This window comes from Pseudomonas californiensis (genome assembly GCF_021147775.1).
GTDB lineage: Bacteria > Pseudomonadota > Gammaproteobacteria > Pseudomonadales > Pseudomonadaceae > Aquipseudomonas > Aquipseudomonas californiensis.
The window spans coordinates 57,672-165,504 of the sequence record NZ_JAGTPK010000014.1 but is presented as its reverse complement, the minus strand read 5'-3'; the positions used below and the strand labels follow the sequence as shown (position 1 = coordinate 165,504).

The following is a 107,833-nucleotide window of genomic DNA, read 5'->3' as shown; positions in this document are numbered from 1 at the left end:
AAGCTAGCGTGTAATCGCGCTGGCTACGCCTTTTGCCTGAGTCCATTGAATCCTCCTGAGGAAAGGTCAGAAGGTGTAAACCTTATTCAGGACGGGACACACGATAGATAAAAGGCACGGTAGTTACCGTGCCTTTTACGTTGGTGTCTGAGAAAATGCCGGCACTTTTATTGCGGATGCCGACATGACTGCCCTGAAGAACGACCGTTTCCTTCGCGCCCTGCTCAAGCAACCCGTAGACGTCACGCCAGTCTGGATGATGCGTCAGGCGGGCCGTTACCTGCCTGAATACCGCGCCAGCCGCGCGAGTGCAGGTGACTTCATGAGCCTGTGCAAGAACCCGCAGTTCGCCTGTGAAGTCACGTTGCAGCCGCTGGATCGCTACCCGCTGGATGCGGCGATTCTGTTTTCCGACATTCTGACCATCCCTGACGCCATGGGCCTGGGCCTGTACTTCGAGACTGGCGAAGGCCCGCGCTTCAAGAAAACCGTCAGCACGCTGGCTGACATCGAAGCGCTGCCGGTTCCGGATGCCCAGAAAGACCTGGGTTATGTAATGGACGCTGTCAGCACCATCCGTCGCGAGCTCAACGGGCGCGTTCCGCTGATCGGTTTCGCTGGCAGTCCTTGGACACTGGCGACCTACATGGTCGAAGGTGGCTCGTCGAAAGATTTCCGCAAGTCCAAGGCCATGCTCTACGACAACCCGCAAGCCATGCACCTGTTGCTGGACAAGCTGGCACAGTCGGTGACCTCGTACCTGAACGGTCAGATTCTGGCCGGTGCGCAAGCGGTACAGATCTTTGACAGCTGGGGCGGCAGCCTTTCCTCGGCGGCGTACCAGGAATTCTCCCTGGCTTACATGCGCGAGATCGTCAGCGGCCTGATCCGCGAAAACGACGGGCGCAAGGTGCCGGTCATCCTGTTCACCAAAGGTGGCGGTCTGTGGCTGGAAAGCATCGCCGACGCAGGCGCCGATACCCTGGGTCTGGACTGGACCTGCGACATCGGCCAGGCGCGCCAGCGTGTGGGTGACAAGGTTTCGCTGCAGGGCAACATGGACCCGACTGTGCTTTACGCTCGCCCGTCGGCCATCCGCCAGGAAGTCGCACGCATCCTGGCCAGTTACGGCAGCGGCAGCGGCCACGTTTTCAACCTCGGCCACGGCATCACACCTGAAGTCGACCCTGCCAACGCGGGCGCTTTCATCGAATCGGTGCACGAGCTGTCGGCTCAGTATCACCAGTAATGGTTGAGAGTTGCACATGAAAACGCCCGGTCGAAATGCCGGGCGTTTTTGTTCAGGCCTTTGTCAGAGGCTGCAGCTTCGCCAGCCGCAATGCTACGGCCAAGGCCATGAGCAGCAACACGCCGATGAAAAGCCCGATGCCGTTCCAGCCCGCGTAATGCCAGAAAAAACCGCCGCCGGTTCCGGCCACGCTTGAGCCTGCGTAATAGCAGAACAGGTAGAGCGATGCGGCCTGACCTCGTGCGACGGTTGCCCTGCGGCCAACCCAACTGCTAGCCACGGAATGCGCGCCGAAGAAGCCGAAGGTAAAGATCAGTACGCCTGCGATGACGACCGTCAATGGCGTGAAAAGCGTCATGCTCATGCCTACCAGCATCATGACGATTACCGCCCACAATACCCGCCGACGTCCCAGCCGATCAGCCAGCGAGCCGACTTTCGCAGAGCTGTAGATACCCGACAAGTACACTACCGAGAACACTCCGACCAAGGCCTGGCTCAGGTTGTAGGGTTCGCCCAGCAAGCGGTAGCCGATGTAATTGAACAGTGTGACAAAGGCGCCCATGACCAGAAAACCGGTCATGAACAGCAGCGGCAGGCCTGCATCGCGAAACTGCACGACGAAGCCATCCAGCAGGCTGCGGGGGTGCAATGATCGCGCCCGGAAGTTGCGAGATTCCGGGAGAATTCTCCAGAACACAGCCGCAGCGATCATCGCCAGCCCGCCCACCACCAGCATTGCTACGTGCCAGCTCACGTAGTCGATCATGACTCCGACGATCAACCTTCCGCTCATGCCGCCCACCGCGCTGCCGCCGATGTAGAGCCCCATTGCCAGGCCCAGATGCGTGGGATGTATTTCCTCACTGAGATATGTCATCGCCACGGCTGCCAGCCCGCTGAGTGACAAGCCCACCAATGCGCGGGTTATCAGCACGCCCTCCCAGCTCGGCATCAGTGCACTGGCGATGGTGAACAGCGATGCACAGAACAGCGCCAGTACCATGACCGATTTTCGCCCCAACCGGTCGGAGATTGGTCCCGTGATCAGCAGACCGATGGCGAGCATCGCGGTGGCGACTGAAAGGATCAGGCTGCTCTGTGCCGCAGTGATCGAGAACTCCCGAGACAGAGTCGGCATCATTGGCTGTACGCAGTACAGCAAGGTAAAGGTCGAAAACCCGCCTGCAAACAACGCCAATGACGTGCGCTTGAACAGTGGCGTGTTTTTTTCGATGTACGTGTCACCCAGCGGCACGGATGCCGCAACTGTCGAAGGTTGCGAATGGGAAGAAGATGGAGCGACGGCAGGGTTCACGTTGGACCTCGGAGCACGGCTGGGGAAGCAATGAAAAAATCATATAGCCCGCCAATCATTCCATCCAATATATTGTTCGACCTGTTTGATAGGTAAAACGACTTAATGGGAGCTCCATGGAATTGCGTCATCTGCGGTACTTCATCGCCGTCGCCGAAGAGCTGCATTTTGGCCGCGCCGCCCAGACTCTGGGGATTTCCCAACCGCCGTTGAGCCAGCAGATTCAGACACTGGAGCAAGAGCTGGGGACGCGTTTGTTCGAACGTACCAATCGGCGTGTCGAGCTGAGCGAATCCGGGCGTTTGTTTCTCGATGAGGCGCGCCTGGTGCTGGCGCAGGTCGACAAGGCAGCGGATGTGGCACGTCGTGCCCAACTGGGCGAGCTGGGTGAGTTGAAGATTGGCTTCACGTCGTCTGCGCCGTTCACCTCCAGCATTCCTCAGGCGATCTTCGCATTCCGCCAGAAATACCCTGACGTGCACCTGACCCTGACGGAAATCACCAGCCAGGAAGTTGCGGCAGGTCTGGAAGACAAAACCATACAAGTCGGCATCATGCGACCGCTGGCCCTGCCGGACTCGTTGGTGGTGCACGAATTGCTGAACGAGCCGCTGGTGGCGATCATGCGCGCCGACCATCCGTTGGCAGCGGGGAGCGAAGACGGGATTCACATGGCCGCGCTGGCTGCCGAGCCTTTCGTATTCTTTCCGCGCACCTACGGCAGCGGTATCTACGCCCAGGTTCTGAGCCTGGCGCGCGCGGCAGGGTTCAGCCCTTTGATTACACAGGAAGCGGGCGAAGTCATGACCATCATCGGCCTGGTGGCAGCCGGTCTGGGCGTGACGGTGTTGCCTGCCTCCTATCGAAGGATGCGGATCGACGACGTGGTTTATCGAAACCTGCTCGACCCTGGCGCAACCAGCGCGGTGTGGCTGGTACAGCGCCAGGACGAGCAATCACCCATGGCCAAGGCATTCTTCGACCTGATCACCGGAAGGCTGGGAGCGTGAAGATATCGGTACATTCGCTGGGGATGCATTGGCCTTGAATCAGCCTTCGCCAGCAAGCTGTCTCCTATCAGGGAGCCCAGCTTCAATTTGAAATCCAGCTCCGTTGCGGGGCATCTGTGGGAGTGAGTCGACCGGCTTTCCGTTTGCTGACGAAGGGGTCGGCATGTTCATTGAGTTTCGGCTCAATATCAAAGCAAAACCAGGATCAGAATCAAACTATCCAAGCCTCGCACGTCGAAAAACAAACAGCGCCTTTCTACCCCGATAGCCGCCACGCCGCAGAACGCGACGCAAGGTGCAGGCTGAGTTCTGGCGCTGATCCGGGGGGCAATCGGCAGGGATGCCGATTGAGCTGCACCGGGCCATGGATGGCCCGTTGCAGCGACCGCCGGATCAGTGTCGGGACGAAGGAATCCGCCGCAGGCGGACCCAACCGGAGCCTGGGGCTTTGCCCACTTTGGCCCCATCAAAGTGGGTCGCCGAGGGGCGAAAAGGTGACCTCAGTCGAGAGCGCATCCAGTTGAATCCACAGTCCCAAACGCCTAAAGCAAAAGCCATCCAAGCCTTGGAAAACTCCGATCCTGACGACGGTATACATATCCAGACGGGGTCTGCGCTGCCAAGAAAGGTTCCGTCCTGACGGCCGGGTCACTTTGTTTCGACAAAGTAACCAAACCATTTGCGCTGACGTCAGGCCCCGGCAAGCCGGGGTTCCCTCATGCAGACATCGTGGAAGGGGCCCGCGCCGACGGGCCATCCATGGCCCAACGGCGCTCTCTCGGCATCCCTGCCGATCGACCCCTTCCACGACGCCTGCATTCGGCCTTCCATACGCGCGATTGGCGTCGTCAATGAGATGGGGGGGTTGAAGATCAAGGGCAACGGCAACGCCGTGGTTAAGTTGATGTTGATGCGGTGTCTTCAAATCAGTCTTCGCGAGCAAGCGGAACGCCGCCCGGCTCTCTTCCATTGAGCACCTGATTTCAAGTTGAAATCCAGGTCTGTTGAAGTGCACCTGTGGAGTAAGCTTGCTGACGAAGAGGCCAGCATGTCACTGAAAATTCACAACAAGGATCAAGCAAATCCAAGCCACAGCGCACACAAAAACAAACAGCGCTTGTCTCCCACGATAGCTGCAACACCACCGAACGCGACGCAGGGTGCAGGCTGAGTTCTGGCGCTGATCCGGTGGGCAATCGGCATGGATGCCGATTGAGCTGCACCGGGCCATGGATGGCCCGTTGCAGCGACCGCCGGATCAGTGTCAGGAGGAAGGAATCCGCCGCAGGCGGACCCAACCGGAGCCTGGGGCTTTGCCCACTTTGGCCCCATCAAAGTGGGTCGCCGAGGGGCGAAAAGGTGACCAGAGTCGATCACACAGGTCGCTGAATCCACAGTTCAGAAGATGCAGCAACTACGCCTCCGGCCTTCGCCAGCAAGCTGTCTCCCAAGAAGAGCTCGGCTTCAATTTGAAATCCAGCTCCGTTGGGGTGCGTCTGTGGGAGTGAGTCGGCCGGATTTCCGTTTGCTGACGAAGAGACCCGCTAATCCTCCTTAGCCGGGCGGCCCTCAGCTCCATCTCTTGAAGATCAATGAGGTATTGACGCCACCAAACGCGAAATTGTTGTTCATGACGTATTCGTTATTCATACGCCTCGGTTCGCCAACGATGTAATCAAGGTCGCCGCATTCCGGATCAATATTGTCCAGGTTCAGGGTGTGGATGTAGCGGTCGTTATTGAGCATTTCGATGCAGAACCATGATTCGAGTGCGCCGCAGGCACCCAACGTGTGACCGAGGAAACTTTTCTGCGAACTGAGCGGCATGCGTGAGCCAAACAGGCTGCTGGTGGCGAGCGTTTCAGCAATGTCGCCCTGTTCTGTCGCGGTTCCGTGGCCGTTGACGTAGCCAATGGCTTCGGGCGACAGGTTGGCGTCCTCCAGTGCGAGCTCCATGGCACGGCGCATGGTGGCTTGCTCGGGGCGAGTGCTGTGAGCGCCGTCGGCATTGCTGCCGAAACCGACGATTTCGGCGTAAATGTGGGCACCGCGTGCCTGGGCATGCTCAAGCTCTTCGAGCACCAGCATGCCGCCGCCTTCACCGATCACCAGACCATCGCGGCCACTGTCGTAAGGACGGGGCGTGGTATGTGGCGCATCGTTTTTCAGGCTGGTGGCATAGAGTGCATCAAAGACCATCGCCTCGGTCGGACACAGTTCTTCGGCGCCGCCCGCCAGCATCAGCGGCAGGCGCCCGAACTTGATTGCCTCGTAGGCGTAGCCGATGCCCTGGCTACCGCTGGTGCACGCGCTGGATGTCGGGATCAGGCGTCCGGTCAGGCCGAAGAAGATGCTGATGTTGGCTGCGGTGGTGTGCGGCATCATGCGCACGTACGAATTGGCGTTGAGGCCTACCGCCACCGAATTGATCAGCATGTTGCCGAATGCCTTGATCTCATCCGTGCTGCCCGTGGACGAGCCGCACGCGGTGCCCATGCGGCCATCGCGGATAATCGGGTCGTTGAGCAGCCCGGCGTCGATCAATGCCTGTTCAGAAGCGCCTACTGCGAGTCTTGAAACACGGCCCATGCTGCGCAGCTGTTTGCGCGTCCAGTGCCCGGGCACTGCGAAGTCATCGATAGGACCGGCCAGCCGGGTGTTGAGCTCGGTAAAGCGATTCCACTCGTCCATGCGTCGAATGCCGCTGCGATTGGCGGTAAAGCTGGCATCGATGGTGGGCCAGTCGCTGCCTACCGAAGTAATGCCGGACATGCCGGTAACGACCACGCGCTTCATCAACAAAGCCCTCCATTGACGGCCAGCACCTGACGCGTGATATAGCTCGCTTCTGCCGACATGAGAAAATTCACCGCACCAGCGACTTCTTCAGGTGTGCCCATGCGTTGCGCTGGAATCATCTTCATCAGTTCTTCCACCGGTACATTTTCGTCCAGCATCGCGGTGTCGATCAGGCCCGGCGCCACACAGTTGACCGTAATTCTGCGCTTGCCCAGTTCGATGGCCAGCGCCTTGGCTGCGCCAATCAGGCCCGCTTTGGACGCGCTGTAATTGACCTGGCCGCGATTGCCGATCAGCCCCGAAACCGAGGTAATGCAGACGATGCGCCCCGCCGCACGGCGACGAATCATCGGCATCGTCAGCGGATGCAGCACGTTGTAGAAACCGTCGAGGTTGGTGCGCAGCACCTGATCCCAGTCGTCATCGCTCAATGCCGGGAAGGCGCCATCTCGGGTCAGACCTGCGTTGAGCACCACGCCGTAATAGGCGCCATGAGTCTCCACATCTTCTTCGAGAACGGTTTTGCAGGCCGCGCGGTCCGACACATCGAACTGCAGCACCCGTGCCTGCCGGCCCAGCGCAACGACTTCGGCCTGCACGGCTTCGGCTTCGCTGCGCCCGGTGCGACAATGCAGGATCAGGTCGTATCCGGCCTGGGCCAGACGCAATGCAATGGCGCGGCCGATGCCTCGGCTGGAGCCGGTGACCAGGATTGATTCAGTCATGCCGGGGCTCCTTCAGCCATGTATTCAGCAGTATTGGGTGGGCAATATACATTGAGGCGCGCGAAAGCTTTGATATTCGGACCGGTGAGGCTGCATTCGAACACGCCCATACCGCTGTCATCCTGCAGCGAGCGCACCGCATGGATGTTCAATTCGCTGCCTGCCGGGAAGTGCGCCACGTTGCACTCGAACTTGCGGCTGCCCAGCAGAAAGCCCAGCTTGACCGCTTCGTCCCTGGTACGAGCCTGACAACCCGCGTAGGCCGCGACGCTTTGCGCCATCAGCTCGATGCCCACCCAGGCTGGCAGGCTGCCATCGGGCTCGTTGAACAGGCCGTCGGCGCGTACGGTCAGGCAGGTCTGAATCTGTTCGTCGTCGAACGCCAGCACCCGGTCGATCAGGATCATGTCGCCAGCATGGGGAATCAGGTCGGCGAGCGGCCACTTGATCATGGTGCATCTCCGATAATCAGGCTGATGTTGTTACCACCAAAGGCAAAGGAATTGCTCATCAGGCAACGGGTGTCGGCGGGGGCAAGGCGTGTGTGTGAAGTGGTCCATTGCAGCGCCGGCAGCGACGGATCGATTTCGCCATCCCAAAGATGTGGCGGCAGGGCCTGCGCAACGTTCTGGGGCCCGAGGCTCAGCCAGCAAAACGCGGCTTCCAGCGCACCAGCGGCGCCGAGGGTATGGCCGCTGAGTGCCTTGGTTGAAGAACAGGGTACGCCATGAGGAAACACGTTCTGCACCGCCAGGCTTTCCATGGCGTCGTTGTGCAGCGTGGCGGTGCCGTGCAGATTCAAGTAGCCGATCTGCTCCGGATCGAGCCGGGCGTTGTTCAGAGCCTGTTGCATGGCGTCTCTTGCCCCGCGACCAGTGGGTTCGGGCGCGGAAATATGGTGTGCGTCGCAACTGGCACCCGCGCCAAGCAGGGCAATACGGTGATTGCCGCTGGCTTCGCGCGTCATGAGAAACAGCACCGCCGCTTCGCCGATGTTGATCCCGTTGCGGTTGCGGGAAAACGGGTTGCACAGCTGTGGCGACATGGCCTCCAGCGACGAAAAGCCGTTCAGTGTCAATTTGCACAGGCTGTCGACGCCGCCACACAGCACCGCATCGCACAGGCCCATGTCCAGTGCTCGCCGTGCGCTGAGCAGCGCTCTGGCGCTGGACGTGCAGGCGGTAGAAATCACATATGCAGGGCCGGTAAGTTGCAACCAGGCGGCCAGGAAGTTCGCGGGTGCGCCCAGTTCCTGCTGCTGATAATCGTAGTGCTCCGGGAAAGTCTGTTCGCGCAGCCAACTGACCATGCTGCTGCTGGCTTCATCGATGCCCGATGTGCTGGTGCCGATGATCACGCCGATGCGCGCAGGGCCGTAACGATCAATTGCCTGACGGATATCGTTTTCGATCTGCAAAGCTGCGGCCAGTAATAGCTGGTTATTGCGGCTGCCGTGGGAGCGCAGGGACGAGGGAATAGGCGGCAGTGCGCTTTTGACCGCGCCCACCGGCAAGGCGCGCTCTGGCACCCAGCCGCTTTCGACGACCATGCCTGAGCTGTCAGCGGCAAACAGTCTGCGCGACACCTCTTCACAGTCATTGCCCAAGGCACAGATCACGCCCAGCGCGTTGAGATAGGCAGTCATGGAGCGGTCTCACTGTTCAGCGGGGTTACGGTGTAACTCAGTCCATCCTTGAGGCGGAGGGTGAAAGCGTTGGCCGATTGATATTCGACCAGCCAGCGATCTTCCAGCCGGCGCTGCATGCCCTGGCGGTACGCAGTGGGGTAGCGACCATGCAGTTCGATGTCCGAGGTCATGGCAAACATCAGCGCAGCAAACAACTCACGGGCTTGCGGGTTGGGCGGCAGCAAGCCGTCGGCCTGCCACTGCCCGTCGACCAGACGCTGTCGGGCCTGTGGAATGCCCAGCGGGTCCATCATTGACCAGCGTAGCGCGGTGTCTTCGCGTTGAATGACCAGCAACCAGTCCAGACGTTGACCGGCCTGGTTGCGCACCACATGCAGTTGCATCGGCAATTGCATCGTCGGAGCGGTGGTTGGCAAGGGTGACTGGCTGGCGCAGCCGCTGAGCAACAGCAGGGCCAGCAACAGGGTGCGGATCATGAGGTGAGTCCTGGCATTGGCTTGCGGGCCACGACATTGACCAGTGTCTCGCGTCGTTGACCGAAAGGCCTGGGCTTGCGCAGCTTCAGGGCTTCGAGCAGACCGAAGTCTGTGGCGCGGCTCCACCACAGGTATGGATACGAGACATTGCGTGCATCAAATTCGAAACCCTGGTCGCGAATCATCTGCAGATATTGTTCAGCGCTTTTCTGCACATGCATCGGGTGGCGAAACAGCCAGCGAATGACCCAGGTGTCGATATAAGCCTCGGTGGATTCGGCGAATAGCAGGTAGCCGCCGGGTTTCAGGACTCTATAAAACTCTGCCAGCGCTTGTTCCTGCTCGACCAGGTGATGAAACGTCTGGTGGCAGAACAACAGATCCACGCTGGCGTCCGGCAATTGCAGCGCGGCGCAATCGCTACCGATCAACTCCACGTCGAGACCTTGCGCCATTGCCTCCTCGCGGCTTCGTGTCAGGCTGTCCGGGTCGGCGTCCACGCCCAGCAGCGTTGCTGGCGCGAATACGTGGGTCAGGTGTTTGAATGATTTGCCCTGACCACAACCGGCATCAAGCAGCACCGGTGCAGCAGGAGGCTGGCTGCTGAACAGGCTGCGCAGGTCGTTTATCGCGACGCGCAACACGCGGTATTGCCAGGTATGGCTGCGCAGGAACCACAGACCGAAGCGGGTTTCTTCGACGTAGTTCCCGCTCATAAACGGACCACTCATGAGCCGCCGTCCGCGCAGATTTCCGACAGCATGCGCAGGCGCCGTTTGGGTTCAGCGACAAACGGGTTGCGTTCATCCCAGGCGTATCCTGCGAGGATCGCGCTGATCATGCGTTTGATGTCCGGCGTGCCGTTGGGATAGAACAGCACGTTTTGCAGGGTGCCGTCGTACCAGCCCTCAACGTACGCCCGGAAGGTATTCACACCACGTTTAAGTGCCACTGAAAATTCGGTTTCCCAGTCGACCACTTCGCCCCGCAGTTGCCTGTTGAGCAAGCCTGCGGCCATGCTCGCTGAACGCATGGCGATGGTCACACCGGAGGAAAACACCGGATCGAGAAACTCTGCCGCATTGCCTAGCAGCGCATAGCCCTTGCCATGCAGGGCCTTGACGTTGGCTGAATAGCCACCGATGGTCCGCGCGGGAGTGTCCCAAACCGCGTGCTTGAGCACATTGGCCAGTTGTGGTGTTTCATCGACAAAAGCGCGCAGGCAGGCGTCAAGGTCGTCAGGTTTGTCTTCGAAACGCTCGGCTGACGCCACGACGCCCACCGAGCAACGGCCGTTGCTGAAAGGGATCGACCAGAACCATACGTCGCTGTGTTGCGGATGGATGCTGACCAGAATCTTCTGGCGATCGAAAGGTGGGCTTTCGATATGGTCTTCGACGTGAGTGAACACAGCCTTGCGAATCGGAAAACCCGACGGCGCTTCAAGGTCCAGCAGGCGCGGCAACACCCGCCCATAGCCGCTTGCGTCCAGCACGAAGCTGGCCTGAACGCTGTATTCGCTGCCGTCTTCACGGCGCACGCTCAGTATCGGCTGTGTACCGTCGAAGTCTGCATTGATGATTTCCTGTTGAAAGCGGATCTCGACGCCCTGCAGTTCAGCCTGATCGGCGAGCAATTTGTCGAACTCACTACGCTGAACCTGAAACGTCGTCGGTTTGCCATTACTGAAGGTGTCGCCAAAATCGAAGTCGCAATACTGCTCGCCTCTCGCAAAAGCGGCGCCGTTCTTCTCTTGGAAGCCGGCGGCTTTCACCGCGTCGAGCATGCCGGCTTCTTCAACGAAGTCCAGGCAGTGACAGAGCAGACTCTCGCCGATGGAAAAGCGCGGGAACAGCTGCCGTTCAATGATCAGAACGTCATGGCCCTGACGCTTGAGCAACGCGGCGGCGATCGACCCGGCAGGGCCGGCACCGATGACGATGACCTGACGTGTTTCCCTATCAATGATGGGCACAGGTATTCCTTTTCGGTTTGTCGAGAGCGGGAGAGGGCAACAGCGGCACACGGCCCATGCCGGTAAGGGCTGGCATGAGTGTCGCAAGCAGGCCCATCAGCATCAAGGCGAAGTACAGCGCCGGGCTGATGAGCTGCTGTTGCAGCAGCAGATTGAGGAAAACGATTTCGCTCAGACCACGGATATTCAACAGAACGCTTTCACGCCAGCGGCTGGCGCCGACAAAAGACGGCGGCGCCCAGCGCAGGCCGATCCAGTTGCCGAGCATCTTGCTGACGATGGGCATTACCACCAGCGCAACCAGTTGCAGCCAGCCCAGTTCGTCGATAGCGCTGTGCACATTGATCTGCACGATGCCGAAGGTCAGCAGCAGAGGAATGGCCAGGCGGGTCTGCAAGAGCTTGAGCCACACAGCATTCAGCGGCGGCACCCAGGCTTGCCCCAGGCGTGACATGCATAGCAGGTAGCCGATGCCGAAGATCAGGGCGTTGAGCCGGTAATGTTCGGCGACCACCAGCAGCACAAAAAACGTCACGCTGTAGAGCAGCGGCTGGCGCAGGCGCAACAGGTAGAACAGCAAAGGCACGCAGGCGCCAAGCAAGGGCAGCAACAGGCTGCTCAGGTGCAGGCTGCCTTGGGCGAGCGCGAACAGGCTCCAGCAGGTCAGGTCGATGAGGATCGCAGTCTGCACCAGGCGGCGGGTGGCGGCGGGCGGGTAATCGATGTGGTGCAAATACAGATACAGCACCGGAATCGCGGTGATCGCGAACACCAGTCCGACGGCCAGCGAGCTTATCCAGGCCTGACCCGGCAGTAACCAGACGGCGCAGGCCAGCCCCGCCAGGAAGGGGACGAGAAAACTTGGAATGGCGATTTTCAGGCTTTGCCGATCAAGCTTCACGTCGATCACTTCACTGAGTATCTGCCCCAGAACGATGGCAAAGGCCAAGCCATACAGGCTTTTCAGCCAGACCGGCGACACCAGTTGCACGCCTGTCAATTGCCAGTGGGGTTCGATCCAGAACAGCATCAGCAGCGGCAGGCCGAACGTTGCCAGCAATAACTGACTGACGATAGGGATCAGCCCCAGACGCTGGCCCACCCAGGTTGCCAGAGCAAACATGCTCAGCGCCATGATCCAGAACGTCAGCACCATCATGGGTGTGGCTCCGAGACGGGCGTATGTGCCTGCTGGTGTGGGCTGGCCCAGGGGGCAAGCAGAAAACTGAATGCCAGGCCGAGGCTGACCGACAGACCGAAATTGCTGATCGCCGGTGTACTGGATATCGCCAGTAGCCCGAACGACAGCCAGGTCGTGACGGCCGCCAGCAACGTACCCAGCAGGCTGACGGCGGCCCCGCCGATCTGTTCACGCATGAGAATCGCGTAGTCGACGCTGATGGCCGTGACCAGTAGCAGGCCGAACAGGCTGAACAGGGTCAGCGGCTGACCGAGCCAGCCCAGACTGGCCAGGCTGCACAATGCGGCCAGCAAGGGCAGGGCCACAATGCGCAGCGCGCCGTTGAGGCCGAACGGGACGATCAGCAACAGAACGATCAGCACGCATGACATCAGCTTCAGCTCCGCCGCACTGACTTGTGTGTGGGCGAACACCTGATTGAGTTCCCCAAGGCGATCCACCAATTGCACGCCTTCAAGCCCCGTGGCCTGCACGCGCAACAGTGCCGGGCTGTTGATGCCGCGCAAGCTCACGATACCGGCCACACCCTCTTCGGCGGTGCCAAGCCATAAAGTGCGCCAAGGCTCGCTGAGCGGCCCTTTGAGTGCCATTTCCATGTCTTGCGTCGGCAATGCCTGCAGCCGGGAGAGTTCGGCCTGGAGCGAGCTGGCCGGCACGCCGAGGTCAACGAGCGGCTGCCAGTACTGTGGCAGACGGGCCAATGCTTCGCGCGTGGCCTGCTGATCGGAAGGCGAGTCCAGTAGCTGATTGATCGCCATATAGCCTTGCAGCTTGTCCATGCTGACCAGTTGATCGAGCCGCTGCGTCAGTGCTGACTGGCGGTCCAGCAGTTGCTGCTGGTCCTTGCCGCGCACCAGAAAGAACTGGCTGGTCGGCTGGTAGCCAGTGATCCGGGCGATGGCCTGAGCTTCGTCGGTCAGGGCCTGAGGTGCAGCGACCCATTGGCGGATGTCGTTTTTGGTCGTCAATTGCCAGAGGCCCGCGCCACAGAATGCCAGCAACAGCATCAGCAGAACCGGCGTCTTGACCCGTTGCAGCAAGGCTGCGCGACAGTCGAGCAGCAGGTTTGCAAGCGTCAATGGCCACTGCGCGGGCCGGATCTCGACCTTGCTCAGCAGCGCAGGCAGCAGGCACACCGATGCCAGATAAGCACCCATCAAGCCAGCCGCCGAGAACACCGCGATTTGCGTCAGTGCCGGGAATGGTGTCCAGGCCAACGCCAGATAGCCGATGCAACTGGTGATCAGGCTCAGGCTCAGACCGGGCAAGGTCAGGCGCAGGGCGGGCCAACTGCGCCAGGGTTTCAGGCTCCAGCTTTTGGACAGGTAATGCAGCGGATAGTCCACCGCCACACCGATCAGGCTTGAGCCCAGCACCAGCGTCATGATATGCATGCTGCCAAAGAACGCCACGCAGGCCACGGCCCCGAACAGCATGCCCACCAGCACCGGAACAAAGGCCAGCAGCACGCTCCAGCGTCGGAACGCCAGCAACAGCAGCAACAGGATGCCCAGCGTCGCGCCGCCACCCACCCAGGTGATTTCCCGGCTGGCCTGTTTCTGGCCATCGGCTGCGTACAACAGGCCACTGGCTGCCAGCAGTTGGCCGCCCGCCTGCCGTGCCTGTTCGCGTGCGCCAGCCAGCAGGTCAGCGACCTGACCGGGCAAGTGCATGTCGAACGCGTCGGTACGGGTACGTGAACGCAGCAGCACCCAACTTTTGTCATCGGCCGTGGCGATCAAGGCACCGCTGGCAAGGTCCGGTTCGACCGAGCCCTGCCGCGGCAAACCATTTTGAATACGGACGGTCAGCCCCAGCCAGTCATCCTGACCGGGGACCAGACTGAACCCGGCGAAGGGATCGAACAGGGTCTGAACGCGCTGATCGATGAACGCTTTTGGGTCGTTGATCAGTTGTGCGCGATCTGCCGCTGGCAACATTGCGATTCGGCCTTGCAGCAATTGGGTGCGCAGGGCGGGGATATCGGCTTGCAAAGACCACTGGACCTTCTCGAACAGACCGCTGGCCTGCCATTGCCCGGCCAATTGGCGCGCAAGCTCCACTGCATGCTCACGGTCGGCGTGCCCCACCAGCACCAGCATTTCGCGGTTGAGCGGTTCCTGTATACGTTTTTCAGCGTTCAGCACCACTGCATCGGTGTTGGTGCCCGGCACCAGTTCCATGAGGTTGGCCGACAGCGGCGAGCGGTCGTGCCACTGCCAGCCAGCCAGCGCCAGAACGCCCGCCAGAATCAGCAGGAACAGGCGTGGCAGCAGGCGCTCAGTTCGCAAAGTCGTCACGCTGCGCGTCGGTCAGGGCAGCGGCTGCGCTGCTGTCGGTCATCTTCAGGACTGTGCTGTCGCCCTGGGTCTCCAGCAGCTCTATCTGCTGGACGAGTTCGCCGCCATTGATATTGATCTGTTTGAACACCTGTTGCAGCAACAGCGAGCGCGGCGTGAGTTGCAGTTGCCAGGCGTTGGCGTTGCCGGTGAGCTGCAAATCGAAGTCACGTTGCAGACCGCTGCTGTCACCTTGCAATACGGCCAGGAACAGGCGGTTCTGCTCCGCCCCGGCGTTCTTGCTCTGCACCGGCTTCCAGCTGCTGGTGCCACCTGCAGTTTCGCGGCGCGCAATACCGGTTGCCGAGATGCGATAGTCCTGTTTGAGCGGGGTTTCCAGCAACCAGAGCAGCCCCAACTCCTTGGCCAGCACGAAGCGGCCCTTGCTCAGCAAGGGTTGGGGAAGTGCCCGCAGGTGCTTCTCCTGAACGAAACGGCCCTGAACCACGGCAGGCTTCGCCAATTGATCGCTCAGTTGTTGCAGATCGAAGGCGTGTGCAAATGACGACAGGCAGAGCAGCCCGAACAGGCAAAACGTATGCAAAGGACGGTTCATGGCAGGACTCTCTCTACGGCATCAATGAACACCCTGGGCGAGGCGAGCTGCATTTCACGGCTCTGGCTGTCGACTGCCACTTGAACCGTACTGGCGCGGGTCAGGCGTTCGCCGGTGGTTGCATCGGTAATCAGGTAATTGATCTTCAAGCGGTTCTCCCACTCGACCAGACTGGCGCGCACGTTCAGTTTCTGCCCGAACACGGCGCTGCGCACGTAGCGCAATTGCACGTCGATGACTGGCCAACCATAACCGGATTCGAGCATCTGCATGTAGTTATGGCCGATGTGGTCGAGCAGCGCGCAGCGCGCCACCTCCAGGTATTTGACGTAATGCCCGTGCCAGACGATGTTCATCATGTCGACGTCAAAGAACGGCACTGTGATTTCAGTGTCGACGTGCAGGAAACCCTTACTGCGCATGCAACCTCCAGTGACGGTTGGCGATGTGTTTCAGGCACAGGCGCAATTCGGCCTCCAGCGCCCGATCCTCGATGACAGGTGCAAAGTCCTCGCCCAACTGAGCGTGCATGGCCGCCAGCGCGGGCGGCAGGGGGCGTGCATCAGCAGCCTTGCAGCGCAGCCAGACGCCTTGATTGGCGGCGATCAGCGTGGCGGCAGCGACTTGCTCGGTCAGTTCCAGCACGCGAATGGCGTCACGTGCGGCGATGGTGCCCATGCTGACCTTGTCCTGATTGTGGCACTCGGTCGAGCGCGAGAACACGCTGGCAGGCATGGTGTTTTTAAGGGCTTCGGCCGTCCAGGCGCTGGCGCCGATCTGGACGGCCTTGAAACCGTGATTGAGCATTGCCCGCTCGGCGCTCGCACCGGACAGGTTGCTGGGCAGACCATGGTTGTAGCGCTCGTCCACCAGCAGTGCCAGTTGCCGGTCGAGCAGGTCCGCTACGTTGGCCACCAGAGTTTTCAGGCTGTCCATGGCGAACGCGATATGCCCACCATAGAAATGTCCGCCATGCAGCACGCGCTCGGCGTCGGCATCAATGATCGGGTTGTCATTGGCGCTGTTGAGTTCGATCTCGATGAACGAGCGCAACCAGTTCAGGCTGTCGGCCAGTACGCCCAGCACATGAGGCGCACAGCGCAGCGAATAACGGTCCTGCAAGCGATGCAGCGGTGCGGTGGGAGCGTCGATGGCGAGGTCCTGACGCAGCCATGCGGCCACCTGCGTCTGACCCGGATGCGGTTTGGCCGCAAACAGGCGCTCATCGAAGTGTTCGGGATTGCCTTGCAGTGCCACGACGTTCATTGCCGTGATGCGGGTGGCCAGTTGCAGCAGGTAGTCGGCACGGGCGAACGCGAGGCAGGCCAGACCGGTCATGACTGCGGTGCCGTTCATCAGCGCCAATGCTTCCTTGGGTCGTAGCACCAGCGGCGTCCAGCCGAGTTCGCGATGCACATCGCTGGCAGCGCGGCGTTCGCCAGCGAACATGACTTCGCGCTCACCCGACAGGGTCGCAGCCACGTACGACAATGGCGTCAGATCGCCGCTGGCCCCCACCGAGCCTTCTTCCGGGATCAGCGGCAGAACGTCCCGGTCGATGAAGGCTTGCAGGCGTTCGAGCAATTCGACCCGCACGCCGGAAACGCCCTGACACAGCGACTGCAAGCGCGCAGCCAGCACCGCACGCGTCGCCTGCGCGTCCAGCATCTTGCCCAGGCCACAGCCGTGAAAGGTGTACAAGTGGCGCGGCAACGCTTCAACGTGTTCCAGCGGCACGGCAACCACGCACGAATCGCCATAGCCGGTGGTCACGCCGTAGATCACGCCTTCCTTGTCCAGCAACGAATCCAGAAACCGGGCGCCCCTGGCGATGCGCTCGCGAAAGACACTGTCGTCCTGCAGTACGGTCGGCACCTGGCGGTTGGCCAGGGCCAGCACGTCTTCGATACGCAGCGCACGTTCACCGAACGTGATGGTGTCAGGAGCTTGATTCGTCATCGGATTTCCAGAATGGATAGAAATTGAACCACTGCTGCGGTGCTTCCAGGCAATAGTGGCCAAGGCGTTCGGCGTAACGCCCGGCCCAGTGCGCGATGACCTGGGCGCGGTCGCTGCGACGCCATTCGATGGCATCGGCGAAAGGTTCGAGAATGACCCGGTAACCCTTCGGTCCCTTGAGGCAAAAGAACAGATTGACGGGGCATTTGAGCAGCCCGGCCAACAACCATGGGCCTTGCGGGAATACGGCCGGATGGCCCAGGAAATCGACCCGCACGTTACGTCCGCCATGCAGTGCCACGCGGTCACCGGCTATGGCCAGCCACTCGCCTTCGTCCAGGCGCTGGCTCAGTTGCAGCATGATCGCGGGGTCCAGTTCACTGACCTGCACCAGGCGCAGATTGGTTGCCCCGGCTTCGCCCAGCAGACGATTGAAACGTTCGGCATGCTTGGTGTGTACCAGCACGTTCATGGTGACCTTTTCGCCCAGTTCTGCGAGGGCGCGGCACACTTCAAGGTTGCCCAGGTGGGCGCCGACCAGCAACTGGCCACGCTCGCCGCGCAGATTTTTACGCAAGTGCGACGGGTCGACGATCTGGATCTGATCGATGCCCAGCCTGCCGTTCCACACGTCCAGCTTGTCGAGCAGCGCTTCGGCAAACGCCATGAACTGCCCGAACACCCGCCACTGGCTCGGCCTTAGTTCAGGCCTGGCTCCCCATTGGGCGAGTCGTTGCTGGTATTCCCGGACGCTGCGTCGTGCGCGACGTCCGAACAGGAAGAAGTACAGCACGATGCCGTACAGGATCGGGCTGAGCAGGCGGCGGCCCAACAGCTTGACGCCCCAGGCCATGAGCTTCATCAGCACAAAGCTGCCGCGCTCCTTGTGATCGGCCCAATGCTGACGGGATGGTTTTTCGCCACTCATGTGCGCCACCGTCGCCACAGGATGGCAGGCAGGCGAATCAGCATGCCGAAGAACAGCGTGGCGTGCATTTTCGAGATAAGGGCGTTGTCATGGAACAGGCGGAAGTGCGACAAGCCGTCCTGCGGATAATGAACACGGACCGGCAGCCAGCGCATGGCCTGCCGGCGCCACGACAGGCGCACGAGGATTTCCGAGTCGAAGTCCATGCGCTTGCCGATCTGTACGCTGTCGATCAGCTTCAGTACCGGTGCCAGCGGATACACCCTGAAACCGCACATCGAGTCGCGGATCTGCAATGACAGGCTGTTGATCCAGACCCATACATGCGTCAGGTAGCGCGCATACAGGCGACCTTTCGGCACGCTTTCGTCGTATTGGGGATAGCCGCAGATCAGCGCATCGGGATGCTGGCGGGAATGCTCCAGAAACAGCGCAATACCGGTCAGGTCGTGCTGACCATCGGCATCGACTTGCAGCGCGTGGCTGAAACCCAGCCGTGCTGCTTCCCTGAACCCGGTCATGACCGCGCCGCCCTTGCCCTGATTGACGGGCAGGCGCACGAGGTAGATGTGCTCGCCTTGTGCCAATTTCTCTAACACCGCTGCGCAGGCCGGGCTGCTGGCGTCATCCACCAGCACGCAGGGTAGCCCGGCATCCCGCAAGGCCCTGACCACGTCAGGCACGGCCAGCTCGTGATCAAACACCGGAATGATTGCGCAAGGGTTATGCATGTCCGCCCCCCAGTACGATGCGGCCGCTGGAACATGGCGCAGCGTCGCTGTTATGGAACGCGAAATGCAGTTTTGAGCGCGGGGCATCAAAGCGCAACGTCAGCTTGAGCTGGTCGCCGGGGCGCACCAGTTGCTGGAACTTGAGCACCTCCATGCCGGCAAAATCGGGCGGCAGGTCAAGCAGGCGCTGGCCCAGTTTCATGGCCCAGTCGACCTGAACCACACCGGGCAATACCGGTGCCTTGGGGAAGTGGCCGCTGAAACAGGCCAGGTCCGGCGGTACCGTCAGGGTCAGGTGCAGCTCGGTATCGACAGCCTGTTGATCAATAATCTCTGGCAACCTGGGTCGCTCGGCGATCAGCAATGCCTGAACTTGCGCCTGTGGCAACTTGCCTTGGGCGTTGAGCGGCATCTGGGTCAACAGGCGCCAGCGGCGCGGCAGGGCGATGGTTTCACAGTGCGGCCGCAGGTGTTGACGCAGGCCTTCGGTCAAAGCCCGACGGCCGTGCGTACGCAGGGCCAGCAGACCGCTGTCGCTCAGCACTACCAGCGCGCCGAGGAAGGCACGGTTTTCCTGAACCATGCCCAGACGCGTCTCGCGAACCCAGTCATGGGCGGTGAGCGCCTTTTCCAATAGCGGCAGGGATACGCGCTTCTCTTCAAGTTTGACGATGCGGTCAAGTCTGCCCAGCAGCTCGAAACGCCCGTCGAGATCAATGCGTGCGGCGTCCGCCGTGTGCTCGATATGGCCCTGCGGCATGTAAGCCGAGCTGATGCGCAGGGCGCCGTCTTCGTCCTGGCTCAGTTCCACGCTGTCGAAGGGCTGCCAGCGCTGCTCACCTTGACGCCAGGCGATACCACCGGTTTCGGAACTGCCGAAAATTTCTGTCGGCCATTGCCCCAGACGCTGATGCAGGCTGTGTGCAGCATCGGGTGGTAGCGCTCCACCGGAGGAAAATACCCGGCGCACGGCACTCAGGTGCGGCCAGTCAAGGTTGTCACCCATACGCTTGAGCAAGGCCGGGCTGGCAACCCAGGCAAATGCAGGATGCTCGCGGCTGGCGCGCTGCACGTCTTCGGAAAACGGCAACGTCAGTCGGACAAACTGCCGCGCCGAGCACAAAGGCCATAACAAACGGAACAACAGTCCGTAGATGTGTTGAGTCGCCACGCTGCCGACCATGCAGGCTGCGCCCAGGTCCGCGCCCCAGAGTCGCTCCAGTGCGGTGACTTCATTGGCCAGATGGCGCAGGCGTTTTTCAATCAGTTTGGGCTCGCCGCTAGAGCCGGAGGTGCACAGGCTCAGGCGGCATTCGTCCACATCGAGTGCCGCGGGCGCAAGTGGCGCAGCCAGCAGGTCGTGTAGATGCACATCGCCCGGCTGGTCGGTGAGCCAGATGTCCACTTGACTGCCCCAGCGTTCGCGGGTCTGCCCTTGCAGGTCTGCAGGCAGCAATACGCTGACGCCGGCACGCCACGCGCCGAACAGGGCAATGGCCAGTTCGGCGGCGTCCTCCAGGTGTAAGGCCATTTGCTTGACGCCACGCGTCTGTAAACCGGCCGCTGCACTCAGGGCCTGCTCGCGAAACTGTGCGTGCGTCAGCGCGGGGGTCTGGGTCAGCAGTCGCTCCGGATGGGCATCGAGCAGCAGGTGTTCAAGGTTCAGCCAGTTCATGCTATCCATTTCAGGTACGGCCCATGACGCGCAGGCGGACGATCAGTTCGACTGCGAACAGCAGCCCCATCAGTGCGTACGAAACAAGGCCGGTGTACAGCGTCCACCAGGACAACGGCGCCCAAAGTGTCAGAGCCGCCGCTGCAAAACCGTTGCCGAGAAAGAACACGCACCAGACCTGCGTCACTCGGCGGGTGTAACGGATGCCGGACTCAGACAGATCGGGTCGATTGATCCGGGCCATTCGCTCCACAATGGGCGGGCCGTAGATCAGGCTTGAACCAAACAGCCCCAGCATGAACGTGCTGACCAACACCGGGTACCAGCGCAGCATCAGATGGCTGTCGAGCACACCAAGCACCAAGCAAAACGCGAGCGCCACGAGGGCCATCGCCAGACTGCCGGGTTTGCGCTCGCCGGTCAGGATACGGGCCAGCCACAGGCTTCCCAGTAACAGGGCGAATTGCCAGGGCGCGAAATGTTCGGTCCCCCAATAGACGGCAAATGGATAAAGCACACCGGCCAGCAGCAGGATCAGGCCAATCAGCCGTTTCATTCGGCTGCGTTGACCAGTCGGTAGACGGCCTCGACGACATCATTGACGGTTCTTACCGACTTGAACTCTTCCGCAGCGATTTTTTTACCGGTCTTGCGTTTGATGTGGTCGATCAGGTCCACGGCATCAATGCTGTCGATTTCAAGGTCCTGATAGAGGTTGGCATCAAGCGTCACTCGTTCGGGTTCCAGTTCGAACAACTCCACCATGGCAGCTCGCAGGATTTCGAAGATGTCTTCACGGGTTTGCATGTTCAATCCTCAAACCGACTGTCTGGCGCTGACGAAAGCCGCAAGGCTGTCCACGCTGGCAAAATGATTGCGGGTGTCCTTGGCATCGGCGTCGATCTTGATGCCGTAGCGCTTCTGGATGGCAAGACCAAGCTCCAGGGCGTCGACCGAGTCCAGCCCGAGGCCTTCCCCGAACAGTGTCTGATCGTTGCCGATATCGTCGGGTGTGATGTCTTCGAGGCCCAGGGCATCGATGATCAGCAGTTTAATGTCCTGGTGCAGATCGCTCATCTGTGGCGAGCTCCTTGGTGAAATAGTCATGCAGGTAATCGTTGAGCTTGCGGGACGCCACCGGCGGTGGGCCCAGCGCACTGAAGGCGTTGGGATCTATATCGGCACCGACACGCAGACTGAAGTGCACGCGGCGTTGCGGAATGCGGTACCAGGGCTCGGCCTTGGTCAGGGTCGTAGGGCAGACCTTGATGGTGACCGGCGTTATCATGCTCGCGCCGCGCAGGGCAATGGCCGCAGCCCCCCTGTGGAAGGCTGGCGGTTGACCAGGCTGGGTACGGGTGCCTTCCGGGAAAATGATAAGGGTCTGACCGGTTTTCAGGCGATCTACGGCAGCGTCGAGCATGTCCATGCTGCCGTCGTTACTGATGTAGCCCGTGGAGCGCACCGGACCCCGCGTGAACGGGTTTTCCCACAGGCTGCGCTTGACGACACAATTGGCGTCACGCACCAGGCCGATCAGAAACACCACGTCGATCAGGGACGGATGGTTGGCAATGATCATCTGGCCCGGACGGCCGAGTCTTTCAGTGCCTTGAACCTCGTAGGTCAGCACGCCCATGCGCGCCATGATCCGGATAAACAGCCAGAACAGGCGGCTGATGGTCCGGCGGGCTCGACGTTGGTGGCTGGCGGCATTACCTGGCAGGCAGCTCAGGACTGGAAAAACGAACAATCGCAGGCAAAGGCCGCTGACCCCGAAAAGGGCAAAACTCAGACCGGTTGCCAGCAGGCGCCAATAATAGGCATCCCGGCCTTTTTTCACGGGTTGCGTTGCCAGGTCCATAGTCGGTTGTTCCAGGGGTGTAGACAGGTGGACTGGTGAGTGTTCAGAGCGTGTAGCAGGTTCAGCGCGTGAGGCCATTGCGTACGAGCGGCACCTCGCGTGTCGCTGTCCAGCGACAGCTGCCAATCGCTGCCAGATGTCAGCAGCAACCCGACGGCATACGGAAAAGGAACATCATCGATCCACTTGGCATAGGCCTGCGGTGGCTGCTCTTCGGTCACTACCAGCAACACGGCCGGGGCGCCTTCGGCCAACAGCGCAGCGGCTTCGAATGCGCCGTATTCCAGGCCGTCGCCTGCCGCCGCCAGTGCCGTCATTTCGCTGGTTTCACCGCGCAGGATCGACCAGAGACCAATCACCGCATTGTGCACGGAAAGGCTGAACTGGGTGGGGGAGAGCGGCTCGTCGGCCGCCAGATCGCGCAGGATTTCAAAGGTACGCGGGGTTTCGCCATGGCGCGATACGAACACCAGTGGTACGCGCTCCAGCCCTTCAGTCAAAGGCCAGCCGACGGCAACCGCCATTCGCGCCATACGGCCCAGCCGCCTGCGTTGCATCGCCGGAAGAAACGACACATCTGGCGCTTCGTCACTGACGGGCAGAAGCGTGGGATTTTGGCTCCATTGCTGCCAGTCGTCCGCGCTCGCCAAGCCTGGAGCCCAAGCGCGCCATTGTGCAATGTTGAAGGTGATCAATACGTCTCTTCCCGCCCCTGCGGGCTTGTTTCGCGCTACATCGATATCAGGACGATATCAGCCTGGGTGCGGTAATTTGACCGAATGCGCGCATTATCCTGATGGGCGTCATTACTGGCAACTTTGTTACTTATAAACTGTTACAAATGGCTTATATGCACATAAAAGACAGCGCTGTCCGTGAAAGCGCCCTGCACGATGTCTGTTACGGCGGCGGGTATGGGCTCTGGAAACGCTGTTTTTGCGATAAGCTCGCTGTTGTCATATGCATTGCCTAGACTCGACCTCGCACAGCCGGTATCGGCCAGTTATGGTGTTTCTTCATCTTCAAAGGAATTCAAAGCATGCGTCGCGTGGTATTCAATCAAAAGGGTGGCGTCGGTAAATCGAGCATTGCGTGCAACCTGGCCGCAGTCAGCGCCAACGAAGGCTACCGGACCCTGTTGATCGATCTTGATGCCCAGGCCAATTCGACCCAATACCTCACTGGTCTTACCGGTGATGATATTCCGATGGGCATTGCCGAATTCTTCAAGCAAACGCTTTCGTCGGCGCCTTTCGGCAAGAAAAATCATGTCGATATCTACGAAACTCCTTTCGATAACCTGCATGTGGTGACCGCCACTGCCGAACTTGCCGACCTGCAGCCCAAACTTGAGGCCAAGCACAAGATCAACAAGCTTCGTAAACTTCTCGACGAACTGAGCGAGGACTACGAGCGTATTTATCTGGATACGCCACCGGCGCTTAACTTCTATGCGGTTTCCGCGCTGATTGCAGCGGATCGTGTGCTTATTCCCTTTGACTGCGACAGCTTTTCGCGACAGGCCCTGTACGGGCTGCTGCGTGAAATAGACGAGCTCAAGGAAGATCACAACGAAGATCTGCAGGTAGAAGGCATTATCGTCAATCAGTTTCAGCCTAGGGCGAGCCTGCCCCAGCAGATGCTGGACGAGCTGATTGCCGAGGGCTTGCCAGTGCTGCCGGTTTATCTCAACGCATCGGTGAAAATGCGCGAGTCCCATCAGGCCAACCTGCCGCTGGTGCACCTTGATCCGCGGCACAAACTGACCCAGCAGTTTGTGGACCTGCATCACCTGCTGGAAACCAACGCTCACGCTGATCTGGCATAAAGCCGCTCGGCCACCCATCACCAGGTGCCTCAGGCGGTGGGTGAAAGCGGTCGGAGTACGGGGGAGTTGAACGTACCGTCCTTGAGCGAACGGGTCAGGTATTCAGCATGCAGCCTTGCGGTTCTGGCCATTTCTTCGGGAATGGCGATGGCGGCCTCCATGTCTGCCTTGAAATATTCCTGTGACGCCGTCAGCCGGTTGCTGCCGGGTTTGCAGCCGCATTGCACTTGATGTCCGTGAGTGGCGACCGCCACCAGGTCATCGATGTAGGTCGGGTTGCCTTCGGCGATGAAACCGACGCTCTTGCAGGCTGGACACCACACTGGATCACCCATGCGGGCCACCCGGCGCAGATCAATGACTTCGCTCGCTGAAGCGATCAGTACGAGACCGCCACTGGTGGTTGGATCGCCTTCCCTGACTATGAATGGCATATCGCTGACTCCTCAAGGGTTCTGGAAAACCCGAATCCTAGGTGTAAATGCGCTGTTCGGGTGCGGCGAAAACCAGTTAAGGACAGGTCCTACGCGAAAATCAGCCGGGTGTTGCGAAGATGTTTCAGCCACGTTCATTACTCCAGCCGTAACGATTACTCGCGGTGCTTGATTGATGCTCTGCACCTATCGCTCCTAAGGTGGGCCACGACAGCGAAATCGTGGAGCGATCATGACAACAACAACTTCCCCCGACGCGCGCTGGACGCGTCGTCGCAGCGAAAAGCAGCGGCGGCTCGAACAGGTGCGGGCCTTGGCCGATGGCGTGGTGTTGCCGACCGACAAAATTGTCGCGGCGCTTGAGGCCTTGCTGGTTTCCGGTGACCGTGTGGTCCTGGAAGGCAACAACCAGAAGCAGGCAGACTTTCTGTCCCGCGCGCTGGCCAAGGTGGACCCGGGCAAGGTGCATGACTTGCACATGATCATGCCGAGCGTCGGCCGCTCAGAGCATCTGGACCTGTTCGAGCAAGGCATCGCTCGCAAGCTCGATTTCTCGTTTGCCGGTACCCAAAGCCTGCGCATCAGCCAGCTGCTGGAAGATGGCCTGCTGGAAATTGGCGCCATCCATACCTACATCGAGTTGTACTCGCGGCTGGTAGTGGACCTGATCCCGAATGTGGTGCTGGCCGCAGGCTTCATGGCCGACCGGGCAGGCAATATTTACACCGGGCCGAGCACAGAAGACACCCCCGCGCTGATCGAACCTGCCGCATTCAGCGACGGCATTGTTATCGTCCAGGTCAATCAGTTGGTTGACGATGTCAGCGAACTGCCTCGTGTGGACATCCCGGCGTCCTGGGTCGATTTTGTGGTGGTGGCCGACAAACCGTTTTATATCGAGCCGCTGTTCACCCGCGATCCACGTCACATCAAGCCAGTACATGTATTGATGGCGATGATGGCGATCCGCGGGATTTACGAGAAGCACAACGTTCAGTCACTCAACCACGGTATCGGTTTCAACACCGCGGCTATCGAATTGATCCTGCCGACCTACGGCGAGTCGCTGGGTCTGAAAGGCAAGATCTGCCGGAACTGGACGCTCAACCCGCATCCGACCCTGATTCCGGCCATTGAAAGCGGCTGGGTTGAAAGCGTGCACTGCTTCGGCACCGAACTGGGCATGGAGAATTACATTGCGGCCCGTCCCGATGTGTTTTTCACCGGTCGTGACGGTTCATTGCGCTCCAACCGCCAGCTGTGCCAACTGGCCGGACAATACGCGGTGGACCTGTTCATCGGTGCGACCTTGCAGGTCAACGGCGACGGACATTCCTCAACCGTGACCCGCGGGCGTCTGGCAGGGTTTGGCGGCGCGCCAAACATGGGCCACGACCCACGCGGTCGCAGGCATGCCACACCGGCCTGGCTGGACATGCGCCAGCAGACCGAAGACGGCCCGTCTGCCTACCTGGAGCGCGGCAAAAAGCTTGTGGTGCAGATGGTCGAGACATTCCAGGAAGGCGGCAAGCCAACCTTTGTCGAAACCCTCGACGCGGTGGAAGTCGCCCGGAAAAGCGGCATGCCGCTGGCGCCGATCATGATCTACGGCGATGACGTGACTCACCTGCTGACCGAAGAGGGCATTGCCTACCTCTACAAGGCGCGCAGCCTGGAAGAGCGTCAGGCGATGATCGCTGCGGTGGCAGGCGTAACCGTGATCGGTTTGCGCCACGACCCGAAAGACACCGCCCGCATGCGCCGCGAGGGGCTGATTGCCTTGCCGGAAGACTTGGGTATTCGTCGCACCGACGCCAGCCGCGAACTGCTCGCGGCGAAGAGCATCGCCGATCTGGTGCAGTGGTCCGGTGGCTTGTACAGCCCGCCTGCCAAATTCAGGAGCTGGTGATGAGTGCACTGCAACGGATACCTCAAAAGGCCTCGCTGTCTGAGTTGCTGGCTGATCTGGCGGTCGATGCGTTGATTGACGAGGCCGATCTCTCGCCCAAGCCTGCGCTGGTGGACCGGCGCGGCAATGGCGCACACACCGACTTGCACGTCGGGCTGATGCACGCGTCGGCACTGTCGCTTTGGCCAACTTTCAAGCTGATGGCCGAAGCGGCGGGGCAGTACAAGGTTTCAGGCCAGCCATTGCGTGAAACGCTCGGGCGCCTGGGGCGCGAAGGCGAAGCGGCGATGATGCAGACCACCGGTGGCGTCAACACGCATCGCGGTGCGATCTGGGCCCTGGGGCTGCTGGTCACCGCAGCGGCACTGGACGCGAGTGACTGCGCACCTGCTGCTCTGTGCCAGCGTGCTGCCAGCCTTGCGCTTATCGAGGATCGTCACGTCGTCGCGGTGGAAAGCCATGGCCGCGTGGTCGCCCGACGTTATGGCGCAATGGGTGCCAGGGAGCAGGCGCAGCAGGGCTTTCCGGCCGTCATCGGCTGGGCGTTGCCGCAACTGCAGCGCAGTCGTGCTGCGGCCAGCGGCGAGCAGAACGCGCGTCTGGATGCGCTGCTGGCAATCATGACCACGCTGGCGGACACCTGTGTGCTGTACCGAGCGGGTACGGAAGGCCTGCACGCCATGCAGAGCGGTGCGAAACGCGTGCTGGACGCGGGTGGCAGCGCCAGCCTGGCCGGTCGACGTGCGCTGAATGAACTGGATCAGCAACTGCTGGCGCTCAACGCCTCGCCCGGTGGGGCAGCGGACTTGTTGGCCGCCTGCCTGTTTATCGACGGTCTTGAGCGTGCGCTCGGCCGTCTTTCAAGGAGTGCCTGATATGGAAACCCTGTCTTTTGAATTCCCTGCCGGGCAACCGCCAAAAGGCCGTGCGCTGGTGGGTTGTGTCGGTTCGGGCGATCTGGAAGTGCTGCTTGAGCCGGGCCAGCCGGGCAAGCTGTCGATTCAGGTGGTGACATCGGTCAATGGCGCATCACTGCGCTGGAAACACTTGTTCGAGCGGATGTTCGACGGCCAGTCCCCGCCTGCGCTGAGCATCGATATTCATGACTTCGGCGCGACACCGGGCGTGGTGCGCTTGCGTCTGGAGCAAGGCTTTGAGGAGATCGGCCATGACTGATACCGCACGCTTGCTGAGCCAGCACAGCTTCATCGAACTGGGCGCTCGCCAGCGCGCCCGCGCGTTGCTGGATGCGGGCAGCTTTCGCGAATTGCTCGACCCGTTTGACCGAGTGATGTCTCCATGGCTGGCCAGGCAGGGCGTGGTCCCGCAGGCCGATGATGGTGTAGTGATTGCCAAAGGCACGATCGACGGGCTGCCGGTCGTCATAGCTGCCATCGAAGGAGCGTTTCAGGGCGGCAGTATGGGCGAAGTCGGCGGTGCGAAAATGGCCGGTGCGCTGGAGCTGGCGGCCGAAGACAACCGCAACGGCATACCGACCGCCGCGATCCTGTTGCTGGAAACCGGTGGCGTGCGCTTGCAGGAAGCCAATCTGGGGCTGGCGGCGATCGCCGAGATTCACGCCGCGATTGTCGACCTGCGCCAGTATCAGCCAGTGATCGGCGTGGTGGCTGGCAGCGTGGGCTGTTTTGGAGGCATGTCCATCGCGGCAGGCTTGTGCAGCTATCTGCTGGTCACCCAGGAAGCGCGTCTGGGCTTGAACGGTCCGCAGGTGATCGAGCAGGAAGCCGGGATCGAAGAATACGACTCGCGTGATCGTCCGTTCATCTGGAGCCTGACCGGCGGCGAACAGCGCTACGCGTCGGGTCTGGTGGACGGCTTTGCCGCAGACGATCTGGCCGACATCAAACAGCAGGTCAATGGATGGCTCAGGCAGGGCGTGCCTGCCGAGCATCGCAGCGGCCAATACGCGTTGTACCTCGAGCGGCTTGCCAGCCTTGACGCCGAGCCACAAATCGATCCGCACACTGTGCGCACTCTCTACCAAGGAGCCCGACCATGAATCATGGACAGAGGGGGTTGAACTGGTTCAACGCGCTGAGTGCCAATGCAACCGAAGTGTCGGGGCTGCCCGCATCGCTCAAGGTTGCTGATGGTGTGCTGGGTGAGCAGCCGGTGCGCTTTCTCGCAGTGGTGACGGATGCTGACAATCGCTTTGCCCGCGCTCGTCAGGGCGAAGTCGGTCTGTTGGAGGGCTGGGGTCTGGCCAGGGCCGTGGATGAAGTCATTGAACAGGACCGCGATCTGCCGCAAAAACGTGCATTGATTGCAATCGTCGACGTGCCCAGCCAGGCCTATGGTCGTCGTGAAGAAGCGCTTGGTATCCATCAGGCGCTTGCGGGCGCGGTGGACAGCTATGCGCGCGCCCGGCTGGCTGGTCATGCAGTGATTGGTCTGTTGGTTGGCAAGGCCATGTCAGGCGCTTTTCTGGCCCACGGTTATCAAGCCAACCGGCTGATTGCACTGCGTGACCCAGGCGTGATGGTGCACGCAATGGGCAAGGCTTCGGCGGCTCGGGTGACCCAACGCAGCGTCGATGAGCTCGAAAAGTTTGCCGCCAGCATTCCGCCGATGGCGTACGACATCGACAACTACGCCAGCCTCGGCCTGTTGTGGGAAACCCTGTCGGTCAGTCAGATCGAGCAACCAGCCGAGCAGGACCTGGATCAGGTTCGCGAGGTATTGAGCAGTGCGATCAAGGACGTGCAGGCCAGCGGCAGCGACTTGAGCAGCCGCCTTGGTGCAACCCATCGTGCGGCCTCGGCGAACGTACGCCAGTTGTTGCGGGCGCAGTGGTGACCGACCGCTCCCTGGCAGTCTTGCCCCATGACCTGTTGTGGGGCATGCCGCTGTCCGCCTTGCCGGAAGAAGCGCCAGAGTGGGCAGGCGACGCCATCCTGGCCGGGCGTCCTGTCGTGGTACGCAGGCAGCAGGTCGCCGCTGGGCAGGTTGCGGTCGGCTTGCGGGGCCGGGGCCGTGAGCAGCGCTATGCCGCGATCATGGCCTGTGCGGAGATCTACCGACGGGTTTGTCCCGAACACCTGATTGACTATTCGACTGATAACTTTCACGACTGGCCTGCGCTCAAAGCGTTGCGGCAGATTCGCCCCATCATGGATTCGCTGGAGCTGACCTGGGGCATCGCTGGCAGTGCCGGTTTCGAGCTGGCCAGTGGCATCGGCGTGCTGCATCAGCACAGCGATCTCGACCTGATCCTGCGTACTCCGGCCCCGGTGAGTCGCCGATGGGCAGCCGAACTGGTCGAAGCGCTGCAAACATCGCACTGCCGAATCGACGTCCAGCTGCAACTTGCCCACGGCGGTTTGGCCTTGAATGAATGGGCGAGCGCATCGAGCCGAGTGCTGCTCAAGGGTGCCACCGAGGCTCGGCTGGTCAGGGATCCCTGGCAGTTGATCGAGGCCTGCGCATGAGCAGTTTCTGGGTGTTTCCCGGCCAGGGTGCGCAGCAGGCGGGCATGCTGCATCAGTTGCCGGACGAGCCTTGTGTGCGCGACTGTTTGAACGAAGCAGCCGCTGCGCTGGGCGAAGACGTGCTGGCGCTTGACGGCGATCAGGCCCTGAAATCGACCCGTGCCGTTCAGCTTTGCCTGTTGATCGCCGGTGTCGCCAGCGGCCGGTTGTTGCAGGCGCGCGGTTGCACGCCGGATTACGTCGCAGGGCTTTCAATCGGTGCTTATCCGGCGGCGGTAATCGCCCGGTCGCTGAGCTTTGACGATGCAGTGCGGCTGGTGGCCCTGCGAGGTGAACTGATGCAGAGCGCCTATCCCGAAGGCTATGGCATGACCGCCGTTATTGGCCTGGAGCAGTCGAGTGTCGAAGCCATGATCGCTCAGGTCAACAGCGCCGGGACGCCAGTTTATCTCGCCAATATCAACAGCGACAGCCAGTTGGTGGTGGCAGGCAGCACAGAGGCCATGCAGCGGGTCGGGCAGTTGGCCAAAGCAGCTGGAGCTGCAGCGGTCAAGCGTCTGGCGGTAAGCGTGCCTTCACACTGCGCCTTGCTGGAAGCGCCTGCGCAACAACTGGCTGAAGCGTTTTCCCAGGTTCGCATCGAGGCGCCGAAAGTACGTTATCTCAGCGGCAGCACCGCCCGCCCGGTGCTCCACGCCGACAGGCTGCGTGACGATCTGGCATTCAACATGTGCCGCGTCGTCGACTGGCGCAGCACTGTTGAAACCGCCTATGAGCGCGGCGTGCGTCTGCAGATTGAACTGCCACCTGGTGCTGTGCTGACCGGTCTGGCACGCAAGGTGTTTGAACAGGGAACGGCCGTGGCCTTCCAGGCTTCGCGCCTGGACAGTCTGGTCGCCCTGTCGCGAGAGGAGGGCACTCGCACCCTATAAAAGCGCTGTGCAGCTGCTACGAAGGACAAAAACAACAACTTCAGCAATGCAAACAGAGGAATAACAACAATGATCATTTACGGTGTGGCGTTACTGGCGTTCTGTACGCTGGTCGGTATTTTTATCGGTGAAGTGCTCGGCAAACTTATTGGCGTACCCGCCAATGTCGGCGGTGTAGGTATCGCCATGTTGCTGCTCATCGGTCTCGGCAGCTACCTGAGCAATCGAGGTCTGCTCAAAGGCAAGACTGAGCAGGGTGTCGAGTTCTGGAGTGCGATCTACATTCCCATCGTGGTCGCCATGGCCGCGCAGCAGAATGTTTACGGCGCCCTCAAAGGTGGTCCGATGGCGATACTGGCCGGCACGCTGGCGGTGGCGATTGCCTTTGCCATGGTTCCGGTGCTGACGCGCATGGGCAGAGGCCAGCCCGAAGTGCCCGCCCCCAGCAAGACGGCAGGGTGATCGCCATGTACGACTCCATGATCAAAGTCATCACCAGTTACGGGCTGATCAGCGGTTTTGCAGTGATCGGCATCACCATGTGGTTTTCCTATTGGCTGTCCAACACCTTCACCAAAGGTCGTTTGCACGGCTCCGCGATCGCCATTCTGCTGGGCCTGGTTCTCTCATACATCGGCGGCGCACTGACCGGCGGACAAAAGGGCGTGGTAGACCTGCCTTTGCTTTCCGGCATCGGTTTGCTGGGCGGGGCAATGTTGCGAGACTTCGCGATCGTTGCAACTGCCTTCGGCGTCAATGTCGACGAGTTGAAGCGAGCCGGTTATGTGGGTGTCCTGTCGCTGTTTGTGGGCATTGGCACATCGTTCATTGCGGGTGTTGGCGTTGCCATTGCCTTCGGCTACACCGATGCGGTGAGTCTGACCACCATCGGTGCCGGAGCAGTGACCTACATCGTGGGCCCTGTCACAGGCGCAGCGATTGGAGCCACTTCCGAAGTCATGGCTTTATCCATTGCGGCCGGGTTGATCAAAGCGATCCTGGTAATGGTAGCGACACCCTTCGTGGCACCGTTCATTGGCCTGAACAATCCTCGCAGCGCTGTCATCTTTGGTGGACTGATGGGAACATCGAGCGGCGTAGCTGGCGGATTGGCGGCAACTGACCCGAAACTGGTGCCCTACGGTTGCCTCACTGCAGCGTTCTATACCGCACTGGGCTGTCTGCTGGGCCCATCCTTGTTGTTCTTGATAATGCGCGCAATGTTCGGCTAGCAGATTGAGCCTCTGCGCGGTCCACTGTGATCGTGAAGGGGCCGATCACATCTGATCTTGCGACAACGCCCGGTTTGCATACATCCGGCATTCCGCAAGGAGCGCCAGCAGGTTGGGGTCGCGCTCCTTGGCCTTGAGAAACACCATGCCGATGTGCTGCTGCATCCTGTAGCGTTGCTGCAAGGGGATCAGCCGCACGCGGTTCTCATAGACCGCCGCAATACGCCCTGGCAGCAGCGCATATCCCACACCTGAGCTGACCATGCTCAGCAGCGTGAAGATGTCATTGACCTGCATCGCCACCTTCGGCTCGAACCCCGCCTGCTGGAACACGCGAATACCATCACGGTGGGTGGCGAAGCCTTGGGTCAGGGTAATGAACGTTGCCTCGCGCAAGTCGCTCAGGTCCACTTCGGAGTGCCCGGAGAACGGGGAATCGGTGGGTACCGCGAGAAAGATATCGTCGGAAAACAGCGCCAGGTGCTCGCAGTCCGGGTCGTTGGTGCTTTCGTCCAGCGACACCAGCATGGCATCGACTTCCATGTTCTTGAGCTTGTAGAGCAGGTCGATATTGGAGCCCAGGATCAGGTCGATATTCAACTCGCTGCGGCGGATTTTCAGGCCCATGATCAACTGCGGCACGGTCTTGACCGTCAACGAGTACAACGCGCCCAGCCGAAAGCGCGCTGCCGAGAAACCCGCCGCCTGACGGGTCAGCTCGACAGTGTTGACCACGTCCTGAATCAGCTTCTGGGCGCGCTCTTCCAGCACGTAGGCGCTTTCCAGTGGCGTCAGGTTGCGGCCCTCATGCTTGAACAGTGGGCAGCGCAGGGCGCTTTCCAGTGAGTGAATAGCGCGATGCACACTCACATTGCTGGTCTGTAACTCTGCCGCAGCGCGCGCCAGATTGCCGGTGCGCATGAAGGCGAGGAAGATTTCCAGTTTCTTGAGCGTGAGCTCGTCATCGATCTGCATGGCGTGGCGCTTGTTGTTGGTGTGCGTTGATTGTGCCCAAGTCACGCGCGGATAGCTGCCCAAAGCTGCTCGAAACTTTCTTCATGGAGCGAGGCGCTGACAGATACGCTGCAGTTTGTTTCAATAACCCGGAGCCTCTGCAATCGGTGTTTTCGGTAGAAAAGGTGACAAGCAGATGTACTACGGAGAAAAATTCAACGCGTGGTCCCATCTGGTGGGCGCGGTGCTGGCAGCCGTCGGTGCGATCTGGCTGCTGGTCATGGCCAGCCTGCATGGAGATGTCTGGAAGGTCGTGAGTATGGCCATTTACGGTGTGTGCCTGGTGACGCTCTACAGCGTTTCTACCGTGTACCACAGCGTAAGAGGACGCTCGAAGTCGATCATGCAGAAGGTTGATCATTTTTCGATCTACCTGATGATCGCCGGCAGCTATACGCCGTTCTGTCTGGTGACGTTACGCGGCGCGTGGGGCTGGACCCTGTTCGGCATTGTCTGGGGGTTGGCACTGATCGGCATTTTGCAGGAGATCAAACCCCGCTCAGAAGCGCGGATTCTGTCCATTGTGATCTACGCGGTGATGGGCTGGATCGTACTGGTGGCGGTCAAGCCGCTGTTGGCAGCGTTGGGCGTGGCGGGGTTTATCTGGTTGGCAGGCGGTGGAGTGCTGTACACCGTCGGCATCCTGTTTTTTGCCTACGACCACATTCGCCACTGGCATGGCATCTGGCATTTGTTCGTGATCGGCGGCAGCCTGATGCACTTTGTTGCGATCTGGTTCTACGTGCTCTGACTAATCCTTGAAACACATTGACCGCTGAATGCGACAGAGCCCACACATGTGGGCTCTGTCCGCTGGCGGAGTCAACGGCTGTAGCTGATCCGTCCATCCACCAGCGTGTAACGCACCGCGCTTGGCAGACAATGGCCAATGAACGGGCAGTTTTCACCTTTCGACAGCCAGGTCTCCCCGGCCACGGTAGACGCAGTTGGATCAAACAGGACGATGTCGGCCGGGGCGCCAGCGCTCAGCTTCCCGGCAGGCAGCCGCAGCGCTGTAGCAGGGCCGCTGCTCAGGCGGGCAATCAACGTTGGCAGGTCCAGCAGACCGTCCTCTACCAGCGTCATGGCCAGCGGCAACAACAGCTCCACACTGCTGATGCCAGGCTCTGTCGCGCCAAACGGCGCCAGTTTGGCGTCACGCTCGTGTGGCTGGTGATGGCTGGAAATGGCCTGGATCACCCCGGATTTCACGGCTTCACGCAGGCCATCGCGGTCAGCGCGAGTGCGCAACGGCGGCTGGACGTGATACAGGCTTGAGAAGTCGATCAGTGCTTCGTCCGTCAGAATCAACTGATACAGCGCCACGTCCGCCGTTACCGGCAAACCCCGAGCCTGAGCCTGGGCAATCAGTGCTGCACCGCGGGCGCTGGTCAACTGGCTGAAGTGTGCTCGCACGCCGCTCTGCTCGACCAGCAACAGGTCGCGGGCAAGGGCGACGGTCTCGGCGGTTTCCGGAATGCCGGCCAGCCCGAGGAAGCTGGCAGTCGGGCCTTCATGGGCCAGCCCGCCTTCGGCCAGGTCACGGTCCTGAGAGTTAAAAATCACCGTCAGGTCGAACGTGGCCGCGTATTCCAGTGCCCGGCACAGTGTGCGGGTATTGCTGAAACTGCTCAGTCCGTTGCCGAACGCAACACAGCCTGCGTCACGCAAAGCGATCAGCTCTGCCAGTTGTTCGCCGTCCAGGCCTTTGCTCAGCGCGCCAACCGGGAACACCTTGCTGAAACCGGCCTCGCGGGCGCGGTCCAGAATCAGCTCGGCGACCGCCGAGGTGTCGAGCACCGGTTTGGTACGCGGCGGGCAGCACAGGCTGGTCACGCCGCCGGCGGTGGCAGCGCGGGTTTCGCTGGCGATGCTGCCTTTGCGGCTGTAGCCCGGTTCACACAGGGCAACGTTGAGGTCGACCAGGCCGGGTGCAGCCACAAGGCCAGCGGCGTCAATGGTTTGAGCCGGTTCGAAACCCGCAGGTGCCGCACCGATGGCCAGCACTTTGCACGCTTCGATGTGCAGGTCGGTGACTTGATCCAGCCCGCTGACCGGGTCGATGACGCGAGCGCCGAGAATGCTGAGCTTCACTGGGCGTTCTCCTGCTCGAATTGTCGTTGTGCGGTTTGTCCGCTCATGGCCATGGAGAGCACCGCCATGCGTACTGCGATGCCGTAGGTCACTTGATTGAGAATCACCGAATGAGCTCCGTCGGCCACTGCCGACTCGATTTCCACGCCGCGATTGATCGGGCCGGGGTGCATGACAATCGCATCCGGTTTTGCGCCCGCCAGGCGCGCTGTCGTCAGGCCGAACAGGCGGTAGAACTCGCCTTCGCTGGGCAGCAGGCCGCCAGTCATCCGCTCGCGCTGCAGACGCAGCATGATCACCACATCGACATCCTTCAGGCCTTCGTTGAGGTCGGTGTAGACCTTGACGCCGTACTGTTCGATACCGACCGGCAACAGGGTTTTCGGGCCGATCACGCGGATGTCCGGGCAGCCCAGTGCCTTGAGTGCCAGCATATTGGAACGCGCCACGCGCGAGTGCAGGATGTCGCCAACGATGGCCACGGAGAGATTTTCGAAACCGCCCTTGTGTTGGCGGATCGTCAGCATATCGAGCATGCCCTGGGTCGGGTGGGCGTGACGGCCGTCACCGCCATTGATGATCGCGACGTCCGGGCACACGTGTTCGGCGATGAAGTGCGCTGCGCCCGAATCGGCATGGCGCACCACAAACATGTCGGCGGCCATGGCTTCAAGGTTGCGCAGGGTGTCGAACAGCGTTTCACCCTTGCTGGTAGACGACGTCGAGACATTCAATGTGATCACGTCGGCTGACAGGCGCTGGGCCGCCAGCTCGAATGTCGTGCGGGTGCGCGTCGAGTTTTCGAAGAACACGTTGCACACCGTCTTGCCGCGCAACAGCGGGACTTTTTTCACCGCCCGGGCGCCGACTTCCAGAAAGGAGTCCGCGGTGTCGAGGATTTCGGTGAGCAGCTCGCGGGGCAAGCCGTCCAGAGACAGAAAATGGCGCAACTGGCCCTGATGGTTGAGCTGCAGCGGGCGCTTGGCGTCGAGAGGCGTCATCGCAAAGGACTCTTAGAGGGCGGTGGAAAGGTCTTGAAGTTCAAGCGCAAGCGGCTCGGGGCCAGACAATTTGATGCGTTCCGACGGGTCCAGCGACAGGGTCGCTCCGACCACATTGGGCCGGATCGGCAACTCGCCAGCGTCCAGGTCCAGCAGGCAGACCAGGGTCACGCTGGCCGGACGACCGTAGTCGAACAGTTCGTTGAGTGCTGCGCGAATGGTGCGGCCGCTCATCAACACGTCATCGATCAGCACCAGGTGCTGGCCTTCGATCTCGAACGGCAGCTCCGACGGGCGTACCTGAGGGTGCAGACCGTTCTGGCTGAAGTCGTCCCGGTAGAAGGATACGTCCAGCGTGCCCAGCGGCGACGGGTTGTCCAGCGCCTTGAGCAGCGCCTGAGCGACCCATACGCCACCGGTGCGAATGCCGATGAAACGGGGGGCATTGATGCCGCGCTTGCTCAGGTGAGCGTTGAGATCGGTGGCCATCTGACGAATCAGGTCGGCGGGATTGGGCAGGCTCATGGTTGCTCCTTGAGGGCTTGTGCGTCGCGCGCATTGGGGCGTTGCTCAAGCGAAAACGTGAAATCCGGTTATCTCGAAGCGGTACGGGCCAGCAAAGTCACACGTTCAACAGGGCCGCGTTTTCGTCCAGCCAGCCTTGCAACAGCAGCGCGGCGGCAATGGCGTCCACCGGGTTATCCCGATAGCTGCCTTTCTGACCGCCACGGGCCATGCGCTCGCCCTTGGCTTCGAAGGTGGTCAGCCGTTCGTCATGGGTGTAGACCGCGACGCCGAACCGGCCATTGAGCTTGCGCGAGAACTTCTCGGCGCGCGCGCTCATGTCGCTGGGCGTGCCGTCCATGTTCAGTGGCAGGCCGACCACGATGGCGTCGGGTTTCCATTCAGTGATCAGCGCCTGCACCTTGTCCCAGTCCGGTACGCCGTTCTGGGCCTTGAGGGTGCACAGTTCGCGGGCCTGGCCGGTAATCGCCTGGCCGACCGCAACGCCGATCTGTTTGGTGCCGTAATCAAACCCCAGAAGCAGGCGTAATGCAGCCATCAGGCGTGTCCTGCTTGGGTCGAAAGAAGGTTGAGGTTGATGCCCAGCCGTGCGGCTGCAGCGTCGAGGCGCTGTTCGCTGTCGATATCGAACAGAATGGCCGGGTCAAACGAGCACGTCAGCCAGGCATTGGCCGCCATTTCGGCATCCAGTTGACCAGCATCCCAGCCGGCATAACCCAGGGTGATCACATTTTGATCAGGGCCATAGCCGTCAGCGATGGAGAACAACACATCCTGGGAGGTGGACAGGGAAATACCGCCCAGATCCACGGTCGCCTGGAACACCTGGCCGCTGGGATGCAGCACGAAGCCGCGATCGGTCTGCACCGGGCCGCCCGAATGAATGGGAATGTGCTGGCAGCGAACAGGAGGCGCAAGCTCCGGTCGCAGTTGTTCGAGCACATCGGCCAGTGTCAGGCTTTGCGGGCGGTTGATGACCAGTCCCATGGCGCCATTGGCGTTGTGCTCGACAACGTAGGTCAAGGTCTGAGCGAAGTTCTCATCGTGCATGTGAGGCATGGCGATCAAGAACTGATGCTTTAGATAACTCGGAGTGACTTTTTTCATGAGCCCTAGTGTGGCGTTGCGCCGCCTGCCTGACAACTGTCTCGTACAGGCACAGTCGACACGCTGACGAAAAAATCAGTTACTCGACAGTTTGTCGCCGCGGGCGAATTTCCAGGTGCGGATTATTTCAAGACGGTCGATGTCCGCCAGATCCCCCGTGAACGGTGCAAATGGTGCGGCCAGACGTACGATGCGCTGAGCCGCCTGATCCAGCAGGGGCTGGCCCGAGGACTCCAGCACCAGCACTTCGAACAGCGAACCGTCCCGGTTGATCGACACCAGCAACCGCAGATTTCCGTAGATCTGCTTGCGGCGTGCTTCTTCAGGGTAGTTCAGGTTGCCGACCCGCTCGACCTTTTTGCGCCAGTCGTCCTTGTACCAGGCACCCTTGTCACGCATGGTCGAGGCGGCATTGAGGCGGTGAATCTTCGGACGCTTGGCGTACAACTGCTGCTCGGCCGACAGTTCAGCTTCAAGACTGGCGATTTCATTGCTCAGCTCGGAGCTGTCGAACGTAGGCGCCGCCTTAGCGGTGGGCTCGGGCTTGACCTCTTCGCGCTTGGCGACGGTTTTCTGTTGGCTGGGCGCGGTGGTGGCGACTGCGGTCTTGGGTGCTTCCTGCTTGACCACCGGCTTGCTGGCGGGCGGCGGCGTGACCTTGTTGACCTTGGTGTCCTGATACGGCGCGATTTCAGTCGTCTTCAGCGTTTGCGCCTTGTCCAGCGTGCCGCTGCCCTGCTGATCATCCTGGGCGAGGAAATCCGCCTGCTTGGGTTTTTCTTCGCTTTTGAACGTGGCGAGGGTGATTTCCAGGGTTTGCGAAATCTGCTCCGGCTTGACGTAGGTAAAACCTACGCCAAGGATCACCGCGAGGTGAATCAGCGCAGCGATCATCATGGTAAAGCCCAGGCGATCGACAGGACGCACACCCACGCTTGAGAGTTCGAGGGGGAGGTCGTTTCTGGCCATGGATGTCATCAGCGGTTCAGCATCTCGTCAGCCTGCATGTCAAAATCCGTGTCGTGTCACAGGTGGCGCATGATAACGCAATGTGCGGTCCGGCTTTGCAGCAGACCTGACGAAGGGAGCGTGTACCTCCGCAAAATATTCAGCGTCTCCCACGCAGCCTTCGAGCAAGCTCGCGCCCACGGGTACGCATTTCACTTGAAAGTCATGTGTACCCAGTGGGAGTCAGCTTGCTGACGAAGGCGCTTGTCAGCCAAGCGCCAGCAATCAGGCCTTGCGCGCCTGCAGTTTCTTCTCGATGGCATCCATCAACAGGCCGCCGATATTGGTGCCGTAGGCGTTGTCGATTTCGCGGATGCAGGTCGGGCTGGTGACGTTGATTTCGGTCAGGTGCTCCCCGATCACATCCAGACCCACGAACAGCAGGCCTTTTTCACGCAGGGTAGGGCCGATCTGCTCGGCGATCCAGCGGTCCTTGTCGCTCAGCGGACGCGCTTCGCCACGGCCTCCTGCGGCCAGGTTGCCACGGGTTTCGCCTGCGGCCGGGATACGCGCCAGGCAATACGGAACAGGCTCGCCATCGACCATCAGGATGCGTTTGTCGCCATCCTTGATCGCCGGCAAATAGCCTTGCGCCATGATCTGCTGGGTGCCATGAGCGGTCAGGGTTTCGAGGATCACAGAGAGGTTCGGGTCGCCTGCACGATGGCGGAAGATCGACGCGCCGCCCATGCCATCCAGCGGCTTGAGGATCACGTCACCGTGCTGCTCGGCGAATTCGCGCAGGATGTCGGCACGACGGCTGACCAGCGTTGGCGGTGTGCATTGCGGGAACAGTGTGGCAAACAGTTTTTCATTGCAGTCACGCAAGCTCTGCGGCTTGTTGACCACCAGTACACCTGCACGCTCGGCCTGCTCCAGCAAATAAGTGGCGTAGACGAATTCCATGTCGAAGGGCGGGTCCTTGCGCATCAGGATCACGTCCAGATCGTCCAGGCCTGCGTCCACTTCAGCTTCGAATTCGAACCATTTGGCCGGGTCGGCAAAGACTTTCAGCGGCTTCATGCGGGCGCGGGCCTGGCCCGCGTTCTGGTAAAGGTCCTTCTGTTCCATATAGAACAGCGACCAGCCTCGTTCCTGTGCGGCAAGGAGCATGGCCAGCGAGCTATCCTTTTTATAGGAGATGCGCTCAATGGGGTCCATGACAATCCCTAGGCGAACGCTCATGGGCAATATCCTCTGATCGATAAGGGCCATTGTGGCCGTGAAATTGGCGTCAGGGTGGCGCTCTGATTGCTCCCGGTCAAGGGGCAGGCGCGCTAGGGTGTACTTTATGGATTGCGTCTGGAGAGTGTGCTAAAAAGGCTCGGCATCCGGTCCGGTATCCCCCGGCATCAGTGAAGCCATACCATCAGGCTCCCAGTGCTTTGCAGAACACGCAAAAATTCGCTGCGGCGATGGAAGAGCAGACATGGAACAACACGCCACAGCCCTGAAAGTCATGATCATCGATGACTCTAAGACCATTCGCCGCACCGCCGAAACCCTGCTGATAAACGCAGGGTGTGAAGTCATCACCGCAATAGATGGTTTCGACGCGCTGGCCAAGATTGCCGATAACCACCCACGAATCATATTCGTCGATATCATGATGCCGCGTCTGGATGGCTATCAGACATGTGCGCTGATCAAAAACAATCGAGCGTTCAAGTCCACGCCGGTCATCATGCTGTCCTCCAAGGACGGACTGTTCGACAAGGCGAAGGGGCGGATCGTCGGTTCTGATCAGTTTTTGACCAAGCCCTTCAGCAAGGAAGAGCTGCTCAGCGCGATCAAGGCCCATGTGCCGGGCTTCGTTGCAGTAGAACAACATACATCGTGATGCCGGCGCTGACTGACTCGCGCTTGCCACCTGACGGGGAACACCATGGCTAGAATATTGATCGTCGATGATTCGCCGACTGAAATGTACAAACTCACGGGCATGCTGGAGAAGCACGGCCACGAGGTGCTCAAGGCCGAGAATGGCGCCGATGGCGTGGCGCTTGCCCGTCAGGAAAAGCCCGACGCCGTGCTGATGGACATCGTGATGCCAGGCCTTAACGGCTTTCAGGCTACGCGCCAACTGACCAAGGACGCTGACACGAACATGATCCCGGTGATCATGATCACCACCAAGGACCAGGAAACCGACAAGGTCTGGGGCAAGCGCCAGGGCGCTCGGGATTATCTGACCAAACCGGTCGATGAAGAAACCCTGATGAAAACCCTGAACGCGGTGCTGGCCGGCTGATTGCCGGATAACTCATGGCCGAGCCACGTACCGCTTTTGAGATGCTGCTGGACATCGACCGACGGTGCCGCTTGCTGGCCGCTGGCCTGCCGTTGCAGGAAACCCATCATCAGGATTGGGGCGGTATTGGTTTTCGGATGGGTGAGCAGCGTTTTGTAGCGCCTATCGGCGAAATTGCCGAGATTCTGCATGAGCCTCGCCATGCGGTCATGCCTGGCGTAAAACCTTGGGTGGCTGGCGTCGCCAACTTGCGCGGCAGGCTGCTGCCACTCATCGACCTGTGCGCTTTTTTCGGTCATGAACTGTCGCCTTCGCGCAAACAACGACGTGTTCTCGTGGTGGAGCATCAGGACAGCTTCTCCGGCCTGCTGGTCGATGAAGTCTTCGGCATGCAACATTTCAGTCAGTTGAGCCTGATGCCCGAGGCGCAAGACGTCGCCGATCAGCGTCTGGTGCCTTTCCTGCGCGGTCAGTTCATTCGCGAGCAGGTCTGGCAGGTATTCAGCCCGTGGGCTCTGGTGCAGTCTTCGGACTTCATGGATGTGGTGCTCTAGGGTGGCGGGGTCTTGCCGGCAGCGAGCGGCCTGTTGTGTTTCACGAATCGCAGTTGGTCCAGGCGGGGGCCTGATTAATGAGTAATACAGGCAAGTCATTGGAAGGCGCACAAAGCCGCACGCAGATCATTCTGCTGTTCGTCGCGCTTATCGTCTTCATCATGTTGCTGTTTGCCAACTTCGCTTACCTGAATACTCAGTCGAATTACGACAAGCAGTACATCGGGCATGCCGGTGAATTGCGCGTGCTGTCCCAGCGAATCGCCAAGAACGCGACCGAAGCGGCGGCAGGCAAGCCCCAGGCGTTCAAGCTGCTGGCCGATGCGCGCAACGATTTCGATCTGCGTTGGGGTTACCTCCGAAAAGGTGATACTGCGACCAGCCTGCCTGCGGCACCAGACTCCATCCGCAACGAACTGCGCAACGTCCAGAATGACTGGGAGGCGCTGCGCAAGAACACTGATGTGATCCTCGCCAGCGAGCAGACCGTGCTGTCGCTGCATCAGGTGGCTGCCACCCTGGCTGAAACCATCCCGCAGTTGCAGGCCGAGTACGAAAAAGTCGTCGAAATCCTGCTGCAGAGCCGCGCACCTGCCGGCCAGGTTGTGGTTGCCCAGCGGCAGGCATTGCTCGCAGAGCGCATTCTCGGTTCGGTCAACACAGTGTTGGCCGGGGACGAGACCGCTGTGCAGGCCGCTGATGCGTTCGGCCGCGATGCCAGTCAGTTTGGTCGAGTGCTCAATGGCATGCTGGAAGGCAACGCGACCATGCGTATTGCGCAGGTCGAGGACCGCGATGCGCGGGCGCGACTGGCAGAAATTGCCGAGCTGTTCGAGTTTGTCTCGGGTTCTGTGGACGAAATTCTCGAAACGTCGCCCGAGCTGTACCGGGTGCGTGAAGCGTCCGGCAACATCTTCAACACCTCGCAAACCTTGCTGGACGAGACATCCGTGTTGGCCAGCAGCCTGGAAAACCTTGCCAACCGCCGTACCGTCAACACCGTTGGCGGTTACGTGCTGGGGCTGTTGGCCTTGATGTCGATCATCCTGATCGGTCTGGTGATGGTGCGCGAAACCAACCGCCAGTTACGCGAAACCGCCCAGAAAAGCGAACGTAACCAGACCGCGATCATGCGCCTGCTGGACGAGATCGAAAATCTGGCGGACGGCGACCTGACGGTGGCTGCGTCGGTCACCGAGGACTTCACCGGCGCGATTGCCGACTCGATCAATTACTCCATCGACCAGCTGCGTGAGCTGGTCGTGACCATCAACCTGACGGCCGAACAGGTTGCGTCGGCGGTCACCGAAACCCAGGCCACTGCCATGCAGTTGTCGGCAGCCTCCGAGCATCAGGCCTTGCAGATCAGTGCGGCGTCGACAGCGATCAATGACATGGCAGCGTCCATCGATCAGGTCTCGGCCAACGCGTCCGAGTCCTCGGCGGTGGCAGAGCGCTCGGTGACCATCGCCAACAAGGGCAACGAAGTGGTGCACAACACCATTCATGGCATGGACAACATCCGCGAGCAGATTCAGGACACGTCCAAACGCATCAAGCGCTTGGGCGAGTCCTCGCAGGAAATTGGCGATATTGTCAGCCTGATCGACGATATTGCTGACCAAACCAACATTCTCGCACTCAATGCCGCCATTCAGGCGTCTATGGCAGGTGACGCCGGACGCGGCTTTGCGGTGGTGGCTGACGAGGTTCAGCGCCTGGCCGAGCGTTCATCGTCCGCCACCAAGCAGATCGAGACTCTGGTGCGGGCTATCCAGAACGATACCAACGAAGCGGTCATCTCCATGGAGCAGACCACCAGTGAAGTCGTGCGCGGCGCACGGCTGGCGCAGGATGCCGGTGTTGCTCTGGAAGAAATCGAGGGGGTGTCCAGGGTGCTGGCCGAACTGATCGAAAGTATCACCGATGCGGCTCGCCAGCAGGCCGAGTCTGCCGGGCAGATCTCTCAGACCATGACAGTGATTCAGCAAACCACCTCGCAAACGACCTCGGGCACGTCGGCCACCGCCGAGAGCATTGGCAACCTGGCGAAAATGGCCAGCGAGATGCGTCGTTCGGTCTCCGGTTTCACCTTGCCGTCCTCGAAGAAAATCGGATGATGTTCAAAAAATGAGCAGTGTGGACCGTGTAAAAGGCGGTGGCCGTCATGGCTGATCGTCACGATTACGTGGCGCTGGAGTGGCTCAAGGGCGAAATTGCCGAGACGCTCAGGCAGGCACGTCTGGCACTTGATGAGTACATTGAGGACTCCGCCAATACGGCGGCGATGGCCGAGTGCCTGAACCTGGTGCATCAGGTCCACGGCAGCCTGCAAATGATCGAGTTTTATGGCGCTGCGTTGCTGGCTGAAGAAATTGAGCAGTTGGTGCTGGCGGTGCAACAGAACCGCGTCAGTCACCAGGTCGAGTCCGAGCAGCTTTTGGCCCAGGCCATGACCCAGTTGCCACTTTATCTGGAGCGTATTCACTCGGCGCGCCGCGACCTGCCCTTGGTGGTGCTGCCGCTGCTCAATGACTTGCGCAGCGCACGCGGTGAAAGCCTGTTATCGGAAACCAGCCTGTTTGCGCCACAACTGGTCAGCGTGCCGGCGCTCAGCGAAGAAGAGCTCGCCCTGCGCAACACGCCAGAACTGCCGAACCTGCTGCGCAAAATGCGTCAGACTTTGCAGGCTGCCTTGGCGGGCCTGATGCGTGAACAGGGCGTGCAGACGCAGTTGGGCTTTATGGCCAAAGTCTTCGCCCGGCTGGAGCAGCTGTGTGAGGACGCGCCGCTTGGGCCGCTCTGGCGAATCGCCTCGGCGTTGGTAGAGACCATGCTCAACGGCAATTTCACCAACAGTCCCGCGCTGCGCAGCCTGTTGAAAGACGCCGACAAGGAACTCAAGCGGCTGGCAGAGCAGGGCGTGCGCGGCATCAACCAGCCTGCGCCCGAAGAGTTGCTGAAAAGCCTGCTGTTCTATATCGCCAAGTCAGACAGCCATGCCCCACGTATGCTGGACCTCAAGGACCAGTACGCGCTGGACGACGCGTTGCCCGGCAACGACGTGGTCAATGAAGAGCGCGCCCGTATGGCCGGGCCGGACCGCGATGCCATGCGTTCGGTCATCGTCGCCTTGTGCGAAGGGCTGGTGCGGGTCAAGGAGCGCCTGGACGTCTTCGTACGCGGCGACCGCCAGCACGTCAGCGAGCTTAATGCACTGCTGCCACCGCTGCGCCAGATCGCCGACACCCTGGCGGTCCTCGGCTTCGGTCAGCCGCGCAAGGTGATCATTGATCAGTTGTCAGTGGTGCAAGGCCTCGCCCAAGGGCAGCGCGAACCCACTGACGCTGCGCTGATGGATGTTGCGGGTGCGCTGTTGTACGTCGAATCGACCCTGGCCGGCATGGCCGGTAACACCGAGCAGGACAGTCGCGAAGAAAGCCGTTTGCCGACCACCGACCTGACCCAGATTCATCAGTTGGTGATTCGCGAAGCCCGCATCGTGTTGCAGCAGGCCAAGGACGTCATCCTTGAAGGTCTGCATGGCGACTGGGACCAACAGCGGATCGATCCGGTGTGCGCGTTGCTGGTACAGGTGCGTGGGGCGCTGGCGATGATACCGCTGGCCAGGGCTGCCAGCCTTCTGGCCGCCTGCAACGAATACATCCAGGAACAGCTGTTGGTGGGCCGGACGCGCCCTGACTGGGTGCAACTGGACTCCCTGGCCGACACTATTACCGCCGTCGAGTACTATCTGGAGCGGATGGGCGAGGACCATGAGGCTCCAGGTGATCAGATTCTGGACATGGCGCAGCAAAGCCTGGCGCGCCTGGGCTATACGCCCGTCCCGGATACACTGGAAGTGCCGCTGCTCGAAGAAGTCATCACTCAGGACGAACTGTTGGCGCTCGATGACCGCAAGGCGCTGGTCAGCCCGACGCAGACCATCGCCCAGGTGCTTGCCAGCCCGGTGTCGGCTGTCAACCCGCCCGCCCGCAACGTTCCCGCCAGCTTGTTGCCGCCTCCGGCCGACGAAGCTGCTGTGGACGAAGAACTGCGTGAAGTCTTCCTGGAAGAAACCGACGAGGTACTGGACGCCCTGCGTGAGTACCTGCCGAGGTGGTTCGCGTCGCTGAATCAGGTCGATCACTGGAACAGCGCAGCGTTGATCGAAGTGCGCCGTGCGTTCCACACCCTCAAGGGCAGCGGGCGGATGGTTCGGGCGCTGGTTCTGAGTGAGCTGGCCTGGTCGGTGGAAAACCTGCTCAACCGTGTGCTCGAAGGCGACGTTCTACCTGGCCCCTACGTGCAACAGCTGATGCATGAAGCGCTGGCCTTGCTGCCGCTGGTGATCCGTGATTTTGCCGACGATGCACAGCGTCAGCGTGATGACGTGGACCTGTTGGCCGCTCGTGCCCATGCCTTGGCCAACGGTGTCGAGGTTCCGCTGCTGGGCACGCCCGTCGCCGTTGCCGAACCTGAGGCACTGGATCCGCAGTTACTGGACATTTTTCGTCAGGAAGCGCTCGGGCATCTGGGCACCCTGGGCCGCTTTCTCGACACTGCCGAGCAATCGGCCTCGCCGTCGATCAGTGACAGCGTGCTGCGCGCCCTGCACACGCTCAAGGGCAGCGCGCACATGGCTGGCGTATTGCCGATTGCCGAACTTGCCAGCCCGCTGGACCAAATGGTACGCGAATACAAGGCCAACCTGATTGCCATCGGCTCCGCCGAGCTTGATCTGTTGCGCAGTGCCGAGCCGCTGCTGCACAAGGGTCTTGAGCAACTGGATCATGCGCCGCTGGCGCCGATACCGGGGGCTCGCGAGCTGATCGATGCGGCGTATTCGTTGCTCGACGAACGACTGGCTGCAGTGCTGCGCGAGTCGGACAACGGGTTACGCATCAAACGCAATCCACAGTTGATCGCCAGCTTTCTGGCCGAAGGCATGGACATCGTGCTGGACGCCGAGAACCTGTTGCGCCGCTGGCGTCAGCACCCCGGCGAGCGGCAGGAACTGAGCGCGCTGCTGGATGAGCTGACCACGCTGGGCCATGGTGCGCACATGGCCGAGCTGCCGCAGGTCGATGAGTTGTGCGAGGCGCTGCTTGATCTGTATGGTGCAGTCGAAGAAAGCAGTCTGGCGGTCAGCGAGCGTTTCTTCGACGAGGCCGAGCGTGCTCATGAGGCGCTGATCAACATGCTCGATCAGGTTGCCGCAGGCCAGGATGTCGACCCTCGCCCGGAATGCGTCAGGGCCTTGAACGAGTTGCTGGATCAGGCGTTGGACCCTTCGGCCACCGGGCTCGTCAAGCGCGATGGCAATCAGACCCTGAGCGTTACCGAGCTTGATGCCGCTACCCGGCAAATAGCCGAACAGAAGGTGCACGCCGACGCGGCCGCGCTGGATGACGAGATAGTCGAGATCTTTCTCGAAGAGGCTGTGGATATTCTCGACAGTGCCGGGCAGGCCTTGCAGCGCTGGCTCGACGACCAGGAAAATCCGCTGCCGCTGTCATCGTTGCAACGCGACCTGCATACGCTCAAGGGCGGCGCGCGCATGGCAGAAATCGCCGAAGTGGGTGACCTCGCGCACGAGCTGGAGAATCTTTACGAAGGCCTGATCGATCGACGTTTCAGTCACTCGCCGGAGCTGGCTGAGCTGCTGCTCAAGAGTCACGATCATCTGGCTGTCATGCTGGAACAGCTTTACCGCCACGAACTACTCAGTGATCCGACATCTCTTATTGAGGCGCTGATTCAGTGTCGCAGTGTCGATGCCGTCGAGCCTGTGCATGCTCTGCCTGCCGAGCGCGCGGAGGAAGTGCCGGAGCGCGATACCGAGTTGTTGGAGATTTTCCTTGAGGAAGGCTTCGACATCATCGAAAGCTCTGGCGCGGCGTTGATCCGTTGGCAGGCGGATCCGCAGAATCTGTTGGAAGTCGACAATCTGCTGCGCGACCTGCACACCCTGAAGGGTGGCGCACGCATGGTCGAAATCGCCCCCATCGGTGATCTGGCGCATGAGCTGGAAGCGCTCTACGAAGGCATTTCCACCGGCGATATGCATCACGGCCCGGTGATGATGAGTCTTCTGCAAAGCGGACATGACGTACTGGCCGACATGCTGGACGCGGTGCGCACCGACAAGCCGTTGCCTGATGCAACCCTGCTGATTGAAAACATCCAGAAGCTGGCGAGTCTCGAACCCGAGCCACGCTTGCCAGTAGCCGTCGCAGAGCCGTCGCAACCCGCGCCAGTGGTGGCGCCTGTGGCTGACGCCGACACCGAGCGCAGTGGGCCGGAAATGGTCAAGGTGCCTGCCGAACAGCTGGAAAGCCTGGTCAATCTGGCAGGCGAGACGTCGATTTTTCGTGGGCGTATCGAGCAGGAACTGTTGGATTCCCAGGTCACGCTGGCGGAAATGGAAACCACCATCGAGCGGATGCGCGATCAACTGCGTCGTCTGGACATCGAGACACAGGGTCGCATCCTGAGTCGCGAGCAGGTGCAGGCCGAGCGTCTGGGCTATGAAGAATTCGACCCGCTGGAAATGGACCGCCACTCCCAGCTGCAACAGCTTTCGCGTGCGTTGTTCGAGTCCGCATCAGACCTGATGGACCTCAAGGAAACCCTCGGCACCCGCTCGCGCGATGCAGAAACCCTGCTGGCGCAGCAGGCACGGGTCAACACCGAGTTGCAGGAAGGCCTGATGCGTACGCGCATGGTGCCGTTCGAGCGCCTTGTGCCGCGTTTGCGTCGTGTGGTGCGGCAAGTGGCAACCGAGCTGAACAAGAAGGTGCACTTCGAAGTCGCCAATGCCGACGGAGAAATGGACCGCAGTGTGCTGGAGCGCATGGTTGCGCCGCTGGAGCACATGCTGCGCAACGCAGTCGATCACGGGCTGGAAAGCACCGAAAAGCGCCTCGCCATCGGCAAGCCGGAACAGGGCAACATCAACCTGGAACTGATGCATGAAGGCGGCGATATCGTCATCGAACTGAGCGATGACGGCTCGGGCGTTGATCTGGCCGCCGTCCGGCGCAAGGCGATCAAGCGCGGCATGATCCATCCGGACGCCGAGCTTTCCGATCACGAAGTCCTGCCGTTCATCCTGCAGGCCGGTTTCTCAACGACCGAGATCATCACCCAGATATCCGGGCGTGGTGTGGGCATGGACGTGGTGCACGCCGAGGTCAAGCAACTGGGCGGCTCGATGGTCATCGACTCAGTGCCGGGAAAGGGCACGCGTTTCAGGATTCGGCTGCCCTTTTCGGTCTCGGTCAACCGGGCGTTGATGGTCACGTGCGGCGAGGAGCAGTACGCGGTACCGCTCAACACCGTCGACGGTATCGTGCGGGTCATGCCCAACGAGCTGGATGCGTGTTACCAGACCAGCCCCGCGCGCTATCAATACGGCGGGCGCAGCTACGAGTTGCGTTATCTGGGAGAGCTGCTTGGCAATGGCCAGCCACGGCTGATGGGGCAATTGCAGCCATTGCCGGTATTGCTCTTGCACTTGCAGGATCAATGGGTGGCGGTGCAGGTCGATGCGCTGGCTGGTTCGCGAGAAATCGTGGTCAAGAATCTCGGTGCGCAATTCGCCCGCGTGCAGGGTATTTCCGGTGCGACCATTCTGGGTGACGGGCGGGTGGTGCTGATTCTCGACCTGATGGCGCAGATTCGAGTTCTGCAAGGACGCCTGCAGGGCCTGCCGTTCAAGGGCGCCACAGCGACGCCTTATGTCGAGTTCGAGCAGGCCCGGCCGCTGCTGGTCATGGTGGTGGATGATTCGGTGACCGTACGCAAGGTCACCAGTCGTTTGCTGGAACGTCATGGCATGCATGTCCTGACGGCCAAGGACGGGGTCGATGCCATGAGCCTGCTTCAGGAACACACCCCCGACATCATGTTGCTGGATATCGAGATGCCGCGCATGGACGGCTTTGAAGTGGCCAGCCACATACGCCGTGACGAAGCGCTCAAGGACCTGCCGATCATCATGATCACCTCTCGTTCAGGCCAAAAGCATCGCGACCGGGCCATGGCCGTCGGCGTGAACGAATACCTGAGCAAGCCGTATCAAGAGAACGTATTGCTTGAAAGCATCGCCCACTGGAGCCAGGTCAATGTCTGAAAGCTCGTTCCAGACCAGTCGCCTGACCAGCTTGACCGGTCTGATCCTGCCCTTGAGCGACCGTCATTTGCTGCTGCCCAACGTGGCTGTGGCAGAGCTGATCGATTATCAGGATTGCAGCGCAGAACCCGGCGCACCCGAGTGGTACCTTGGGCCGATCAAATGGCGCGATCTGACCCTGCCGCTACTGAGTTTCGAGGCGGCATGCGGCGGTCGCACGCGTGTCGGTGGCCGGGCGCGGATCGTGGTGCTCAACGCGCTGGGCGAGCGCGCCGATCTCAAATTCATCGCAATGCTGACCCAGGGTATTCCTCGCTCGTGCAAGGTCGACAGCCAGCTCAGCTATGTCGACGTCCCTCTCGCAGAACTTGAACTGGCCGCCGTGCAGGTCGGCGAAACTGTTGCGCGTATTCCAGACCTGCAAGGACTCGAGCAATGGCTGGTGGATTCAGGGCTTGGCCGATAGCAATGCGATGCGCCTTGGGCAAGGCGCAACGTATGATTGAGCAATGATCAGGACGAGCAGCTGATCTCCAGATGCTTGCCCCAATCCGGTGGACGCTGCGCATAGCCCGACATTCCAGCCTGCTCGGTAAACGGGTTACAGAGCACTTCGTGCAGGCGGCGCACCTCTTCGTAATCTCCCTGCTCGGCGGCCTGAATCGCATTCTGCGCAAGATAGTTGCGCAAGATGTAAAGCGGGTTGACCGCGTGCATGCGCGTCTGGCGCTCCTGATCAGTGCTGCTGGCTTCACGTGCAATTCGGGCCAGATAGTCGTCGGCCCAACGGTCGAAGCCTTTGATGTCGACAAAATCATCGCGCAGCTTCGCCAAGGCTTCGGCGGCTGACTGATCGCCCAGGCGACGGAAGAACAGCGTGTAGTCCACGCCGCTGTTCTGCATCAGTTGCAGCAGCTGGCTTATCAGCGTGTCGTCCTCGTCCTCGGCCTGGGTCAGGCCGAGTCGGCGACGCATCAGGTCCAGGTAATGCGCCTGATACAACGGCAGGAACAACCCGATGGTTTCGCGCAGCGCCTCGACACTGACGAACGGTGTCAGGGCCTGGGCCAGTGCGCTGAGGTTCCACTGAGCAATGGGCACCTGATTACTGAAGGAGTAACGGCCTTCGTGATCGGAGTGGTTGCAGATGAAGTGCTGGTCGAAGTCATCGAGAAAGGCGAACGGGCCGAAGTCGAAGGTGATACCCAGAATCGACATGTTGTCGGTGTTCATCACACCGTGGCAGAAGCCGTAAGCCTGCCATTTGGCGATCAGCTCGGCATTGCGTTCGACGATTTCCCGGAACATCGCCAGATAAGGCTCGGGCTGTTCCTGACAGTGCGGGTAATGCAGGCTCAGCACGTGTTCGGCCAACTGTTTCAGCTGCTCCGGTTGCTTGGTGTAATAGAAGTATTCCAGGCTGCCGAAGCGCACATGGCTTTGGGCGAGACGCAGCACCATCGCGGCACTTTCCTGGGTTTCACGCCAGACCGGCGTGCTTGAGTCGACCACACAGGCAGCGCGGCTGCTGGGGATGCCCAGCGCATGCAGCGCTTCGGACGCCAGAAACTCGCGAATCGAGGAACGCAACACCGCGCGCCCATCGCCCATTCGCGAGTAGGGTGTTTGCCCCGCGCCCTTGAGGTGCAGGTCCCAGTGCTCACCCGCCTGGTTATACACTTCGCCCAGCAACAGACCACGCCCGTCACCCAGCCGGGGGTTATACGAGCCAAACTGATGGCCGGAATAAACCATGGCGCGAGGCTCGGCCTCGGCCCACAACTTGTGGCCGCTGAAGATTTCGGCGAATAACGGCAGGTCGGCCTGCTCGGGAGACAGATCCAGCAGGCTCAGCGCAGCCTTGCTGGCGACTACCAGGCGCGGTTCGGCAATGGGCTCGGGCAGTACCGAGGTAGAGAACGCATCGCCCAGACGGGCGAAGCGGTTATCGAATACGAGTTCGTCGAGGGCTTTCACAGGCCTTCTCCAGCAGAAATTGAAGACATTCTGCTGGGGTTGACCCTGTCAGTCGAGCCTCAGTTCAGGCGGTTCTGGCGCGTCCTTGGTGGCGGGTGCCACTTTGGTGTTGACCGGCGGCGTTTGGTGTTGGTCCGAGACCATGGTCCTGCCGGTTGGCTCGACGGGCACCATCTTGTATTCCATGCCCTGCGTGTTCTTGAGGTAGATCTCCATCTGTCGGAACGAGATGTTGATCTTCTGCTTCTTGAACTCACGGTTGATAAAGCGGTTGATTTCGTCGAGCACCGGGTTGCGGTCGCCCAGATCACGTACGTGCATGCGCAGTTCGTGGTCCAGGGTGCTTTCGCCGAAGTTCAGGAAGTAGACAATCGGCTCCGGCTCTTTAAGGACTCGGGGGTTTTCCCGGGCTGCTTGCAGCAGGAGTTCACGCACCAGATCCAGGTCCGAGCCGTAATCCACGCCCAGTTTCAGGGTCACTCGAGTGATCGTGTCGGTCAGCGACCAGTTGATGAGCTGGCCGGTGATGAACGTCTTGTTCGGGACGATGATGTCCTTGCGGTCGAAGTCGGTAATGGTCGTGGCACGAATCCGGATCTTGCTGACCGTACCCGACAGGTTGCCGATGGTGATGGTGTCGCCAATCCGTACCGGTCGCTCGAACAGGATCATGATGCCGGAGATGAAGTTGGCGAAAATCTCCTGCATGCCGAATCCGATACCCAGCGACAGGGCGGCTACCAGCCATTGCAGCTTGTCCCAACTCACGCCCAGGGTCGAAAGCGTCGTGACAAAGCCGATACCGGCGATAGCGTAGGACAGCAGCGTGGTCGTGGCGTAGGCGCTGCCTTGCGCCAGATTCAAGCGTGACAGCACCAGCACTTCCAGCAGACCGGGCAGGTTACCCGCCAGCACGAACGTGATGGCGATGATCACCCCGGCACCAATGAAATCGCCGAGACTGATCGGCACCATGCTCATGTTGGCGCCGGTGCCGCTGGTGTATTCGTACAGCGTGATGTTGTCCAGATACGCGAACACCGTGATCAGGTCAGCCCAGACCAGGTACAAGGCGCCGATGAAGCCACCCAGCAATGCCAGTCGGATCAGTCGCAACGACTGCTGGTTGACCTGTTCGATGTCCAGTTTCGGTTCTTCGACAGGCACGTCGCTGTCGCCGTTGTCCCGTGCCGCCTGACGTTTGGCCAGTGCTCGCTGGTAAGCCAGTCGGCGTGCAGCGACACCCAGACCGCGGACGAAGGTCGCCTCGACCACCAGCCAGAGCATCAACAGGTAAAGGGTGTCGATCAGCCGATCGCTGAGTTTGAGCGCGGTGTAGTAATAACCGAAGCAGACTGCCACGAACAACGCGATGGGCAGCGCAGTAAAGGCTACGCCCACTGCCTTGCGGAACAGCGAAGCGTTGTGATGCGTCGGGCTGGCGAGCAGCAGGCGACTCAACAGCCACGCCATCAATGCATAGCAGGCCAGCACCACGCCAATCCCCAGCACATCGTCGGCGAGCGCGGCGGGCTGATGTTCAGCCACGGCCACGACGGCCACCAGCGCCAATACCACCAGCCCCAGCCGGCGCACCCAACCCTGCAGGAACTCGACCTGAGCCGTTTCCCAGCGGAAATGCAGTTGTGCCACGCCTGCGGGTGCGAGTACGCGGTAAGCGGTGTAGAACACCAGCCAGGCCAGACCAATCTGCAACAGGGCCTCGCCCAGGTTCGCGTTCTGACCCCGTGCATCAATCTGCAAGGCGTAACCGCACAGCGCCAGCCCCAACGCGACCGGCATGGCCAGCAGGACATTGATCAGCAACGCCTGCGGTGTCTTCCACTGACTGTCGCGCTTGAAGTGGCCGATGTCCGAATGCAAGCGATTGAGCTTCACATACAGCGCTTTACGTCTCCAGGTCAGCACACCGATCAGCAACAGCAACGGCAGGAACAGCAGAGGCCGATGGGTCAGGCCGTCCGACAGCTCGCTGAGGCTGGATGTCCAGGGTAGGGTGGCCACCTGTTTTTGCAGGCGCGGCCAGATGTTCTGGAACCACTCCATGTCCAGCGGCTTGTTGCTGGGTATCCAGAACATCTGCTCGTCCAGCGTCGTGCGCAGGCCAAGGGCGGTGCTTGCCAGTTGCTTCTGGTTCAGTTGCAGCGTGATGGATTCGTTAAGCAGGGCGCTCAGCTCGCGGTTCAGGCGTTCCAGCAGGTCGCTGCGAGTGATTGCCAGATCGAGCAGTGTGCGACGCAGCTGGGGCGTGATGTTTTCAGGCGTCTGGGTGGCAAGCAACTTGTCAACATAGGCTGTCGGCGTGCTCATCTGTTCGCGTTGCTGGTTGATCTCGAACTGGTACAGGCGGATGTTGGCGATTTCGTCGGCCAGGCCTTTGTCCAGTTCCAGATGGGGCAGCGACTGCTTCTGTTTGTAGAGGATCTTGGACAGCAGCAGGCTGCCGCTCAGGACGGTGATCTGTTCGCTCAACGCCTGGTCGGTCTGGGTCAGGTTGTCCAGTTGCTGCTTGGTCTTGAGGTTTTGCTGGGTAAGCTCATTGAGCCGGTCCGTGCCTCGCAACAGATAGTCGGACAATTGCAGGTTGGCCGCGCTTTCGGTGGCCAGCAGGCTGCTGCCGCCCGACTTCTGGGCTTCCAGCGACAGCTCGGCCACGGTTTTCTGGGACTGGGCGCGGCGCTTGTCGTTGATCAGTGTTTGCAGGTCCTGAATCTCCTGCTCCTGACGCGCCACTTTCTCGGTCAGCAGGTCATGCTGGCTGTTGCCAAGGTCCTGTAACTGGCTGTTGCCGGCCAGCTCCTGACGTCGCAGCAGGCTCAACGCATTGATCGAGGCCAGCTCGGCGTTGAGCAGGTTGCGCTGGTCGGCGTTGAGGGTCTTTCCGTTGTCCTTGCCCAGTTTGAGCAGCGCGTTGATCTGCTGGATTCGCGTTTGATTGGCGCTGATTTCCGCCTGCGCGCGTTCCGGCCGGGTCTGTGCTGTGATGCTCAGGCTATTGGCATCGTTCAGCTCTTTCTGCAGGTCACTCTGCTGAGTGCTGCGCTGGCTGAGGATCTGTTCCAGTTGCGGAACGTCCAGCCCACCATAACGTTGCGCGACCGGCACGACCTTGATTTCTTTCAGTCTGGCCAGTTCACGCTGGTTGTCGGTGGTTTGCCTGGGCGCCTGGTTGAGCTGTTGCTTGAGGGCGGTCAGCTTCTGTTCGCTGTCCTGCTTGCTGGCCAGAAACGCCAGGGTTTGCTCAAGCACCTGCTGCAAGGCCTTTTGATCGGCGTCGGGCAGTTTTCGGTCGGCAATCTTGTCCAGACTTTGCTGCACGGATTCGCTGCTCGGCGGGTCGGCGGCCAATGCAGGAAACGAGGAAAGGCAAAGCGCAAACACTGTGGCAGCACAAAAGGAACGCAGGGAAAACATAGACACCGGTCGCATGGCAGGACGTGTGGGGAGGCAGTTTAAAGGAACAGACCGGGACCCGGGCGGCTTCCTTCGGGGAATTTGACGCCGACTTTCTGGATCTTGTTCCCGTCCATAACGGCAACTGTCCAAATAGTTCCATTCCATTCGATCTGGTCACCGACAACCGGCTCGCCACGGTTCTTCTGCACGATGAACTGACTGAGCGGCATCCCGGGGTCGAGACCGTCGAGTTTCAGGCCATACAAGGCCGCCACCGCACCGAGTTGTGCGTCGCCTTCGAGGACGAAATCGCCGAAGAAACGCAGGTCCAGACCACGTTGCGGCGCCTGGCTGAACAGCTTGCCCAGTGCTGAAAGGTCGTGTTCATGGCCGATTACACACAGCAGGTCGCCCACTTCCAGCGTTGTACTGCCGGACGGGTGAAGCAATTGCTGGCCGCGAAACAGGGCCGCGATCCGTGTGCCTTCCGGCATTTTCAGCTCGCGCAGCGCGGCACCGATGCACCATTTCTCGGCACCCAGGCGGTAAACGAACAGCTCCCACTCACTGGTGACATGCACTTCAAGCGCCGCGCGGGAAATAGGCGCAGGGTCCGGTGGTACCGTCACTTTCAGCAGTTTGGCCATCCACGGCAGGCTGGTGCCTTGCAGCAGCAGCGAGACCAGGACGATGAAGAACGCGAGGTTGAAGTACAGCTGCGCATTAGGAAGGCCAGCCATCAGCGGGAAAACCGCAAGGATGATCGGCACCGCGCCGCGCAGGCCAACCCAGGCGATGAAAGCTTTTTCGCGACCGTGGAACGCCTTGAAGGGCAACAGGCCAACCATTACCGACAATGGACGTGCCACCAGGATCATCCACAGCGCCAAGCCCAGTGCAGGAATGGCGATCGGCAGCAGGTCGTGTGGCGTGACCAGCAGGCCCAGCACCAGAAACATGCCGATCTGCGCCAGCCAGGCCATGCCGTCGAGCATGTGCAGGATGCCGTGGCGACTGCGGATCGGTCGGTTACCCAGTACCAGCCCGCACAGGTAAACCGCCAGAAAGCCGCTGCCATGGATGGCGTTGGTCAGGGCAAAGATCGCCAGACCGCCAGCGATGACCAGAATCGGGTACAGGCCAGCGGCCAGATTGATGCGGTTGACCAGCTGCAACATGATCCAGCCACCACCGAGACCAATGAAACCGCCGATCCCGAACTCCTGAATCAGATGCCCCAGCAGGCCCCAGTGCAGGCCGGTCTGGCCGCTGGCGAGCATGCCGATCAGCGTCACCGTGAGGAACACCGCCATGGGGTCGTTGCTGCCGGATTCGATTTCCAGGCTGGCCGTCACCCGCTCGTTCAGGCCTTTGCCGCCCAGCAGCGAGAACACCGCTGCTGCGTCTGTCGAGCCGACGATTGCACCGATCAGCAGGCCCTGAATCATATTCAGGTTGAACAGCCAGGCCGCGACCATGCCGGTCAGCACCGTGGTAATCAGGACTCCGACTGTGGCCAGCGACAACGCGGGCCAGAGTGCGACGCGGAAACTGGCGACCCGCGTTCGCAGCCCGCCGTCGAGCAGGATGACCGCCAATGCCAGGTTGCCGACCAGATAGGCGGTTGCGTAGTTGTCGAAGATGATCCCGCCACCGTCAACGCCCGCAACCATGCCCACCGCAAGGATGATGACCAGAATCGGGATGCCGAGGCGCGAGGAAAGAGAACTGACCAGGATGCTTGCCGCTACCAGCAACGCGCCGATCAGGAACAGGCTGTTGATGGTGGTGGCATCCAAGGGCGGTACTCCATAGAAAACGGGTGAAAAACAATGAGGGCGAAAACTGACCATGCAGTCCGCGTGCCAAGCGATTTAACCTGTTGAATTGGTTGGCTGTCAAAGTTTTGCCCAATAAAGCCTGGCACAGGTGCTTTGCGCTCGGCATTGGCCTGCACGCAGCTTACATTTCATGAATATCTACCGCTGATGGTTGAGGCAGGTCTGATCAGGTGTGGTTTCCATTCTTGAGGATCAGGAAGCCATGACTTCTGTAACGACCCCGCGACAAAACGATGACCAGCAGCAACTCCGCAAAAAGGCCCACGATTACGTCAGCAACTATCCGGACCTGCACAGAATGGCGTGGCGCACAGCGCACGACATCCTCTTCAGGCGCACTGGCAGGCGTCTCGACCCTTCTATCGTTTACTGGCATCGGTTCAGCAATGCTGTCAGCAGCCCGCGTACATTCACCGGCTGGGAGCACGCAGGCCGGCCAGTAGAGACGATGACCCTGGTCGAGCTGGTGGTCCGCCGCTTCAGTCCACAGGATCAGGTAGCCAGTTACGAGCTTTCGTCGTACAGCGGCTTCTATACCGTGGACGCCGGTCACGGGTTGTTCAACGAGACCAATGAAGTACCGTTGCTCGCTCAAGACGTGCTGAGGGATTTTTGGGCATTGGATTTCAGTGCGGTTTATCAGCGCAAGATCGAAGACTTCTGGCGCCTTAATGAAAAAACATTTTGTGTGTTGGCCAAAACCGAGTATCTGGCGGCAGCGGGGCGTGCTCTTCGTGACAAGCAGATTTCATCCTCGGACTTTGAGCTGCTGACCGGTGTGATTCTGGGGCACGAGAGCGATACGCCAACGTTGAGCGTTCTTCAAGGTCCCACACAGCGCTCCGTAAAGGCATCGATTCACTGGCTGGATATCGGCGGTATCAAGGCAAGGGACATTCTGAGAATCGTCGGCGAGCACGGGCAGCAGATCCTTTACGTGCCAGGTGACAGCCGACCGTTTCAGCTTTTTTCCGCGCCGCGCGAGTTGTTTGACTGGCTCAAGACGCGCTTGTCGTCAGCCCATATGCGAAGCGAGATATGCAGGCACTTCCTGCGCTCATCCGCCGAGCAGGCGCGCGTCACCGAACTTGACCGGTGCGTTGATACGATGCTCGCCCATGACTGGGAAACGGGTCAGGGGCTTATCAATCAGGTCGGGGAAACCGTGCCGGGTGATGCGTTCGATCATTTGCGCGATGCCGCCAGAGAGGACATGAGGGCTGATGCGCATGTCCTGTTGACGAGCAATGTCGAACTGCGCAAGCGAATCTGGATGGGATACCTCAATGCCTTTCTGCAGGTCGCGGGTAATCTCGCGCTACTGGGCTGGCCGGTTGCGCTGGCGGTGGTCGGTGCCGGTACCTTCAATCTCGGCCTGAACCTCGACCAGGCATTCACCGGCAGGACGGCGGCGCAGCGCAGGGCAGGTGTGCTGGGCTCGATATGCAATGCCGTCTATGTGGCGTTCAATCTGCCCCTTCTGGCCGGACCGATGCGTGCTGGCAGGCGGGTGATCACCTCGTCAGGGCATGGCTCTTTTACGCATCAGGTGCCGCCGGTAGAAGATCTGTCCAACTGGAATGGCAACCAGGTGTCACTTGAAGCAAGCGCGACAACCGAGAGCACCGGAAGGCTGCGGGGTATCCATCAGCTCGCCAACGGGGAAACATGGATACAGCTGGACGGACTGTTTTATCGCGTGCGGTTCAACGAGTCGCTGCAGCGCTGGCAGGTGATTGACCCGCAGAATCCCTTTGCATTCGCTTCCGGGCCGGCCGTTGCTCTGGACGAGCACGGCAATTGGCGACAACTCGCAAGGTCCGGCCTGACTGGCGGTGCGCCACTGGACACACCGCTGCACGCCACAGTGCAGTCATCCTCGTCATCGCATGGCGTCACAGGTTCCGCCTTCTGGGATCACTACATGCTGATCAACGTCTATGACGAAAAAAGCGTTGCCGAGGCCGCGATTGCACGGCAGGAGGCGGTCATGGATATCTTCCGGATGGAGCCGGGAGAGGAAGTGACGACTGACGCCGAAGGTGAAGATGTGCACATCGACCCGTGGGGCGCAAAGCATCGTGTATTCAAAACCAACGAGGCAATGTTCCATGCTCAGAGCATCCGCCTCTACACCGATGATGGCGCCATCTATAACCAGTACCTGCGCACCGGCACGGTCTTCGAGTACAGCGAACAGCCAGGTATGGCCACGGTCGCTGAACAGGTCGAGGACATCAAGCGGTTCGTCGAGGATGTCAGCACGCTGGGCTTCAACAATGACGTCACACTGTATCGCGGCGGCAGTGGCGAGCGAGGTACGTCAGGGCTGTTTTTCCGCAGTGGGGACGTCAGCGTCGGAGATGTGCTGGTCAATACCGACGTTACGTCGTTCAGCGAAAACCCCTACCAGGCCAGAACCTTTGCCAGCAGTCAGGCAGGTAACAATGCGGCCGCAGTGAGCGCACCACTGACCTTTGACGATACTTCGGTAGTCTTCGAGCTGCCGGCAAGGCATTACCTGAAGGCAACGCCGATCGCGCCGTTCTCTTCAAGCCCCGGAGAAGCCGAAACCCTCTTTTTGCCAGGGTGTTACTTTCGAGTCGATCAACTGGATGAGGTACAGGGCGCTTTCTATCGATTCATGAGGGTACGGATCTCGGAAATTCCCGCACCCGTTGCAGGACGAAAGCTTCTGGAAATGCGCACCGGTGAGCCATTCAGCCGTGAGGGCTACGCCACACGGTTAGGCGCGTCTGGCAGGCCTCTCGTCGACGTTTTCTTTCCGGACGTATCGAGGCGTCAGTCATGAAGATTTCGAGCATGGAATTGTAATAGCTACCGCAGCCTGTCGCTGTCGATTGCTTACTGTGCGTGACTTCATCCCTTATCAAGACAGGAAGTCATGCACTCGATTATTCACACCGCTGCTGGAACGGCAGCGGCTCCCAATGTTTCTTCTTTCAGCCCGCTTCAGAGCCGCGCGGCAGCTCTCATGGGCGCCTATCCGGACATTCACGCCATGGCCTGGCAGGCGGCGCGCAGTATTGTCGCCAAACACACCGGCAAAAAGCTGGACCCGGATACTGTGTATTGGCATCGCTTCGCTCAGGCAGACAACAGCAGCCTGAGCTTCACCGGTTGGGAGCATATCGGCCCACCGGTAGAATCCATGTCACTGACCGAGCTGGTCATGCATCGCTTCAGTGCCAGCGACAACGTTTCGGCCGACCAGTTGAACACCTACAGCGGCTTTTATCAGACCGGCCCTGACGAAGCCTTCTACAGCGAGCGCAATGAAGTCCCACTGCTGCCCAGCGACGTACTGAAGGATTTCTGGGCGCTGGATTTCGCCGCTGACTGTCAGCGCAAGGCAGACGCATTCTGGCAGGCGCATGGCGAGGATTTTTGTACCTTTTCCAAAATGAAGTTGCTGTCTGCCGCCGGGCAGGCATCCAGCAGAAAGCAGCTGCGCGCCGACGATTTCGATACCGTCCTCACCGCCGTCACAGGGGGCAGCAACCCGAGTATCACGTGGGAGATGCTGCAGACCGACAACGCTTTTACAGCAGGGGCCGCTGTGCAGGTGTTCGAGCTTGCGGGGCATGTCTCCAGAGACATGTTGCAGATTACGGACGCAGGTGGACGGCAGATCCTTTACATGCCCGGCGCTCAGCAGGCGTTCCAGTGCTTTGATGATGAGTCTGCCTTGTATCAGTGGCTGCACGCACAGATTGCCGAACCGGCCAGCAAAGCCCGTTTGATGTCGCACTTTGGTCGGGAGCAGCGGCAGGCGGCTTTGAACGCCAGTCTTTCCGCGCTGGGCACACAATGGACCGCTGAGCACGCGCGTGTGGGGCATTCCGGGGCGGGGCATTCCAGGCCCATCAGCTCTAAACCCGTGTTCGAGCTGATGCGCGACATGGCCCGCGAAGAAATGAACCAGGACATTCGCGATCAGTTGACCCGTAGCGCCAGCCTGCGCAAGCAGATGGTGATGGGGTATCTGGGTGCTTTCATCCGTGTGGCAGGCGGGATCGCCCCGCTGGCATGGCCGTTGGCGCTGACCCTGGTGGGCGCGGGTATCGCCGAGGTCGGCCTGAGCATCGACCAGGCCGTCAGTGGTCGAACTGCGCAATTGCGTAAAGCCGGTGTGTACGGGGCAATCATCAACTCGATTTATCTGTTCTTGAATCTGCCGTTGCTGGCCGACATCGGCCGAGCGTCCGACGCGTTTGTGCCTCAGGTGCCTGCACCCGAACAGGAAGTTGCCTCGCTGGCCGGGCTGGAAGGCAATGAAGTGCTTGATGATGCGCCGCCAGCGGCGGCATCGGGCCATGCCCAGGGCGTTCAGGTGCTGGAGAATGGCGAAACCTGGATTACGCTGGGAGAACTGCCTTACCGCGTGCGCTATCTCGAAGACCTGAACACCTGGGCGGTTGTCGACCCGAACAATCCTTTTGCCTTCGATGGTGCTCGCCCGGTCCGTTTGAACGAGCAAAACCAGTGGGAGCTGATCCGCAAACCCGGACTGCAAGGTGGCAAGCCGCCGATAGAAGGAATCTCCGGCTCTTCAGCGTCGCAGCCTTATGCCACGGCTTCATCACCGTTCTGGGACACCTACATGCAGTTCAACCTGGCAGAAGAGCAGCGCCTGTCAGACCTGGGCAATCACCGTCAGGAGTCGGTGGTCAATATCTATGAGCTCGATTCGGACGAGGAAGTCGTATCGGACTCTGAAGGCGAGGACGTCGTTTACGACGCCTGGAACGAAAAGCACCGGATTTTCAAGACAACGGATGACGCTTACTTCGGCGGAGCAATCAGCCGGTACAGCGAGGACGACGATGCGTACAACGTATTTCTGCGTACCGGTGAGCGCAGACACTCCGATCAGATCGAGGCGATCGAGCGTTTGATCGAAGATATTGCCGAGATACAGCCCAACAACGACGTTGCGCTGTATCGGGGCGGCAGTGGCGACCGTGGTACGTCAGGCAAGGTGTTCCGCCAGGGTACACTCAAGGTCGGGGACGTGCTGGTCAATACCGATTTCACCTCGTTCACTGAGAACCCGTATGTCGCTCGCGTCTTCGCAAGCAGCCAGGCGGGCGCGGCGTCGACCGCCTATAAAGGCGATATCGTGTTCGACGACACCTCGGTGGTATTCGAGCTGCCAGCCAAGGAGTACCTGACTGCCACGCCCATCAGCCCGTTTTCCAATAGCGCCGAGGAAGTCGAATCATTGTTCCAGCCGGGCAACTACTTCCAGATAAGACGCATCGAGGAAGTCGCAGGCAGTCACTATCGCTTCATGAACGTGCAACTCAGGCAGGTGCCAGTGGAGCAGGTTTCAGGCCCTGCCTACGACTTGCGTACCGGAGTGCTTTTCAGTCGCCAGCAGTACGCCGAGAAGCTGGGTGACGATGCGAAGCTGCTGGTTGATACCTTCTTCCCGGCTCATTCCTGATCGCCGGTCAGAACCAGTCGGTTTGCATCGCCAGGCACGTATCGTCACGGGCTTCGAGGAGCGCCAGGTCGTGATGGCAGGCCGGTACTTCCCAGGTCAGGAAGTACCGCGCCGCCTGCAGCTTGCCCTGATAGAAATCAGCGTCCGAAGTCTGGCCGTTGATGAGGCCTCGATGGGCGTGAATGGCTTGCTCCAGCCAGCGCCAGCCGATCACGGCGTGACCGAACGCCTTGAGATAAAGCGCCGAGTTGGCCAGCGCGGCATTGACCTTGCCGTGGGCCATGTCCGTCAGCAGGCCCACGGTAACGGCTTGCAGGCGCGTCACCAGTTGCTCCAACGGCTGACGCAGCGCGTCCAGCTCTGAATGTGCAGTTGCACGTTGTGCCGTATCGGCGATCAGCCGGATCAGTTGTTTCAGCCCGGCGCCGCCATTTTGCGCCAGCTTGCGACCCAGCAGGTCCAGCGACTGAATGCCGTGGGTGCCTTCATGGATCGGGTTGAGACGGTTGTCGCGGTAATACTGTTCGACCGGGTATTCACGGGTGTAGCCATGGCCGCCCAGAATCTGAATCGCCAGTTCATTGGCCTTGAGGCAAAACTCGGAGGGCCAGGATTTGACGATGGGCGTGAGCAGGTCCAATAGCTCGTGGGCTTGCTGGCGAACCTGGTCAGTTTCGCCGGTCTGGGTGTCGTCAAACAGGCGTGCTGCGTACAGGCCAAGGTCGAAAGCGCCTTCGACGTAGGCTTTCTGGGTCAACAACATGCGTCGTACATCGGCATGCTGGATGATCGCCACCGGTGCGCTGTCTGCACTTTTGTTGTCGTGCAGCCGTCCCTGTGGCCGCTCGCGGGCATAGTCGAGCGAATACAGGTAACCCGCGTAACCGAGCATCACGGCGCCCATGCCGACACCAATGCGTGCTTCATTCATCATCTGGAACATGTAGCTCAGGCCCTGGTGCGGTTTGCCTACCAGATAGCCGACGCATTCCCCGTTATCGCCGAAATTAAGCGCTGTGGAGGTGGTGCCTTTCCAGCCCATCTTGTGGAAAAGCCCGGCCAGGACGACGTCGTTGCGCTTGCCGAGGCTGCCGTCATCATTGACCAGATACTTGGGCACGATGAACAGCGAGATGCCTTTGACGCCAGCCGGAGCGTCCGGCAGCTTCGCCAGCACCATGTGCACGATGTTGTTTGACAGCGAGTGATCGCCGCCGGAGATGAAGATCTTGTTGCCCCGCAAGCGATACGAACCGTCCGCGGCAGGTTCGGCGCGGGTACGAATGTCCGACAGCGACGAGCCGGCATGTGGCTCGGTCAAGGCCATGGTGCCGAAGAAGCGCCCATCGATCATCGGTTGCAGGAAGCGCTGTTTCTGTTCGTCGCTGCCGAAACTTTCAATCAGGTTGGCGGCACCCATCGTCAGGAAAGGGTAGGCGGTTGTGCCTGCATTGGCGGCCTGAAAGTGGGCGAAGCAGGCTTGGGAGAGCAGGGTGGGGAGCTGCATGCCGCCGCTTTCGAAGTCGCGGGCTGCGTTGAGAAAACCAGCCTCCAGAAATGCATCGACCGCCGGTTTGACCTCGGGGATCAGTATCGCTTCGCCGTTTTCATAGCGCGGCTCGTTCTCGTCGGCCTTGCGGTTGTGCGGCGCGAAGTACTTTTCGGCGATGGTGCGTGCAGTGCTGATCGCTGCGTCGAACGTTTCCCGCGTGTGCTCGGCAAAGCGCTCACGCTGGGTCAGGGCTTCGGCGTCCAGAACTTCATACAGCTCGAAGGCGAGGTTTCGGGAGCTGAGCAGCGACTCGGACATGGTGGCGCACCTTGAATTGGATGACGGTCAGTCTAGGCGGCGCAATTGCAGTGAGGTAGCAAGATTGATCTGGGTGATAAGAGGGGGTGTGTGGTGAGTATCGTAGCGGCAGTTGAGCCGCTCAAGGCGGCCGAGGGCGGAGCTGTCAACGTCAATAAACCCACGCGTCTGCTTTATGTGCCGATGAACCGGAGATTCAGTGGCATCCGGGACCGCTCAGGTCACCTTATCGCCCTCACGGCGACCCATTTTGATGGGTCGAAGTGGGCAAGGCTCCAGGATCCGGTTGGGTCCGCCTGCGGCTCAATCGGCATCCATGCCGATTGCCCTCCGGATCAGCGCCAGAACTCAGCCTTCGCGAGCAGGCTCGCACCTCACTGGATGCGAACCATTGAAGTGCGCCCTGGGCGTTTGATGTCAGTCCCGATACCGGGTGCAGAAAGGAATGGCCGGCACATCTCTGGCAGATGCGCCGGCCGGTTTGTGAGCAGGTCGAAAGCCTGTTCGCGATCAGCCGATGGTCATCAGGCTAGCGTTACCGCCTGCCGCAGCGGTGTTGACGCTCAGTGCGCGTTCGATCACCAGGCGCTCCAGCGGGACGTTGGTCTCGCCGTGGGACAGGCCGTTGACGCCGACAATGGCGCCGGTGCGCTGAGCGACCTGCTGACAAATGGCGCGCAACTGGTCCGAGTCGCCGTGGTGCAGCACGGCATCGATGACCACTTCGTCCTTGTTCCAGTCCGGTACCAGCTTGATGCGTGCCTGCACCTCTTTCGGCAAGCGCGCGCGCAGCGGCTTGCTGACGTCGTTTTCCGGCCAGACAGCCGAGCTGCCTACTGCCAGTACTGCTGCGAGCTGGATCAGCAGGTCGGTTTCTGCGTCTGCCAGGCACAACACATGTTCGCGGGGCAGGATCGCGTAGCTGTTGCGCTCGCCGGTCGGGCCTGCCAGTTGACGTGTTATGCCGCTCTGCGATTGCTCAGCGTACTGACTGCACAGCGCGTCCAGATCCGCCTGCTGATTGCTGGCTGCCCATACTTTGAGCGCCTGCAGCGGTTTGCTGAAGGCGTCACGCAGACGAGTGTCCGGTGCCGACAGCGTGTCGCTGCGTACGAACGATTTCTCGATCGCATCCTGTGGGCGCGTCGACAGCAGGCGGTACAGGTACAGCGGGCCACCGGCTTTCGGGCCTGTACCGGACAGACCTTCGCCGCCAAACGGCTGAACGCCGACCACGGCACCGACGATGTTGCGGTTGACGTAGACGTTACCGGCGTTGACGTTGTCGATGACCTTGGCGATGGTTTCGTCGATGCGGGTATGCACGCCCAGCGTCAGGCCGTAGCCAGAGGCGTTGATCTGGGCGATCAACTGATCCAGTTCCTTGCGCTTGTAACGGACCACGTGCAGCACCGGACCGAAGATTTCACGCTGCAACTCATCGAAGCTTTCCAGCTCGATCAGCGTCGGCATCACGTAGGTGCCACGCTTGAGTTCGGCGCTGTCGGCAATCGCCACCTGATAGACGGTGCGGCCCTTGTCGCGCATGGCCTGGATGTGTTTCTCGATCCCTGCCTTGGCTTCGGCATCGATTACCGGGCCGATGTCCACGGACAGTCGCTCCGGGTTGCCCAGACGGCTTTCAGCCATTGCGCCCTTGAGCATTTCGATGACGCGGTCTGCCGAGTCTTCCTGCAGGCACAGCACGCGCAGCGCCGAGCAGCGTTGACCGGCGCTGTCGAACGCCGAGGACACCACATCGATGACCACCTGCTCAGTCAGCGCCGACGAGTCGACGATCATTGCGTTCTGGCCGCCGGTTTCAGCGATCAGCGGGACAGGGCGACCTTGTGAGTCGAGGCGCCCGGCGACATTGCGTTGAAGCAGGCGGGCGACTTCGGTGGAACCGGTGAACATCACACCCTTGACGCGCTCGTCACCGACCAGGCCTGCGCCGACCGTTTCGCCGCGACCCGGCAGCAGTTGCACCACACCTTCAGGGATACCGGCTTCGAGCAACAGGCGTACTGCCTGAGCGGCGATCAGCGGGGTCTGTTCCGCAGGTTTGGCCAGCACCGGATTGCCTGCTGCCAGAGCGGCGGCAACCTGACCGCTGAAAATGGCCAGCGGGAAGTTCCACGGGCTGATGCACACCACCGGACCCAGTGGGCGGTGGGCGTCATTACTGAAGTCGTTACGCGCCTGCACGGCGTAGTAACGCAGGAAATCCACCGCCTCGCGTACTTCGGCGATGGCGTTGTTGAAGGTTTTACCTGCCTCACGGACCAGCAGGCCCATCAATGGCTGGATCTCGCCTTCCATCAGGTCCGCAGCGCGCTCGAGAATGGCTGCACGCTCGGCCGGTGGAGTGGCCTGCCAGATCGGGCCGGCGCTCAAGGCGCACTGGATGGCGTTATCGACATCTTCAAGGCTGGCTTCCTGAACGTGACCGACAACGTCACGCAAATCTGACGGGTTCAGAGCTGCGCTCGCTGCGGCTTCGCTGACGGGGCAGCCAAGCATCGGTGCCGCCTTCCAGTCATTGTGCGCAGTGGCCAGCAACGCCGATGACAGTGACGCAAGACGGTGTTCGTTGGCCATATCGATGCCGCTGGAGTTGGCGCGCTCGGCACCATACAAGTCACGCGGCAATGGAATCCGAGGGTGTGGCAGACCGAAGCCACCTTCTTGCGTGGCCATGCGCTCGATCTGGCTGACCGGATCGGCTACCAGTTCCTGAATGGAAATGGAGTGGTCGGCGATACGGTTGACGAATGATGTGTTGGCGCCGTTCTCGAGCAGGCGACGCACCAGGTAGGCCAGCAGGGTTTCATGAGTGCCGACCGGTGCATAAACCCGGCATGGACGGTTCAGCTTGCCATCGGCGACCTTGCCCACGACCTGTTCGTAGAGTGGCTCGCCCATGCCGTGCAGGCACTGGAACTCATACTGGCCAGGGTAGTAGTTCTGTCCGGCGATCTGATAGATAGCCGCCAGCGTGTGGGCGTTGTGTGTTGCGAACTGCGGGTAGATGACTTCTGGCGCGGCCAGCAGCTTGCGGGCGCAGGCAATATACGACACGTCGGTGTAAACCTTGCGTGTGTACACCGGATAGCCTTCCAGGCCTTCGACCTGTGCACGTTTGATCTCGCTGTCCCAGTACGCGCCTTTTACCAGACGGATCATCAGGCGATGACGGCTGCGTCGGGCAAGGTCAATCACGTAATCGATCACATACGGGCAACGCTTCTGGTAGGCCTGAATCACGAAGCCAATGCCGTTCCAGCCGATCAGTTGCGGTTCAAAGCACAGGCGCTCAAGCAGATCCAGCGACAGCTCCAGGCGGTCGGCTTCTTCGGCGTCGATGTTCAGGCCGATGTCGTATTGCTTGGCCAGCAGGGTCAGCGACAGCAGGCGCGGGTAAAGCTCTTCCATCACACGTTCGTACTGGGCGCGGCTGTAGCGCGGGTGCAGCGCCGACAGCTTGATCGAGATGCCCGGGCCTTCGTAAATGCCGCGACCGTGGGAGGCCTTGCCGATGGAGTGGATCGCCTGCTCGTACGAGGCCAGGTATTTTTGCGCATCGTGTTCGGTCAGCGCGGCTTCGCCGAGCATATCGTAGGAGTAGCGGAAGCCCTTGGCTTCGAAACGACTGGCGTTGGCAAGTGCTTCACCGATGGTTTCGCCAGTAACGAACTGCTCGCCCATCAGGCGCATCGCCATGTCCACGCCTTTGCGGATCATCGGTTCGCCGCTCTTGCCGATGATGCGGCTGAGGGACGAGGTCAAACCTGATTCATTGTGCGTGGCGACCAGTTTGCCGGTCAGCAAAAGTCCCCAGGTGGCAGCATTGACGAACAGCGACGGGCTGTTGCCCAGGTGCGGCTGCCAGTTGCCGTTGCTGATCTTGTCGCGAATCAGGGCATCGCGAGTGCCTTTGTCTGGAATGCGCAGCAGCGCTTCGGCCAGACACATCAATGCCACGCCTTCCTGGGACGACAGCGAAAACTCCTGCAACAAGCCTTGAACGATACCTGCACGGCCGCCAGCGCTCTTCTGGTTACGCAGCTTCTCGGCAATGGAGGCGGCGAGCTTGTTGGTGGCCTCGGCTACCGGCACCGACAGACGTGCCTGCTCCAGCAGCATGGGCACTACTTCCTGCTCGGGGCGGCGGTAGGCGGAGGTAATGGCAGCACGCAGAACCGATTGAGGCTGAATGCTCTCGGCAAAGTCGAGGAAGCATTGCAGGCCAGCGTCTTCCGACAAATCGCCACGGTCATCTGCGTCTTTGGCCGCCGAGCCATCGAGTTCAGACAGGGTTGCACCACTTTCCAGCTTTTCGAGGTAATTGAAGATCGCCTGCTTGATCAGCCAGTGCGGCGTCCGATCAATGGAGTGGGCAGCTGCTTTCAATCGCTCGCGGGTCGGGTCGTCCAGCTTGACGCCCAGCGTGGTGGTGGCCATGTGTTGTCCTCAATGTGGCCACTGTGAGTGTGGCGTCGGCTTTGTCGCAGATTAGCTGTGCTTCGGGGTGAGGTGCAACCGGGTGCAACCTTTTTTGCAGAATATTTCGTAACGATTGTTCAAGGTTCTAGGCAAACGCAACAGGATGTTCGATGTCGGTGCGCTTTCTGATGGGGAATGCTCGATAAATGCCCTAAAATAGGGCGTTAGGCAGCTAAAACCTTTTTATTTGTGATAGGTGCAACTTGCCGGATGAAATTGGTTGCACCTTGTTCGCCATGTTTAATAGGATTCATTTTCACGGTGCAACCGTAGTCATTGGCCGGGGTCTCTTGCGAGATTTCAGTCAGCGCGGTGTCGGGTGCAAAAGCATGGGTGGGCTTCAACTCCCTTGTGCATCAGGTGCCAAATAAAAACAATGCCAAGGCAGAACTCATGAGTGTCAGCAACCCAACCTTGATCACGTTTGTGATCTACATCGCGGCAATGGTATTGATCGGCCTGATGGCCTATCGCTCGACCAACAACCTTTCGGATTACATTCTGGGTGGGCGCAGTCTGGGCAGTGTGGTCACCGCACTTTCAGCCGGTGCTTCGGACATGAGCGGCTGGCTGCTGATGGGCTTGCCCGGTGCCATCTACATGTCGGGTCTGTCGGAAAGCTGGATTGCCATCGGTTTGATCATCGGTGCCTACCTGAACTGGCTGTTCGTGGCAGGTCGTCTGCGCGTACAGACTGAGCACAACGGCGACGCATTGACATTGCCTGACTATTTCAGCAGCCGCTTCGAAGACAACAGCGGTTTGCTGCGCATCATTTCGGCTATCGTGATTCTGGTGTTCTTCACTATCTATTGCGCCTCGGGCATCGTGGCCGGCGCGCGCCTGTTTGAAAGCACCTTTGGCATGTCCTACGAAACGGCCTTGTGGGCTGGCGCTGCGGCAACGATTGCCTACACCTTTGTCGGTGGTTTTCTGGCCGTGAGCTGGACAGACACCGTGCAAGCCACGTTGATGATTTTCGCGCTGATTCTCACGCCGATCATCGTTCTGCTGGCCACCGGCGGCGTGGACATCATGTTCCTGGCGATCGAGGCGAAGGATCCGACCAGCTTCGACATGTTCAAGAACACCAGCTTTATCGGCATTATCTCTTTACTGGCCTGGGGGTTGGGCTATTTCGGTCAGCCGCACATTCTGGCGCGCTTCATGGCAGCAGATTCGGTCAAATCGATTGCCAAGGCCCGTCGCATCTCCATGGCCTGGATGATCCTGTGTCTGGGTGGCACCGTGGCGGTGGGTTTCTTCGGCATCGCTTATTTCTCTGCGCATCCTGATGTTGCCGGTCCGGTGACCGAGAACCCGGAGCGGGTTTTCATCGAGCTTGCCAAGCTGCTGTTCAATCCATGGGTTGCAGGCGTATTGCTGTCGGCCATTCTGGCAGCGGTCATGAGTACTCTGAGCTGTCAGTTGCTTGTGTGCTCCAGTGCTCTGACTGAAGACTTCTACAAGGCCTATCTGCGCAAGGGTGCCTCGCAGCGTGAGTTGGTGTGGGTAGGGCGTGGCATGGTGTTGCTGATTGCGATCATTTCGATCCTGCTGGCGGCCAACCCTGAAAACCGTGTTCTGGGCCTGGTGAGTTACGCCTGGGCCGGTTTCGGCGCGGCATTCGGACCGGTCGTATTGATTTCTGTGCTGTGGAAGGGCATGACCCGCAACGGCGCGCTGGCAGGCGTGATCGTCGGCGCGGTCACGGTGGTGCTCTGGAAACAGTTCAGCACCATGGGCCTTTACGAAATCATCCCTGGCTTCATCTTCGCCAGTATTGCCATCGTGGTATTCAGCCTGATCGGCAAAGGTGCATCGGCTTCGATGCAGGCGCGTTTCCTAGCGGCCGAGAAAGACTTCAAAGCCAACAGTTGATCCCCTTCAGCCAAATATGAAAAAGGCCCGTTCTCTTCAAGAGTTCGGGCCTTTTCATTTTCGGGGTGAAAGTTCAACTCAGGTGCGTGTTGGTCAGCCCTTGTCGTGATCGATATCAAGGCTGTAGAAAGTGGCTTTGCCACCTTCGCTGCTATAGCCGCTATGGTCCTGAACGTAAACGCCTGCCTTGAAGTACAAAGGCTTGTCGCTCCAGTTGGCGCTGATCTGGGTGCTCCAGTCCGCTTTTCCTGTGCTGACCTTCAACTTGCCGCCACGGCTGAGGCTGATTGCATATCGAAATTTCTCATTGAGCGGCACACCCTCGGCTATCTTGATGACTTTGCTTTTATTGTCATCGTAGTGCCTGCGTACCTTGACGACGATGTCGCCGTTCCTGGTGTCTTCCTTGTATTGATACTCGACCTTCAGCATCGGCTCGGTGCTTTGGTAAGCGTGGATCTGGCCGATCACGATCTTGCCGGACGAAGGCACCTGATCGATCTCCAGACTGGCGTCCAGGCGGTTATTCGCGTCTTTGTACAGCCAGTTACGCAGGGTTCCATCAGGGTAAGTTTCGCGGAATTCGCTGCGGGGATACTTGGCATTATCGGTTTTTGTTCCGGTTACGGGGGCCCAGAACACAATGGAGTCCGATTTCGACTTGAAATACTTTCCGTCATAGCCCTGTACCAACTGTCGCGTCGTAATAGTGGCGGGAGGGTTATGAAGGGGGATGCTGAGGTTCCAGCAGTCGAGATCAATCATTTTCTGTCCATCCGTAAAATTTTTCTGTTAGCAAACCAGGCCTCTAGGTTGAGGGTTTGAGCAGCGTTTATACGGGTTGTAGGACAATTTGTTAACGAAAAATTGGCGAACGAATGACGTCAAAGTGCTGTCACTTCTCTTGCAGGGCAGGGTTTATATGACGTGTGGGAATGTACCGTTAGTCGGTTAGGTCGAACTTTTATGATGGCTAAGAGCTGGCCTGCTTCTGCTTTTTCTGAGACGGGGCTAGAGTGATTTCAAATGTATGACGGTCTTCCTGATCTCCAGGCGTCGTGCCCTACACAGAGAAGCAGCATGGAATGCGCGCAACCCCAGCCAAATGATGGCTCGTCTGTACTATTGGTCGTAGATGATTACCCTGAAAATCTGGTAACGATGTGTGCTGTCCTGCAAAGAACGGATTGGCACATTGTGACCGCGAGCTCGGGCATCGAAGCTCTGACGGTTTTGTTGGAGCAGGAAGTCGACCTTGTTTTGCTGGATGTCCAGATGCCGGGCATGGACGGCTTCGAAGTGGCTCGTCTGATGCGTGGCAGCCAACGCACACGACTCACGCCCATTATTTTTCTCACGGCCAACGAACAGAGCAAGGACGCCGTGCAGAAAGGTTACGCCAGCGGCGCGACCGATTATCTGTTCAAGCCCTTCGACCCCAACATTCTCAAGCCCAAGGTGCAGGCTTTGCTGGAGCAGCAGCGCAATCGCCGTGCGCTGCAGACGCTTTCCCAGGAGCTTGAGGCGGCGCGGGCATTCAATGCATCGGTGCTGGCCAACGTTGCCGAGGGTATTCTGGTAGTCGACGAGTCAGGCCGGATCAGCTTCGCCAATCCCGCGATCTGCTACTTGTTGAACGCGACAGTCGAGCAACTGTGCGGTACGCAGGTGCTTGACTACATCATTGAGCCGCAAGTCGTGAACTGGCTGGACTCGGGCTTTTACAAGCATTACCGCCGGGCCGACACCTATCGAGTGCATGACGCGATCCTGCGTACTGCTCAGGGCAAGCAATTGCCGGTCGCGTTGTCGTGTGCCGGATTGCCCGCCGAACAGAAAGCGATGGTGCTGACCGTTCTCGACATGTCGGTGGTGCGTGATCTTTATCAGCAGCTGGAAACGCAGGCGGTCACCGATGCGCTGACCGGGTTGCTCAATCGCCGTGGGTTCTACCAGGCGGTTGACGGGCTGCTGCCGCGCAGCGAGCAATCGGGCAGATACCTGGTGGTGCTGTACATGGATCTTGATGGCTTCAAGCAGATCAATGACGCTCTCGGACACGACGCCGGTGATCAGGTGCTTATCTGGGTCGCCGAGCAGCTCAAGGAGTGCATGCGGCCCTACGATGTGCTGGCTCGTATCGGTGGCGACGAATTCACGGTAGTCATCGACGGGCTGGATTATCCGGAACAGGCGGCCAACATCGCCGAGAAGCTGATAGAGCGTGTTTCAGGCCGCCGCCAGGTTGACGGTGTAGATATCAGTCTGGGTGCCAGCGTCGGGATTGCCACTTACCCGGACTGCGGCGCGAATCTGGATGGGTTGCTGCGCGCAGCGGACATCGCAATGTATGAAGCCAAGCGTGCAGGCCGACAGCAATACCGGTTCTACGACCAGAACATGAACGGTCGTGCACGCTCACGGCTGATGCTTGAAGAAAGCGTGCGAACAGCGATTGATGGCAAGGACTTTTCCGTCGTCTACCAGCCTCAGATCCATGTTGCGGACGGCAGGTTGCGGGGCTTCGAGGCGCTGTTGCGTTGGCAGCATCCGGCGGTGGGTGATGTACCTGCCGCGCTGTTCATCCCGTTGCTCGAAGAGACGCGACTGATCAACAAGCTCGGCAGCTGGATCTTCGACCAGGGTGCCGAACAGCGTCAGGTGTGGAGCGGTGTCTTTTCCTCTGATGTAGTGCTGAGCGTCTGTGTCAGCCCTACCCAGTTCTGCATGCCCAATCTGGTATCCGAGTTGAAGCGCGCGATGGACCGCTTCGAACTCAAGCCTGGTCAGTTGGAAGTCGAGATCACCGAAAGTTCGCTGGTGCACAACCTGACGCACAGCCATAAACAACTGGGGTTATTGCATGACATCGGCATTCGGGTTGCTCTTGACGACTTCGGCACGGGTGAGTGTTCGCTGTCGCACCTGCGCAATCTTCAGCTGGATACCTTGAAGCTCGACCGTCATTTTGTTGCCAATATTCTGGGTTCGCCACGTGAAGCTGCCATGGCGCGCAGCATCATTGATCTGTCGCGCAATCTCGACATGCTGGTCATCGCCGAAGGCGTCGAGACCCACGAGCAATATCAATGGTTGTCCGACAGCGGCTGTCAGGTGGTCCAGGGGTTTTTAATCGCTCACCCGATGGTCGCCGAAGACGCTATACGGTTTCCGGCGCAGTCTGAGCTGCCCGGCTTGAAGCGACGCTCATTGCTGTAGAATGCGGTTTTTTGAACCGTGCCCAGCCTCATGAATGCGCCCAGTCGTGCTTCACTCAAATACCTGCAAGCATATCCTCAGGCGCTTCAGGATCAGGTTCACCAGTTAATCGCTCAGGGTCGACTGGGCGACTACCTGCAGCAGCGCTATCCAGCACGCCATCAGGTTCAGAGCGACAAGGCGCTGTACGCCTACGCCCAGGCGCTGAAGCAGGATCATCTGCGTAACGCGCCGGCCATCGACAAGGTGCTTTTTGATAACCGCCTGGACCTGACGCACCGCGCGCTGGGGCTGCACACCAAGATATCGAGGGTGCAGGGCGGCAAGCTCAAGGCCAAGAACGAAATTCGCGTGGCCGCCCTGTTCAAGGAAGCGGCGCCTGAGTTCTTGCGAATGATCGTTGTCCACGAGCTGGCGCATTTCAGGGAGTCGGACCACAACAAGGCGTTTTACCAGCTGTGCGAACACATGCTGCCGGGTTATCACCAACTGGAATTTGACCTGCGTATCTACCTGACGTACCGCGACCTGCAACCTGTCGCTCAATCGACTATCGAAACAACGCCTTGAAGGATGCAACGATGGAGGTCAGCAAGACCAAAAGCAGTTTTTACCGCCGGCTGTACGTGGCGTATCTGATTGACTGCCAACTGGCGAGCAGCGTCCCCGAACTGATGGCTGTGACAGGCATGCCCAGGCGGACGGCCCAGGACACCATCAGCGCACTGGCCGACCTGGACATCGTCTGTCAGTTCGAGCAGGAGGATGGCGCACGTAACCATGCCGGGCGCTATCGAGTCAGCGACTGGGGCGCCATCGACCGCGACTGGATCACCCGTCACCTGCCGCAGATCAAGACAGTGCTGGGATATCCTTGAGCGGAGCCCGTATGTAATGGCGAAATAGCGCGGTTGTACCCCCGTCAGTCGCTGCACCACTGAGTGCGACGCAAGGTGCAGGCTGAGTCATGGCGCTGATCCAGCGACCGCCGGATCAGGGGCAGGACGAAGGAATCCGCCGCAGGCGGACCCAACCGGAGTCTGCGGCTTTGCCCACTTCGGCCCCATCAAAGTGGGTCGCCACAAGGACGAAAGGCGACCTGAGTCGAGTGCGCAGGTTACCGGGTTTACAGTCCGTGACACCCAGTGTGGATGTCCTTGCAGCTGCCGGAACCTGGCGCATTACTCCAGGTCGCGACGCATGCCAATGTGCGGGATGTCGTCTTCGAGGTAGATCTCGCCAATCGGATCAAAACCATAGCGGCTGTAATAGCCCTGCAGGTGCGCCTGTGCCGACAGATAAATCGGCTGGTCAGGCCATTTGCGTTCGGCGTTTTCCAGTGCCTGAACCATCAGCTCATGACCGATGCCTTTGCTGCGGATCGAAGGCGCCGTGATCACGCGGCCAATGGTGACATCGCCACCTTGCTGGATCGGGTCGAGCAGGCGCAGGTAAGCCACCAGCTCACCTTCCTGCCAGGCCATGAGATGGCAGGTGTCGCCTGTCAGGTCCTGTCCGTCGATGTCCAGATACAGACATTGCTGCTCCAACACGAAAACCTCGGCGCGCAATCGCAGCACGGCATACAGCTGCTCGGTGCTCAGCTCGGTGTGGTGTTTGCAGATCCATTTTATAGACATGTTGCCGACTCGCAGAGAAACCAGAAGCGAAGTCTAAACGTATCTGGCGTCATTCCCAATAAACGCTGACGCCGAGAGCGACATCGCTCTGTCAGAGACAGACGCTAACGACGCATTCATGAAGCCCATATCGATCAGTGCTTGCTGGATAACGTGTAGTCCGGCAAGGCCACTTTCCGGGAATTGCGCAGGAACAGGCTTGAAAAAGCTTTTCTCGCCCAGGGTTTTCCAGCCATACGCATCGCGCCCCGTAGTAGTGCCAGACCTCTGGGAGTGTGGGGCCAGAGCATCCTCGGCACGATTTTGGGCAGGCCTTGACCTTCCTTCACGAAAGGGCGCATGACGCGCTCGTACGCCGCAAGGGCGGCAGCAAGGTCATCCGTTTTCGCCAGTTCTCCTGCCAGTACATAGCCACCTGTGATGGCCAGCGTTGTGCCTATACCGGACAGCGGTGTAGCGCACCATGCGGCATCGCCTGTGAGTACCACGCGACCGTTGGACCAGCGATCCATCCTTACCTGACGCAGCACATCGAAGTAAAAGTTATCCGTCTCGAACATTCCCTCCAGAATGCGCGGGAAATGCCAGCCCGCGTCGGCGAAGCGCTCGGCAAGGAATTGCTTCTGACGTTCCTGACTCCACAGGTTTTCACCTTCCGGCTTTTTCTGCATGCCGAGGTAAACATGCATCGTGTCCTCGCGCCCGGGCTTCAGGGTCGCGCCAATGCCGCCGACCGTGTTGTATTGGCGGGCGAACTTGCTGTCTTTTTCTGTTCGGGGAATGGCGAAGTAGGCAAGGGTGAGGTCCATCCACCGCAGTTTGTTTTCGCCCGGGAAAACTTTTTCACGGGTCGATGAGCCAACGCCTTCGGCAATGATCACCATGTCGAAGCGTTCATGTCTTGCGCTGGAAAAGTGAACGGTGACACCGGATGCGTCCTGTTCAAGCGCCTCTACAGTTTCATTGAACCGGTAGGTGGCGCGTGTGCTGGCAGGTGCGTAGATCATGCGGGCAATGTCACCGCGCATGATTTCCAGCTCAGCCGTCGGACCATCGCCGATGTCCTCGACGGCGAAGCGGGCGATGACGTTGTCATGTTCATCGACCCAATCAGTGCCGGTCTCGCCAGTGGTCAGATCGAGCGCTTGCTGCTCAAGCCCCATCTTGCGCAATACCTCTCGCCCGGCGCCACGGACGTCCACGTTCTGACCACCGTCGCGAAAGGCGGGCGCCTTTTCGGTGACGGTGACATCAAAACCATTACGTGACAGCCACCAGGCGGTGGTGTTTCCAGCGACGCTTGCGCCGCAGATGAGGATTCTTTTGGGCATAGGTAGTACTCCTGATGCCCGCACTTAATATCACTTGTGATATATGTTGCCATTCATTCCAGATTACCGATAAAGCGATGCAGCAGGGTCACGAGAGCGGTTGCCTCTTCAGGCGTAAAGCCGCGTACGCCAAGTGAGTTGGTGTCCAGCAGCACCTGCTTGCCTACGGACGCGATCTGCTGACCTTGCGCAGTAATACTGACTTTCGAAGCTCTGCGGTCCTCCGGGACGGGCGTGCGCTCGATAAATCCCGCTGCTTCAAGTTTGTCCAGAATGGCTACCATCGCAGGCTGCTTGATAGCCGAAGCATGCACCAGATCGCGTTGCAGCATGGGGCCTCGCCAGGCAAGCCACAGCAACGGTCCGAGTAGCGCCAGCGAGATCCCGTGAGGCCTGAGTGCGGCCTCGACTGACCGATTGAATACTCGCTCTGCGTGGCTGGCGAGGTAACCCGGAGCAACTGCTGCTTCGGGGTGGATATTGTCGTCATTTTGCATGGGCATACTTTTTGAGAACCGGAAATGCTTCGTCAGCCTTTTGGGCCGTATTCGAACAGCCCAACAGCCTTGTCGTTCAGGGCTTGAAACTGTGTTCAGGGAAGCAATCCTAGCGTGCTGACGAACATCACAACAGCTGCCAGCTCCATCGCAGTCAAACTTGAACATCAGGCGGTGTCACAAAGCACACACTCTTGCATTCCTTTGCCTTGTTGAATGGCCATTTTGGGTCTTCAATACAGGCTTATAGCCACTCTTATGAGTAACGGTCTGCCGCCGATAGCCTCGTGCCGGGCATGCTGCCCTCTTCAGGAATCTGAGCATGTCGCAGTTGTTGCGAGCCATGGGTTTTCTGGTCTTGATGATAGCGTCGCAGTTCTGCGCAGCAGAGAAGCTGCGTCTGGTCGCCGACCCGTGGCCGCCGTTCGCTGACGCCATGTTGCGTAACGGCGGGCTTGCGACTGACATTGTGAGCACAGCATTGAAGCGTGCCGGTTACACAACGGTTTACGAGCAGGTGCCGTGGGCCCGTGCGATGTTGGGGCTCAGCGAAGGGCGCCATGATGTGCTGATAGATGCCTGGTTCAGCGAAGATCGCACCCGGATCGGCCAGTTCTCTAAGCCTTACCTGGTTAATCGCGTGCGCTTTTTGAAGCGCAGGGACTCCGGCATCGAGGCGACCAGAGAGCAACTGCACGATTATGTGATTGCGGTGGTGCGCGGTTATGCCTATTCCCCAGGTTTTGATAACGACCCACTGCTGCACAAAGTCCCTGTGCAGAGTTTTTCTGCCGCCATTCGCATGCTCGCAGCGGGGCGCGTTGATCTGACGCTGGAAGATGAATACGTGGCCCGCTACAACCTGGCGCTGGAGGCCGAAGAGGTCCGTAGCCAGGTCGAGTTTCTGCCTGGCTCACTGACCGAGAATGACCTGCACATTCTGGTCAGTCTGAAAAATCCCAGGCACGCAGAAATCGTGGCTGGTTTTGATCGTGAAATCGCCGCGATGAAAGCCGATGGCAGCTACGAGGCCTTATTCAGACAGCACGGTCTGTAACTGTCTCTGGGCTTTTGATCAAGTGTGCTGCCAGGGTGCGCAACGGCGCCAGCTGGCGGCAGATCAAGGCCAGCTGGGTTTGTACCAGTCGCTGACTTTCGTCCATCTCTTCGGGTATCTGTTCCAGCTGGCTCGCCAGGGCTTCCTCCGTGTCGCTCTGGACGGCAACGGGCTGCTTTTCGGCCAGGCTCTGGGCGATCTCATCGATGCTCGCTGCCAACGTTGCGCCCGCACCATCAATCAAGTGTTCGTGCACATCGCCGGGCAGTTGCGTATCCCGGTGTGCGCCAAGGCCGGACAAGTAGCTCAGAAGGGTGTGCGACAGCACCAGAAAACGGAAACCGACGTCCGCCTCCTTGCGAAAATGCCCAGGTTCCATGAGCATGTTGGCCAGTGTTGTCGACAGTGCAGCGTCGGCGTTGTGCGCGTTGCGGCGCGCCAGTCGGTAGGCCAGATCGTCGCTTTTGCCCTTGGCGTACTGTTGCATGATCTGGCGCAGGTAGATGCTGTTGCAGGTCAGGGTATTGGCCAGCACTTTATTCAGGCGTCTGCCTTGCCAGTCTGGCAGGAACAGGAACACCGAGAGCCCTGCAATCAGGCTGCCCAGCAAGGTATCGAACAAACGTGGCAGGAACAGGCCGTACCCATCGCCTACCTGATTGAAGCAGAACAGCACCATTACCGTAATGGCTGCGGTCGATAGCGTGTAGCGCGTGGTGCGGTTGACGAAGAAGACCACGCCCGCCAGCACGGCGCACATCGATTGCAGGATCGGGCTGGTGATCAGGTCGAACAATGCCCAGCCGACCGTCAGGCCAATCGCGGTGCCGATAATCCGCTGTCCCAGTTTGCGTCGCGTTGCGCCATAACTCGGCTGGCACACGAAAACCGTGGTCAGGATGATCCAGTAACCTTGTGACGGGTGAATCAAGTGCACCATCGCGTAACCGATTGTCAGGGCCAGTGGCAGACGCAGCGCGTGGCGAAACAGCAGGGATGTGGGGGTCATCTGCAATCGCAGGCGCGTCCACACGTCCTTCAGGTTGCGCGGCGAGCGGTCCAGCAGGCTGCTGTCGGTGGCGTCGGCCACAGCGTCCGGGTTGCTGGCATCGCTGATCAGCCGATCCAGCGTGCTGAGGTTGGCCGCCAGTGCGCGTAACGAGCGCAGCAGCCCCCGCCAGGCCGGGTTGCTCTGAATACGCAGGTGCTCAAGCGAGGCGTGCAGGTCTTCCATGGCCTCCGCGAAGTTGGGGTCGTATACATAGGGCTGTCGCAGCTGGATGGATTCTGACAGCGCCTGACAGGCTACGCCTTGCTGACGCAACAGGCGCTGGCAGCGGAACAGCACGTCACTGTGGAAAAACGCATCGGCCAGCGAGTTGTACGGGTAGTGCGATGAGCTGGCGCGCTCGTGAATGTCCTGGGCGATGAAGTACAGCTTGAGATAGCGACTGACCTTTGAGCCAGGCCGTCCGCTGCCCACGCGGTGCAGAATGATTTCCTTGGTGGAGTTCAGTGCTGCGACGACCTTGCCGTTCTGCTGCGCCAGTTCCAGGCGGCGGGCTTCCACGTTGAGCGTGCGAATCGGCTCGAACAGGGTCGACTTGATTTTCAGGTACTGCCCCAGCTCGCGAAACAGCCGCGCCAGCGCCTGTTGCACCGGCTGATTCGAGAACAGCATCTGCCACAGTACCGAAAGCAGGCCGTACCACGCGGCGCCCGCCACCAGCAGCATCGGCTCGTGCCAGAAATCCAGCACTTCACCACCGCGCTGGTCCACCCCGATCATGGTGTAGACCGAGAGAATCAGCGTGCCGTAGGCAATGGCGCCGTAGCGCTCGCCGAGCGCACCAAGCATCGTCAGGCAGAAGCTGGCCAGTGCCAGCGAGCAGACAAACAGCCAGGGGTAGGGAAACAGTAACTCGACGGCGAGGGCGGCAACGCTGAAACACACCAGCGTCACCGCGAGGGCGTTAAGACGGCCCTGCCAGCTGTCATCGGTTTCGGCCAGGGCACTGGCGATAATCCCCAGAAACAGCGGGATCAGCAGGCCCATCTCGTTCTGGTACCAGCACAGCGCCATGCTGCCCGTCAGGGCAATGAAAACTCGAACGCTGTAGCTGAATTTATCCAGCGCCCACAAACGGCGGAATGTATGACGAAGAGATTTCGATGCCATGAATAAGCTGACGGCCTTGTTCGCTATTAATCGATCCTGCAGGAGGATATGTACAGCCCAAACGCGAGGCTGTACATCCGCGTCGCAAAATTTATTCCAGTTTCACGGGTTATCGCGACAGCTTAGACGTATTGGCCCGCCGCGTAGGCCGATGCCCAGGCCCACTGAAAGTTGAAGCCGCCCAGGTGCCCGCTCACATCCAGCACTTCGCCGATGAAGTACAGCCCCGGCGACTTCAGCGACTCCATGGTCTTGGACGACACTTCGCGTGTATCGATGCCGCCCAGAGTGACTTCGGCCGTGCGATAGCCTTCGGTGCCTGCCGGAATCAGCTGCCAGCTCGCCAGTTTTTCAGCGATGTCGGCCAGTTCGGCGTGGGTGTACTGTTTCATGGGTCTGGAGACGAACCAGCGTTCGGCAATCAGGTTGGCCATCTTCTTGGTGAAGATTTCACCCAACAGCGTTTTCAGCTCGCTGTTGGGACGTTCGGCCTGCTGTTGCGCCAGCCAGTCCGGCACGTTGTGATCCGGCAAGAGGTTGATCTCGACCGTGTCACCCGGTTGCCAGAACGAGGAAATCTGCAGAATTGCCGGGCCGCTGAGGCCGCGGTGAGTGAACAGGATGTTCTCGCGAAAGCTGGTGTCGTTACAGCTCACCAGGCAATCCACCGAGGTGCCGGACAGCTCGGTGCAAAACTCCTTGAGCTGATCGGTAATGGTGAACGGCACCAGGCCTGCACGCGTCGGTAGCAGGGTGTGGCCGAACTGTTTGCCTACCTGATAACCAAAACCGGTCGCACCCAACGTCGGGATCGACAGCCCGCCAGTGGCAATAACCAGCGACTCGCAGTTCAGCGCGCCCAGTGTGGTGTCGAGGCGGTAACCGCTGTCGGTCTTCTCGATCTGTTGCACCGAAGTGTCCATGTGCAGGCTGACACCTGCCTGGCGGCATTCTTCGAGGAGCATTTCGAGGATGTCGCTCGACTTGTTGTCGCAGAACAGCTGGCCGAGCTTTTTCTCGTGATACGGCACGCCATGTCTGGCGACCATCGCGATGAAGTCCCACTGGGTATAGCGGGCCAGCGCCGACTTGCAGAAGTGCGCGTTCTGCGACAGGAAATTGGACGGCTCGGTGTACATGTTGGTGAAGTTGCAGCGCCCGCCGCCCGACATGAGGATCTTCTTGCCGGGTTTGTTGGCGTGATCGATCAGCATCACCTTGCGCCCGCGACTGGCGGCGGTGAACGCGCACATCAAACCTGCGGCGCCAGCGCCAATGATTACAACGTCAGTAACGGGCACAGCGTCTTTCCTCGGGATGTTTGGGGGTCATGTACGGGCGGACACAGGGCTGTCCGCCCGAGGGCAGGCTCAGAGAATGCGCACGCGCAGGGATTTGCCCTTGATCTTGCCGTTGTTGAGACGCTCCAGTGCCTGTTTGGCCATGCTGCGCTCGACAGCGACATAGGCCTGGAAGTCGAAAATCGCGATCTTGCCCACCTGAGTACCCGGAATGCCGGCTTCGCCTGTCAGTGCGCCGAGGATGTCGCCCGGACGCAGTTTGTCCTTGCGGCCTGAGCCGATGCACAGGGTGGTCATGGCCGGCAGCAGTTTGCCGCCTTCCTTGATGCTCAGTGCGTCGTACTGCTGCCAGTTCAACGGAGCTTTCTGCAGTTCTTCGATGGCGCGGGCACGCTGGCTTTCCGACGGTGCCACGAGGCTGACAGCGATACCTGTTTCGCCTGCACGACCGGTTCGGCCGACGCGGTGAATGTGGATTTCCGAGTCGCGTGCCAGTTCGACGTTGATCACCATGTCCAGTGCGTCGATGTCCAGACCGCGCGCGGCTACGTCGGTGGCAACCAGTACCGAGGTGCTGCGGTTGGCGAACATGGCCAGTACCTGATCGCGGTCACGCTGCTCCAGATCACCGTGCAGGCCGACGGCCGACATGCCTTTGGCGGTCAGGTGATCGACCACTTCCTGAACCTGCTGCTTGGTGAAGCAGAATGCTACGCAGGACGTTGGGCGGAAATGTCCCAACACCTTGACCACGGCTTCGAGGCGTTGCTCCGGCGAGATTTCGTAGAAGATCTGTTCGATCTGGCTGTCAGCGTGCAGCGCTTCTACTTTCACGGTCTGCGGATCACGCATGAACTTGGACGACAACTGCTTGATGCCGACCGGGTAGGTGGCCGAGAACAGCAGGGTCTGGCGACGTTGTGGGGTCTGCTCGATGATGTCGGCGATCGAGTCGTAGAAGCCCATGTCGAGCATGCGGTCGGCTTCATCGAGGATCAGCGTGTTGAGGCCGTCGAGTACCAGCGAACCCTTGCGCAAATGCTGCTGAATACGACCTGGCGTGCCGACGATGATGTGTGCGCCGTGCTCAAGCGAGCCGATCTGCGGGCCGAAGGACACGCCGCCACACAGGGTCAGTACCTTGATGTTGTCTTCCGAGCGGGCCAGACGACGGATTTCCTTGGCGACCTGGTCGGCCAGTTCGCGCGTCGGGCACATGACCAGCGCCTGACAGCCGAAAAAGCGCGGGTTGATCGGGTTCAGCAAACCGATACCAAAAGCAGCGGTCTTGCCGCTGCCGGTCTTGGCCTGAGCGATCAGGTCCATGCCTTTGAGGATCACCGGCAGGCTCTGCGCCTGAATCGGCGTCATCTCGGCATAACCAAGCGACTCCAGGTTAGCCAACATGGCAGCGGACAGGGGCAGAGTATTGAAAGCGGTGTTAGTCACGACGATGGACCTGCAAAACAAAAATGTCGCGCAGTGTATCAGGTCGCAGGGCTGGCTCAGATGGCGTTATCGATAAATGGCGACCAATCCTGAGCTGCATTCGAAAAAATCCTGCGTCCGACTCATACCTTGGTGGCCTTGGGTTCCCTGGCGTCACGCGGAGGCAATTGCAGGAATATCCCCGCCGCAAACATCGCCAGTACGCCGACACTCAGGAAGGTCAACTGAAAGGCGCCCAGAACTCCGCTGACTTCACCGGTCGCCACCTCTTCACTGAAACCGCCCAGCAAGGCCGCTGCACTTGCAACGCCCAGGCTCAAGGACAATTGCGCAACGACAGACAGCAGACTGTTGCCACTGGCGGCGCTGGCATCATCAAGGTCGATCAGGGTGACTGTATTCATGGCGGTGAACTGCAAGGAGTTCACTGCCCCCAGCAGACCCAGATGCACCAGCAATACCCAATAGGGCGTCTCGACCGTCACCAGCGCAAGGCTGGCCAGCAGCAGGCCCAGCAGCAGTGTATTGCTGGTGAGAATGACGCGATAGCCCAGATGGTCGATCAGCCAACGCGCCACGGTTTTGGCAAACATTCCGGCGGCGGCCAGCGGCAGCATGCTCATCCCGGCTTGTGACGGGGAATAACCCAGCGCGACCTGCAGCAGCAATGGCACCAGAAATGGCAGGGCACCGCTGCCCAGGCGGGCGAACAGGTTGCCCAGAATGCCGACCGCGAAGGTACGCGTCCGAAACAGCGAGGGCGCGAACAACGGCGAATCGATATGCCCGGCGCGCAGCCAGTAGGCCGCCAGGCAACCCATGCCCGCAAACAGGAGCAACACTACGCGCATGTGCGGCAGATGCAGTTCGCCCAGGCCTTCGAGCGCAATAGTGATCAGCACCATCGCCGCACCAAAGAGGATAAAGCCGACGCCGTCGAAGCGCGTCCGGCCGCCGCCGGGCAAGTCAGGGATGAAGTGTTTCACCGCGTAGCAACCCAGCAGGCCGACTGGGATGTTGATCAAAAAGATCCAGTGCCAGCTCATGTATTCAACCATCCAGCCGCCCAGTGTCGGGCCCAGCAAAGGACCGAGCAAGCCGGGCACAGTGATGAACCCCATGATCCGCACCAGCTCTGAACGAGGATAGGCGCGCAGCACGATCAACCGCCCGATGGGCAGCATCAGCGCACCGCCGAACCCCTGAATCACCCGTGCCGCTACCAGCATGTTCAGCGAGTTGGACAGCGCGCACAGCAGCGATCCGAAGCTGAACAGCAGGATCGCACTGAAGAAGATGCGCTTGATCCCGAAGCGGTCGGCGATCCAGCCGGACGCAGGAATCAGCAGGGCGATGGTCAGCATGTAGGCGATGACCACCGATTGCATGCGCAATGGGTCTTCTGCCAGCGAACGTGCCATGGCCGGGAGGGCGGTGTTGAGAATCGTACCGTCCAGGCTTTGCATGAAGAACGCGATGGCAATGACCCAGGGCATCCAGCGCAGGGTCTTTTCGTCCAGATTTGGCGCTGCGGAGTTTTGCATAGGCTCCTTCTATAGCGTGAGGGTCAGTCGGTTGATCAAGGCTCCGGGCAGTTCGATGGAGCCGGTCTGACGCTGGCTGTAGGTGCTGGATTGAAGAATCAGCTCCCGTTCCCGGGTCAGGTCTTCAAGCGCACTGCCCAACAAACTGTAGGCGCTGTCGTCGAAACGCATCGTGCTGACAGGCGCGACGATCTTGCCGTTTTCGACCCAGAAGGTCGCAAAACGTGTCATGCCAGTCAGACGTGCGGCGGCTCGATCGGAGAAATTCAGGTACCAGAGGTTGCTGATGTACAGACCAGTACCGAGCTTTTCCAGTACCTGATCCAGTTCCAGCGAACCGCCTGCAATGTTCAGTGCGCTGGGCCACTCGCCGTAATCCGCGCCGTTGGCAGGCAGGTCGTATTCCGCGGCGCTGCTGGAATCCACCAGCCGCTCGCCAGCCTGCCCGTTGACGATCAATGGCAGGTCCTTGCGTGGATAACCCTCGCGCGAAAAGGCCGGTGACAGCGAACCGCTGACTTTTTCATCGACACTGATCAATGGGCTGAACTGCGTATTACCGTCATACAGTCGCTGCAACGGGCTGCGTTTGCTGGCCAGCGCCTGCGCAGAAAACCCGCCCCAGCACAGCATGCCGATGACTTCGTCCAGCGCCGCCGGTGCCAGGTAGGCCCGGTATTGGCCGGGCGCCAGGGCATGCAGTGGGCGACCGAGAAACTCCAGCTGTTCGCGGGCCTGCTCGAAGCGCTGCACGAAGGCTTCGGTGTTCCAGTCGTGACCCGCATAATTGGCTTTTACTGCCTGACCGTTTTCATGGAACAGGCTCCAGTCAAAGTTGAAGCTGTTGGCCTGATGCCAACCCAGCGCGCCCCAAGAGCTGGCGAAACCGCGATACAGAGGTCCTGCAGCATAGAAACCTACCAGGTCCAGCCCTTGGGACAGTTCGCTGATGTGCTCGACGACGTGTCCGCTGTCCGGCAGCGGCACGTTCTGCACGTTGTTGCTGTGCCACGCCTGCATGTTGGGCAACAGGTACGGGTCCTTTGAAAGCGACGGCAACGTTTCACGCAACTGCTGCAAGGCCTCGTTCAAGCGCTGGGTGTCGGTCTGTGTATCGCCTGAAAGCGTGAGTTCCAGGTTGGCGTGGCGCCCGTCGTCGATCAGCTTGAGGGTCGCAATGGCCTGCTGCACCTGGCCGGCCTGACGCACTTGGCCATGGTTGAAGCGAATGAAGTCTGACACCTCTGCGTCGTACGCTAGCGTGAACTGTTCGGTCGGGCTGATGGCCGCCTTGAGCACCGCAACCAGTGCCTCGAATTGCTGTTGGTGCGACATCAGGCATCCCCTCCAAATACATCGACATGGGTAAATACGCAGGCGGGCGAGGCGTGCCCTACACGTACCACCTGGTTGGGTTCGCCCTTGCCGCAATTGGGGGTGCCCAGCACCTTGAATGTGCTGGCATCGCCTACCGCGCTGAGGCTCTTCCAGAACTGTGCCGAGATCGCCCGGTAATTGGGATTCTTCACGACGCCCCTGAGTTCACCGTTTTCAATCAACTGGCCCCACTCACAGCCAAACTGAAACTTGTTGCGCGCGTCATCAATGGACCAGGAGCGATTGTTCGACATCAGGATGCCGTTCTCGATGTTGCCGATCAGGCTGTTCATCGACTGATCGCCCGGCTCGATGTTGAGATTGGCCATGCGATCAATCGGTGGGCGGTTCCAGTTGCAGGCGCGGCTGTTGGCAACGCCTTCAAGACCACTGCGGTATTGCGACAGCGCACCCCCCAGCGGTCGTTGCAGCAGGCCGTTGCGAATCAGAAACTGCTTGCTGGCCGGGGTGCCGTCATCGTCATGTGCGTAACTGGCCAGTTGCTCCGGAATTTCCGGGTCGAACGTTACGTTCAGCAGACTGGAACCGTACTGCAGCGTGCCGAAGTCCGACGCCTTGACGAAGCTGGTGCCCGCGTAATTGCGCTCATCGCCCAGAATGCGGTCCAGCTCCAGTGGATGGCCGATGGACTCGTGAATCTGCAGGGTCATCTGGTCGGGCAGCAACAGCAGGTCACGTGGGCCGGTAGGCGTGTTGGGCGCGAGAATCAGTTGCAAGGCCTGATCGGCAACTACCGTTGCAGCACCGATCAGTCCGCAATGGCTCAGCACTTCAATGCCGCCTTGCTGGCCAAAGTTATCCCCACCCAAGGTGCGGGTCTGGCTGTCCTGACCGTCATAGGCGGTGACGCTCATGCCCGGATATACAAAGCGCTGCGCCTGACGAATTTCCGCGCCAGCGCTGTTGAGGTAGATCTGCTCAACCGTTTCCAGGCCCAGGCTCGCCTGCCAGCTGACCAGGCGCTCGTCTTGCGGGACCGAGTTGGACTCGGCCATCAATAGCCCGATGCAGTCGCTCAGCGGCGGGAAGGCATCGCTGAAATGTGGTGACAGGTAATCGGCGCGTGCGGTTGAGACCGCGTGGTCTGAGAGGTCCAGCAGCGCATGCGGTGCAAGGCGCCTGGCCATGGCGACAGCTTGATTCAGGGCCGTCTGCAGACCGGCCTGAGAGATATCGTGGGTGGCGGCGTAGGCCTCGACACCTTTGACACGCGCCGTGAGCATCGCACCTTCGTCGCTACTCAACGATGGCGGTTCGGCGACATTCTTGCGCACGCACAGGCGTTGGCCAGTGCGGCGGACATAACGTACAGAAAAGAATTGCGCATCGCTCTGGAGGGCAGCGAAACGCTGCTTGAGTTGCGCGGAGAAATCGAACATGCAGACAAGCTCCTTCTTGAGGGCGGTCGGTAAAGTCCGTAAGGCCTCGTGGGCCCATTGCCATGAATCATGAGATTAACCCGTAGACGTGCGGGCTGCACCTGCAAGCGTGAGATAGAGGCTTGCGCGGGGATTGCAATGAGCTGAAGCACACCTTCGAGCTGACCGAGTGAGGGCGAGCCGGGGGATAGCTGTCTTGTACGCGAAGGTTGCTGCACGGGCGGTACATCTCGAGTGGATGCACCGCCCTTTCAGCAAGCCAGTCTGCGATCAGGCCGAAGCGCCGATCTCGCGCAGTGGCTTGTTGCGTGCAGGCTTGTCACCGGCCACGTAGTAGTCAGCGGTGCTGCGTGGGAGAGGCTGGCGACCACGGATCTTGTCGGCGATTTTCTCGGCGATCATGATCGTCGGCGCATTCAGGTTGCCCGTTGTGATCAGCGGCATGATCGACGCATCCACGACGCGCAGACCTTGCAGACCATGTACGCGGCCCTGACCATCGACCACCGCCATCTCGTCGGTGCCCATCTTGCACGAACACGACGGGTGATAAGCCGTTTCAGCGTGTTCACGCACAAAGGTGTCCAGATCTTCATCCGACTGCACTTCAATGCCTGGGCTGATTTCGCGGCCGCGGTACGGGTCCAGTGCCGGTTGCTGGATGATTTCGCGGGTCAGCCGAATGCCGTCGCGAAATTCCTGCCAGTCCTGCTCGGACGCCATGTAATTGAACAGGATGCTCGGGTACTCGCGCGGGTCTTTGGACTTGACCTGCACACGGCCACGGCTCGGCGAGCGCATGGAGCCCACGTGCGCTTGGAAACCATGCTCCTGCACGCCCTTGGTGCCGTTGTAATTGATCGCAACCGGCAGGAAGTGGTACTGGATGTTCGGCCATTCAAATGCCGTGCTCGAACGGATGAAACCACCGGCTTCGAACTGGTTGCTGGCGCCAATACCGGTGCCGAGGAACATCCATTGCGCGCCAATCGCAGGCTGATTCCACCACAGCAGGGAAGGGTAGAGCGACACAGGCTTGGTGCAGGCGTACTGCAAGTACATTTCCAGGTGATCCTGGAGGTTCTGGCCAACGCCAGGCAGGTCGTGTACCACCGGGATGTCGAGCTTTTTCAGCACTTCAGCCGGGCCGACGCCGGAGCGTTGCAGAATCTGGGGTGAGGCAATCGCACCACCACACAGCAGCACTTCCTTGCGGGCACGGGCTTCGATGCGCGTGTCGCTGTCGCCTACCAGATACGCCACGCCGACCGCACGCTTGCCATCGAACAGAACACGGTCAGTCAATGCGTGAGTCACGATGGTCAGCGTCGAGCGCTTTTTCGCTTCGTCCAGATACCCACGTGCGGTGCTCGCGCGACGGCCGTTCGGCGTCACGGTGCGGTCCATCGGACCGAAACCTTCCTGCTGATAGCCGTTGAGGTCGTCGGTGCGAGGGTAGCCCGCTTGTACGCCTGCTTCGACCATGGCGTGGAACAGCGGGTTGTTGCCTGCCTTCGGCGTGGTCACGCTGACCGGACCTTCGCCGCCGTGATAGTCGTTCGGGCCGATGTCACGTGTCTCGGCCTTGCGGAAGTACGGCAGGCAATCGAGATAAGTCCAGTCTTCCAGTCCTGGCTCTTTTGCCCAGCCGTCGTAGTCCATCGCGTTGCCGCGGATGTAGCACATGCCGTTGATAAGCGACGAGCCACCCAGGCCCTTGCCGCGGCCACATTCCATGCGGCGGTTGTTCATGTGCGGCTCGGGCTCGGTTTCATAGGCCCAGTTGTAACGGCGGCCTTGCAGCGGGAAAGCCAGTGCGGCGGGCATCTGGGTACGGAAGTCCAGACGATAGTCGGGGCCGCCGGCTTCCAGCAGCAGAACGGTGACGCCCGCGTCTTCGGTGAGACGGGCTGCCAGCGTGTTACCGGCCGAGCCTGCGCCAATGATGATGTAGTCGTATTCCTGGGACATAACTGCGCCCTCTCAAGGTAGGTGGGGCAAATGCAATTCAGCGCAAGGTCGAGCGATTCGACGCTCGACCCCTAGCACCCCATGCTAGTGCGCTACTTGAAACGTGCCCTTTCGCAAGCTTGCTCGCTCCCGCTTTTCAGCTGTTGGAGCGGGTGTGTGCGCAAAGGCCTCGCCTCAGACGAAGTCCAACTCAACGAATGCTTAGAACACCGAGGCGTAGTCGCCCAGTTCGATCTGTACCGATTTGATGCGTGTGTACTGGGTCAGGGAGCTGATGCCGTTTTCGCGGCCCACGCCCGACTGCTTGTAGCCGCCGACCGGCATTTGCGCCGCCGACTCGCCCCAGGCATTGATCCAGCAGATACCGGCTTCCAGTTGATGAATCACGCGGTGAGCGCGGTTCAGGTCGCGGGTCACGATGCCTGCAGCCAGGCCGAAGTCAGTGTCGTTGGCACGACGCACCACTTCCTCTTCGGTGTCGTAGCCGAGGATGCTCATTACCGGGCCGAAGATTTCTTCGCGCACGATGGTCATCTCATCGGTGCAGTCAGTGAACACGGTAGGTGCCACGAACGCGCCTTTGTCGAAGACGCCACCGCTCAGACGTTCGCCACCACACAGCAGGCGTGCGCCTTGCTCTTTGCCCTTGGCGATATAACCCAGCACATTTTCCATGTGCTCGAAGCTGACCAGCGGGCCGAAGTTGATGTTTTCGTCCTCTGGGTTGCCGGCGCGAATACGCTTCACTCGCTCAAGAATTTTGGCCTCGAACTCGGCCTTCAATGCGTTCGGAACGAACACGCGAGTGCCGTTGGTGCAGACCTGGCCGGAACTGTAGAAGTTGGCCATCATCGCGATGTCGGCGGCGCGGTCCAGATCGGCGTCATCAAAAATGATCAATGGCGACTTGCCGCCCAATTCCATGGTCACTTCCTTGAGCGAAGAGCTCGAAGCGCTGGCCATGACTTTCTTGCCGGTGTCGGTGCCGCCAGTGAACGACACCTTCTCGATGCGCGGATGCTCGGTGATCCAGGTGCCAACTTCACGGCCGCTGCCGGTCAGCACGTTGAATACGCCGTTTGGCACACCAGCTTCGGTGTAGATTTCGGCGAGTTTCAAGGTGGTCAGCGAGGTGACTTCGCTCGGCTTGAAGATCATTGCATTGCCTGCGGCCAGAGCCGGTGCGGATTTCCACAGGGCGATCTGGATCGGGTAGTTCCACGCGCCGATTCCAGCCACAACGCCCAGCGGTTCGCGACGGGTGTAAACGAACGACGAATCACGCAGCGGAATCTGTTCGCCTTCGATGGCGGGCACCAGGCCCGCGTAATATTCCAGCACATCGGCACCGGTGACGATGTCGACGAAGCGGGTCTCGGAGATCGCCTTGCCGGTGTCCAGGGTTTCCAGCGCTGCCAGCTCATCGTTACGCTCGCGCAGAATATCGACGGCACGGCGCAGGATGCGGGAGCGCTCGACGGCGGTCATCGCAGCCCAGATTTTCTGGCCCTTTTCAGCAGCGACCACAGCGCGCTCTACGTCTTCTTTGCTGGCGCGCTGGATCTCGGCAAGTACTTCGCCATTCGCCGGGTTGATCGCCTGGAAGGTTTCGGTGTTGCTGGCATCGACATAACCGCCGTCGATATAGAGTTTCTGCAATTCAAAACGGGCCATAAAGTCCTCGCAAATTCAGTGGGGGGCGATGACTGATTTCAGTGTGCCGGAAACATTGGGCAACACGGGCGTTCAGTCGTTCGGTGAGGGGGGGGCGTCAAGCCCTGGGCTCACTGCTTCGCCAGTTGGAAATCCATGTATTCGTAGGCAATCCGTTGCGCTTGTTCGGTGTCGAATGCATCGCCTGACAGCGCGCCTCTCAGCCATAGCCCGTCAATCAGGGCGGCGAGACCGCGTGCGGCACTGCGTGCCTGTTCCTGTGGCAATACACGGCGGAACTGGCAGCACAGATTCGAGTACAGGCGGTGATCGTTGATACGCTGCAAACGGTGCAGCGACGGGTGATGCATGCTGGTTGCCCAGAAGGCGAGCCAGGTTTTCATGGCTGGGCCGTTGACCTGGCTGGCGTCGAAGTTGCCTTCGATGATCACTTGCAGGTGTGCGCGTGGGCTATCGTCAGTAAGGGCCTGCCGGCGCTCGCGGACAGTCTGGATCAAGGCATTCATCAAGTGCCGCATGGTGGCGGCAATCAGGCCGTTCTTGTCCTGAAAGTAGTGACTGATGATGCCGTTCGAGACACCCGCCAACCGGGCGATCAACGCGATACTGGCGTCGCCCATGCCGACTTGATCGACCGCAGTCAGCGTGGCCTGGATCAACTGTTGGCGGCGGATGGGTTGCATACCCACTTTAGGCATTGACTGAGTTCTCCCGGGCTTTGAAGTGATCGCGGTACCGAAATGGTCGAGCCAGTCTAAAGATTTTTGATTGAACGATCAATCAATAAAAAGCCAAGGTGTTTGAAAGGAGGGTAGGAGGCTTGCTCTCGAAGGCTCTGTAACAGGCGCTGAACAGGTGGCTGGTGTGGCGACTTCTTTCTCAGCAAACGGAATGTCGCCCGGCTGACTCCCACGGTATGCCTCCAGATGGAGTGCATGCCGTGGGAGCCCATGCATCAGCCGTGATTTTTTCCCAGCAGGGCGTGGTACAGCTCGGTGTCACCGAGGATGCCGACGACCTGGTTGCCGTCCTGCAGGACCAGTTTGTTGCCGGTCTGGTAGCGAATCTGCAAGGCGTCACGCATGCCGATGTTGGAATGCACGAGGGTAGGACGGCGATCGAGGGTGTTGACGTCCTGCCCCGGCGTCCAGTTCTGCAAGTCAAGCGTGCCAGCGCCCTGACGTGCGCCTTTGATGACGTTGCCTTCGGCCAGGTCCAGCCACGAGTCGCCACCCGGATCCAGGCAGACGGAGCCGTTGACGCGGGTGCATTGATCCACGGTGCGCATCAGGCTGCGCCCGCACAGCACGTTGAGCGGGTTGGTGTGTGCCACGAACGTGCGCACGTATTCATCAGCCGGGTTGAGCACGATCTGTTCCGGCACGCTGTACTGGACGATCCGACCGTCTTTCATGATTGCGATGCGGCTGCCCAGTTTCAGCGCCTCATCCAGGTCATGGCTGACGAACACGATGGTCTTGCTCAGTTTGCTTTGCAGGGCCAGCAGTTCGTCCTGCAGCCCTTGGCGGATCAGTGGGTCGAGTGCCGAGAACGGTTCGTCCATCAGCAGGATGTCGGCGTCCATCGCCAGTGCACGTGCCAGGCCTACACGCTGCTGCATGCCGCCGGACAGTTCGTCTGGCTTCTTGTTGCGCCACTGGGTCAGGCCGACCAGCTCCAGTTTCTCGTCCACCAGCTTGCGCCGTTCCTTCTCGGGACGGCCCTGCATTTCCAGGCCGAAACTGATGTTTTCGCGCACGGTCAGCCAAGGCATCAGGGCGAACTTCTGAAACACCATGGCGATACGCTTGGTGCGCATCATCTTCAGTTCGGCGGCCGAGCAGTTGGCGATGTTGATCTGCGAGCCTTCGTGTTCGACGAACAGCGAGCCACGGCTCACGGTGTTGAGGCCGTTGATGCAGCGCAACAGGCTGGATTTACCGGAGCCCGACAGGCCCATCAGAACGCAGATTTCACCCTTCTCGATATCGAGGCTGGCTTTCTCCACACCGACGATCTGGCCGGTTTTCTTGAGAATCTGATCACGCGTGAGGCCTTCATCCAGCAGCTTGAGGGCTTCACGCGGGTCCTTGGCGAAGATGACGTCTACCTGGTCGAATTTGATGATGCTCATGCGTCGGACCCTACCTTGGCTTCGGGTTGTTTGCAGATACGGTCGAGCATGATTGCCAGCAATACGATCGCCAGGCCCGCTTCGAAGCCCAGTGCGATATCAGCCGTGTTCAATGCGTTGACCACCGGTTTGCCCAAGCCGTCTGCACCGACCAGCGCGGCGATCACCACCATCGACAACGACAGCATGATGCACTGGGTGATGCCGGCAGCGATGCTTGGCATGGCGTAAGGGAGTTCGATTCGGGTCAGTAACTGGCGTCGCGACGAGCCAAACGCTTTGCCCGCGTCCAGCAATTCATGGGGCACATCGCGAATGCCCAGATACGTCAGGCGGATCGGCGCGGCGATGGCAAAGACCACCGTTGAAATGAGACCCGGTACAACGCCCAGGCCGAACAACGTGAGGGTCGGGATCAGGTAAACAAAGGTTGGAACCGTCTGCATCAAGTCCAGCAGCGGGCGGATGATCGTATAGAACATCGGCTTGTGCGCGGCGATGATGCCCAGAGGCACACCGATGACGACGCAGACCAGTGTGGCGAACAGCACCTGAGCCAGGGTTTCCATGGTTTCCTGCCAGTAATGCAGGTTCAGGATCAGCAGGAACGAGAGGATGACAAAAACCGTCAGGCCCCACTTGCGTTGAATAAAGTGCGCAAGGGCAGCGATCAGGCCGATCAGGACGAATGGATTGAACCAGGTCAGCGCGAAGGTAAACCCGTGGATCATCATTTCCAGTGTCGAGGCAATCGCATCGAAGTAGTCAGCGCCATTGCGCGTCAACCAGTCGACGAACGCCGCGATGTACTCGCCCAAAGGGATTTTATGATCAGTCAGCATGATAGTGATTGTCCGCTTACGGAGAAGAATGAGAACAGCAGGCGGGGCCAGCCCGCCTGCCGCCGTCTTACTGAGTCAGCTTGGCCTTGGCAGCCTCCAGACCTGGTTTGCCGTCAACGGTGGTCACGCCAGCGAGCCAGGTGTCGAGCACCTGAGGGTTTTTCTTGAGCCATGCCTTCGCGGCGGCATCAGGTTTGATCTTGTCGTCCAGCACATTGCCCATCAGGGTGCTTTCCATGTCCAGCGTGAACGACAGATTCTTGAGCAACTGGCCTACGTTGCTGCATTCCTGCGTGTAGCCTTTGCGGGTGTTGGTGTAGATCGTGGCCTGACCGAAGTTGGGGCCGAAGAAATCGTCGCCGCCAGTCAGATACTTCATTTTGAAGCGAGTGTTCATCGGATGCGGTTCCCAGCCCAGGAACACGACATCGGTATTGCGGCGAGCTGCGCGATCAACCTGCGACAGCATGCCGGCTTCGCTGGACTCCACCACCTTGAAGCCTGCGTCTTTCAGGCCGAAGGCGTTCTTGTCGATCATGCTCTGGATCAGGCGGTTGCCGTCGTTGCCGGGTTCGATGCCGTAAATCTTGCCATCCAGCTCTTTCTTGAATTTGGCGATATCGGAAAAATCTTTCAGGCCCTTGTCGTAGAGGGCTTGTGGCACTGCCAGGGTGTATTTGGCGTTTTCCAGATTGGCGCGCACGGTTTCGACGGTGCCAGCCTCGCGATAGGCCTTGATGTCGTTTTCCATGGTCGGCATCCAGTTACCCAGAAACACGTCCATGTTCTTGCCGTCCGCCAGCGACTTGTAAGTCACGGGGACAGAAATCATGGTGGTTTTGGTTTTGTAGCCGAGGGATTCAAGTACTGCGCTGGTCACTGCGGTGGTGACCGTGATGTCTGTCCAGCCTACATCGGAGAAGTTCACGGTGTGGCAGGCCTCTGGTTCGGCGGCCTGTGCCAGCACCGGTAAACAGAGTGTGGCTGCCAACAGCAACGATTTGGAACCTTTCATGGGTTGGACTCCTGTGAGTTTTTTTTAGTCATCAGCAGGTGAGCGCTGACGCGGCTTGGGTGTTGGCGAGGCATTTCGCGAAGCTCCATCACTGCGCCTGGCGATCGTGTCGGGACCGATCATGTAACAGGCAAAATCAAACGCATACAGGGGGCGTCGTATCCAGTACAGGCGGGGTCGCATCCAGTGTGCGCAAGGTCGCTTACAGATTTTTTAAGCCCTGCAAGCGCACTGCTACAGTGGTGGAGCAGCCAAAAAGCGGCCAGAAACGGTAACTGGCACGTTGCGCGACGCCGTAGTCGCCAGCGGACAGGATGCTGTCGGTATCAGGTGTCATGCGCCACTGCAAAGGCCCATGCTGCGGCCATGGCAGTGGATGGCGGCTTGAAGCGTAGCAGCTCTGCTGCCTGATGCTTCAGCAGGTCAACAAGCGGTACGTTTTCGACGACTGCTGTGCTTTTTCGCCTGCCATTGCGACACCGTTATCCGCATGGCGCCTTCGCGAACGCGGTCTTTTTGAGGGGAGTAATGCGGGTAAGTTCACCGCTGCGCTTGTTTGTCCTGCATGAACAAAAATGCCACTACATGTTGAAAGCTGCTCGCTTTTTGAACACAGGCCTTCGGGGCCGCCACCTTTTAGCGCGAAATAACGACATCGGGCGACGTGCCATCTGATCGTGCTTTGAGTAGCACTCGTGCACCCCAGGCCCCGCCGACGTTTCCCTTCAGTGATACCGAAGTGCTCACCGTGCCTGCGCTGGAGCAGGGGCGGTAGTCGCAAACAGACAGGCGGGTCGCTGCCGGTTAGACGCATCGCGACGTCGTTTTCAGGGGTTGTTGAATGGCTGATCAAATTTAGGCATGGGATTTGCGATGTCATTGCAAAGCCCTTCATTGACGAGGGCTATAACAAGAGCCTTGTCTGAGGCCAGCCACCGCCAAGTGAGGAGACAGTGTGATGACATCGTTCAATGCAGGGGCTCAACCCCAGAACCGCGCGCCACAATCCATCGGCTTTCTGCTGCTGGACAACTTCACCCTGATCTCTCTGGCGTCGGCGGTCGAGCCTCTTCGCATGGCCAATCAGCTGTCGGGTCGCGAATTGTATCGCTGGACAACACTGAGCGTGGACGGTGGTCAGGTCTGGGCCAGTGACGGTCTGCAGATCACCCCGGACGCGGCGATGCACAACGCGCCAGCACTGGACACCGTCATTGTCTGTGGCGGTGTCGGTATACAGCGCACTGTCACCCGTGAGCACGTGAGCTGGCTGCAAAGCCAGGCACGTCAGTCCCGCCGTCTGGGCGCCGTATGCACCGGCAGTTGGGCATTGGCATGTGCCGGTCTGCTGGACGGCTTTGATTGCAGCGTGCACTGGGAATGTCTGGCGTCGATGCAGGAAGCCTTTCCTCGTGTGGCCATGAGTACTCGCTTGTTCACCCTGGATCGCAACCGCTTCACCAGTTCCGGCGGTACGGCTCCACTGGACATGATGCTGCACCTGATCAGCCGTGATCACGGGCGCGAGTTGTCGGCAGCGATTTCCGAAATGTTCGTCTACGAGCGTATTCGTAACGAACAGGACCATCAGCGCGTGCCGCTCAAGCACATGCTGGGTACCAACCAGCCCAAATTGCAGGAAATCGTCGCGTTGATGGAGGCCAACCTCGAAGAGCCGATCGATCTCGATGAGCTGGCCGTCTTCGTGACCGTTTCACGCAGGCAGCTGGAGCGCCTGTTTCAGAAATACCTGCACTGCTCGCCGTCGCGCTACTACCTCAAGCTGCGCCTGATCCGCGCCCGACAGTTGCTCAAGCAGACGCCGATGTCGATCATCGAAGTGGCGTCGGTCTGTGGGTTTGTCTCGACGCCGCACTTTTCCAAGTGCTATCGCGAATACTTCGGCATCCCGCCGCGCGATGAGCGCGTCGGTTCCAACACCGCTCAACAGGTCGCCATGATGCCGATTCCACAGGCCATGGTGCTGGCGCCACTTTCAGGGCCGCTGTCGGCATTGAGTCAGGCGCGCAATGAATCGACGTTTGCCAGCGTAAGGCTGTAAATCCTCATCTCCCCAAGAGCGCAACTGCGGGTCAGCCGCAGATGCGCATCGGGGCACGGAGTTACGGTTTAAACACTGAACCGCGCAACCATGCTGTTCAGGTCAACGGCCAAACGTGACAGCTCGGTGCTGGCAGCGCTGGTCTGGTTGGCGCCGGTGGTGGACTGAGCTGACAGATCACGAATATTCACCAGGTTGCGATCCACTTCACGGGCTACCTGGGCCTGTTCTTCAGCCGCGCTGGCGATCACCAGATTGCGCTCGTTGATCTCTTCAACCGCACTGTTGATGGTGTCCAGTGCCATGCCTGCGCCCTTGGCAATGCTCAGCGTGGACTCAGCGCGCTCGGTGCTGTTGCGCATGGAGGTCACGGCCTGCTCGGTGCCGCCCTGGATGCTGCCAATCATGCGTTCGATTTCGCTGGTCGACTGCTGGGTGCGGTGCGCAAGGGCGCGAACTTCGTCTGCAACCACGGCAAAACCTCGACCGGCTTCACCGGCGCGTGCAGCCTCGATCGCGGCGTTCAGGGCCAGCAGGTTGGTCTGGTCGGCCAGGCCGCGGATCACATCCAGCACTTTGCCGATATCGCGGGACTCGTCTGCCAGGTTGCTGATCAGCACGGAGGTGCTTTGCACATCGCCGCTCATGCGTTCGATGGCATTCACGGTTTCCTGGACCAGATCGCGTCCATCACTGGCGGACGACGTTGCATTACGTGACGCTTCGGAGGTGCTGGTCGCGTTGCGTGCGACTTCTTCCACGGCGCTGGTCATCTCGTTGACAGCGGTGGCCGCCTGTTCGATTTCGTCGTTCTGCTGCACCAGACCGCGCGCGCTCTCATCGGTAACGGCATTCAGTTCTTCGGCGGCGGACGCCAGTTGTGTGGCCGAACCGGAGATACGCTGCAGGGTGTCGCGCAGCTTTTCCTGCATGGTTTTCATGGCCATCAGCAAACGGCCGGCTTCATCGGTGCCATCGACGTTGATCGGGCGTGTCAGGTTGCCTTGGGCGATGGTTTCTGCGGCTTCAAGTGCGGCGGCGATCGGGTTGGTGATGCTCTTGATCAACATCCAGGCAAACACGATGGTCAGTAGCGTGGCGGCGATCAACAGACCGATCACCAGGTTGAAAGCCGACTTGTATTCATTGGCCGCCTGATTCTTGACCTCAGTCAGCTGCGCGGTATTGACGTCCACCAGCTTGCTGAGCACTACGTTCATCTGATCCGAGTTACTGAGCATCTCGTTGTTGAGCAGGTCCTGCAGTTCGCTGATCCTGTTGCTCAGGGTCAGGGTTCTCATCCGGTCTTCCAGTTGACGGTATTGACCGAGCAACTGAACGTACTGGTTGTAGAGCGCACGCTCCTGCGGTTCGCTGATCAGCTTCTCGTAAACGGCCTGTGCGTCGGTGATCTGCTGGTTGCGCATCACGAACAGTTCCAGAGTCTTTTTCTGGATGTCCGGCTCGCGATTCACCAGCAGTCGATACGACAGCACGCGCAAGCGGATGCTGACTTCCGCGAAGCGGTCCAGACTTTTGATGCTCGGTACGTTGCCGTTGGCCAGTTCTTCTGTGGCGCCGCGAATCTTGCTCATTTGAGAGAGCGCGAACACGCCCAGAATCAGCATGAGCGTTCCGATCATGGCGAAGCCAAGGAACGCGCGCGGAGCGATGTTCATATTTCTCAGGGACATGGAAGGCCTCCAGGGTCAGGTGCGCAATCCCTGCGTCATAAGCGATAAGTCATCGTGAATGAGGGCCTATCGGTCATGGGAATGAAGTCTTGAGCGTCGCGGAGGCATTTAGCCTTGCGTCCATTCATGACGTTTTCTTCATTCAGTCAGCATCAGGCCGCGTAACCCCCTGAAATTAGGGGGTGCAAGGGTTTCAGAGTAATAGCAGCCTGCCATGCGGCTGTGCGTTTTTGTCGCAGGCGTGAGCGGCCTGACGAACAGCGGGAACCGGATACCGGAAACGCAGTCACAGGTCGCCTATGCGTTTACGTTATTGACGTGTCCATGGCGTGAACAGCCGGTTTTTTCCGCTGGCTGGACGCTGGGATGCGCAGTGACTTTTCTTTATCGTGTGCGCCCGTTGAAATTTGCTCGAGTAATCAAAATGTTGGAAGCCTCCCTTAGCCAGTTGGAACAGCTTGTCGGTGACCTGGTGCAACAGAACCAGAACCTGCAAAACACAAATGCACAGCTCAGCGCCGAGCTGGCAAAAGCCAAGGACGAGAACGACAGTTTGCAGTTGAGCCTGATGGAACAGGAAGAAAAACAGGGCAGCACCGCAGCCCGCATTCAGGCATTGGTCGAGCGCGCTACCAGCGCAAGTGCTGTCGGCGCATGAACATCGACAGAGACGGGATCACCGTCCTCTCGATTCTGGGCAACCAGTATTCGGTAAAAGCCCCGGAGGGCGAAGACGTAAAGCTGATGCAGGCCGCTGCGATGCTCAACGCTTCGCTGGCCGACACCAAGCGAAAGTACCCGACCCTGATTGGTGATCGGCTGTTGGTGCTGGCCGCGCTGAACCTGTGCTCGCAGCAGATTGACCTGCAACAGCAGCACAAGGTCGAGCTGGCGCGTTACGAAGATCAGGTCAGTGCAACAGTCGACGTGATCGCGCGGACTATTTCGCAGGGCTGATCTGCCCCCATGCGCGAGCCAACAGCTGCCAGCGCCCCGCTGCTACAGCAGGATCAGCGGGGCTGTCTGGCAAGCGCTGCTGTGGTCCCTTTCAGGCCTTTGTCTGACTTTGTTTGTAGGCCGCCAGCGCCGGCAGCAGCTGCTGGTCGATGGCCTGCCGCACGGCTGGCAGGATGGTTGCGCTGCCGGTCAGCAATTGCTCGACCAGACGCCGCAATGCCGTGGCGCGCTCTGCGTTGAGGCCGCACACCACGTGTGCGCAGGCTTGTTCGGCAGTCGCGCCGCTGGGCATATCGAAACCCAGCGCCCTGAACTGACCCAGCAAGTCCTCTTGATCAATCAAGTCCGCGTGCATCATGGCGTGTCTTTCCTTTGATTGGAGTTTGTCCCGATTCTGGTGCGGCATTCGTATCCGGGCAACCCTCCCGGAGCATGGATGACTGAATTGGCTATCAGCACGTCGCTTTCAGACGGCAAAGCGCTCCACCATCGCGACGTTTGTCCGTTTCAAACCCTTGTTCATCGCTCAGTTTTGCTAAACTGCGCAGCCTTGCAGGAGCTGCCATGAATTACCGTCACGCCTACCATGCCGGCAACCACGCCGACGTGTTCAAACACATCGCACTGACTCGCTTGATCGCCCTCATGGCGCGCAAGGAGCAGCCGTTCGCCTATCTCGACACCCACGCGGGACTGGGTCTGTATGACCTCAAGGGCGACCAGGCCACGCGTACCGGCGAATGGCTGGAAGGCGTGGGTCGTTTGTGGGACGCCCCGGACGTGCCAGCGCTGGCCGCCGATTACCTGCAAGTGCTGCACGACATGAATCCGGATGGCGAATTACGCTATTACCCGGGCTCACCTGAGCTGGCACGCCGTCTGACGCGTGAGCGCGAGCGGGTATTGCTCAACGAGAAGCACCCCGAAGACGGACGTCTGCTCAAAGAGAACATGAAAGGTGATCGCCGTGTTGCGGTTCATCTGGGTGAAGGCTGGCATGTGCCGCGGGCATTGCTGCCGGTGGCCGAGAAACGTGCGGTGATGCTGATTGATCCGCCCTTCGAGCAGCTTGACGAAATGAAGCGCTGTGCGGTGGCGCTCAAGGAAACCATCGGACGCATGCGTCAGACAGTGGCGGCGATCTGGTATCCGATCAAGGACACTCGTCTGCTCAGGCGTTTCTATCAGGACCTGGCCGAAACCGGCGCGCCCAAACTGCTGCGCGTCGAGTTGTTCGTCCACCCGATCGATACCCCCGCCAGCCTCAATGGCTCAGGCCTGGCCATCGCCAACCCGCCCTGGGGGCTGGAAGAAGAACTGCGCGAGCTGATGCCTTATCTGGCCGAAAAACTGGGCCAGACCCAGGGCGGCTGGAAGATGGACTGGCTGATTGCCGAGTAACCGTCGAGGCCCGTTCTTCGGTTGGCTGCGAGCAGGCTGCTGAGTAACACCTGCATCTGAAAGCGGTGCGGCGCTTCCAGTCGTGCCTTCGCGAGCAAACGGAACGCCGTCCGGCTGACTCCCCCAACTATCAAACCTGGAAACAGGTTTGAAGTGGGAAGAGCCTAGCGACGTTCCGCTTGCTGACGAAGAGGCCAGTAGGCGCGCTGACCTACGCGCCTCGGCAAACCTGTACTAGCCTGTTGTATCAAGCCGGCAGGCAGACGCCGGTTCCGCCCAGGCCGCAATAGCCTTGCGGGTTCTTCGCCAGATATTGCTGGTGGTACGCTTCGGCGAAATACACCGTCGGTGCTTCTTCGATCTCGGTCGTGATTTCACTCAGGCCCGCTTTGCTCAATTCGGCCTGAAACGCCTGCGCACTGGCCTTGGCAGCTTCCAGCTGTTCGGGTTGTGTGCAGTAAATCACCGAGCGGTACTGCGTGCCGATGTCATTGCCCTGACGCATACCCTGGGTCGGGTTGTGTGCTTCCCAGAACACTTTGAGCAGCGACTCGTAACTGATTTTTTCAGGCTCGTAGACCACCAGCACGACTTCGCTGTGGCCGGTAAGGCCGGAGCAGACTTCTTCATAGGTAGGGTTCGGCGTCATGCCGCCTGCATAGCCGACGGCAGTGCTGACAACCCCTTCCTGTTGCCAGAGACGGCGCTCGGCACCCCAGAAACAGCCCATGCCGAAAATGGCAAATTCCACGTTGTTCGAAAACGGGCCCAGCAGCGGATTGCCGTTGACGAAGTGGGTTTCCGGAAGCGACATGGGAGTTTCGCGGCCTGGCAATGCTTGCTGGGCGGTAGGCAGTACGTTTTTGTTCACTAGAATTTCCGAGCGCAAAGTCATCAACCACATCCTCTTGTCAGAGACAGGCAGCAGGGGTCAGGACGGATAAATGGGCTACATGAGCCCGTTACACGTACCAACACGTGCCGGCGTGTAAAAACAGAGCGATAGTTTGCCCGACAGAACGGAGCGCAGGAAGGGGATTCAGATGGGTGCGCGACGAGGGTAGCGCGCCAGCTTTTCGATCAACGCTTCGCCGGGGATGGGTTTGTCGAACAGATAACCCTGTCCGACATCGCAACGATGACGTCGCAGGAACGCCAGCTGGGCAGCAGTTTCAATGCCTTCGGCCACTACTTTGAGCTTCAGATTGTGAGCCATGGCAATGACCGCCGAGGTGATTTCCATGTCGTCTTCGTCATCAGGAATGTCCCGAATAAAGCTGCGATCAATCTTGATCACATCAATCGGGAATTTTTTCAGATAACTGAACGATGAGTACCCCGTACCAAAGTCATCCATCGCCAGCGACAGGCCAAGCTTCTTCAGCGAGTCGAGCTGCTGACGGGTGTCTTCGGTCGCTTCCAGCAGCAGACCCTCGGTCAGTTCCAGTTCCAGCAGCGAGGCGTCGAGCGCTTCTTCCTTGAGGATCGCGGCAATCGAGGACACCAGCTCAGGGTCGGAGAACTGCTTGGGCGAGACGTTGATCGCCACCTGCAGATTGCCGAAGCCTGCTGCGGTCAGGTCCTTGCTCATGCGGCAGGACTGGCGCGCCACCCATTTGCCGATCGGAATGATCAGGCCGGTTTCTTCCGCGACACTGATGAACTGATCCGGGCGAATCATGCCTTTTTCAGGGTGATTCCAGCGTAGCAGCGCTTCCATGCCGGTCAGGCGACCGGTCAGCAGGCACAGTTTGGGTTGATAGAAAACTTCCAGCTCATTCTGGGTCAGAGCGCGGCGCAGGTTGTTTTCGACGAACAGCTTGTAGCTGGCTTCGGCGTTCAGCGCCTCGGTGAACACCTGTACTTGATGCTTGCCGTTGGCTTTGGCCTTGTGCAGGGCAAGGCCGGCGTTTTTCATCAGCGTCTGGGGGTCGCGCCCGTGCAGTGGCGCGCACGCCAAACCGACCGAGCCGGTCACGCTGATCAACTGATTGTCGACGAACATGGGCTTGTCCAGCGTCGCCAGCACCTGGCTTGCAATGCTTTGCCCGGCTTCCTGACCGGTATGGTCGAGCAGGACGGCAAACTCGTTACTGGCAAAGCGCGCCAGTATGTCAGACGGGCTCAGGGTATTGCGCAGGCGGCGTGCAAGGCTGATCAGCAGCTTGTCACCGGTCTGGTGACCCAGGCTGTCGTTGATGCGCTTGAAGTTGTCGATATCGACCAGCAGCAGGCTCATGGGCGTATCGGTGTCACGGTCAAAGCGTTCGTCCAGGTTGCGAATGAACGCCGGACGGTTGCCCAGATTGGTGAGGTTGTCGGTATACGCCAGCCGCTCGATACGCTGCTGCGCCAGCTTGCTCTGGGTGATGTCTTCGTAAATGCCGATGTAATGCGTCAGTTCACGGTTGTCGCCGTAAACCTTGGAAATCGACAGCTGGCTCCAGTAGGGCTCCAGGTTTTTTCGTCGGCTCTTGAATTCCCCCTGCCAACTGTTGCTGCTGGTCAGGCTGGAATTGGCTTCAAGCAACAACTCGTTGAGGTTTTCCAGCGCAGGCAGTTCCGACAGTCTGTGCCCGGCAACTTCTTCGGAGCTGTATTGCGTGATGGCCGTGAAGCTCGGGTTGACGTACTCGACCACGCCATCGCAGTTGACCAGCAGAAACGCGTTGGCACTTTGCTCGACGGCGCGCTGAAACAAGTGAAGCGCATTGGTGGCGGCGCGGCGGTTCAGATTATTGATGACCTGGGCGAACTGGTCGGCCAGCTCACCGGCAAAGGCGATCTCGTCGGTCTGCCATTCGCGTGTCGTGCCGGTCTGTTCCAGGCACAGCACGCCCACCACTTGGCCGTCGATACGGATACTTGCATCAAGAACCGCGTTGACGCCCTGCGGGTGAAGGTCTTCAGCCAACTCTCGGGTGCGCGGGTCGGAATGGATATTGCTCGCATCGATGGCCCTGCTGGTGTGCAGGGCCTGGAGGTAGCTGGGGTAAGGGCTGATGTCGATGGGCGAGCGGGGCTGATAATCGCCCGTCTGGCGACGATAATCGGCGATGGGCTCAAGGTATTTGTCGTTGAGGTTCCAGATGCTGGCCCGATCAACGTCATAGATGTCGCAGGCACTTTGAGTGATCAGCTCTGCGGCTTCCAGCAAGGTATTGGTGGTCGTATAGCGATGACGGGTCAGGCGCAGGATCAGATCCTGCTGGGCTCGGACACGCTCAAGGTGCGCAAACTGATCACGCTGGGCACGCTGGTTGAGTTCCAGGGCAATCTGCAGTCGTGAGTTGCGGCTTTCCAGATCAGCGTCCGGAGCCGTTGACCCGTCTTCAAGAGCGCTCCCTGTAATCAGGAAATAGCCGCGCAGCAAATGCCGATTGTGCTGCTTGTAGGCTTCGCCGATTTCAAGCAGGCCAAGCGGGCCTGATGGTGTGTGCAGGGTGTAGCGAATCAGGTAATTGTTGGCTGTGGCCAGTTGCAGTTGCACGTCGTCATGCAACTGATAACGCGCTTCAGGTTCCATCAGGCTTGCGTAAGGCGATCCAATCAGGGCGCAGAGATCCACGGCAGCCAGGCCGAACTGTTTTTCACAGTTTGAATCGAGAAACAATAGCGCCCAATTGGCTTCATTCAGCCGCTCGAAACGCAGCATGCCCAGGCGCGAGGGCACTGGCAATTGCGTCACTACCTCGGCTGCGGATCTACCGGCAGCATCGGTTTGGCTTTTCATGAACAAACTCGCTTCCGAAATACTGATTGCGTTGGGCATGGCCCACATCGCGTATGGCAAGGTTGCATCATGCGGCCCATGCTTACAAGAGACCGCGGTGGCTTAGTGCTATAAAAGTGTCGGCCGTTTCCGTCATATCTTCAGCACAAATGATCGGTTACTGGAATGGATCCAGTTTTTACCGGAATGCCCCCGTATTTACGGGGGTAAAAAGTCTTTCGGTCGAATTCGTTTTATCCCGGAAATGGTCTGGCGTCTGCCTGCTGCGACCATTTATCTGGTCAAAAAACAGACAAAAAAAGCCCCGCTTGAAAGCGGGGTTGAGGTTCGAGCGTGGCAGCTCGCAAACGGGTACGGCAAGGACTGCCCGTGAAGGCAGGCCTGCTCTGGCTTACAGCAGAATTGTGCGGATGTCCGCCAGCAACTCGCTCAAGCGCTTGGTGAAGCGGGCAGCAGCTGCGCCGTTGATCACGCGGTGATCGTAGGACAGCGACAGAGGCAGCATCAGCTTGGGCTGGAAGGCTTTGCCGTCCCAGACAGGCTGGATCGTTGCCTTGGAAACACCCAGGATCGCCACTTCCGGGGCGTTGACGATTGGCGTGAAGCCAGTGCCGCCAATATGGCCAAGGCTGGAGATGGTGAAGCAGGCGCCCTGCATGTCGTTCGCGGTCAGTTTCTTGCTGCGCGCTTTTTCAGCCAGTACGGCTGCTTCGGCGGCCAATTGCAGCAGGCTCTTCTGATCGACGTCACGGATCACAGGGACCAGCAGACCGTCCGGGGTGTCCACGGCAAAACCGATGTGCACGTATTTCTTGCGGATCACAGCCTTGCCGCTCGGTGCCAGCGAGGCGTTGAAGTCAGGCAGCTCCTTGAGCAGGTGTGCACAGGACTTGAGCAGCAGTGGCAGCACGGTCAGCTTGACGCCAGCTTTCTCTGCGGCGCCTTTCTGCGCAACACGGAAAGCTTCCAGCTCGGTGATGTCAGCCTGGTCGAACTGAGTCACGTGAGGGATGTTCAGCCAGCTGCGGTGCAGGCCTGACGCGCCGAGTTGCATCAGGCGAGTCATCGGTACTTCTTCGATTTCGCCGAAACGGCTGAAGTCGACTTCCGGAATTGGCTGGATGCCCATGCCGCCGCTTGCGCCGCCTGCTGGAGCTTCCTTGGCCTTCTGCATCATGGTTTTGACGTATGCCTGTACGTCTTCCTTGAGCACACGACCGTGCGGGCCGCTGGCACTGACTGCGCTCAGTTCGACGCCGAATTCACGCGCCAATTGACGAACTGCCGGGCCAGCATGGACCTTGGCGCCGTCTTTGGCAGGTGCGGCCGGAGCCGGTGCAGCTTCTGCTTTAGCTGGTGCGGCAGCCGGGGCAGGAGCCGCTTCAGTCTTGGCCGGAGCTGCTGCGGGTGCGCTTGCAGCCGGTGCAGGCGCTGCGGCCGGTGCTGCGCCTTCGACTTTCAGTTTGAGGATCAGGTCGCCGGTGCCGACTTCCTGATCCAGCTTGACTTCGATGCTCTCGACAACGCCTGCCGCAGGGGATGGAATCTCCATGCTGGCCTTGTCGGACTCCAGAGTGATCAGCGATTGATCAGCCTGGATGCTGTCGCCGACCTTGACCATCAGTTCGATGATCTTGGCCTTGCCCGAAGAACCGATGTCTGGAACGTGAATGTCCTGAACGGTTGCGCTGGCGGTCGGAGCAGGCGCTGCGGCGGCAGGTGCCGGTGCTGCTTCTGCTGGCTTTTCAGCGGCTGGCGCAGGGACGGCTTCAACTGCCGGTGCAGGCTCGGCAGAGGCTTCACCTTCAACTTCCAGCTCGAACAGCTCGTCGCCTTCTTTCAGGCGGTCGCCCAGCTTGACCTTCATGGCCTTGATCACGCCGGCCTTTGGAGCCGGGATTTCCATGCTCGCCTTGTCGGACTCAAGCGTCAGAACGCTCTGGTCAGCTTCGATGCGATCACCGACCTTGACCATCAACTCAATGACTTCACCTTCACCGTTGCCGATGTCGGGTACGCGAATTAGCTCACTCACTATGTCTCTCCTCGGGAGAATCTGTTCACTCACGATTACGCTGGGGTCAGGTACAACGAAACAGCGTCGGATGCTCATTTACGGTCGGTAAATTCCGCATCCTCGGCTGTTCACGCCCTGCTCAGCGCTCTTGACGCAGACTCTTAGCAGTCCAGTGGATTGCGTTTTTCAGGATCGATGCCGAACTTGGCGATGGCTTCCGCCACGACTTTAGGTTCGATATCGCCACGATCAGCCAAGGCTTCCAGGGCTGCCAGCACAACGAAGTTACGGTCGACTTCAAAGAAGTGACGCAGCTTCTTGCGGCTGTCGCTACGGCCGAAGCCGTCGGTGCCCAGAACTTTGTATTCCTTGGTTGGAACCCACTGACGGATCTGGTCAGCGAACAGCTTCATGTAGTCAGTCGATGCGATGACCGGACCCTTGCGACCGTTGAGGCACTGCTCGACGTAGCTCAGCTCTGGTTTCTGGCCAGGGTGCAGGCGGTTGCT

88 protein-coding genes and 2 pseudogenes (1 of these 90 running past the window's edge) are annotated in these 107,833 nt (G+C 59.9%); 31 read left to right on the top strand and 59 right to left on the bottom strand.

Annotated features, from left to right (window positions below; translation table 11 throughout):
• Nucleotides 1-184: 184 nt before the first annotated feature.
• Nucleotides 185-1,249 carry a uroporphyrinogen decarboxylase gene (hemE, locus tag KDX37_RS15970; protein WP_231653649.1) on the top strand — a complete coding sequence of 355 codons (1,065 nt, stop codon included), beginning with the start codon at nucleotides 185-187 and terminating at the stop codon, nucleotides 1,247-1,249.
• Between the two features lie 52 nt (nucleotides 1,250-1,301).
• Here the strand turns inward: hemE and KDX37_RS15965 are convergent, their stop codons facing one another.
• Complete coding sequence (locus KDX37_RS15965) at nucleotides 1,302-2,567, bottom strand: MFS transporter (protein ID WP_231653648.1); 1,266 nt, start codon at nucleotides 2,565-2,567, stop codon at nucleotides 1,302-1,304.
• Between the two features lie 116 nt (nucleotides 2,568-2,683).
• Here KDX37_RS15965 and KDX37_RS15960 point away from each other — a divergent pair, with 116 nt between their 5' ends.
• Together KDX37_RS15960 and KDX37_RS15955 are read left to right on the top strand one after the other, a co-directional pair.
• On the top strand, nucleotides 2,684-3,577 hold the full coding sequence (locus KDX37_RS15960) for a LysR family transcriptional regulator (RefSeq protein ID WP_231653647.1): 894 nt from the start codon (nucleotides 2,684-2,686) through the stop codon (nucleotides 3,575-3,577).
• A gap of 718 nt (nucleotides 3,578-4,295) precedes the next feature.
• The gene (locus KDX37_RS15955; protein WP_231653646.1) at nucleotides 4,296-4,550 is read left to right on the top strand and encodes a hypothetical protein; all 255 of its coding nucleotides are present in this window, start codon (nucleotides 4,296-4,298) and stop codon (nucleotides 4,548-4,550) included.
• A 596-nt stretch (nucleotides 4,551-5,146) separates the two neighbouring features.
• Here the strand turns inward: KDX37_RS15955 and KDX37_RS15950 are convergent.
• From KDX37_RS15950 to KDX37_RS15855, 20 genes are read right to left on the bottom strand one after another with little or no spacing between them, the layout of a single operon-like run.
• Nucleotides 5,147-6,373: a beta-ketoacyl-ACP synthase gene (locus tag KDX37_RS15950; protein WP_231653645.1), complete on the bottom strand. Its 1,227-nt coding sequence runs from the start codon at nucleotides 6,371-6,373 to the stop codon at nucleotides 5,147-5,149.
• Entirely contained in the window at nucleotides 6,373-7,101 is a 729-nt protein-coding gene (gene fabG, locus KDX37_RS15945; RefSeq protein WP_231653644.1) for a 3-oxoacyl-ACP reductase FabG, read from the bottom strand. Before fabG ends, KDX37_RS15950 begins: the two co-directional genes overlap by 1 nt.
• Nucleotides 7,098-7,553, bottom strand: a complete 456-nt coding sequence (locus KDX37_RS15940; protein WP_231653643.1) for a hotdog family protein — start codon at nucleotides 7,551-7,553, stop codon at nucleotides 7,098-7,100. The genes fabG and KDX37_RS15940 overlap by 4 nt, the downstream gene beginning before the upstream one ends.
• On the bottom strand, nucleotides 7,550-8,746 hold the full coding sequence (locus KDX37_RS15935; protein ID WP_231653642.1) for a beta-ketoacyl-[acyl-carrier-protein] synthase family protein: 1,197 nt from the start codon (nucleotides 8,744-8,746) through the stop codon (nucleotides 7,550-7,552). The genes KDX37_RS15940 and KDX37_RS15935 overlap by 4 nt, the downstream gene beginning before the upstream one ends.
• Nucleotides 8,743-9,225, bottom strand: a complete 483-nt coding sequence (locus KDX37_RS15930) for a hypothetical protein (protein WP_231653641.1) — start codon at nucleotides 9,223-9,225, stop codon at nucleotides 8,743-8,745. The genes KDX37_RS15935 and KDX37_RS15930 overlap by 4 nt, the downstream gene beginning before the upstream one ends.
• Entirely contained in the window at nucleotides 9,222-9,956 is a 735-nt protein-coding gene (locus tag KDX37_RS15925; RefSeq protein WP_231653640.1) for a class I SAM-dependent methyltransferase, read from the bottom strand. Before KDX37_RS15925 ends, KDX37_RS15930 begins: the two co-directional genes overlap by 4 nt.
• A complete protein-coding gene (locus KDX37_RS15920; protein ID WP_231653639.1) occupies nucleotides 9,953-11,200 on the bottom strand; it encodes an NAD(P)/FAD-dependent oxidoreductase in 1,248 nt (415 codons plus the stop codon). The genes KDX37_RS15925 and KDX37_RS15920 overlap by 4 nt, the downstream gene beginning before the upstream one ends.
• Nucleotides 11,187-12,359 carry a cation:proton antiporter gene (locus KDX37_RS15915; RefSeq protein WP_231653638.1) on the bottom strand — a complete coding sequence of 391 codons (1,173 nt, stop codon included), beginning with the start codon at nucleotides 12,357-12,359 and terminating at the stop codon, nucleotides 11,187-11,189. The genes KDX37_RS15920 and KDX37_RS15915 overlap by 14 nt, the downstream gene beginning before the upstream one ends.
• Nucleotides 12,356-14,674: an MMPL family transporter gene (locus KDX37_RS15910; protein ID WP_231653653.1), complete on the bottom strand. Its 2,319-nt coding sequence runs from the start codon at nucleotides 14,672-14,674 to the stop codon at nucleotides 12,356-12,358. Before KDX37_RS15910 ends, KDX37_RS15915 begins: the two co-directional genes overlap by 4 nt.
• 7 nt (nucleotides 14,675-14,681) lie before the next feature.
• The gene (locus tag KDX37_RS15905; protein WP_231653637.1) at nucleotides 14,682-15,296 is read right to left on the bottom strand and encodes an outer membrane lipoprotein carrier protein LolA; all 615 of its coding nucleotides are present in this window, start codon (nucleotides 15,294-15,296) and stop codon (nucleotides 14,682-14,684) included.
• Entirely contained in the window at nucleotides 15,293-15,718 is a 426-nt protein-coding gene (locus KDX37_RS15900) for an acyl-CoA thioesterase (RefSeq protein ID WP_231653636.1), read from the bottom strand. Before KDX37_RS15900 ends, KDX37_RS15905 begins: the two co-directional genes overlap by 4 nt.
• A complete protein-coding gene (locus KDX37_RS15895; protein WP_231653635.1) occupies nucleotides 15,708-17,255 on the bottom strand; it encodes an HAL/PAL/TAL family ammonia-lyase in 1,548 nt (515 codons plus the stop codon). Before KDX37_RS15895 ends, KDX37_RS15900 begins: the two co-directional genes overlap by 11 nt.
• Nucleotides 17,236-18,183: an LpxL/LpxP family acyltransferase gene (locus KDX37_RS15890; protein ID WP_231653634.1), complete on the bottom strand. Its 948-nt coding sequence runs from the start codon at nucleotides 18,181-18,183 to the stop codon at nucleotides 17,236-17,238. The genes KDX37_RS15895 and KDX37_RS15890 overlap by 20 nt, the downstream gene beginning before the upstream one ends.
• Complete coding sequence (locus KDX37_RS15885; RefSeq protein WP_231653633.1) at nucleotides 18,180-18,914, bottom strand: glycosyltransferase family 2 protein; 735 nt, start codon at nucleotides 18,912-18,914, stop codon at nucleotides 18,180-18,182. The genes KDX37_RS15890 and KDX37_RS15885 overlap by 4 nt, the downstream gene beginning before the upstream one ends.
• Nucleotides 18,907-20,589, bottom strand: a complete 1,683-nt coding sequence (locus KDX37_RS15880) for an acyl-CoA synthetase family protein (protein WP_231653632.1) — start codon at nucleotides 20,587-20,589, stop codon at nucleotides 18,907-18,909. Before KDX37_RS15880 ends, KDX37_RS15885 begins: the two co-directional genes overlap by 8 nt.
• Before the next feature lie 10 nt (nucleotides 20,590-20,599).
• Nucleotides 20,600-21,145 carry a COG4648 family protein gene (locus KDX37_RS15875; protein WP_231653631.1) on the bottom strand — a complete coding sequence of 182 codons (546 nt, stop codon included), beginning with the start codon at nucleotides 21,143-21,145 and terminating at the stop codon, nucleotides 20,600-20,602.
• Nucleotides 21,142-21,396 carry an acyl carrier protein gene (locus KDX37_RS15870; protein ID WP_122218644.1) on the bottom strand — a complete coding sequence of 85 codons (255 nt, stop codon included), beginning with the start codon at nucleotides 21,394-21,396 and terminating at the stop codon, nucleotides 21,142-21,144. Before KDX37_RS15870 ends, KDX37_RS15875 begins: the two co-directional genes overlap by 4 nt.
• 9 nt (nucleotides 21,397-21,405) lie before the next feature.
• Nucleotides 21,406-21,666, bottom strand: coding sequence for a phosphopantetheine-binding protein (locus KDX37_RS15865; protein WP_231653630.1), 261 nt, complete (start codon nucleotides 21,664-21,666; stop codon nucleotides 21,406-21,408).
• Nucleotides 21,641-22,453: a lysophospholipid acyltransferase family protein gene (locus KDX37_RS15860; RefSeq protein ID WP_231653629.1), complete on the bottom strand. Its 813-nt coding sequence runs from the start codon at nucleotides 22,451-22,453 to the stop codon at nucleotides 21,641-21,643. The genes KDX37_RS15865 and KDX37_RS15860 overlap by 26 nt, the downstream gene beginning before the upstream one ends.
• On the bottom strand, nucleotides 22,429-23,148 hold the full coding sequence (locus tag KDX37_RS15855; RefSeq protein ID WP_231653628.1) for a beta-ketoacyl synthase chain length factor: 720 nt from the start codon (nucleotides 23,146-23,148) through the stop codon (nucleotides 22,429-22,431). Before KDX37_RS15855 ends, KDX37_RS15860 begins: the two co-directional genes overlap by 25 nt.
• Nucleotides 23,149-23,492: 344 nt before the next feature.
• On the opposite strand from KDX37_RS15855, the gene KDX37_RS15850 reads away from it, so the two are divergent.
• Nucleotides 23,493-24,281 carry a ParA family protein gene (locus KDX37_RS15850; protein ID WP_231653627.1) on the top strand — a complete coding sequence of 263 codons (789 nt, stop codon included), beginning with the start codon at nucleotides 23,493-23,495 and terminating at the stop codon, nucleotides 24,279-24,281.
• Between the two features lie 29 nt (nucleotides 24,282-24,310).
• Here KDX37_RS15850 and KDX37_RS15845 read toward each other — a convergent pair whose 3' ends face one another.
• Nucleotides 24,311-24,715 (bottom strand): PAAR domain-containing protein, encoded by a 405-nt coding sequence (locus tag KDX37_RS15845; protein ID WP_231653626.1) that lies wholly within the window; start codon nucleotides 24,713-24,715, stop codon nucleotides 24,311-24,313.
• A 232-nt stretch (nucleotides 24,716-24,947) separates the two neighbouring features.
• Between KDX37_RS15845 and mdcA the strand changes: the two genes are divergently transcribed.
• From mdcA to madM, 9 genes are all read left to right on the top strand, one after another.
• A complete protein-coding gene (gene mdcA / locus KDX37_RS15840) occupies nucleotides 24,948-26,624 on the top strand; it encodes a malonate decarboxylase subunit alpha (RefSeq protein WP_231653625.1) in 1,677 nt (558 codons plus the stop codon).
• Nucleotides 26,624-27,499, top strand: coding sequence for a triphosphoribosyl-dephospho-CoA synthase (locus KDX37_RS15835; protein ID WP_231653624.1), 876 nt, complete (start codon nucleotides 26,624-26,626; stop codon nucleotides 27,497-27,499). The genes mdcA and KDX37_RS15835 overlap by 1 nt, the downstream gene beginning before the upstream one ends.
• Before the next feature lies 1 nt (nucleotide 27,500).
• Entirely contained in the window at nucleotides 27,501-27,800 is a 300-nt protein-coding gene (locus KDX37_RS15830) for a malonate decarboxylase subunit delta (protein ID WP_231653623.1), read from the top strand.
• Nucleotides 27,793-28,644, top strand: a complete 852-nt coding sequence (locus KDX37_RS15825; protein WP_231653622.1) for a biotin-independent malonate decarboxylase subunit beta — start codon at nucleotides 27,793-27,795, stop codon at nucleotides 28,642-28,644. Before KDX37_RS15830 ends, KDX37_RS15825 begins: the two co-directional genes overlap by 8 nt.
• Nucleotides 28,641-29,441: a biotin-independent malonate decarboxylase subunit gamma gene (mdcE, locus tag KDX37_RS15820; protein ID WP_231653621.1), complete on the top strand. Its 801-nt coding sequence runs from the start codon at nucleotides 28,641-28,643 to the stop codon at nucleotides 29,439-29,441. Before KDX37_RS15825 ends, mdcE begins: the two co-directional genes overlap by 4 nt.
• The gene (locus KDX37_RS15815) at nucleotides 29,438-30,073 is read left to right on the top strand and encodes a malonate decarboxylase holo-ACP synthase (protein WP_406642445.1); all 636 of its coding nucleotides are present in this window, start codon (nucleotides 29,438-29,440) and stop codon (nucleotides 30,071-30,073) included. The genes mdcE and KDX37_RS15815 overlap by 4 nt, the downstream gene beginning before the upstream one ends.
• On the top strand, nucleotides 30,070-31,005 hold the full coding sequence (gene mdcH, locus KDX37_RS15810; protein ID WP_231653619.1) for a malonate decarboxylase subunit epsilon: 936 nt from the start codon (nucleotides 30,070-30,072) through the stop codon (nucleotides 31,003-31,005). Before KDX37_RS15815 ends, mdcH begins: the two co-directional genes overlap by 4 nt.
• A 69-nt stretch (nucleotides 31,006-31,074) precedes the next feature.
• Entirely contained in the window at nucleotides 31,075-31,467 is a 393-nt protein-coding gene (gene madL / locus KDX37_RS15805; RefSeq protein ID WP_231653618.1) for a malonate transporter subunit MadL, read from the top strand.
• Nucleotides 31,468-31,472: 5 nt separating this feature from the next.
• Nucleotides 31,473-32,237 carry a malonate transporter subunit MadM gene (gene madM / locus KDX37_RS15800; protein ID WP_231653617.1) on the top strand — a complete coding sequence of 255 codons (765 nt, stop codon included), beginning with the start codon at nucleotides 31,473-31,475 and terminating at the stop codon, nucleotides 32,235-32,237.
• Nucleotides 32,238-32,282: 45 nt separating this feature from the next.
• Here madM and KDX37_RS15795 read toward each other — a convergent pair whose 3' ends face one another.
• Nucleotides 32,283-33,212, bottom strand: a complete 930-nt coding sequence (locus KDX37_RS15795) for a LysR family transcriptional regulator (protein WP_231653652.1) — start codon at nucleotides 33,210-33,212, stop codon at nucleotides 32,283-32,285.
• A 175-nt stretch (nucleotides 33,213-33,387) separates the two neighbouring features.
• On the opposite strand from KDX37_RS15795, the gene trhA reads away from it, so the two are divergent.
• A complete protein-coding gene (gene trhA / locus KDX37_RS15790) occupies nucleotides 33,388-34,002 on the top strand; it encodes a PAQR family membrane homeostasis protein TrhA (protein ID WP_231653616.1) in 615 nt (204 codons plus the stop codon).
• A gap of 71 nt (nucleotides 34,003-34,073) precedes the next feature.
• Here trhA and KDX37_RS15785 read toward each other — a convergent pair whose 3' ends face one another.
• The 7 genes from KDX37_RS15785 to gshB form a co-directional block, all read right to left on the bottom strand.
• Nucleotides 34,074-35,345, bottom strand: coding sequence for a dihydroorotase (locus tag KDX37_RS15785; RefSeq protein WP_231653615.1), 1,272 nt, complete (start codon nucleotides 35,343-35,345; stop codon nucleotides 34,074-34,076).
• Entirely contained in the window at nucleotides 35,342-36,346 is a 1,005-nt protein-coding gene (locus KDX37_RS15780; protein WP_231653614.1) for an aspartate carbamoyltransferase catalytic subunit, read from the bottom strand. The genes KDX37_RS15785 and KDX37_RS15780 overlap by 4 nt, the downstream gene beginning before the upstream one ends.
• Before the next feature lie 12 nt (nucleotides 36,347-36,358).
• Entirely contained in the window at nucleotides 36,359-36,871 is a 513-nt protein-coding gene (gene pyrR, locus KDX37_RS15775) for a bifunctional pyr operon transcriptional regulator/uracil phosphoribosyltransferase PyrR (protein ID WP_231653613.1), read from the bottom strand.
• Nucleotides 36,872-36,968: 97 nt separating this feature from the next.
• A complete protein-coding gene (gene ruvX / locus KDX37_RS15770) occupies nucleotides 36,969-37,409 on the bottom strand; it encodes a Holliday junction resolvase RuvX (protein ID WP_231653612.1) in 441 nt (146 codons plus the stop codon).
• Nucleotides 37,409-37,978 carry a YqgE/AlgH family protein gene (locus tag KDX37_RS15765; RefSeq protein ID WP_231653611.1) on the bottom strand — a complete coding sequence of 190 codons (570 nt, stop codon included), beginning with the start codon at nucleotides 37,976-37,978 and terminating at the stop codon, nucleotides 37,409-37,411. Before KDX37_RS15765 ends, ruvX begins: the two co-directional genes overlap by 1 nt.
• 75 nt (nucleotides 37,979-38,053) lie before the next feature.
• On the bottom strand, nucleotides 38,054-38,956 hold the full coding sequence (locus KDX37_RS15760; protein ID WP_231653610.1) for an energy transducer TonB: 903 nt from the start codon (nucleotides 38,954-38,956) through the stop codon (nucleotides 38,054-38,056).
• A gap of 255 nt (nucleotides 38,957-39,211) precedes the next feature.
• Nucleotides 39,212-40,171, bottom strand: coding sequence for a glutathione synthase (gene gshB, locus KDX37_RS15755; RefSeq protein WP_231653609.1), 960 nt, complete (start codon nucleotides 40,169-40,171; stop codon nucleotides 39,212-39,214).
• 244 nt (nucleotides 40,172-40,415) lie between these two features.
• On the opposite strand from gshB, the gene pilG reads away from it, so the two are divergent.
• The 6 genes from pilG to KDX37_RS15725 all read left to right on the top strand — a co-directional run bounded on the left by pilG (nucleotide 40,416) and on the right by KDX37_RS15725 (nucleotide 50,394).
• Nucleotides 40,416-40,826 (top strand): twitching motility response regulator PilG, encoded by a 411-nt coding sequence (pilG, locus tag KDX37_RS15750; RefSeq protein ID WP_231653608.1) that lies wholly within the window; start codon nucleotides 40,416-40,418, stop codon nucleotides 40,824-40,826.
• A gap of 45 nt (nucleotides 40,827-40,871) precedes the next feature.
• On the top strand, nucleotides 40,872-41,237 hold the full coding sequence (gene pilH, locus KDX37_RS15745; protein WP_002551739.1) for a twitching motility response regulator PilH: 366 nt from the start codon (nucleotides 40,872-40,874) through the stop codon (nucleotides 41,235-41,237).
• Nucleotides 41,238-41,251: 14 nt separating this feature from the next.
• On the top strand, nucleotides 41,252-41,791 hold the full coding sequence (locus tag KDX37_RS15740; RefSeq protein WP_231653607.1) for a chemotaxis protein CheW: 540 nt from the start codon (nucleotides 41,252-41,254) through the stop codon (nucleotides 41,789-41,791).
• A 77-nt stretch (nucleotides 41,792-41,868) separates the two neighbouring features.
• Nucleotides 41,869-43,911, top strand: a complete 2,043-nt coding sequence (locus KDX37_RS15735; RefSeq protein WP_231653606.1) for a methyl-accepting chemotaxis protein — start codon at nucleotides 41,869-41,871, stop codon at nucleotides 43,909-43,911.
• A gap of 47 nt (nucleotides 43,912-43,958) precedes the next feature.
• Nucleotides 43,959-49,928, top strand: a complete 5,970-nt coding sequence (locus tag KDX37_RS15730; RefSeq protein WP_231653605.1) for an Hpt domain-containing protein — start codon at nucleotides 43,959-43,961, stop codon at nucleotides 49,926-49,928.
• Entirely contained in the window at nucleotides 49,921-50,394 is a 474-nt protein-coding gene (locus KDX37_RS15725) for a chemotaxis protein CheW (RefSeq protein WP_231653604.1), read from the top strand. The genes KDX37_RS15730 and KDX37_RS15725 overlap by 8 nt, the downstream gene beginning before the upstream one ends.
• 47 nt (nucleotides 50,395-50,441) lie before the next feature.
• Here KDX37_RS15725 and selO read toward each other — a convergent pair whose 3' ends face one another.
• The 3 genes from selO to KDX37_RS15710 are packed head-to-tail and all read right to left on the bottom strand — an operon-like array spanning nucleotide 50,442 to nucleotide 57,121.
• Complete coding sequence (selO, locus tag KDX37_RS15720) at nucleotides 50,442-51,905, bottom strand: protein adenylyltransferase SelO (protein WP_231653603.1); 1,464 nt, start codon at nucleotides 51,903-51,905, stop codon at nucleotides 50,442-50,444.
• Nucleotides 51,906-51,953: 48 nt separating this feature from the next.
• Nucleotides 51,954-55,340, bottom strand: a complete 3,387-nt coding sequence (mscK, locus tag KDX37_RS15715) for a mechanosensitive channel MscK (RefSeq protein ID WP_231653602.1) — start codon at nucleotides 55,338-55,340, stop codon at nucleotides 51,954-51,956.
• A 38-nt stretch (nucleotides 55,341-55,378) separates the two neighbouring features.
• A complete protein-coding gene (locus KDX37_RS15710; RefSeq protein WP_231653601.1) occupies nucleotides 55,379-57,121 on the bottom strand; it encodes a potassium/proton antiporter in 1,743 nt (580 codons plus the stop codon).
• 244 nt (nucleotides 57,122-57,365) lie between these two features.
• Here KDX37_RS15710 and KDX37_RS15705 point away from each other — a divergent pair, with 244 nt between their 5' ends.
• Nucleotides 57,366-59,975 carry a dermonecrotic toxin domain-containing protein gene (locus KDX37_RS15705; protein ID WP_231653600.1) on the top strand — a complete coding sequence of 870 codons (2,610 nt, stop codon included), beginning with the start codon at nucleotides 57,366-57,368 and terminating at the stop codon, nucleotides 59,973-59,975.
• Nucleotides 59,976-60,068: 93 nt separating this feature from the next.
• The gene (locus KDX37_RS15700) at nucleotides 60,069-62,633 is read left to right on the top strand and encodes a dermonecrotic toxin domain-containing protein (protein ID WP_231653599.1); all 2,565 of its coding nucleotides are present in this window, start codon (nucleotides 60,069-60,071) and stop codon (nucleotides 62,631-62,633) included.
• A gap of 7 nt (nucleotides 62,634-62,640) precedes the next feature.
• Here the strand turns inward: KDX37_RS15700 and KDX37_RS15695 are convergent, their stop codons facing one another.
• Both KDX37_RS15695 and putA read right to left on the bottom strand, forming a co-directional pair.
• The gene (locus tag KDX37_RS15695; RefSeq protein WP_231653598.1) at nucleotides 62,641-64,443 is read right to left on the bottom strand and encodes an acyl-CoA dehydrogenase; all 1,803 of its coding nucleotides are present in this window, start codon (nucleotides 64,441-64,443) and stop codon (nucleotides 62,641-62,643) included.
• Between the two features lie 510 nt (nucleotides 64,444-64,953).
• Nucleotides 64,954-68,907, bottom strand: a complete 3,954-nt coding sequence (gene putA, locus KDX37_RS15690) for a trifunctional transcriptional regulator/proline dehydrogenase/L-glutamate gamma-semialdehyde dehydrogenase (protein WP_231653597.1) — start codon at nucleotides 68,905-68,907, stop codon at nucleotides 64,954-64,956.
• A 435-nt stretch (nucleotides 68,908-69,342) separates the two neighbouring features.
• Between putA and putP the strand changes: the two genes are divergently transcribed.
• Complete coding sequence (gene putP / locus KDX37_RS15685; protein ID WP_231653596.1) at nucleotides 69,343-70,830, top strand: sodium/proline symporter PutP; 1,488 nt, start codon at nucleotides 69,343-69,345, stop codon at nucleotides 70,828-70,830.
• Nucleotides 70,831-70,923: 93 nt separating this feature from the next.
• On the opposite strand, the gene KDX37_RS15680 is transcribed toward putP, so the two are convergent.
• The gene (locus KDX37_RS15680) at nucleotides 70,924-71,595 is read right to left on the bottom strand and encodes a polysaccharide lyase family 7 protein (RefSeq protein WP_231653595.1); all 672 of its coding nucleotides are present in this window, start codon (nucleotides 71,593-71,595) and stop codon (nucleotides 70,924-70,926) included.
• 315 nt (nucleotides 71,596-71,910) lie between these two features.
• On the opposite strand from KDX37_RS15680, the gene KDX37_RS15675 reads away from it, so the two are divergent.
• From KDX37_RS15675 to KDX37_RS15665, 3 genes are read left to right on the top strand one after another with little or no spacing between them, the layout of a single operon-like run.
• Nucleotides 71,911-74,049: a two-component system response regulator gene (locus KDX37_RS15675; protein ID WP_231653594.1), complete on the top strand. Its 2,139-nt coding sequence runs from the start codon at nucleotides 71,911-71,913 to the stop codon at nucleotides 74,047-74,049.
• A 30-nt stretch (nucleotides 74,050-74,079) separates the two neighbouring features.
• Nucleotides 74,080-74,619, top strand: a complete 540-nt coding sequence (locus tag KDX37_RS15670) for a M48 family metallopeptidase (RefSeq protein WP_231653593.1) — start codon at nucleotides 74,080-74,082, stop codon at nucleotides 74,617-74,619.
• An 11-nt stretch (nucleotides 74,620-74,630) separates the two neighbouring features.
• Entirely contained in the window at nucleotides 74,631-74,927 is a 297-nt protein-coding gene (locus tag KDX37_RS15665) for a winged helix-turn-helix domain-containing protein (RefSeq protein WP_231653592.1), read from the top strand.
• 303 nt (nucleotides 74,928-75,230) lie between these two features.
• Here the strand turns inward: KDX37_RS15665 and KDX37_RS15660 are convergent, their stop codons facing one another.
• The 3 genes from KDX37_RS15660 to KDX37_RS15650 form a co-directional block, all read right to left on the bottom strand.
• Complete coding sequence (locus KDX37_RS15660) at nucleotides 75,231-75,689, bottom strand: GNAT family N-acetyltransferase (protein WP_231653591.1); 459 nt, start codon at nucleotides 75,687-75,689, stop codon at nucleotides 75,231-75,233.
• A 134-nt stretch (nucleotides 75,690-75,823) separates the two neighbouring features.
• Nucleotides 75,824-77,020, bottom strand: a complete 1,197-nt coding sequence (locus tag KDX37_RS15655; RefSeq protein WP_231653590.1) for an FAD-dependent monooxygenase — start codon at nucleotides 77,018-77,020, stop codon at nucleotides 75,824-75,826.
• Between the two features lie 53 nt (nucleotides 77,021-77,073).
• Nucleotides 77,074-77,517: a MarR family winged helix-turn-helix transcriptional regulator gene (locus KDX37_RS15650; RefSeq protein ID WP_231653589.1), complete on the bottom strand. Its 444-nt coding sequence runs from the start codon at nucleotides 77,515-77,517 to the stop codon at nucleotides 77,074-77,076.
• A 322-nt stretch (nucleotides 77,518-77,839) separates the two neighbouring features.
• On the opposite strand from KDX37_RS15650, the gene KDX37_RS15645 reads away from it, so the two are divergent.
• Nucleotides 77,840-78,574, top strand: a complete 735-nt coding sequence (locus KDX37_RS15645) for a substrate-binding periplasmic protein (RefSeq protein WP_231653588.1) — start codon at nucleotides 77,840-77,842, stop codon at nucleotides 78,572-78,574.
• Here KDX37_RS15645 and yccS read toward each other — a convergent pair.
• The 13 genes from yccS to KDX37_RS29425 form a co-directional block, all read right to left on the bottom strand.
• Nucleotides 78,555-80,753: a YccS family putative transporter gene (gene yccS / locus KDX37_RS15640; protein WP_231653587.1), complete on the bottom strand. Its 2,199-nt coding sequence runs from the start codon at nucleotides 80,751-80,753 to the stop codon at nucleotides 78,555-78,557. The genes KDX37_RS15645 and yccS overlap by 20 nt on opposite strands.
• Nucleotides 80,754-80,875: 122 nt before the next feature.
• Nucleotides 80,876-82,054, bottom strand: coding sequence for a BaiN/RdsA family NAD(P)/FAD-dependent oxidoreductase (locus KDX37_RS15635; RefSeq protein WP_231653586.1), 1,179 nt, complete (start codon nucleotides 82,052-82,054; stop codon nucleotides 80,876-80,878).
• A 69-nt stretch (nucleotides 82,055-82,123) separates the two neighbouring features.
• Nucleotides 82,124-83,503: an ATP-dependent RNA helicase DbpA gene (dbpA, locus tag KDX37_RS15630; RefSeq protein WP_231653585.1), complete on the bottom strand. Its 1,380-nt coding sequence runs from the start codon at nucleotides 83,501-83,503 to the stop codon at nucleotides 82,124-82,126.
• Nucleotides 83,504-83,625: 122 nt separating this feature from the next.
• Complete coding sequence (mdtD, locus tag KDX37_RS15625; RefSeq protein WP_231653584.1) at nucleotides 83,626-85,047, bottom strand: multidrug transporter subunit MdtD; 1,422 nt, start codon at nucleotides 85,045-85,047, stop codon at nucleotides 83,626-83,628.
• 9 nt (nucleotides 85,048-85,056) lie between these two features.
• Nucleotides 85,057-86,382 carry a TldD/PmbA family protein gene (locus KDX37_RS15620; protein WP_231653583.1) on the bottom strand — a complete coding sequence of 442 codons (1,326 nt, stop codon included), beginning with the start codon at nucleotides 86,380-86,382 and terminating at the stop codon, nucleotides 85,057-85,059.
• Nucleotides 86,382-87,824, bottom strand: coding sequence for a TldD/PmbA family protein (locus KDX37_RS15615; protein ID WP_231653582.1), 1,443 nt, complete (start codon nucleotides 87,822-87,824; stop codon nucleotides 86,382-86,384). Before KDX37_RS15615 ends, KDX37_RS15620 begins: the two co-directional genes overlap by 1 nt.
• Before the next feature lie 270 nt (nucleotides 87,825-88,094).
• Nucleotides 88,095-89,795, bottom strand: coding sequence for a choline dehydrogenase (gene betA / locus KDX37_RS15610; protein WP_231653581.1), 1,701 nt, complete (start codon nucleotides 89,793-89,795; stop codon nucleotides 88,095-88,097).
• Nucleotides 89,796-89,996: 201 nt separating this feature from the next.
• Nucleotides 89,997-91,469, bottom strand: a complete 1,473-nt coding sequence (gene betB, locus KDX37_RS15605) for a betaine-aldehyde dehydrogenase (RefSeq protein WP_231653580.1) — start codon at nucleotides 91,467-91,469, stop codon at nucleotides 89,997-89,999.
• Between the two features lie 110 nt (nucleotides 91,470-91,579).
• Nucleotides 91,580-92,167 (bottom strand): transcriptional regulator BetI, encoded by a 588-nt coding sequence (betI, locus tag KDX37_RS15600; RefSeq protein ID WP_231653579.1) that lies wholly within the window; start codon nucleotides 92,165-92,167, stop codon nucleotides 91,580-91,582.
• Nucleotides 92,168-92,424: 257 nt separating this feature from the next.
• Nucleotides 92,425-93,603, bottom strand: coding sequence for a choline ABC transporter ATP-binding protein (choV, locus tag KDX37_RS15595; RefSeq protein WP_231653578.1), 1,179 nt, complete (start codon nucleotides 93,601-93,603; stop codon nucleotides 92,425-92,427).
• Nucleotides 93,600-94,448, bottom strand: coding sequence for a choline ABC transporter permease subunit (choW, locus tag KDX37_RS15590; protein WP_231653651.1), 849 nt, complete (start codon nucleotides 94,446-94,448; stop codon nucleotides 93,600-93,602). The genes choV and choW overlap by 4 nt, the downstream gene beginning before the upstream one ends.
• 64 nt (nucleotides 94,449-94,512) lie before the next feature.
• Nucleotides 94,513-95,460: a choline ABC transporter substrate-binding protein gene (locus KDX37_RS15585; RefSeq protein ID WP_231653577.1), complete on the bottom strand. Its 948-nt coding sequence runs from the start codon at nucleotides 95,458-95,460 to the stop codon at nucleotides 94,513-94,515.
• A gap of 202 nt (nucleotides 95,461-95,662) precedes the next feature.
• Complete coding sequence (locus KDX37_RS29425) at nucleotides 95,663-95,797, bottom strand: hypothetical protein (RefSeq protein ID WP_264759261.1); 135 nt, start codon at nucleotides 95,795-95,797, stop codon at nucleotides 95,663-95,665.
• Nucleotides 95,798-96,418: 621 nt separating this feature from the next.
• On the opposite strand from KDX37_RS29425, the gene gbdR reads away from it, so the two are divergent.
• Entirely contained in the window at nucleotides 96,419-97,522 is a 1,104-nt protein-coding gene (gene gbdR, locus KDX37_RS15580; RefSeq protein WP_231653576.1) for a choline metabolism transcriptional regulator GbdR, read from the top strand.
• A gap of 68 nt (nucleotides 97,523-97,590) precedes the next feature.
• On the opposite strand, the pseudogene KDX37_RS15575 reads toward gbdR, so the two are convergent.
• Together KDX37_RS15575 and KDX37_RS29770 are read right to left on the bottom strand one after the other, a co-directional pair.
• Nucleotides 97,591-98,676 (bottom strand): annotated as a pseudogene (locus KDX37_RS15575) (methyl-accepting chemotaxis protein); the annotation flags it as partial.
• Nucleotides 98,677-98,721: 45 nt separating this feature from the next.
• A pseudogene (locus KDX37_RS29770) lies at nucleotides 98,722-99,150 on the bottom strand (MCP four helix bundle domain-containing protein); the annotation flags it as partial.
• 490 nt (nucleotides 99,151-99,640) lie between these two features.
• Here KDX37_RS29770 and KDX37_RS15570 point away from each other — a divergent pair.
• Nucleotides 99,641-99,874, top strand: coding sequence for a hypothetical protein (locus tag KDX37_RS15570; protein ID WP_231653574.1), 234 nt, complete (start codon nucleotides 99,641-99,643; stop codon nucleotides 99,872-99,874).
• The gene (locus KDX37_RS15565) at nucleotides 99,871-100,173 is read left to right on the top strand and encodes a cell division protein ZapA (RefSeq protein WP_231653573.1); all 303 of its coding nucleotides are present in this window, start codon (nucleotides 99,871-99,873) and stop codon (nucleotides 100,171-100,173) included. Before KDX37_RS15570 ends, KDX37_RS15565 begins: the two co-directional genes overlap by 4 nt.
• 91 nt (nucleotides 100,174-100,264) lie before the next feature.
• Here KDX37_RS15565 and KDX37_RS15560 read toward each other — a convergent pair whose 3' ends face one another.
• Entirely contained in the window at nucleotides 100,265-100,531 is a 267-nt protein-coding gene (locus KDX37_RS15560; protein WP_231653572.1) for a hypothetical protein, read from the bottom strand.
• Nucleotides 100,532-100,737: 206 nt separating this feature from the next.
• Here KDX37_RS15560 and KDX37_RS15555 point away from each other — a divergent pair, with 206 nt between their 5' ends.
• Nucleotides 100,738-101,574 (top strand): 23S rRNA (adenine(2030)-N(6))-methyltransferase RlmJ, encoded by an 837-nt coding sequence (locus KDX37_RS15555; RefSeq protein ID WP_231653571.1) that lies wholly within the window; start codon nucleotides 100,738-100,740, stop codon nucleotides 101,572-101,574.
• 247 nt (nucleotides 101,575-101,821) lie between these two features.
• On the opposite strand, the gene msrA is transcribed toward KDX37_RS15555, so the two are convergent.
• The 4 genes from msrA to aceE all read right to left on the bottom strand — a co-directional run.
• Nucleotides 101,822-102,469 (bottom strand): peptide-methionine (S)-S-oxide reductase MsrA, encoded by a 648-nt coding sequence (msrA, locus tag KDX37_RS15550; RefSeq protein ID WP_231653570.1) that lies wholly within the window; start codon nucleotides 102,467-102,469, stop codon nucleotides 101,822-101,824.
• A gap of 144 nt (nucleotides 102,470-102,613) precedes the next feature.
• Nucleotides 102,614-105,307, bottom strand: a complete 2,694-nt coding sequence (locus tag KDX37_RS15545; RefSeq protein WP_231653569.1) for a sensor domain-containing phosphodiesterase — start codon at nucleotides 105,305-105,307, stop codon at nucleotides 102,614-102,616.
• Between the two features lie 391 nt (nucleotides 105,308-105,698).
• Nucleotides 105,699-107,342, bottom strand: coding sequence for a dihydrolipoyllysine-residue acetyltransferase (aceF, locus tag KDX37_RS15540; protein ID WP_231653568.1), 1,644 nt, complete (start codon nucleotides 107,340-107,342; stop codon nucleotides 105,699-105,701).
• 143 nt (nucleotides 107,343-107,485) lie between these two features.
• On the bottom strand, nucleotides 107,486-107,833 hold the final stretch of the coding sequence (gene aceE, locus KDX37_RS15535; protein WP_231653567.1) for a pyruvate dehydrogenase (acetyl-transferring), homodimeric type. 2,298 nt of this gene lie beyond the right edge of the window; the window shows 348 of its 2,646 coding nt (coding positions 2,299-2,646); its start codon lies beyond the right edge, outside the window; its stop codon occupies nucleotides 107,486-107,488.

What these genes read in the sequence shown, in the direction of transcription:
- hemE (WP_231653649.1), top strand. Translation starts at nt 185, where the DNA reads ATGACTGCCCTGAAGAACGACCGTTTCCTTCGCGCCCTGCTCAAGCAA.
- KDX37_RS15960 (WP_231653647.1), top strand. Translation starts at nt 2,684, where the DNA reads ATGGAATTGCGTCATCTGCGGTACTTCATCGCCGTCGCCGAAGAGCTG.
- KDX37_RS15955 (WP_231653646.1), top strand. Translation starts at nt 4,296, where the DNA reads ATGCAGACATCGTGGAAGGGGCCCGCGCCGACGGGCCATCCATGGCCC.
- KDX37_RS15950 (WP_231653645.1), bottom strand. Translation starts at nt 6,373, where the DNA reads ATGAAGCGCGTGGTCGTTACCGGCATGTCCGGCATTACTTCGGTAGGC.
- fabG (WP_231653644.1), bottom strand. Translation starts at nt 7,101, where the DNA reads ATGACTGAATCAATCCTGGTCACCGGCTCCAGCCGAGGCATCGGCCGC.
- KDX37_RS15940 (WP_231653643.1), bottom strand. Translation starts at nt 7,553, where the DNA reads ATGATCAAGTGGCCGCTCGCCGACCTGATTCCCCATGCTGGCGACATG.
- KDX37_RS15935 (WP_231653642.1), bottom strand. Translation starts at nt 8,746, where the DNA reads ATGACTGCCTATCTCAACGCGCTGGGCGTGATCTGTGCCTTGGGCAAT.
- KDX37_RS15930 (WP_231653641.1), bottom strand. Translation starts at nt 9,225, where the DNA reads ATGATCCGCACCCTGTTGCTGGCCCTGCTGTTGCTCAGCGGCTGCGCC.
- KDX37_RS15925 (WP_231653640.1), bottom strand. Translation starts at nt 9,956, where the DNA reads ATGAGTGGTCCGTTTATGAGCGGGAACTACGTCGAAGAAACCCGCTTC.
- KDX37_RS15915 (WP_231653638.1), bottom strand. Translation starts at nt 12,359, where the DNA reads ATGATGGTGCTGACGTTCTGGATCATGGCGCTGAGCATGTTTGCTCTG.
- KDX37_RS15905 (WP_231653637.1), bottom strand. Translation starts at nt 15,296, where the DNA reads ATGAACCGTCCTTTGCATACGTTTTGCCTGTTCGGGCTGCTCTGCCTG.
- KDX37_RS15900 (WP_231653636.1), bottom strand. Translation starts at nt 15,718, where the DNA reads ATGCGCAGTAAGGGTTTCCTGCACGTCGACACTGAAATCACAGTGCCG.
- KDX37_RS15895 (WP_231653635.1), bottom strand. Translation starts at nt 17,255, where the DNA reads ATGACGAATCAAGCTCCTGACACCATCACGTTCGGTGAACGTGCGCTG.
- KDX37_RS15890 (WP_231653634.1), bottom strand. Translation starts at nt 18,183, where the DNA reads ATGAGTGGCGAAAAACCATCCCGTCAGCATTGGGCCGATCACAAGGAG.
- KDX37_RS15885 (WP_231653633.1), bottom strand. Translation starts at nt 18,914, where the DNA reads ATGCATAACCCTTGCGCAATCATTCCGGTGTTTGATCACGAGCTGGCC.
- KDX37_RS15880 (WP_231653632.1), bottom strand. Translation starts at nt 20,589, where the DNA reads ATGAACTGGCTGAACCTTGAACACCTGCTGCTCGATGCCCATCCGGAG.
- KDX37_RS15875 (WP_231653631.1), bottom strand. Translation starts at nt 21,145, where the DNA reads ATGAAACGGCTGATTGGCCTGATCCTGCTGCTGGCCGGTGTGCTTTAT.
- KDX37_RS15870 (WP_122218644.1), bottom strand. Translation starts at nt 21,396, where the DNA reads ATGCAAACCCGTGAAGACATCTTCGAAATCCTGCGAGCTGCCATGGTG.
- KDX37_RS15865 (WP_231653630.1), bottom strand. Translation starts at nt 21,666, where the DNA reads ATGAGCGATCTGCACCAGGACATTAAACTGCTGATCATCGATGCCCTG.
- KDX37_RS15860 (WP_231653629.1), bottom strand. Translation starts at nt 22,453, where the DNA reads ATGGACCTGGCAACGCAACCCGTGAAAAAAGGCCGGGATGCCTATTAT.
- KDX37_RS15850 (WP_231653627.1), top strand. Translation starts at nt 23,493, where the DNA reads ATGCGTCGCGTGGTATTCAATCAAAAGGGTGGCGTCGGTAAATCGAGC.
- KDX37_RS15845 (WP_231653626.1), bottom strand. Translation starts at nt 24,715, where the DNA reads ATGCCATTCATAGTCAGGGAAGGCGATCCAACCACCAGTGGCGGTCTC.
- mdcA (WP_231653625.1), top strand. Translation starts at nt 24,948, where the DNA reads ATGACAACAACAACTTCCCCCGACGCGCGCTGGACGCGTCGTCGCAGC.
- KDX37_RS15835 (WP_231653624.1), top strand. Translation starts at nt 26,624, where the DNA reads ATGAGTGCACTGCAACGGATACCTCAAAAGGCCTCGCTGTCTGAGTTG.
- KDX37_RS15830 (WP_231653623.1), top strand. Translation starts at nt 27,501, where the DNA reads ATGGAAACCCTGTCTTTTGAATTCCCTGCCGGGCAACCGCCAAAAGGC.
- KDX37_RS15825 (WP_231653622.1), top strand. Translation starts at nt 27,793, where the DNA reads ATGACTGATACCGCACGCTTGCTGAGCCAGCACAGCTTCATCGAACTG.
- mdcE (WP_231653621.1), top strand. Translation starts at nt 28,641, where the DNA reads ATGAATCATGGACAGAGGGGGTTGAACTGGTTCAACGCGCTGAGTGCC.
- mdcH (WP_231653619.1), top strand. Translation starts at nt 30,070, where the DNA reads ATGAGCAGTTTCTGGGTGTTTCCCGGCCAGGGTGCGCAGCAGGCGGGC.
- madL (WP_231653618.1), top strand. Translation starts at nt 31,075, where the DNA reads ATGATCATTTACGGTGTGGCGTTACTGGCGTTCTGTACGCTGGTCGGT.
- madM (WP_231653617.1), top strand. Translation starts at nt 31,473, where the DNA reads ATGTACGACTCCATGATCAAAGTCATCACCAGTTACGGGCTGATCAGC.
- KDX37_RS15795 (WP_231653652.1), bottom strand. Translation starts at nt 33,212, where the DNA reads ATGCAGATCGATGACGAGCTCACGCTCAAGAAACTGGAAATCTTCCTC.
- trhA (WP_231653616.1), top strand. Translation starts at nt 33,388, where the DNA reads ATGTACTACGGAGAAAAATTCAACGCGTGGTCCCATCTGGTGGGCGCG.
- KDX37_RS15780 (WP_231653614.1), bottom strand. Translation starts at nt 36,346, where the DNA reads ATGACGCCTCTCGACGCCAAGCGCCCGCTGCAGCTCAACCATCAGGGC.
- pyrR (WP_231653613.1), bottom strand. Translation starts at nt 36,871, where the DNA reads ATGAGCCTGCCCAATCCCGCCGACCTGATTCGTCAGATGGCCACCGAT.
- ruvX (WP_231653612.1), bottom strand. Translation starts at nt 37,409, where the DNA reads ATGGCTGCATTACGCCTGCTTCTGGGGTTTGATTACGGCACCAAACAG.
- KDX37_RS15765 (WP_231653611.1), bottom strand. Translation starts at nt 37,978, where the DNA reads ATGAAAAAAGTCACTCCGAGTTATCTAAAGCATCAGTTCTTGATCGCC.
- KDX37_RS15760 (WP_231653610.1), bottom strand. Translation starts at nt 38,956, where the DNA reads ATGACATCCATGGCCAGAAACGACCTCCCCCTCGAACTCTCAAGCGTG.
- gshB (WP_231653609.1), bottom strand. Translation starts at nt 40,171, where the DNA reads ATGAGCGTTCGCCTAGGGATTGTCATGGACCCCATTGAGCGCATCTCC.
- pilG (WP_231653608.1), top strand. Translation starts at nt 40,416, where the DNA reads ATGGAACAACACGCCACAGCCCTGAAAGTCATGATCATCGATGACTCT.
- pilH (WP_002551739.1), top strand. Translation starts at nt 40,872, where the DNA reads ATGGCTAGAATATTGATCGTCGATGATTCGCCGACTGAAATGTACAAA.
- KDX37_RS15740 (WP_231653607.1), top strand. Translation starts at nt 41,252, where the DNA reads ATGGCCGAGCCACGTACCGCTTTTGAGATGCTGCTGGACATCGACCGA.
- KDX37_RS15735 (WP_231653606.1), top strand. Translation starts at nt 41,869, where the DNA reads ATGAGTAATACAGGCAAGTCATTGGAAGGCGCACAAAGCCGCACGCAG.
- KDX37_RS15730 (WP_231653605.1), top strand. Translation starts at nt 43,959, where the DNA reads ATGGCTGATCGTCACGATTACGTGGCGCTGGAGTGGCTCAAGGGCGAA.
- KDX37_RS15725 (WP_231653604.1), top strand. Translation starts at nt 49,921, where the DNA reads ATGTCTGAAAGCTCGTTCCAGACCAGTCGCCTGACCAGCTTGACCGGT.
- mscK (WP_231653602.1), bottom strand. Translation starts at nt 55,340, where the DNA reads ATGTTTTCCCTGCGTTCCTTTTGTGCTGCCACAGTGTTTGCGCTTTGC.
- KDX37_RS15705 (WP_231653600.1), top strand. Translation starts at nt 57,366, where the DNA reads ATGACTTCTGTAACGACCCCGCGACAAAACGATGACCAGCAGCAACTC.
- KDX37_RS15700 (WP_231653599.1), top strand. Translation starts at nt 60,069, where the DNA reads ATGCACTCGATTATTCACACCGCTGCTGGAACGGCAGCGGCTCCCAAT.
- KDX37_RS15695 (WP_231653598.1), bottom strand. Translation starts at nt 64,443, where the DNA reads ATGTCCGAGTCGCTGCTCAGCTCCCGAAACCTCGCCTTCGAGCTGTAT.
- putA (WP_231653597.1), bottom strand. Translation starts at nt 68,907, where the DNA reads ATGGCCACCACCACGCTGGGCGTCAAGCTGGACGACCCGACCCGCGAG.
- putP (WP_231653596.1), top strand. Translation starts at nt 69,343, where the DNA reads ATGAGTGTCAGCAACCCAACCTTGATCACGTTTGTGATCTACATCGCG.
- KDX37_RS15680 (WP_231653595.1), bottom strand. Translation starts at nt 71,595, where the DNA reads ATGATTGATCTCGACTGCTGGAACCTCAGCATCCCCCTTCATAACCCT.
- KDX37_RS15675 (WP_231653594.1), top strand. Translation starts at nt 71,911, where the DNA reads ATGGAATGCGCGCAACCCCAGCCAAATGATGGCTCGTCTGTACTATTG.
- KDX37_RS15670 (WP_231653593.1), top strand. Translation starts at nt 74,080, where the DNA reads ATGAATGCGCCCAGTCGTGCTTCACTCAAATACCTGCAAGCATATCCT.
- KDX37_RS15665 (WP_231653592.1), top strand. Translation starts at nt 74,631, where the DNA reads ATGGAGGTCAGCAAGACCAAAAGCAGTTTTTACCGCCGGCTGTACGTG.
- KDX37_RS15660 (WP_231653591.1), bottom strand. Translation starts at nt 75,689, where the DNA reads ATGTCTATAAAATGGATCTGCAAACACCACACCGAGCTGAGCACCGAG.
- KDX37_RS15655 (WP_231653590.1), bottom strand. Translation starts at nt 77,020, where the DNA reads ATGCCCAAAAGAATCCTCATCTGCGGCGCAAGCGTCGCTGGAAACACC.
- KDX37_RS15650 (WP_231653589.1), bottom strand. Translation starts at nt 77,517, where the DNA reads ATGCAAAATGACGACAATATCCACCCCGAAGCAGCAGTTGCTCCGGGT.
- KDX37_RS15645 (WP_231653588.1), top strand. Translation starts at nt 77,840, where the DNA reads ATGTCGCAGTTGTTGCGAGCCATGGGTTTTCTGGTCTTGATGATAGCG.
- yccS (WP_231653587.1), bottom strand. Translation starts at nt 80,753, where the DNA reads ATGGCATCGAAATCTCTTCGTCATACATTCCGCCGTTTGTGGGCGCTG.
- mdtD (WP_231653584.1), bottom strand. Translation starts at nt 85,047, where the DNA reads ATGCAAAACTCCGCAGCGCCAAATCTGGACGAAAAGACCCTGCGCTGG.
- KDX37_RS15620 (WP_231653583.1), bottom strand. Translation starts at nt 86,382, where the DNA reads ATGTCGCACCAACAGCAATTCGAGGCACTGGTTGCGGTGCTCAAGGCG.
- KDX37_RS15615 (WP_231653582.1), bottom strand. Translation starts at nt 87,824, where the DNA reads ATGTTCGATTTCTCCGCGCAACTCAAGCAGCGTTTCGCTGCCCTCCAG.
- betA (WP_231653581.1), bottom strand. Translation starts at nt 89,795, where the DNA reads ATGTCCCAGGAATACGACTACATCATCATTGGCGCAGGCTCGGCCGGT.
- betB (WP_231653580.1), bottom strand. Translation starts at nt 91,469, where the DNA reads ATGGCCCGTTTTGAATTGCAGAAACTCTATATCGACGGCGGTTATGTC.
- betI (WP_231653579.1), bottom strand. Translation starts at nt 92,167, where the DNA reads ATGCCTAAAGTGGGTATGCAACCCATCCGCCGCCAACAGTTGATCCAG.
- choV (WP_231653578.1), bottom strand. Translation starts at nt 93,603, where the DNA reads ATGAGCATCATCAAATTCGACCAGGTAGACGTCATCTTCGCCAAGGAC.
- KDX37_RS15585 (WP_231653577.1), bottom strand. Translation starts at nt 95,460, where the DNA reads ATGAAAGGTTCCAAATCGTTGCTGTTGGCAGCCACACTCTGTTTACCG.
- KDX37_RS29425 (WP_264759261.1), bottom strand. Translation starts at nt 95,797, where the DNA reads ATGACACCTGATACCGACAGCATCCTGTCCGCTGGCGACTACGGCGTC.
- gbdR (WP_231653576.1), top strand. Translation starts at nt 96,419, where the DNA reads ATGACATCGTTCAATGCAGGGGCTCAACCCCAGAACCGCGCGCCACAA.
- KDX37_RS15570 (WP_231653574.1), top strand. Translation starts at nt 99,641, where the DNA reads ATGTTGGAAGCCTCCCTTAGCCAGTTGGAACAGCTTGTCGGTGACCTG.
- KDX37_RS15565 (WP_231653573.1), top strand. Translation starts at nt 99,871, where the DNA reads ATGAACATCGACAGAGACGGGATCACCGTCCTCTCGATTCTGGGCAAC.
- KDX37_RS15560 (WP_231653572.1), bottom strand. Translation starts at nt 100,531, where the DNA reads ATGATGCACGCGGACTTGATTGATCAAGAGGACTTGCTGGGTCAGTTC.
- KDX37_RS15555 (WP_231653571.1), top strand. Translation starts at nt 100,738, where the DNA reads ATGAATTACCGTCACGCCTACCATGCCGGCAACCACGCCGACGTGTTC.
- msrA (WP_231653570.1), bottom strand. Translation starts at nt 102,469, where the DNA reads ATGACTTTGCGCTCGGAAATTCTAGTGAACAAAAACGTACTGCCTACC.
- KDX37_RS15545 (WP_231653569.1), bottom strand. Translation starts at nt 105,307, where the DNA reads ATGAAAAGCCAAACCGATGCTGCCGGTAGATCCGCAGCCGAGGTAGTG.